This window comes from Vibrio sp. JC009 (genome assembly GCF_029016485.1).
Lineage (GTDB): Bacteria > Pseudomonadota > Gammaproteobacteria > Enterobacterales > Vibrionaceae > Vibrio.
Genome location: NZ_CP092106.1, coordinates 3,108,483 through 3,223,825, shown reverse-complemented (window position 1 = coordinate 3,223,825; position 115,343 = coordinate 3,108,483). Strand labels below are relative to the sequence as shown.

The window sequence follows — 115,343 nt, the reverse complement described above, 5'->3', positions numbered from 1 at the left end:
AATCGCACTACAGATAAGAAAAGCAATAGGATAGAGCAGGATGAATGCAACTGAATACCATGAATTAGCTGATGAAGAGTTCAACAGAATTGAAGAAGCGATTGATGAGTCCGGAGCCGATATTGATTATGAAACGGTCGGTAATGTACTGACGCTGGAATTTGATGATAGAAGTCAGATAGTTATCAATAAGCAGGAGCCAATGCAGGAGATCTGGCTTGCTTCTAAATCGGGCGGATTCCATTTTTCTTTCAATGGTGAGCAGTGGATTTGCTCGAAAACCGGAATTGAGTTTTTTGCAATGGTAAAAGAGGAATGTGAAAAATATTCCGCTGAAGAGATTGAGTGGAGCTAAGAAGTTTCCCTGCTTAAGGAGCCAGACTCCTTAAGCATTAACCACCTGTGATGACTTTACCGGGTGGGCGCCGTCATTTCTGTACGGGACAACCTGTTCACTGCCGTCATCATTGTTCACTATCTGATAGAACTGCGGCAGGTTAAAGTTAATCAGGTTACTTCCTTCTTCTTCATCATCATCTGTGTTCGACGTGTAGAAGTTGTTTACGCTGCTGATCATTTCGTCTTTATCACCGTTGAACTGGTGATAAACCTCTACTTCGTTTACTTCATCCAATACATAAATATTAAAGCCGATCTCTGTATCTTCGAAGAAGAACTGAACCAGACCTTCGCTGGCGAAGTTATCCACCACTTCAGGCATGTGGTAATCCTGCTCCTTGTCCAGCATGGAAAGCGGAGAGCCCTGAAGTTTGTTGGTGGAAATGCTCTTATAGAAGTCGACGGAGTTTTCCAGTTTCTGAACCGATACACCGCGACGTTCGAAGAAGAGGCCAAACATCTCTTTGCCGACTTTGATGGCTTTAAATCTTCTGCGCTTCTGTGGCTCGACAGGTTTCAGTCTCAGGTCGATACATTCAGCCAGCAGCTGATAAACACTGTTGCGCATAATGCCGCGCAGGTTCTTGCTGTAACAGAATACGTCCACCGACTCAGGTGGCAGTGCATCCTGATGCATCTTACCAAGCACGGTTTTCAGCGCATCAAGCATGGCGGTTTCACCTGTGAAATGCAGGGTACGCACTTCATGCCAGGAATTTCTGTAAACAAGGTCTACACTGCCGACTAAGCTTTTGCTGTTTTCACCAAAGCTGAAAATATCTACGTTCTGCAAATCTGCTTTAAGAGCCTTAGGGGTAAGCGTCACCGTTGGATCTTTTTCAAAGTTGATAAACATGGCCAGCTGGCTGATCTCACACGGGCTGCCCAGAGCCTGCATAGTCGGGCGGCGTTTACGCAGTGAGAAGGTATTACGCAGGTCGCTTACCATCTGGTAGAACTTGTCGATATCCAGATCGGCATTGCGAACCACGGAATGCAGTCTTGTGGATTCGGTAATCAGGCCGTTAAAGAAGGACCAGGCAACAAGCTTACTCAGGTAAACGTTGTGTTCCAGATACGGCTGACCAATGATTTCACTGGCAATAAGCGGCTGCTTATACAGATACCAGCCTGCCGGATTGGTTCTGCCTTCACGCACCTGAATAAAGCTCAGGTCAGACTCGTGTAAGTCCGGTGAAATTTGTGGGTTCAGCAGAGTTACCTTGCCCGGTAATACTTCGAATGCGGCGTACAGTTTACGCGCCAGGATGCTGATATCCTGCGGGCTGATGGAAGAAGTAATGTCGTTGCGTCGTGCAAACTGGATAAGATTGCGGTAGCTCTGCATCAAAGCATCCAGCAGGCCGTGGTGAACTACTTTTACCTGTTTTACTTTCCAGTTACGGCGGTCATCAAGCTCTCTGATAACGGTTTCATCCCAGCCCCACGCCTGGGTCATTTCAGTCAGAGCTTCTCTGCGCCACTCAACAGAGCCAATGCCCGGTTCTCGGGAAAGTTTTTCGTGTGTCTTCAGGTAGAAGCAGCGACGGACAAGGTCCAGTCGTTTGGTATCTCTGATTCGCTCTAAGTAGCGGGTCACCTTTTCCAGCATAAGATAGTAGGCATCCATGCTGTACAGGTCAGGGTCGTGCGCAAAAAAACGACGTTTGTAGTCGATACTCAGAAGCTGGGTGTGCGGGTATTCCCAGGAGTAGGCTTCCAGCAGGATAGCCTTAAGTACAGATTTATACGGTGAATCTATGCTTTTATAAAGTTGCCATAGGTTTGAGCCGAAGTACTCTTCAGCCGGAATCCGGTTTAATTCACCGAAGTCGATCCATTCGCTGCAATCAATGCTGCCAGACTGGCAAAGCTGAGCAAGGTATTCCTGATAGCAGTCTTCCATTTCCGGCGGTACGATTTGCCAAAGCAGTCTTTGACCGGCCAGGCGGACAGCGGAACGGTAGAATTCATCAAGCAGCAGCAGATGCTGAGAGGAGCCACAGTTCTCACCGCTCAGCTCTTCAGACTGGTTGCTGCGGAAGCGCTCTTCGTCCATTAAGAAGAAATTAGCTTCAACACCAAAGCTTTTTGCCCACTCTGTAATCATCAGGCATTTATTGCTCAGGTGCGAACGGGCTTCACTGCTCATTGATGGAGAGACACAAACCCAGATATCGAGATCGCTTGATGTACTCTGACCAATAGAAGAGGTACTGCCCATGGTGTACAGGGCAAGTATTCCGGGCTTGTCGGCGCTTTGTAGTTCATCCTGCCTGGTAATGCAGATTTGATCGATAAACTGCTGCTGTACGACATCTGGTTCAAAGCCATAGATACCATAAGGCACTTCTTTATCGTAATAAGCCGGGAATTGCGGATCGTTGTAATGGAACAGAACAGGAATGAAATTGAATACCTGCTGGCTTTGCACATTCATAAGTGCTAGCGCGCGCTCAACACGTTGCTGGTTGAGTTTGTCTAACCTGCTAATGATGGTCTTGGTATAAGCCTGCAAGAGGTATTCCTTGATTGATAAGTTCTCGTTCAGGTTTTGTTTTATTTTTAGACTTTATGGCCAACAAAACGTGATCAAACTAACACTTTTCGCCCAATTTGTAAAGAAAATGCGAACCAGGGCGAAAATTTCAACAAAATGAAACATTAACCTTACTGGCGTGAAAACAGTCTCTACTTTTTTAGGGATCACTAATAATAGTGTAAACCACAATTGGGATTTCCATCACATTATTTTTACTTATAGCAGCAAATAGTAGTGCTTTATATCAGTCCTAAGATCTATAGGTGAATCCGAAGGGAATAGAGTGTTAGGATTGCACAATTGTCTTTACATAAATCAGATTCTGGAAAAGAAAAAAGCATGTCCGAAACAATTACAAATCAACCAATCAGAATAGCGACAAGAAAAAGTCCTCTTGCCTTATGGCAGGCTTATTATGTGAGAGATGCTTTGCAGGCAGCTCATCCTGGTCTGGAAGTAGAACTGGTTACTATGGTGACTAAGGGAGATGTGATTCTTGATACTCCTTTAGCCAAGGTGGGCGGTAAAGGCCTGTTTGTAAAAGAGCTTGAAGTTGCCATGCTGGAAGGCAGGGCGGACCTTGCCGTGCATTCAATGAAGGATGTCCCTGTCGATTTCCCTGAAGGCCTGGGCCTTGTCACTATTTGTGAAAGGGAAGACCCGAGAGATGCTTTTGTCTCTAATACTTATAACAATCTGGATGAACTGCCTCAAGGGGCGGTGGTGGGCACATGCAGCCTGCGCCGTCAGTGTCAGTTAAAAGAAGCGCGTCCTGATCTGGTTATCAAAGAGCTGCGTGGCAACGTGGGTACTCGCCTTGGCAAGCTGGATGCGGGTGACTATGACGCAATTATTCTGGCAGCGGCAGGTCTGAAACGCCTGGAGCTTGAAGAACGAATCAGAAGCTTTATTGAGCCTGAGCAGTCTCTTCCGGCAGTAGGTCAGGGTGCAGTAGGCATTGAGTGCCGCCTGAATGATGAAAGGCTGAAGAAGCTGCTTGAACCGCTTAACGATGCTGATACTGCAGACAGAGTCCGCTGTGAACGTGCAATGAACCTGACCCTTGAGGGCGGGTGTCAGGTGCCGATTGGCAGTTACGCTTTACTGGATGGCGACCAAATCTGGCTACGCGCGCTGGTGGGTGAACCGGATGGCTCTGAGATTATCCGTGGTGAAATCCGTGGTAACAGAACCGATGCAGAAGCTCTGGGCGTAGAACTGGCAAAGCAGTTGCTGGACCAGGGTGCTAAAGAGATCCTTGAAAAGCTCTACTGTGAACACGACTAAGTTGATTCTGACAACGATGAAATAAAGGCGGGGCGAATGAGTACGGTACTGGTGACACGCCCTGACCCTGATGGTGAAGCGCTATGCTGCCAGCTAAAGGAAGCTGGCATCAGTGCGATTTCCCACCCTCTGATTGTATTTCGTGCCGGAATATCTATTGATGAACTATTTGACCGGATAAATGCTGCTGATATTGTAATAGCAGTGAGCAAGCCTTCGGTTGAGTGGGCTGACACTGCTTTGAAAAGCCAGTCTCATAGTTGGCCGGATAAGCCGATATATCTTGCCGTTGGTCAAAAAACGGCCGACAAACTCAGCAAGTGTGTGCAACAAACAGTACACTACCCAATAGTCAGTGATAGTGAAAACTTGCTGGAATTACCGCAACTGCAGAATGTAGCCGGTAAGAGTGTGCTGATATTAAGAGGGAACGGTGGCAGAGAGCTAATCCGTTCTCAGCTGTCTGCAAAGGGTGCGACTGTTCATTATTGTGAAGTATACCAACGTCAGGCGGTGACTTTTGATGGACACTCTAAAGCAGAGGAATGGAAGCGAAGAGGGGTAGACCATATTGTTGTTACCAGTGCGGAACAACTCTCGATTCTGACAAACTCAATACCGGCAACCAGACATCACTGGCTTTTTGCTCAACTTTTAATGGTGCCAAGCGCACGAATCGCAGCTATGGCATCCGATCTAGGCTTTTGTAATGTGAAAGCGACGGGGAGTGCCTCCAACCCCGATCTATTAGCAACGATACAATCGTTATTGAAGATAGGACATACAGATGACAAGTAAAAATAACGAGAATATTGAATCAGAAAACAAAAATGACGTTCAGCCTGAAGAGACTTCGCAACAGGAAGAGCAAGTAACTTCATCGACTTCTGCTGATTCTGCAACTGACTCTGCTGATTCTGTCAGCCAGCCAGAGCCGGCATCCACTCCTGAAATCAAATTTGAAGAGAAGCAAGGTAAGCGTGGCGTTAAGCTGGCGACGCTGGCAATAGTGCTGTCTCTTTTTGTTGGTGGTGGTGCGGCTTATCTCTCAAACCAGCAGGCGCTTCAGTATCAGGCTCAGGTTGAAGCACTTAGCGCTCAGGTCAATCAGCTCAATTCTCAGCTGAATCAGAAAATGGCTGAAACCAAAAACACGGTAAGCAAGCAACTGCAGAATCTGGATAACAAAACAGAAACGCAGTTTGGTCAGCAGCATGAAAGCATTAAGAGCATTCAGCTTGCTATCGCCGATATCAAAGGCCGTCGCCCAAATGACTGGCTACTGGCGGAAGCTGACTACCTGGTTAAACTGGCTGGCCGCAAGCTCTTCCTGGAAAAGGATGTGGAAAGTGCCACTCTGTTGATGGAAAGCGCTGATCAGCGAATTTCTGCACTCAATGATCCTAGCCTGGTTCCTCTGCGCAAAGAGATGACCAAGGATATTGTTGCACTGAAAGCTGTGCCATTGATTGATAAAGATGGTCTGGCAATTCGTCTGACAGAGCTTCAGGAGCTGGTGGACCGACTGCCACTGGCAAATGCGATTCTTCCTGATGCTCCGGTGGCTGAAGAAGCAGTTATCTCTGAAGATATCAATGACTGGCAGGAAAACCTGATGACCTCTCTGAAGGATTTCTCCGAGGAGTTTATTACCTTCCGCACCCGTGACGGTAACGTAATTCCGCTTCTGTCGCCTAAGCAGCACTATTACCTGAAAGAGAATATCAAAGGTAAGATCGAAAATGCGGTAAGGGCGGTTTATAACGAAAATGGCGAGGTATATAAAACGTCACTTAAAGTCGCTAATGAGTGGGCTAAGCAGTTCTTTAAGCTGGATGACCCTTCAGTCGCGCAGTTCAGCAGAGCACTGCAGGATCTTGGTGGCAAGGACATTCAGGTTAACTACCCGGTTAAACTGGTTTCACAAAAAGCGTTGTCAGATGTGATTAACGAAAGGCTGCGCCGTGAAGTGACAAGTATGACCATGGAGGAGAAAGAATGATTCGAGCTATTTTCCTCTTTGCCGTTCTCGGCTTAGGTCTGTTCCTGGGGACTCAGTACTCCGGTCAGCAGGGGTATGTGCTTATTTCCATAGCGGATAAGACCATAGAGATGAGCGTAACCACTATGGTGGTGTTTATCGTTGCTTTGCTGGCGGTGCTTTTTGGCCTGGAATACCTGATTAAGAAAACACTTTACGCCACAAGCTTTACCCTGAACTGGTTTAGTGCCAGAAAGATGCGCAAGGCGCGGCTTCATACCAACGAAGGTATTGTGAAGCTGATGGAAGGTGACTGGAAGGGTGCTGAGAAGAATGTTACCCGCTGGGCCAATCACCATGATATGCCGCTGCTGTGTTACCTGATTGCTTCTGAGGCTGCTCAGGAGATGGGTAATGAAGAGAAGCGTGAAAGATATCTGGAGCTTGCTGATAAGCAGGGAAGCTCTGGTCTGGCTGTACAGCTAACTAAAGCGCGACAGTTTGCCCGGAGTGAACGTTATGATCTGGCTTTGGATGTTCTTACTGAGCTGAAGGCCACTCACCCGACCAATCCGGTGATCCTTAACCTGCTGAAAAGCTGCTATGTGAAGCTGGGTCAGTGGAAGCCTCTGCTGGATATGCTGCATAAGCTGGAGAAGGCAAACCTTGTCGGTCATAAAGAGAGAGAAGAGCTGTTCCTTAAGGGGCAATGCGGCCTGATGGAGGACCTTGCTCAGCAGGAAGGCAGCGAAGGTCTGCTATCGCACTGGAATTCTGCCCTTTCCCGTAAAGAGAAGCAGAAAACCCAGTTGGTGGTTTGTCTTGCTAAGCAGCTGATGACAAGAAAAGCCGATTCTGAGGCCTTTATTATTCTTCGCGATACCATGAAGAAAAATAAAGACAACGAGCTGGTGGAAGTGCTTCCTGAGCTTAATCTGCCGGATATGCACCCTGTGGTGGTACTGCTTGAGAAAATCGTTAAGAGCGACGGACAGAACGCCACCGCATACAGTGCCATTGCTCAGATTAAGCTAAGGGAAGAGAAGTGGGCGGAAGCTCAGCAGTATCTGGAAAAGGCACTCTCTGTCAGAGCGGATGTTTCCGATTACGCTTATCTTGCCAAAGCACTTGAAAAGCAGGATCTGACTCAGGCCGCCAATGATGTTTCCCGTCAGGCGTTGACTCTGGTGAACTCCTGATAGCAAGTGAATTAAAATGACTATTCTGAAGCTAGCATTACGCTGGCTTTATTTTTGCGTACCATATTCTTATTAAATAAATTCTTACATTAATGCCTAATATTAGTGCCATAAGTTAGAGATCTATCATGCATTAATATTTTGTAAAAGTTTACTCCTTTTCAATGTCCGTTAAATAAATAGTATCCAAAGTCAGTGGATATTTATGTCGCATTCTATATTTGAGTGATATTTAAATTAAATAGTCTGCTGTTCTAAATAAAAAATATAAGTTATTTGGATTTAATAAAACTAAGCATTTTACAAAGGGTATTAATATGAAATTGAAACCTATCGCGCTGGCAATCCCAATGGTGCTGGCTGCAGGTTCTGTATCGGCAGCAGAAATTTATAACCAAGATTCTAACAGCGTTGAGCTGAGTGGCTGGGTGAAAGCATTTGGTCATGTTACAGATAAAGACGTAGTTGAAAAAGATGACGACGGTTATGTTAAGCATGAAAAGGCAGCAAACGAAAAAGATGGCTTCCATGTAAAAACAGATGCGGAAGTTGAGCTAAAAGCAACTCATCAGGTTGATGAGGCGTCTAAAGTTATCGGTTCTTTCGTTATTAAAATGGGCGACTCCACTTCGGATGATAAGAAAAACGCGCAGTTTGATGATGTGAAATTTGAATATGACCATGCTGCAATTGGTAATATCTCTCTTGGTGACACTGGTAACTCTTTTGGTGTTCTGGAAAAAGCGGAAGCTGGTGAAGGTGACAATGTTTACCTAATCAAGCAGGGCGGAGTTGAAGGCCAGGGTATTCGTTATAAGAAGTCTGTAGGTAACTTTAACTTCTCTGCAAACTACGAAACAGATTCAGCAGAAGATTATGATTCAAACTACGCTCTGTCTGCTGAATATGCAGTAGAAGACTCCTTCTCTGCGGCAGTTGCTTACAGCGCAGATGGTGACAACGCTTCCTCTATCGGTCTGGCTGGTGATATCCACTTTGGTGAGTTACGTCTGGGTGCAGCCTTTATTTCTTTCGAAGATGGTAAGTCTATTGAGATTAATGATGGTGTAGAGCATAAGATTGAAAACCTATCAAACGACGGTCAGTCATACTCACTGGTTGCCGAGTACGATATTGATAAAGTAACAGTATATGGTTCTTACCAGATGGTAACGGGTGAAGCGGACAACGCTGATGTTGATGCTCAGCTGGTTTACATCGGTGCTGACTATAACTTCACTGACAGTGTAAAAGCTTACCTGGTAGCGCAAACTGGTACGCTTGAAGTTGGCACTGTTGAGCAAGAGTCAACAGGCTTTAAATTCGGTGCTAAATACTCATTCTAATATCTGATGATATTTGATAGTTATTAATAAAAATGCCCATTTTAAAAATGGGCATTTTTTATTGCTGTTTTAGCGTATATTCATGTCCGCTTTTATCGGCACTAAATACGGATAAATAATGATTAAAAAATTCAGTTAACTTTTCAGTCTCTTTCTTACCGTTAAGTATCTTTATTAATTCCACCCCAACCTCAAAAGTACACAAATTTCCTTTTTTTTGATTTCTTCTTAGCTGATATCCGGATTCAAGTTCTCCTGAAAAATGCACAGCAGGCAGCGCCTGAATCCAGGGGCTTTTTCTCAGCATTTTCTGTGCTTCCTGCCAGGTGCTGTCCAGGATGATAAACAGATAAGGTTTGGTGGGAGCGGATTTCCCGGTGTACTCGTCTAAAGGAATACTCTCTTCCGTCGGAAACAGCAGGATCGGCTGATATTCACCGCTGCTAATTTGCTGCAATAGCTCTTTTGGTGGATTTACTCTGTCCCAGATATGGATTTGGCAATTAGTCAGGATTTTCTCCAGCAGCTTGCCGGTATTGGTGTCTCTGGTTAACTCATTGGGATGGGTAAGCAGAGCCAGGTGCCAGTCTGGATCTAAGCCGGGGATAAGAGGGCAGATACATTGATAACGAAAGCCGCAGCCCGTGCATGGCTCCGGCTTTTTTGGGGAAGTCATAACTCAGTTCGCTTTAGAACAGGTTGTCTCTCAGATAGTGGGCCACGGCGTCGTGCTCATTGGTGCCGATAACCTCATTATCCGGCAGGGCATTAAATACCTTCTGATGGGCGCTTCCCATTACCAGCCCCTTACCCGCCATAGACAGCATTTCCACATCGTTCATGCCGTCACCAAAGGCGATACAGTCATCCAGGGCTAAGTCCATTGATTCAGCAACGGCTTTCAGCGCTCCGCCCTTAGATACTTCGGCCGCCATCACTTCCAGGCAGAAAGGGGTAGAGAAAGCAGCATTGACCAGATCACCGAAGGATTGATTAATCTCTTCTTCAAACTTTACCAGGTGCTCGTGATCCGGGTAGACAAAGAAGATCTTAGCAATGCCATCGGTTGGTGAACTGTCTGTGTCGAAGACGGAATAGGCAAAGCCGGAGTCCTTATGGAATTTCTTAATAAACTCATCTTCACGGCTGATAAACCATTTATCATCCTGATAAACATTGATTCTGATTTCCGGATCTTTTTTAACAATATCAATAATTGGCTGAACAATATGGCTTTCAACGTTTTTGCTGTATAGCAGGTTGTTCTCCTGATCATGAACACGGGCACCGTTTGAGGTGATCATAAATGCCGGGATACCTGCCTGCTCACGGATGCCTGAAACATCAACATGATGACGGCCGGTTGCAAAGATAAAGGTTAATCCTTTTTCATGCAGGTCTGATAGTGTCTGTTTAGCAAAATCATTGAGCTGATGGTTTGGGGCCAGCAGAGTACCGTCGAGATCGGAAGCGACGATTTTAAATTTTGAGTCGGATACAGCAGTCATTTGAACCCCTTTGATATGAGACTGGAGAGATGGCACATAGTGTATGAGAAATAGGAGCAAAAAAAGAGGGTAAAGTGTCTTTTCCTCTTTTTCCCTGTTTATTTCGTTTTAGAACTTATCGAAGAATCCGAGAATTTTGCTAAGGGCCGGTTGCCGGTATTCATCTTTCTCGAAAAAGATTTCGTGCTTTGCGCCCGGAATGATTTCCATGCGGCTCTTACTGCTAACGGCCTTATGTTTGGCAAAGAAGCGGTTTTGCGCGTCATTGCTGACAATGGAATCGTCAGAAGCCTGAAGTAACAGATAGGGAACCTCAAGCCGGCGGGCATCTTTAATGCACTGCTTTGCTGCAGTCAGGCTCTGCCATGCCCAGTGGGCACTTGGTCCGCCTAATTTTAGCTGCGGCATGGTTTCATAAAGCTGCCGGAACCAACGATAGCGAACTTCACACTGTGACAGCGGGTTGTTCTCAAAGGGCTTGGGAAAGTAGTGTTTGTTCTTGGTGGCGTAATCCGGCTCTTTATGTGTCATCGCCAGAACCCGGGTGAAGAACAGACCAAAGGGCTTGAGATGCCAGGCCATATTTACGCCGTACATGGGAGCACTGGCAGCAAAGGCCTGAAAAGCGCGCACGGGTTTAGTCTGCAAATACCGGGTAATGACAGCGCCGCCCATAGAGTGAGCAAGCAGAAATCTTTTTTGATACTTTCCTAAATCAAATGCGTCGACCATGATCGCCATATCGTCAACATAGTCCGAGAAGCTATGCACATGGCCGATATGCTCATCATCAATGGTACGCTCAGATAACCCCTGACCTCTGTGGTCAAAGGCGTAGACATCATAGCCGTTCTGAAACAGGTCATAGAACAGCTCCTGATATTTCCAGACTGATTCCACACGCCCGTTTACCACAACAATGGCCTTGGTATGCTTTTCAGAAGTGAGCGAAACCCAATAAAGGCTCTTTCCGGCAGAACCGGTTACATTTCCTTCGTTGCGCGTTTCCCAGAGATCTGCGATATCGCCGGATATCTTCTGGCTGAAATTTTCTTCGCGGGTCAGGTTATAGCGAAAGCAGGTCGTCATTTAATTTGCCATCTGTGGGTTGAGATACAATACTTAACAAAGTGCTAATTCTGATGCTATTGAGCCAAACATACAAGTAGATCTGCAATGTGAAGTTACTCACGTAACTGCTTGCTTTATGTGACATTAGTTCAGCAAATTCTGCTAGATTGGGTGTTTAAGCCTTATTCTATAACCGTATCAATTAACCGAAAATAAAAGTGCCTATATGTATACATATGTAGCCCGTCAGCCGATTTTTAATAAAAGTAAACAGACCATTGGGTATGAACTGCTCTTCCGTGATGGTGAACACAACGCTTTTCCTACCAGTGTCGGGGAGAATCGCGCGACCTACAGACTGGTTTCTGAGAGTTTTCTTTCCGTAGGTAGAAACCCCGCTTTTCAGACCTCCCGGTGTTTTATCAACTTTCCTTATGATTCCATTATTCAGGGGCTGCCTAAAACTCTGCCTAAAGAGCAGGTGGTTATTGAGATTCTTGAAACATGTGAACCAACCAAAGAGCTGCTTGAGGCTGTCCGAGACCTGAACCGGGCGGGTTATGTTGTGGCACTTGATGACTTTAACCATGACTACAAGTGGGACGAATTTCTGCCTTATGTTCATATCCTTAAGTTGGATATTATGCGTATGGGGATTGATGATGCCTGTGACTATGTGATCGAACAGAGAGAGCGCGGAGTGAATGTGTCATTTCTGGCTGAGCGGGTGGAAACCCAGGATGAGTTTGATGCGGCAAAAGAGGCCGGATTCCGCTTTTTCCAGGGGTTCTTTTTCAGCAAGCCGGAAATGCTCAAGCAGAAGTATGTCAGCCCGGATCAGGTTTTGGCACTGGAGCTGATAAAAGAGGTGATTAAGCCGGAAGTGAACTACACCAAGGTTGAAAGTATCCTTGAGAAAGATGTGTCGCTTTCGTACAAGCTGCTGAGGTTTGTAAATAGTGCCTCACCGCGTATTGACGAGCCGATTACCTCCTTTAAGCAGGCGTTGGTTTACCTTGGTCAGGACAAGCTGAAGATCTTCGTTTCCCTTGCGGTGGCCTCTTTTATTTCTGCCGAAAAGCCGCTTGAACTTTACAGCCTCTCTATGCAGCGGGCTCAGTTCTGTCAGTTAATGAGCCGCCACGATAAATTCAGGGAGCACAGACAAAATGCCTTTATTATCGGGCTTTTCTCTATGCTGGATGCGCTTCTGGACAGCACTCTGGATGAGCTGGTTGCTGATCTGCCACTGCCGGAAAGCGCGAAAGAAGCACTGATCTGGCGGGCTGGAGCATACGGAAGTCTGCTGAAAATGCAGGAGTGTTATGAAAGAGCTGACTGGCTGGGACTGGAATCGGAATGTAAAGCGCTTGGCCTGGAGCTAACAGATGTGAGCACTGAGCTGAGTCAGGCACAGAAGTGGAGCCAGGATATGGCGATGCTGACTTCTTCCTAATACCAATACCAGTAATTAGCTGTTCAGTGATTGCGCAGGCAAAATCGCTAATAGCAAGGATTGGTATAATATGAAGAATTGATGACAAAGAACGTGTGTCGCTTGACGCGCGTTTTTTTTTAACTAAGATATGCGTATGTCCATATATACGAGTTTGCAAATATGTCGCCAAGCCAATTCTTCAAGATGCTGTCAGATGAAACGCGTCTGCGTTGTCTGCTATTAATTGCTAGAGAAGAAGGCTTGTGTGTTCGCGAACTGACAGAAGCAATGAATGAAAGTCAGCCGAAAATATCCCGTCACCTAGCTTTGCTGAGGCAGTCCGGGGTACTGGTTGATGAAAGAAAAGGGCAGTGGGTGATGTACAAGGTATCGGACTCACTACCCGGCTGGCTGCTTAAGGTAGTCAGCGGTCTGAAAGAATCTAATTGTCTTAAACAGCAATACCTTCAAGATATTGAAAGATTGCACGCATATAGTGATCGCCCGGCCATTTAAGTGGCGGTTAAAGAATTTTATTGATTAGAGGTTAACGAAAATGCCTATTAAAGTTGGAATCAACGGTTTTGGTCGAATTGGCCGACTTGCACTACGCGCTTCTTTTGACTGGGAAGAGCTGGAGTTTGTTCAGATTAACGATGTTGCGGGAGACACCAAAACTCTGGCACACCTTCTGGAGTTCGATTCAGTACAGGGCCGCTGGCACCACGAAGTGTCTGCTGACGGTTCAGAGATGGTTATCAATGGTAAGCGCATTAAAGTGACCTCTGAGCGTGAAATCGATGCAGTAGACTGGTCTGAATGTGATGTTGTTATTGAATCAACTGGCGTACACCGTAAGACTTCTTTCCTGAACAAGTACCTTGATCAGGGCGTTAAGCGTGTAGTGGTATCTGCTCCTGTTAAAGAAGAAGGCATTGCAAACATCGTTGTTGGTGTTAACGACGAAATCTTCAACCCTGAGCTGCACAAGATCGTAACTGCAGCTTCATGTACAACGAACTGTATCGCTCCTGTTGTTAAGGTTATCCACGAGAAGCTGGGTATTGAGCAGTCTTCTTTCACCACAATCCACGATCTGACCAACACTCAGACTATTCTGGATGCGCCTCATAAGGACCTGCGCCGCGCGCGTGCCTGTGGTATGAGCCTTATCCCGACAACAACGGGTAGTGCAACGGCTATCGTTGAAATCTTCCCAGAGCTGAAAGGTAAGATCAACGGCCACGCGGTTCGTGTTCCTCTGGCTAACGCTTCTCTGACTGACATCATCTTTGATGTTAAGCGCGACACAACTGCCGAAGAAGTTAACGCACTTCTGAAAGAAGCTTCAGAAGGCGAGCTGAAGGGCATTCTTGGTTTTGAAGAGCGCCCGCTTGTTTCTATCGACTACAAAGGCGACCAGCGTTCAACCATCGTTGATGCTATGTCAACTATGGTTGTTGGTACCCGTATGGTGAAAGTCTACGCCTGGTACGATAACGAAATGGGTTACGCAACACGTACGGCTGAGCTTGTTCGTAAAGTTGGTCTGGCATAAGGAAGAGAAAGATGACACATCCAACCTGGGAACTAAAACTTGAAGGTGACGCGGCTCTTATCCTGACGCCTTGTCCGGGCACTAAAGAGGCAGACCTTGCCACTTCTGTTCAGCAGCTAAAAGAGCAGGGTGCACTGGCTATGGTCACTGCTCTTGATACTGAAGAGATGGAAAAAGCGGGCGTTGCCGCTCTTGCTGAAGAGTCAGAGAAAGCAGGTATTGCCTGGTTCCATCAGCCAATCGAAGACGATCAGGCTCCGGGTGCAGAGTTCGATGCTCGCTGGGAAGTGATAAGCCCGAAAGTACATGAAGTACTGAAGCAGGGCGGCAAGGTTGTACTTCACTGCATGGGTGGCTCTGGCCGTACCGGTATGCTGGCTGCTCACATCCTGCTGGAAATGGGCTGGGATCTGGAAACCATTAAGCGTGAAGTAAAAGCACTTCGTCCGGGCGCATTTACTAAGCAGCCACAGATCGATTATATCGCTGAGGTTGCGGCTAAGTTCTAGCCGAAAGGGGCTTTTGGGTTATGGTGATCCAAAAGCCTTATTTGCTGTTCATCCTAATTTTAATGCGGTTAAGGCTATGTTTTCTAACCTGAGTAAAAGTGTTCGCCAGTATATGCTGGTTACGTTCAACTACTGGAATTTCACTATCACAGATGGCGCACTTCGCATGCTGGTGGTGCTCTATTTCCATGATCTTGGCTACAGTACGCTGGCTATTGCATCACTTTTCCTTTTCTATGAATTTTTTGGTGTTGTGACTAACTTGATTGGCGGCTGGCTTGGCGCCCGTCTGGGTCTTAACCGGACCATGAATATCGGTCTGGCAATGCAGGTGTTTGCTCTGGTGATGCTTGCGGTACCAAATGCATGGCTGACGATTCCATGGGTCATGGCGGCGCAGGCGGTATCCGGTATTGCGAAAGACCTGAACAAGATGAGTGCCAAAAGTGCTATTAAGACGCTTGTGCCGGATGAGCAGCAGGGCGCTCTGTATAAGTGGGTTGCTATCCTGACCGGCTCTAAGAACGCACTGAAAGGTGCCGGCTTCTTTATTGGTGGTCTGTTGTTGTCACTGGCAGGTTTCAGGGTTTCCGTATTGATTATGGCCGCTGTTCTGGCCGTGGTTCTTGTTGGCAGCCTTATCATGCTTGAAAGCGATATGGGTAAGGCGAAGAGTAAGCCTAAGTTTAAGCATATCTTCTCCAAGTCTCAGAGCATCAATATTTTGTCACTGGCGCGCATGTTCCTGTTTGGTGCCCGTGATGTCTGGTTTGTGGTTGCGCTGCCGGTTTATCTGGGTTCCGTTTTCGGCTGGGATCATCTTTGGGTTGGCGGCTTCCTTGCCCTCTGGGTTATCGCCTACGGATTTGTTCAGGGTGTCGCTCCTAAGATTACAGGTAAAGCTGAAGGTAAAGTACCTGATGGCTCTGCTGCAACATACTGGGCGGTACTGCTTGCCGGAGTAACCGGTCTTATCGCTTACGGTGTGCAGGTTGAATGGCAGCCTGAGCTGGTGATTGTGGTCGGCCTTCTTATTTTTGGTGCGGTATTTGCGGTTAACTCATCACTGCACTCTTACCTGATTGTGAGCTATGCAAAAGGGGATGGCGTATCGCTTGATGTGGGTTTCTACTATATGGCCAATGCCATGGGCCGCCTTATCGGAACCATTTTGTCCGGCTGGGTATTCCAGATGGCAGGATTAGCAGCTTGTTTGTGGGTTTCTTTTGCATTTTTGGCACTAACCGCAATTATTTCCGTTTACCTGCCTAAAGCTAACCAGACAGAGCTTGCCTGATAACTCAATAATTTCAGATAATTAACCGGCGAAAGCCGGTTTTTTTGATCTGAACAGATAATTGCTGGGATTGGTATTAATCTATGAGTAAACGCGTTTTCTTCTTTGATACTTTACGGTGTGTAGCTGCTGTCACAGTGATTGCGATTCATGCCCTTGGTCCTTACCGGCATTTGTTCGGAGATATTCCGTTTTCAGAATGGGCAAGCGCAGTAACCGTTAACAGCATCAGCCGCTGGGCGGTACCGGTTTTTATTATGATCACCGGCGCTCTGATGCTGAGCGATAAGCGTCCTTTTGACCTCAGATACTATATGAAAAGGCGTCTGGCTAAGGTTCTTATTCCCTTTGTCGTCTGGTCGCTGTTTTATGCTTACTTGTCAGGATGGAGTGCTCAGGGTTATAACGGCGAGCAGTCGGTTCAGGTGCTTGCTGAAGGCTATCAGCATGCAACTTACTACCATCTTGGCTTTTTTTACTACTTTATTCCTCTCTATTTTCTTATTCCGTTTTTTCAGTACATGGTCAGAAATGAACGAGAGAAAGAGATAAACCTCTATCTCGGCATCTGGTTGATTAGCTCGGCTTTATTTCTGTATGGTGTAGATGGGCCATGGAGCAATCAGTATTGGCTTTATAGCGGGTACTTACTTTTGGGTTATCTTCTGTATCAAAGGCTGGCACTGAGCAAAGCGGTTACGCTTCTGTTTTTCTTAGCTGGCTGTTTGGGTCTGGCTTCAACAGTCTGGATGGTGATAACTCAGAGCCTTGAGTCTGGCGAGTATACCGTGGGCAGGTGGCTCTCCTATAAGACGCTGAATACCATCGCTGTCGCTTCTATGATCTTTGTTCTCGGACGCGCCTGTGGTGAACAGGTTTCCTTGGGGTCAGGTAAGGTTATCCGCTTTATCAGCCGGCACAGTCTGGGCATTTATATTCTGCATCCGGTTTTCCTCTGGCCCATGATTGAACTGAAATGGTATGAAGGAAACCATCCGCTGCTAATGATTCCGCTTTGGGTGGTACTAAGTGGCAGTGGTGCTCTTACGATAAGCTGGCTGTTATCCCGCTCCAGATACACCAACTGGCTTGTGCCATAAGCTATTATCTTAAAGCGAGAAAAGTATCAGAGAACTTTTGCTACTTTTTTCCTATACTTAGGATGTGAAATCGGGATGCCTCTGACAAAGAAGGAAGAATAATATGTCAGACATAGAAAGTGTTGTAACGCGAACGCGCCGTCTGGAAAAGCTGCTCAGGGTGCGTTATCACGCTGATGGAAAGGGATTGCATCAGTTGATCACCAGCTGTGAAGACCGCTTGCCGCATGATGTTATCAGCAGGCTCAGATATATAGCGACCATCAGAAATAAGATTGTCCATCAGGAAGATTTTCAGTTGGACGACAAGAAGCAGTTTCTCGCTGTGTGTGATGACTGCGAGCAGGAACTGACTCCAAGAGCAACCCGCTTTATATGGCGTGTCGCCGTTTACCTGATGGCTCTGTTTACCCTGGCTACCCTGGTTTTTTATTATATCTACTGGGATGAGATCACCTTCCACTTTTAGTTTATCTGACCTCTGTTAATTGCATCTATTGTTGGATGATTGCAGGTTATTTCACTGTGAGTTTGATTTATAATGTCAATCCCAGCAAGGATGAACAGATAATTGCTGGGATTGGTATAATTGCCTCCAATTTTCTTTTCTATCATTTAATACGAGATTCTTGCCTTAATGGATATGCTATCAGCAGCAACTATGCTGTTTTTAATTATGGATCCTCTGGGAAACCTGCCGGTATTTCTGAGTATCCTGAAGCAATTTGATGCAAAGAGACGCCGCATCATTCTGATAAGGGAGCTGTTATTTGCCCTGGTTATTCTGCTGGCTTTCCTGTTTGGCGGTCAGACTATCCTGAGTTTTCTTCATGTTGAGCCGGAAACATTGAATATTTCTGGTGGTATTATTCTTTTCATCATAGCGATTCGCATGATTTTCCCTCAACCCGGGGGCATTACCGGTCTTGCGGCGGGTGAAGAGCCTTATATTGTCCCGATGGCTGTACCTATGATTGCCGGGCCTTCTGTGATGGCGACGCTACTGCTTCTGTCCAGTCAGTACCCGGATCAAATGACCGACTGGGTTGCTGCACTGCTTATTGCCTGGGGCGCGAGTGTTGTTATTTTTATGTTTAACAGTCTGTTCTTTAAACTGCTTGGCGAGAAAGGACTTAAGGCGGTTGAACGTCTGATGGGGCTGTTGCTTATTATGATCTCTACTCAGATGTTCCTGAACGGAGTGAGCGAGTATTTAGGAAGATAGGCCGCTGAAAGAAAAGAGCGCGGTGCGCTCTTTATCTGTTTACTGCATATGTTTTCTTCTGATATCCAGCAGAGAGAAAATACCGAACACCAGAATTGACCATTTTTCCCATCCGGATATTTTTATTTTATCGCCAAAAGCTCCGATAAAAATCATCATCTGCACCGCATGCATCATAAACAGGAAGGCGGTCATGATATAAAGTGCGATAGCGGCTTTACCCGGGAAGGGTGAAAACAGATTTAAAATCAGAATAAACCAGACAAAAGCGATAGAAGCTTTAGCTAAAAGAATCAGATACTTCATTGCGTTTCCCTTTCAAATAGTCGATAGCACACCTGACCGGCAGCTTTTTCTTTATTCAGATGCCAGTTTTCCGGAATGCCTTCCAGTACCAGCTCTTTTTCGGTTTCTATGTAAATCATAGCATTGTCTGCTAACCAGCCATTGGTTTCCAGCAGTTGCATGGTTTCTTCAAGCAGCCCTTTGCGGAAAGGGGGATCGATAAATACTACATCGTACTGGCTTCCCTGTTGCTTAAGGTAGGCCAGGGCATCGGTATTAACTGCTTCAATACGGTCGGTTTTTAGCAGCTGAATATTTGCCAGTAGCTGCTTGTGAGCCTCAGGGTTTAACTCAAGCATAGTGACCTGCTCTGCCTGTCTTGAGGCAGACTCAAAACCTAAGCCACCGGAACCGGCAAACAGATCCAGACATTTTGCCGCAGGCACATCCATCGCAAGCCAGTTAAATACGGTTTCTTTCACTCTGTCGGTGGTTGGACGAAGCCCCTCAGCATCTTTTACCGGGAGTTTTCGGCCTCTCCACAGCCCGGCAATGATACGCACAAAGCCAGTAGTCGTTTTGTTTTGTGATGAGTTTCGTTGATGACGTCTTACCATAGATTTTGTGACCGTAAATAAAGTGATACTATATCCTATTCTTCCGCCTGAGCAGGGTCTGCCTGGGCGGGAATATTCGGGAATGCCCAAGAGTAGTGATAATTGACAAAGTTTACCAATCAAAAAGAAAATTTCTCACTACTTTATTGTTAAGTAAGATTCAGGAATCCTCCAGATGACGGAAAAGAAAAAACGCGGACTACTTTCATGGCTTGGATTTGGTGACGAAGAACAAGCCCCAAAAACCGAGCCCGTAGCAGAAGAACTTCAGGAAGAAGAAGTTGTTGAAAGCCAGGATGAAGAACAGCCGCAGCCAGAAGCCGACGTAGAAACAGAAGAGTCGCCGGAAGAAGCTGAGCCTGTTGACGCTGAGTTATCAGAGGATACTCTGCAAGAAGCAGAAGCAGAAGCAGAAGCAGAAGCAGAAGCAGAAGCAGAAGCAGAAGCAGAAGCAGAAGCAGAAGCGCCACGGGTGGTTGAGCAGGAAAAGCCGACAGAAAGCTTCTTTGCTCGTCTGAAAGGCAGTCTTGCCAGAACCAAACAGAATATCGGTGCCGGTTTCTTTGGCCTGTTTAAAGGCAAGAAAATCGATGAAGATCTGTTTGAGGAGCTTGAAGAGCAACTGCTGATTGCCGATGTGGGCATGGATACCACGCTGAAGATCATCGAAAACCTGACAGAAAAAGCCACGCGCCATGAACTGAAAGACGGTGAAGCTCTGTACGGATTGCTGAAAGATGAGATGGCTGAAATTCTTTCGCATGTGGAGCAGCCTCTGGAAGTGGATACAGCCAAGACGCCATACGTCATCTTAATGGTTGGTGTAAACGGTGTTGGTAAAACGACTACCATAGGCAAGCTGGCAAAACAGTTCCAGAGTGAAGGCAAGAAAGTCATGCTTGCGGCAGGTGATACCTTCCGTGCAGCTGCGGTTGAGCAGCTTCAGGTCTGGGGCGAACGTAATGATGTTCCTGTCATTGCTCAGCATACAGGTGCGGACAGTGCATCGGTTATCTATGATGCCATTGAGGCTGCAAAAGCGCGTGGTGTGGATGTGGTGATTGCCGATACCGCAGGTCGCCTGCAGAACAAGAGCAACCTGATGGAAGAGCTGCGTAAGATTGTACGCGTGATGAAGAAAATCGACGACTCAGCGCCGCATGAAATTATGCTGACTCTGGATGCGGGTACAGGCCAGAATGCTATCAGCCAGGCGAAGCTGTTCAGCGACGTTGCGCCTGTCACAGGCATCACCCTGACTAAGCTGGATGGTACGGCAAAAGGCGGTGTTATCTTTGCTATTGCTGACCAGTTCAATATTCCAATCCGCTATATTGGTGTTGGTGAAGGCATTAACGATCTGCGTAAGTTTAATACCAGCGACTTTATCGAAGCGCTGTTTAGCCGGGAAGATTAAGTAAGGTAGTTGTCGTACCTGATGAAATCGATTCAGAGGATGAAGTTGTGATTAAATTTCAGCAAGTCAGTAAGTCGTATCGCGGAGGCCGCCAGGCTCTTCAGAAGGTAGACTTTCATTTGCGAAAGGGAGAGATGGCTTTTCTGAGCGGGCATTCCGGTGCCGGGAAAAGCACATTGCTGAAACTCATTTGTGCGATGGAGCGCCCGTCTGACGGAAAAATCAGCTTTAACGGTCATGACATCACCAATATCACTACCAAGGATATTCCCTTTTTGCGCAGACACTTAGGGATTGTGTTCCAGGATCATCGCCTGCTGATGGACCGCTCCGTGTATGACAATGTAGCTTTGCCCATGAGAATTGAGTCAGCCACCGAAAATGATATTAAGCGCAGGGTGTCAGCTGCGCTGGATAAAACCGGTTTGCTTGATAAAGCCAAAAGCCTGCCAAGTCAGCTTTCCGGTGGTGAACAGCAAAGGGTTGGCATTGCCCGGGCTGTGGTTAACCGCCCGACGCTGCTTCTGGCAGATGAGCCTACCGGTAACCTGGATGCGGAACTGTCGGGCAGGGCAATCAAGCTGTTCGAGGAGTTTAACCGTGTTGGTGTCTCTGTACTGTTTGCTACCCACGATGTGGGCCTGATCAGCAGTCGTCCTCAGTATCGCCGTTTTGAGCTTACCCAGGGCTTTTTAAGTGAGGTGGAAGGCTATGGCCAATAATACCCGTAAACAAAAAGCGCTTGTAAAAAGGGATGGCTTTTTTAAGGTTCATTTTATCCAGGCTAAGAAGTCTTTTCTTTCTCTGTGGGAACGCCCTTTAGGCAATATCCTGACTCTGGCGGTTATCGCTATGGCGCTGTCTATTCCAGCCAGTGTTTATCTGGTCGGAAAAAATATCGCTCAGGTGGCGCAGGGTGTGAGCAGCCATTCTCAAATCAGCGTGTTTTTAGCGGAAAATACCGCAGAAGCCCGGGTCATGGTGCTGAAAGATGAGTTCGAGAGCTGGCCGGATGTTCACAGCGTGAAATATATCTCCTCACAGCAGGGGCTGGAAGATTTGAGTGAACATGCCGGTTTTGAGCAGGCGCTTTCACTGCTGGATGACTATTCGCTTCCGGCAGTGCTGGTGGTTGAGCCGGCTGTTGAACTGAAGCAGGAAATAAAAGCCATAGCGCAGCGCATTCAGGAAAATGAAACGGTAAGCGATGTCAGGCTGGATGAAGACTGGCTAAAACGGCTGGATGCCATTTATAACCTGGCCAGAGCTGTGGTGGCGACGCTGGCTGTATTAATGTTTGCTTCGGTATTCCTGATTGTGGGTAATACGCTGCGTTTCACCATGCTGGCGCATAAGGAAGAGATCCAGGTGATGAAGCTGATTGGCGCGACTGACAGCTTTATACTTCGCCCTTATCTCTATTCCGGAATGTGGTTCGGACTGATGGGCGCTGTGATTGCCTGGATACTGACGGCCGTGATCACTATTCTGCTTAACGGCGCAGTTGAAAGCCTTGCACTTCTGTATGACAGCCGTTTCCGTCTGATCGGTTTGAATATAGACGAGTCTGTTCTGCTTCTTATGCTGGGTGTGTTTTTAGGACTGTTCGCTGCAAGGATGTCTGCGAAAAGTCATTTAAAAGAAATTGAACCAGTTTAAACAGAACGGGTCTACAATATCAGTTTCAGGTGTTAGTTTGTCATGGAAATTGATTTAAAACGTCATACTTCTCGAGTACAAATGCATATCGGGCTTGTATCGGCTCGTGATCTATGGATAATGAATACCCCCTTTCTCACGCATAACTTATCTAGAACATTTTGGTGAAGGGTATAAAGACATAAGATTTTATTGTCTTTAAGACGAATGAGGAATCGAATGACAAACCAAGCGTATCCAATGGCTTTAGTTTCACAGGATAGCCTTGACAGCTATATCAGCTCTGCAAACAGCTACCCAATGCTGACAGCAGAAGAAGAGCGTGAACTGGCTGAACGATTACATTACAAAGGTGAAATTGATGCTGCGAAAGGACTGATACTTTCTCATCTTCGCTTTGTTGTTCATGTTGCACGTGGCTACTCTGGTTACGGGCTGCCTATGGCTGACCTTGTACAGGAAGGCAACATTGGTCTTATGAAGGCAGTAAAACGCTTCAACCCGGAAGTGGGTGTTCGTCTGGTTTCTTTTGCTGTCCACTGGATTAAAGCAGAAATCCACGAATACGTACTGCGTAACTGGCGTATTGTTAAAATTGCCACCACCAAGGCTCAGCGTAAGCTATTCTTCAACCTGCGTAAGTCTAAGAAGCGTCTTGGCTGGTTTAACAATGGTGAAGTTGAAACCGTTGCACGCGAACTGGGTGTTGAACCTTCAGAAGTGAGAGAGATGGAATCCCGTCTGGCGGCACAGGATGCTACTTTTGAACTGCCGACAGAAGATGATGATTCCAGCGCAAGCTACTCTGCTCCGGTTCTGTATCTTGAAGACAAAAACTCAGATGTGGCTGAAAGCATTGAAGCGGACAACTGGGAACAGCATACTAATACGCGTCTGGCGCATGCGATGGCAACTCTGGATGACAGAAGCCAGCATATTGTCCGTTCTCGCTGGCTGGATGACAAAAAAGCCACTCTGCAGGAATTAGCGGAAACTTACAGCGTGTCAGCTGAACGAATTCGTCAGTTGGAAAAGAACGCAATGAAGAAACTGAAGGCCGCTGTCGGAGATATCTGATCGGGCAATAATCTTTTCTGAAAAAACCGGGATCTCAGATCCCGGTTTTTTTATGCCTGTCGATCTTGTTGTTGACAGATGCCTGTGTATAAGTCTGTGATAAAAATGACGGCTAGTTGTAAGAAAGTAGCGTGTAATCTGGCTTATTCAGGTTTTTGTCCGTGGGGATATTTTTAGATCTACACACATTTTTTATAATGATCATTACTACATCTTGTGGATCTTTTTCTGGCGAACCACTTTATCAACGTAATCCACAGATTTATTCACAGCCGATGAAAATTTGATCGACTGGTGGATAAGCTGGTTATTCATATGTCCTTATCTGGTTGGGATAAGTTACAATGCAAAGTAAGTTCTCACTGGGCATTCCCCGGATATATTTATAGAAGGAAGTGAACTAATGACAGACTTTAAACGTATTGATGTTAATAGTGCGTATGCTTTGATGACACAAGAGAAGGCTGTTTTGGTTGATATCCGGGATCCCGGCTCATACTTTATATCCCATCCGGAAGGGGCATCCCATCTTGGTAATAGTAATATTGCATCCTTTATCGATGAGGTTGAACCTGAGCAGGCTGTGCTGGTTATTTGCTACCATGGAGTCAGCAGCCTGGGTGCAGCTCAGTATCTGGTTAATCAGGGACTTGAGGATGTATACAGCGTAGATGGTGGCTTTGAAGCCTGGAAGCAGGCGGACTTACCGACAGAAATGGGTGAATAGATGATACGGCTAATTGTTCTGGATAATCCCAGACTGGCACAGGCCTTTATTGATTACATGGCCTCGCGGAAAATTGATGTGGATATGATGCCTGAAGGCGGAGGCAGTTTTGCGCTCTGGCTAAAAAATGCTGAAGATCAAATTGAGGCGGAGGCTGAGTTAAAGCAGTTCTTAGCTAACCCAAACGCCAGCAAGTATCACGCGGCATCATGGGATATGGCAGACACGCGAACCCGCCGCTTTAGTTATCACACCCCAAATATGATGGAGATGATAAAAGCCAAAGCTGGCCCTCTGACTTTGTCAGTGATGGGGCTGGGCCTGGTTATTTTCTTTCTTCAGCAGGCTGGCTTCGGTGATCTGATATTCGCTTTTTTACATTTTCCGGCCTATGAAGGGCAGCAATGGCAATTGTGGCGCTGGGTATCTCACGCCCTGTTGCACTTTTCAGTTTTGCACATAGTGTTCAATCTGCTCTGGTGGTGGCAACTGGGAGGAGATATAGAACAGAGAATCGGCAGCCTGAAGTTGCTGCAGATTTTTATTCTGTCAGCGGCACTGTCGGGAGCCGGGCAGTACTGGGTTGAAGATGCTAATTTTGGCGGACTTTCCGGGGTGGTTTATGCGCTTATGGGATATATCTGGATTCTGGGAGAAAGAGCGCCGGAAAAGGGGTTGGTATTACCTAAGTCGATAGTTGTGTTTATGCTTGTCTGGCTGGTGCTGGGCTTTGTTCAGCCGTATATGGCGATTGCCAATACGGCGCATTTGATCGGACTGTTATCAGGTCTGGCCTTCGGCTTTAAAGACAGTATGAGTGCAGCCTCTTTCAGGAGCTGATAAAAAAGCGACCGGTTGGTCGCTTTGTCTGTTACTGATACAGGTACTTGGTAAAGAGCAGTTCGGCGATGATGGTTCGTCCGGTTTCGGCGAGCAGAATGCTGTTCAGGCGGTCCATCAAATCTTTGCGCAGTTGCTCTCTTCCGGCCAGGGATTTAATTTTGTCCTCTGGTTGCTCACCTATCACTGATATGACGGTGTCCCTTATCAGTGGGTCGTGCAGTTCCAGGTCCGGAATAAAGGCGTTATCTGAAACCATCAGATCGATGCGTACCTGAAGATAACCTATCTTCTTGCCCTGAGTGTGAATGTTGGTTGTCAGATCCGGAGCCAGCGTATAATAGGCAAAGTTCGGACCGGCAGCTTCTTCCTCTTCTGCCAGCGTTGCGGTAGAAAAGGTGCTGCAGAGAGCTAATATCAGTAATACAAAATAGGGTCTTAGCATACTTTTTAGTTCAATAATTATCTAAAAATTCCTGAAATATCGTTGTTTGTTACAATGACACCGGGCGCACTATTGTATTGTGCGGTTTATTTCATCTAAACTTCAAGCATTAGTTTATAACAATAATGCTACTTATAAAAAACAAATATGACTGAGCTGATAGCGCTGTACATAAATGCTCTGAAAAATATCCATTGGCAAGATATAGATCTCATTGAGATTACCGATACTTCTTCCATGCAATGGCTGACGGAAAAAGGATCTTTATCTCGCCGTTTAGCTGAAAACTGTCATGAACTATCTGTAAGCTTAGTCAATAATCAGATGATTTTGGAGAACGCTATGACGATGGAAGAGCGTTCTCTGTTAACGAAAGAAAAATGCCTTCTGCGCGAAGTCATCCTTAAAGGAGATGACTCTGAATGGGTCGTGGGAAGGACTTTAATTCCTGAATCTTCCATTCAGAATAAGGCATTTGACTTAAGCCGGCAGGGAGAAAGCCCTCTTGGCCTGACGCTTTTTAGCCTTGATGATATATCCCGGGATCAGATCCAGGCCGGATGGGCAGAGACGCCTGACGGAAAGTTGCTGGCCAGACGCTCCCGGTTATGGGTTAATGGAAAACCTCTGCTGGTTGCTGAACTTTTTCTGCCAGACTCGCCAGTTTACTCGAAGGAGAACGGATAAATGAGCCTTGTCAAAGCCAGAGCATACTGGCAGTTGATGCGAATGGACAAGCCGATAGGGTCATTGTTGCTGCTCTGGCCTACCCTGTGGTCACTGTTTCTGGCCGCCGGAGGAACTCCAAAGCCGGAAGTGCTGCTGGTATTTGTGGCTGGCGTTGTTTTAATGCGCTCCGCCGGATGTGTGATCAACGATTTTGCTGACAGGAACATAGACGGGCAGGTTAAGCGTACCCGCAACAGACCGATTCCGTCAGGTCTGGTTACTGCTCCCGAAGCTGTGGTGTTATTTGTCGCACTGGCTCTTGCTTCTTTTCTGCTGGTTCTGACCATGAATCCGCTAACGGTACAACTTTCATTTGTCGGAATCGTACTGGCATTTATCTATCCCTTTATGAAGCGCTACACCCATCTGCCTCAACTGTTTCTGGGGCTGGCCTTTAGCTGGGCAATTCCCATGGCCTGGGCGGCACAGGCAAATGAGATCTCTCCTTACGTCTGGCTTCTGTTTGTGATTAATGCGCTCTGGACCATAGCCTATGACACGGAATACGCCATGGTAGACCGGGATGATGACCTGAAAATTGGCGTTAAATCCACGGCAATACTGTTTGGCCGCTTTGATAAGATGATTATCGGTGCACTTCAGCTGGTCACTCTGGTCTTGCTTATTGTGCTGGGTTATCAGATGGCGCTCTCTTCTATGTACTACTGGGGAGTACTTGCGGCTTCGGCCTTGTTTGTTTATCAGCAATATCTGATCAGGCAGCGGGAAAGGGAGCAGTGCTTTCAGGCGTTTTTAAACAACAACCATGTCGGCCTGGTTATTACGCTGGGTATTGTACTTAGTCAGATATAATACCAATCCCAGCAATTATCTGTTCATCCTTGCTTGTTAAAATCGCTAATAGCTGCGTTAAAATTTTTGTAATTAGATCCACTAGTTACTGCAAATTTTGCCTCGCTCTTAGCGATTTTTCCTGCGCAATCACTGAACAGCTAATTACTGGTATTGGTATAAAAAAGGACCCTGCTATTGCAGAGCCCCTTTTTCCACTTCTTTATTCTTCGCTTTCCGCTTCTTCTTCCGGAATCAGGTTTTCCTGAATCGTCAGTTTGACTTCTGTTGGTAACAGAGTCGCAAGCATATCGGCCAGTGCCTGAGTTTTCTCTTCATCGCACTTACCTTCTGAGTCAATGTAGCTCTGCTCCTTCAGTGTGCTGAAGAGGGAGGCAAAGACTCCTTTATCAAAGAATTCCGGTGCGTTGATGCCATGCAGACGGCCAAGTCGCTGTGCAACGTCCTGGCTTCTTTGCTCAAGCTCAGATTTATCCACGTCAGGATCAAATGCCAGCTGATTAATCGCGATCGCATAGCGTTGCAGAGTTTCAGCAATTGAGCGGGCAAGCAGCATCAGAGACTGAATATTGCTCTGGTTAATAGAGACCACACCATCTTTCAGGTTGATCTGTTCCTGATTGACCAGCTCCTGAATAAGAGCATCGACGACGGCTTCCAGCTCTTGCTCTTCGTAGCGCAGGAATAGCTCCTTTTTCAGGAACGGATACAGCGCTTTTACCGTTGTCTGAATCTGTTCGACAGAAAGACTGCTGTGCTGAACAACAAGCTGTGCGATGAGAGAAGGAATCGCAAACAGGTGAATAATATTGTTTCTGTAGTAGGTCATCAGGATAGACTGATGGCGATCCAGAGAAATGATTTCACCCATGCTGTCGCGCTCGGTAACAAATTTATTCAGTGAGATAGCGTGATCCACAAGCTGGTGAGCTGACTTATCCGGAACTGTGCTAGTGGCAGAGTAAGGAACGTTGCGCAGTAGTGCGGTGTAAAGCTCTATCTGAGAGACAAGCGTCTCTTTAGCCAGAGCCCTCTGACGGGAAGCCAGAAGCGCCATTGCACAAAGCGTTAACGCATTGGTGGCTGCTGCATCGTTGATATGCGTCATCATCTTAACTGCGATCTGGTTGACTACCGGTGTCATCCACTGAGGTCTTGGCGCTTCAAGCGGATCGATATCCTGCGTCCACTCTGGTACATGAGTGTTCAGGTAGTTATTCAGAGGAATCGGCTCACCAAAGTTCACATAGCCCTGACCAAAGTTGCGAAGCTTACGCAGAGTTCGCAGAACCTGTCCTGCGTTTTCTTTCTCTTTGCGTTTACCACGCAGCTCTTTGGCGTAGGTAGAAACTTCCATTACGTGTTCGTAGCCGATATAAACAGGCACCAGAGTAACCGGGCGGTTCATGCCTCGCAGCATCGCCTGAATGGTCATTGCCAGCATACCTGTCTTGGCCTGTAGCAGACGACCGGTACGGGAACGGCCACCTTCGCTGAAGTACTCCACTGAGTAGCCCTTAGCAAACAGTTCGGCCAGATACTCTCGGAAAATGGTCGAGTACAGCTTGTTACCTTTAAAGCTGCGGCGGATAAAGAAAGCGCCGCCACGGCGGAAGATAGGACCTGCCGGGAAAAAGTTCAGGTTAATACCGGCTGCGATATGCGGAGGAACCATGCCTTCGTGGTACAGAACATAAGAAAGCAGAAGATAGTCCATATGGCTACGGTGACACGGAACGTACACAATCTCGTGACCATCCTGAGCCAGACGTCTTACTGTCTCGGCGTTGTTGATGTTCAGTCCCTGGTAAAGTTTGTTCCACAACCAACCCAGGAAGCGGTCGCCTCGTTTGACCAGTGAATAGGAAAAGTTTGCCGCCACTTCATCCAGAATTGAGTAGGCTTCTTTGCGTGCTTTCGCGATATCGATATTCTTCGCTCTGGCTTCGTCTTCTACCGCTTTCTTAATTGCCTGTGACTCAAGAAGACGGTTGAACAGCTGATCCCTTTCCGGAAGGTTAGGGCCGGATGCTGCCAGCTTTTGTCTTGAAAAGTGAATACGTGCAACCCGCGCCAGCTTCAGGGCAATAGACTCATCTGTGCCATGCACATCTGCCATATAACGAAGTGAAACCACAGGGCTGAAGCGCACCATACAGTCGCGGCCTGAGAAAAGCATCGCCATCGCTTTCTTCGGACCATTCATCGCCTGAAGGTAAGGCGTTTCCAGCTCTTCTTTACCCGGCTTTCTCCCCCATAAAACAGAAGCCGGGATCACCTGAACATCTAACGCTCTGTCGTGCTCATGCAGATTTAACAGCTCGGAGAAAAGTTCCACAGAAGCACTTGGGATATGTTTGTCATCCTGTAGCAGGGTCGGCCGGGAACTGATGTAGACATATCGGCCAAATTTTTTGCCGTTTATCTCAAGAGGCGATAGCGGATCTGGCAGTCCGAATGAAATAGCCTGCTTACGCATGGTGAAGAGATCAACATTGGAACGAAATGGCAACGCATAAATCAGTGGCTTATTTAAATCGATTCCCAGATCACCAATCGGATTGGAAGGGATGGCTTTGGCTCTTACCAATAAGGAGATTGGGAGCTTAACTGTTGAACGTGGAAATAGTCGTTCAGAAGACATCTTTAGCTAGCCTCAAGAAAAATCAAAAAAAGTGCTAAGCGTTTATTTTTCTGTCAATTTGGTCATGCACAATCGCAAGAAGGTATCTGATCTTCTAAGCTATTGATTAGACCCTGGGGGACTGACATTTCTACACTTAACTCATCTGCATAAATGACGCGGTGCAAGGATAACAGAAACTGGTCCAACCTTTTAACCCTAAATAGCGCCCAAGTACTGACTGTGTGCAAAAAATTTTATGTATTCATAGGAAACATAGATGAAGAATCCGGAAAATAAAGGAATAAAGAGGCTCATTAATGCAACAATTTACTCAAGCCAGGGGATAAAGGCCGCCTTTACCAACGAAGAAGCATTCAGGCAGGAAGTCTTTGCTGCCCTGATTATGCTGCCACTGGCCTTTTATCTGGATGTAGACAGCACCCACAGAATTATGATGGTGGCTTCTGTTCTGCTGGTTATGATTGTTGAGCTACTTAACACTGCGGTTGAAGCAGTTGTTGACAGGGTTGGATTCGAATTCCATGAACTGGCCGGAAGAGCAAAAGATACCGGCTCAGCTGCCGTGCTTATTTCTATGGTTTTATCCGCCTACGTCTGGTGTGAGGCGATATATATGGCGTATTTCGCTGCTTAGGTTTTTGACGGAAGTGGTTGTTCCACATGAAACATTTGGCTTATTTGCAAATGATCCTTTGCAAGAGTTAACTTACTGTATATACTCACAGTTAACTGTATAAAAAGACAGGTGACTTATGAAGCCGTTAACTCCTCGCCAACAACAGGTATTTGACCTGATTAAAGAGAAAATTGAAGACACAGGTATGCCGCCTACACGAGCTGAAATTGCTCGCGAACTCGGCTTTCGTTCCGCCAATGCTGCGGAAGAACATTTAAAAGCACTGGCTAAAAAGCAGGCGATTGAAATTATTCCGGGAGCTTCCCGTGGTATTCGTATTCTGCTGCAGGATGATGCCGCCAATGATGAAGGCCTTCCGCTTATTGGTCAGGTTGCTGCCGGTGAGCCTATTCTTGCTCAGGAACATGTGGAAGCCCACTATAAGGTTGATCCAAATATGTTCAGGCCTCAGGCGGACTTCCTTTTGCGTGTGCATGGCGAAAGTATGAAAGATATCGGAATTATGGATGGCGACCTTCTTGCGGTTCATAAAACTCAGGATGTCAGAAACGGTCAGGTTGTTGTCGCACGTGTGGAAGATGATGTTACCGTAAAAAGACTGGAGCGTCAGGGTTCAACGGTTCTGCTGCATGCTGAAAACGAAGAGTTCTCCCCAATTAAGGTTGACCTTACCTCCCAGTATATGGAAATTGAAGGTATCGCTGTGGGGATCATCAGAAATACTGATTGGATGTAATACCAATCCCAGTAATTATCTGCGCAATCACTGAACAGCTAATTACTGGTATTGGTATAAGTCAGATATTTTGATTAATTCTTGCAAATCTAAATGGTAGTCATTATCATTTGCCTTATCGGAGGTGGATGGTAATGAACTGCTTTAATAAAAACTCTTATTCAGACAGAGACAGGGTATCTGGTGGCTATGAGATCCCGGTAAACCTGCTTAAGCCAATGTGGTTCAGAAGCAGGGAAAGTCTTATGGAAGATGGCCTGGTTTATGACCCTATTGCAGCAAAGGCGTGTAAGCAGTGCCAGCTGTCATCCGAATGCCTCTCAGGCGACGTTAATCAAAAGCAACTTATGTATACCACGCTGACTAAGCTGTGCGATCTCCGTGTTCAGGCTTTTCTTGATCAGCATCCTAATGGTTGGGTGATTAATGTGGGAGCTGGACTGGATACCCGGTTTTACCGCCTGGACAACGGGCTTTGCCGCTGGCTGGAGCTGGATATCAATGAAAACCTGCTATGGCGTCAGAAGTTATTTCATGACAATGAGCGCTATCAACTCAGATGTGGTTCAGTAAACAGTCTTGAATGGCTTTATGCTCTTCCTGTTCCGGAAAATGCTCCGGTTCTGATTGTATGCGAGCAGGCTTTGCTGGATTGCTCAGAAAAACAGACATCTCAGTTTATTCAGGCATTGGGTCGTTTTTTTGTAAAAGCTCAGGCCTGTGTTGTTCTGGCCGGAGACAAGACCAGTTCTGAGGTGGGTCAAAAACTGGGATGTGAAACTTACGCCCATGGCTTTGCCTCACCGGAACACAAAGTATTCCAGTGGGTACCCTGGGTGAAATGGGTAAAATGCTACTCACCACTGGATCATGACTGTAACCGCTGGAAATTCTGGCAGCGTATGCTGCGAAAATTCTCAGGATTAAAAGCCAGAGTCACACCAACCGTGGTGGAGTTTAGCTGGTAACTTTAGAACAGCCTGTTCAGACCATTTAATGCTGCAACCCGGTAAGCTTCTGCCATAGTCGGATAGTTAAAGGTGGTATTAACGAAATACTCTATGGTATTTGCTTCGCCTTTCTGTTCCATAATGGCCTGCCCGATATGGATTATTTCCGCTGCTCTTTCCCCAAAGCAGTGTATGCCGAGTATCTCTTTGCTTTCCCGGTGGAAGAGTATTTTCAGGCTGCCGATATCTTTTCCGGCAATCTGAGCTCTGGCCAGGTGTTTAAATGAGGCGCGGCCCACTTCGTAAGGAATTTTTGCAGAAGTCAGCTCCTGCTCTGTTTTTCCGACGGAGCTTATTTCCGGAATGGTGTAGATGCCGGCAGGTATGTCTTCGATAAGGTGAGTATCGGTTTTACCCAGCGCGATGTGCTCGGCGGCAAATCGGCCCTGATCGTAGGCGGCACTTGCCAGGCTAGGGTAGCCGATAACATCCCCTACCGCATAGATATGTTCTGAATCGGTGCGGTAATGTTCGTCTACTTTCAACTGACCACGGGAGTCGGGTGACAGACCGACCGCTTCAAGGTTGAGCTTGTCTGTATTCCCGGTTCTGCCATTTGCATACAGCAAACAATCAGCTCGCATTTTCTTCCCTGACTCAAGGTGGATGATGACACCGTCATCTGTGCCTTCAATTTTTTTATACGTCTCATCATTTCTGATGATGACACCGCTGTTCCAGAAGTGGTACGAAAGCGCATCAGAGATCTCATTGTCGAGAAATGAAAGCAGTCTGTCGCGGGTATTAATCAGATCAGTTTTTACATCCAGCCCGCGGAATATGGAGGCATATTCGCAGCCAATAACACCGGCACCGTAAATGATGATATGCCTTGGATCGTGCTCAAGAGACAAAATGGAATCACTGTCATAAATGCGTTTATGGGAAAAATCGACATTATCGGGGCGGTAAGGCCGTGAACCGGTGGCGATAATAAATTTGTCTGCCGTATATTGCTCGGTACTACCGTCCGCTTTATTTACATCAATGGTGTTGTTGTCTGAGAATACGGCTTCTCCATATATCAGATCACACAGGTTTCTGTCATAGAACCCCTGTCTTAACCTTGTCTGCTTATCAATGACGGTTTTGGCGTGAGTCAGAATATTGGAAAATGTTGAGTGCAGGCTAGTGTTGTTATGGCAGAAAAGGGGATTTCTGTTGTACTCAATGATCCGGCTTACCGCGTGCCGGAGTGCTTTTGATGGAATAGTGCCCCAGTGCGTACAACCGCCACCTACGCTGGACTCTTTTTCTATGATGGCAACATGCTGACCTGCCTTGGTTAGCCCCATAGCTGCTCCCTCACCACCAGGGCCGCTACCGATCACAATTGCGTCATAATGATTGCTCTGTGCCATCAGGATCCATCCTTGTTAATTTTTAACATTTATGTAGCGTGATATTAACCTTTTAAAATTTCGGGTAAATAAGATTCATAGCAGAGAGTGGATGGGATCACGGAGTTGTGGATTTATAGATGAAACAGAAAGCGTGTACTGGCATCCTGTTTTCTACTTTCCGGAATTCGCGCTATAGTAATGGGCTGAATATGGCTTATAACAATGAACAGTAAAGAAATAAAAATGGGAATTCGGGCACAGCAGAAAGAGAAAACTCGTCGCTCTTTAATAGATGCTGCCTTTAGTCAGTTAAGTGCAGATCGCAGTTTTTCTAATCTGAGTCTCAGAGAGGTTGCGAGAGAAGCGGGTATAGCACCTACCTCTTTTTATCGTCACTTCAAAGATATGGATGAGCTTGGATTGACTATGGTTGATGAAGGGGGGTTACTTCTTCGTCAGTTGATGCGTCAGGCTCGTCAGCGTATTGTGAAGGAAGGCAGCGTGATTAGGACTTCGGTAGAGACCTTTATGGAGTTTATCGAAAGCAGCCCAAACGTTTTTCGTTTGCTATTACGTGAGCGCTCCGGCACTTCTGCAGAATTTAGAGCTGCAGTTGCGAGGGAGATCCAACATTTTTCTGCTGAATTGACCGAATATTTGATCAGTACCGGAATGACTCGCGAAGAGGCGGTTGTTCAGGCTGAAGCTTCAGTAATTTTGGTATTCAGTTCGGGAGCAGAAGCGCTTGATCTGGATAAGCATGAAAGAGATGAACTTACAGAGCGCCTTGTTATGCAGTTGAGGATGACTGCAAAAGGTGCATACTGGTATAGAAAAGAACGTGAAAGACAAAAAACAGGATATAACTATGTCAAATGACTCAACTCCCTACAATGTAAAGTCAGAAAGAAAGACTCTTATTTTAGCGGTCATTGCTGGTATGTGCGGTAATGCACTTCTGTCGGCTCTGACGATGACTGAAATCGCCTTCTCAATCTTTCCTGTCATCGCACTGGTTCTGGCCGTGCAGATGTTGTATCAGGACTATCTGAAAAGCCCGGTAGCTGAAGAGATCCCGCTAATCGGTTTAGCCTGCTTTTTTGTAGGGGCGTTTGGTCATTCCGCTTTCGTTAAGGCGCAGTACCCGGAAGCGGGTTCTAACTTCTTTGCCATTATCGTGACAATGCTTCTTATGCTTTGGGTTGGTAAAAAGCTCGGATACGTAAGAAAGAGAGAGCAGGAACAGCAAGAACAGCAATAATAAAAAAACGAGCCTTGCGGCTCGTTTTCTTTTATTTGCGTCTCTCAAGTAAAACGCCCGCTTCCATATGGTGGGTGTACGGGAACTGGTCAAAGAGCGCAAACCGGGTTACATCATGGGTTTCACCCAGAATATCCAGATTTTCTTTCAGTGTTTCCGGGTTGCAGGAAATATAAAGAATGCGCTCATAACCCTGAACCATCTTACAGGTATCCACATCCATACCGGCTCTTGGCGGATCAACAAAAATGGTGTTGCAGTTGTAGCTCTTCAGGTCGACTCCCTGATCTTTAAGGCGTCGGAACTCCCGCTTACCTTCCATTGCCTCGGTGAACTCTTCTGCTGACATACGGATTATCTGAACATTATCGATTTTATTGGCAGCGATATTGTACTGAGCGGACTGAACTGAAGGCTTGGCCAGTTCCGTTGCAAGAACGCGTTCGAAGTTTTGTGCCAGAGCCAGAGAGAAGTTACCGTTGCCACAGTACAGTTCAAGAAGATCGCCGCTGCTCTCCTGGGTACAGTCAATCGCCCACTCCAGCATCTTCTGAGCCACTTCCCCGTTAGGCTGGGTGAAGCTGTTTTCAACTTGCTGGTAGATGTAGGTATCACCATTTACGTTCAGGCGTTCAACAACATAATCTCTGTCCAGAACGATCTTCATTTTACGGGCACGGCCAATGATGTTCAGATTAAAGCCTTCATCATTCAGTTTGCTTTTAAGTGTCTTGGCTTCTTCTGTCCACGCATCATCCAACTGGCGGTGGTACAGAAGTGACACCAGGATCTCGCCACTTAACGTTGAAAGAAAGTCTACCTGGAACAGTTTGCGGCGAAGCGTATCGTTCGCTTTCATTGATTCCATCAGCACAGGCATCAGGTCATTAATCAGCTTGCTGGCAGCAGGGAACTGGTCAACGCGGTATTTCTCGCGGGTTTCCTGGTTGAACATGACGTAATAAAGATCATCACCCTCATGCCATACACGAAACTCTGCTCTCATGCGGTAGTGTTTCTCCGGTGACTCGAAAACTTCCAGCTCAGGAACATTGTATTGGGAGAACATGCCGGAAAGGCGTTGCTTCTTCTCTTCAAGTTGTTCGGTATATGTCTGAGGGTTTATTTCAGGAGTCGCCATTATCTTGCCTTTTGCATTCACACAGGGAGCGCAGATTTTAGTCAATACTCTGCACATGTCCAGTATTCATTGACAAGTTATCAGGCTTAGTTATGCCATAGGGGAAAAATATATTACCAATTAGTCAGTAATAGCACTGGACAGTTTTGCCTTTGATTTTTAGTATTTGTCCGGAAGTTGGTGCGGATGCAAATTATTTGCAGTCCGAATAATAGGGAATCCGGTGTAACTCCGGAACTGACGCGCAGCGGTAATAGAGAACGAACATCTTAGGTTAGAAGCCAGGCACTGCTCAGAAGTTGGGTGGGAAGTCAGATGTAAGGTGATATTGATTGATATCGTGCTCTTGAGTCCGAAGACCTGCCAGCAGGATAGTGGCACCTCATGCCACTTGACTAACTACGCGATTTTAGGGAATAAAATGCAAAAATCTATTTTAGCGATTGCTGTGTCGGCATCGCTCTTTTCTTATGCTTCTTTTTCACAGGCTCAGGAAGCGGCTTCGGATGTTGAAACTATTGTGGTTACTGCGAACCGGTTTGAGCAGTCCTTAGAAAGTACAACGGTTTCTGTAGAAGTTGTTACTAAAGATGAAATTGTTGCCATTCAGGCTAAAAGTATCACAGAAGTTTTACGACGATTGCCCGGGATCCAGCTCTCATCTAACGGGGGCTATGGTCAGCAGCAGAGTGTGTTTGTTCGGGGAAGTGAGTCTGACCATGTTCTTTATCTGATTGATGGGATACGTATTGGTAGTGCTACTACGGGAGCGGCATCACTTGCTTCGATTCCTGTTTTTGCCATCGAGTGTATTGAATATATACGCGGCTCCCGTGCAGCAATGTACGGTTCTGACGCTATTGCTGGTGTAATCAATGTTATTACGAAACATCACCGCTCGGAAGTTATTGCTGGTGGCACTATGGGTAGTGACAACTATAAGCAAGGACAAGTATCTCTATCAAAGTTAGTAAATGAAGACTTCCACGTTTCTTTTGCTGCTAATAGCCTTAGTACAGATGGCTTTTCTGCTACAAACCTTCCTGGCCAGGAGGATAATGATGGCTATAAGTCCAAAGATTTTGTTACGACTCTGGGATATAGCTTTAACGACAATTTAAGTGCTGATATTCAGGCGCTGTATCATGAAGGTGAGCTGGAATATGATGCTTCAGGTTATTCGTATTTTGGTGGTGTAGATGATATTTATCAGGATGAACGTTCCTATAACATCGCTGCGAATATTCAGTTTGAGAACGACGCCTTAACTTCAAAGCTGGAGTTTGGCCAGAACCAAGATCATCTGGATGACAACTTATATAGCAGTGTTTATCAAACAGACCGGACAAGCTTTGCATTCACTAATCAGTACAGAGTGAGCGAAAGCTGGTCTTTTGGAGCAGGTGTTGATTGGTACAAAGATGATGTGTCGGAGTCTACTACGGCTTATGAAGAAACTTCCAGAAAGAATACCGCATTTTATATCAATACGGCTGCCAATATAGACTCAGTTCAGCTGGAAGGTGCATTAAGACACGATGACAATGAACGTTATGGGCAGAATACAACATGGCAGTTAGGGTCTGGCTGGCAGTTTCTAACTCGTTATCGCCTGACGGCAAATGCTGGCACTGGTTTTAAAGCTCCGACCTTCAACGCCCTTTATTGGCCGAATTATGGTAATAGCGATCTGGAGCCGGAAGAGTCCAAGAGTTATGAATTAGCGCTAGAAGCGGAACAGGATTTATTTGATTGGCGCATAGCCGGGTACATAACTCAAATTGATAACATGATTTCCAATGGCGAGAATGTTCAGGAAGTAGATATTCGGGGTATTGAGTTGTCTGCTATGTTTGATACTGGACCAGTAAGCCATGTCATCAGTTTTGAATATATGGACCCTGAAGATAAAGAGAATGACCGTCAGTTGGCCAGAAGGGCGAAAGAAAATGTAAAATGGAATGCGACCTATTATGCAGATAACTGGCAGGCAGATCTGAGCTACTTATATCAGGGTAAGAGGTATGACTATAGCAACGGTACTACAGAGCTGTCAGCATATTCACTGGTAGACTTTGCTGTTAGTTACTACATATTTGATTCTCTCACACTAAGAGGGCGGGTTGCTAATCTGTTGGAAGAGGATTATACCCTGGCTACTGGTACGAACACTGACACCAATCCAAGTGAAACCTATTACTACAACACTCAGGAAAGAAGTTACTACGCAACTATAGAATATAGCTTTTAATTACCCCTTATCCTGAAAGTAGAGAAAGCCGCCTTTGTGCGGTTTTCTTTTTGCTTGCTAACTTGCTCTCTCAGAGTATGATCGCCGCAAACAGTATTCAGGTGGTCAGTTGTGGTGAAGTTTCAAGGTCGTCCGGCAAAAGTTTTGGTCTTTGATTCAGGAGTCGGTGGATTATCCGTCTTTAAGGAAATTCAAAAGCTATTACCCGGCCTTGAATATAGCTACCTGTTTGACAATGCCGCTTATCCCTATGGCGAGCTTTCTCGTGAAACTCTTCTTTTTCGTGTAGAAAAGCTGATTTGCCGCTTTGTCCGTGATGAACAAATCGATCTGGTTGTCATAGCCTGTAATACAGCAAGCACAATCGTGCTTCCCAAATTAAGGGAGCTGTTAACCATACCTGTTGTAGGTGTAGTGCCTGCCATTAAGCCGGCTTCTCTTTTGTCGAACCGGGCTGTCGGGCTTGTTGCCACTCCGGCGACAGTTAAGAGAGAGTACACTCATAACTTAATAAACGACTTTTCTCCCGATAAGCCAGTCAAACTTCTTGGGTCGACAAGGTTAGTGGATATAGCAGAAGAGAAGCTATGCGGTAAAGCTGTCGATATCAATGAACTGCGAGATATTCTGGCTCCGATAAAAGATACTATTGATGTTGCAGTATTGGGGTGTACACATTTCCCTCTAATTAAAGATGAAATTCATCTCGCATTTGAGCAAAAGGTAATGTTGATTGACTCAGGTGAAGCAATAGCAAGGAGAGTGAAGTCTCTTTTGACTAATGTGCTGGATGGAAATTCTTATAGCGGGGAATATAAAATATTCAGCAGTGCGGCTTTGGGAGACAAAACCGCACTGAACAAAGCCGTAAAGCTTCTTAACTTTAAATCTATTGAGACGTTTCCGAATCCGGATGTTTAGGATCATTTGCAATACGTACTTTTAAAGTGCGCTGCATATAATCATTGTCGTTAAGTGCAGAAATAGCTTTATCAGCATCCTGGCTGGCCATTACGACAAAACCAAAGCCCCTTCTTTTACCTGTGCGCTTATCTTTCATTAAACGTACAGCGAAAACTTCACCATGCTCAGAAAACAGTTCCCGAACATTAGCTTCGTTCGCTTTATAAGGCAGGTTACCAACATAAAGTGTTTTGGTTGACGGGCTTTCGTTATTTACGGAGTTACTTGATGTATTAAGGTTGAGGATAAAGGCGGCAGAAATAACACCAATCACAAAAGATAGAGCAGGGGAAATTGGAACCTGGTGAAAAATCGCTGCGCCGAGAACAGCTAAGGCAGTAAGCAAAAAGAAAGTTTTTTTTGAGTTCATATCTGAATACAACTTTTAGTAATAAAGACAATAGTGCTATTAACAGAATAGACATATGAATCTTACGTATATCTACTTTTGATTTCCAACCTATTGGTGTGACGTCCTTCAAATGTTGAAATTTTATTCAATAAACAGGCTATTGATTGCTTTTTCAGCATTCAGAAAAAAAATCAAAAAAAGATCTTGCGTTAATAAAGTTCCTCCCTATAATGCCGCATCACCGACACGGAGTGAGGCGCAGGTCACACAACGGAATCGGGGAAGAGAAAAGAATTTGAAAAAAGTTCTTGACTCGGAAGTCGGGAAGTGTAGAATACGCAGCCCTGACCAAGCCGGAATGGCGAAGTCAAATAGCTCTTTAACAATATAAACCTATCAATCTGTGTGGGCACTCGTTGATGACAATCAAAATAGTTTCTTCGGAAACAATTTGGTTTCAATGAACTGAGTGACCAATACGAATGAGTAATCATTCGGCACAGTCAATTCACATTACGTAATTAGTAATGTTTTCAGTATTCATTGAGCCTCAAAATCTTAAATTGAAGAGTTTGATCATGGCTCAGATTGAACGCTGGCGGCAGGCCTAACACATGCAAGTCGAGCGGAAACGACATAAACAATCCTTCGGGTGCGCTTATGGGCGTCGAGCGGCGGACGGGTGAGTAATGCTTAGGAAGTTGCCCTGTAGAGGGGGATAACCATTGGAAACGATGGCTAATACCGCATAACCTCTTCGGAGTAAAGTGGGGGACCTTCGGGCCTCACGCTATAGGATACGCCTAAGTGAGATTAGCTAGTTGGTGAGGTAAAGGCTCACCAAGGCGACGATCTCTAGCTGGTCTGAGAGGATGATCAGCCACACTGGAACTGAGACACGGTCCAGACTCCTACGGGAGGCAGCAGTGGGGAATATTGCACAATGGGCGCAAGCCTGATGCAGCCATGCCGCGTGTGTGAAGAAGGCCTTCGGGTTGTAAAGCACTTTCAGCAGTGAGGAAGGTAGTAAGTTTAATACGCTTATTATTTGACGTTAGCTGCAGAAGAAGCACCGGCTAACTCCGTGCCAGCAGCCGCGGTAATACGGAGGGTGCGAGCGTTAATCGGAATTACTGGGCGTAAAGCGCATGCAGGTGGTTTGTTAAGTCAGATGTGAAAGCCCGGGGCTCAACCTCGGAAGGTCATTTGAAACTGGCAAGCTAGAGTACTGTAGAGGGGGGTAGAATTTCAGGTGTAGCGGTGAAATGCGTAGAGATCTGAAGGAATACCGGTGGCGAAGGCGGCCCCCTGGACAGATACTGACACTCAGATGCGAAAGCGTGGGGAGCAAACAGGATTAGATACCCTGGTAGTCCACGCCGTAAACGATGTCTACTTGGAGGTTGTTCCCTTGAGGAGTGGCTTTCGGAGCTAACGCGTTAAGTAGACCGCCTGGGGAGTACGGTCGCAAGATTAAAACTCAAATGAATTGACGGGGGCCCGCACAAGCGGTGGAGCATGTGGTTTAATTCGATGCAACGCGAAGAACCTTACCTACTCTTGACATCCAGAGAAGCTAGAAGAGATTTTAGTGTGCCTTCGGGAACTCTGAGACAGGTGCTGCATGGCTGTCGTCAGCTCGTGTTGTGAAATGTTGGGTTAAGTCCCGCAACGAGCGCAACCCTTATCCTTGTTTGCCAGCGAGTAATGTCGGGAACTCCAGGGAGACTGCCGGTGATAAACCGGAGGAAGGTGGGGACGACGTCAAGTCATCATGGCCCTTACGAGTAGGGCTACACACGTGCTACAATGGCGCATACAGAGGGCGGCAAGCTTGCGAAAGTTAGCGAATCCCAAAAAGTGCGTCGTAGTCCGGATTGGAGTCTGCAACTCGACTCCATGAAGTCGGAATCGCTAGTAATCGTGGATCAGAATGCCACGGTGAATACGTTCCCGGGCCTTGTACACACCGCCCGTCACACCATGGGAGTGGGCTGCAAAAGAAGTAGGTAGTTTAACCTTCGGGGGGACGCTTACCACTTTGTGGTTCATGACTGGGGTGAAGTCGTAACAAGGTAGCCCTAGGGGAACCTGGGGCTGGATCACCTCCTTAAACGATAGATTGTTGTTGATTAGTGTCCACACAGATTGATGGTTTATAAAGTAAAGAGAAAAGAAAGTGCCCAACACTTTCAACAGCTTTGGTTCTGCTTTTTTAAAAGTGGAAACAAGTATAGTGTCCCGTTCGTCTAGAGGCCTAGGACACCGCCCTTTCACGGCGGTAACAGGGGTTCGACTCCCCTACGGGATACCATTTTCTCCTTATGCTGCGTTAAGCGGTGTGAGTGAAAAAAAAGGGTCGTTAGCTCAGTTGGTAGAGCAGTTGGCTTTTAACCAATTTGTCACAGGTTCGAATCCTGTACGACCCACCATTCTTTCTCCACGAAGGAATTGAAACTTAAAGTGGGCGATTAGCTCAGTTGGGAGAGCACCTGCCTTACAAGCAGGGGGTCACTGGTTCGAGCCCGGTATCGCCCACCACTCTCTAAGTATTTTTGGACGTTGTAATCCAAACCAATAAGAAGTATCGAGTTGGTTGGATTTTTGAGCTCTGAGAATCTTTAGAAAGTGTCATTCTTTAAGTAGAAAGTAACACTTTGCTCTTTAACAATTTGGAAAGCTGACAATTATCTATTTTGATTGAATAGATAATGTAAAAGTTCTCAAATCCTATTTCTTAGGAAATAGGTACCAAAACAACACATTCAAGTGTTCTTGGGAACAACATTTATGTTGTTCATATTTGAGTCCGGCAAAATCGTGTCTGCATCATGTCCTGTTTGTCTTCACTTTTCAAAGTGAAAGCAAAGAGTTAATTGCAGACAACTTTGGTTGTTTAACAAAGACCCTTTGGGGTTGTATGGTTAAGTGACTAAGCGTACACGGTGGATGCCTTGGCAGTCAGAGGCGATGAAGGACGTATTAACTTGCGATAAGCCCAGATTAGGCAGTAAAAGCCACTTGAGTCTGGGATTTCCGAATGGGGAAACCCACTTACATAAGTAAGTATCCTTAACTGAATACATAGGTTAAGGAGGCGAACCGGGGGAACTGAAACATCTAAGTACCCCGAGGAAAAGAAATCAACCGAGATTCCGAAAGTAGCGGCGAGCGAAATTGGACTAGCCCTTAAGCTTTTAATGATACAGGTGAAGGCTCTGGAAAGTGCCGCGATACAGGGTGATAGCCCCGTAACCGACATGTCATTTTAAGTGAAATCGAGTAAGGCGGGACACGTGATATCCTGTCTGAATATGGGGGGACCATCCTCCAAGGCTAAATACTACTGACTGACCGATAGTGAACCAGTACCGTGAGGGAAAGGCGAAAAGAACCCCTGTGAGGGGAGTGAAATAGAACCTGAAACCGTGTACGTACAAGCAGTAGGAGCCTCCTTTGTGGGGTGACTGCGTACCTTTTGTATAATGGGTCAGCGACTTATATTCAGTGGCAAGGTTAACCATTTAGGGGAGCCGTAGGGAAACCGAGTCTTAACTGGGCGTTTAGTCTCTGGATATAGACCCGAAACCAGGTGATCTAGCCATGGGCAGGTTGAAGGTTGAGTAACATCAACTGGAGGACCGAACCGACTAATGTTGAAAAATTAGCGGATGACTTGTGGCTAGGGGTGAAAGGCCAATCAAACCTGGAGATAGCTGGTTCTCCCCGAAAGCTATTTAGGTAGCGCCTCGGACGAATACTACTGGGGGTAGAGCACTGTTAAGGCTAGGGGGTCATCCCGACTTACCAACCCTTTGCAAACTCCGAATACCAGTAAGTACTATCCGGGAGACACACGGCGGGTGCTAACGTCCGTCGTGGAGAGGGAAACAACCCAGACCGCCAGCTAAGGTCCCAAATTATAGCTAAGTGGGAAACGATGTGGGAAGGCTAAAACAGCTAGGATGTTGGCTTAGAAGCAGCCATCATTTAAAGAAAGCGTAATAGCTCACTAGTCGAGTCGGCCTGCGCGGAAGATGTAACGGGGCTAAGCTATAAACCGAAGCTGCGGCTGCATACTTTGTATGCGGGGTAGGGGAGCGTTCTGTAAGCCGTTGAAGGTGTATCGTAAGGTATGCTGGAGGTATCAGAAGTGCGAATGCTGACATGAGTAACGATAATGGGGGTGAAAAACCTCCACGCCGGAAGACCAAGGGTTCCTGTCCAACGTTAATCGGGGCAGGGTAAGTCGACCCCTAAGGCGAGGCTGAAAAGCGTAGTCGATGGGAAACGGGTTAATATTCCCGTACTTCTTACAATTGCGATGGGGGGACGGAGAAGGCTAGGTGGGCCTGGCGACGGTTGTCCAGGTTCAAGTGCGTAGGCTTGAGAGTTAGGTAAATCCGGCTCTCTTTAAGGCTGAGACACGACGTCGAGCTGCTACGGCAGTGAAGTCATTGATGCCATGCTTCCAGGAAAAGCCTCTAAGCTTCAGATTGTAAGGAATCGTACCCCAAACCGACACAGGTGGTCGGGTAGAGAATACCAAGGCGCTTGAGAGAACTCGGGTGAAGGAACTAGGCAAAATGGTACCGTAACTTCGGGAGAAGGTACGCTCTTAACGGTGAAGTCCCTTGCGGATGGAGCTATTGAGAGTCGCAGATACCAGGTGGCTGCAACTGTTTATTAAAAACACAGCACTGTGCAAAATCGTAAGATGACGTATACGGTGTGACGCCTGCCCGGTGCCGGAAGGTTAATTGATGGGGTTAGACTTAGGTCGAAGCTCTTGATCGAAGCCCCGGTAAACGGCGGCCGTAACTATAACGGTCCTAAGGTAGCGAAATTCCTTGTCGGGTAAGTTCCGACCTGCACGAATGGCGTAATGATGGCCACGCTGTCTCCACCCGAGACTCAGTGAAATTGAAATCGCTGTGAAGATGCAGTGTACCCGCGGCTAGACGGAAAGACCCCGTGAACCTTTACTACAGCTTGGCACTGAACATTGAGCCTACATGTGTAGGATAGGTGGGAGGCTTTGAACCCGTGTCGCCAGATACGGTGGAGCCATCCTTGAAATACCACCCTTGTATGTTTGATGTTCTAACTTAGCCCCATTATCTGGGGTGAGGACAGTGCCTGGTGGGTAGTTTGACTGGGGCGGTCTCCTCCCAAAGAGTAACGGAGGAGCACGAAGGTGGGCTAATCACGGTTGGACATCGTGAGGTTAGTGCAATGGCATAAGCCCGCTTGACTGCGAGAATGACAATTCGAGCAGGTGCGAAAGCAGGTCATAGTGATCCGGTGGTTCTGAATGGAAGGGCCATCGCTCAACGGATAAAAGGTACTCCGGGGATAACAGGCTGATACCGCCCAAGAGTTCATATCGACGGCGGTGTTTGGCACCTCGATGTCGGCTCATCACATCCTGGGGCTGAAGTCGGTCCCAAGGGTATGGCTGTTCGCCATTTAAAGTGGTACGCGAGCTGGGTTTAGAACGTCGTGAGACAGTTCGGTCCCTATCTGCCGTGGGCGTTGGAGAATTGAAAGGGGCTGCTCCTAGTACGAGAGGACCGGAGTGGACGAACCTCTGGTGTTCGGGTTGTCATGCCAATGGCATTGCCCGGTAGCTAAGTTCGGAATCGATAACCGCTGAAAGCATCTAAGCGGGAAGCGAGCCTTGAGATGAGTTCTCCCTGGCAGTTTAACTGTCCTAAAGGGTTGTCGTAGACTACGACGTTGATAGGCAGGGTGTGTAAGCGTTGTGAGGCGTTGAGCTAACCTGTACTAATTGCCCGTGAGGCTTAACCATACAACACCCAAGGGGTTTTGATGGACTCAAAGCAAGAACGAATAAACTTGAATGTGAATTGAGAATCTGGCCCTGGGCCCTGGGAACGGACTTCGTCCTACAGGCACTGGGAAAAGAAAAGACAGCTTTCCGAATTGATAAGGTACTTTGTCCCAGGGCCTATAAACCCAGGGCCCAGGGCCTTATAAAAAGAATTTGCTTGGCGACCATAGCATTGTGGACCCACCTGATTCCATGCCGAACTCAGAAGTGAAACGCAATAGCGCCGATGGTAGTGTGGGGCTTCCCCATGTGAGAGTAGGACATCGCCAGGCTCTAAATCTCTACTTGCTTACTTGTTAAGCAAGTGACCATAAAGTTTTAAAAATAGTTAGAACTTTATGTTGACTTTCAAAGTAGAGAACGTATTATACGCGTCCTGCTTAAGTGCTAAGGCACTGAAAGCAAAGCTCTTTAACAATTTAAACCTATCAATCTGTGTGGGCACTCGTTGATGACAATCAAAATAGTTTCTTCGGAAACAATTTGGTTTCAATGAACTGAGTGACCAATCGATAGAAATATCGGCACAGTCAATTCAACATTACATGTAATGTTATCAGTATTCATTGAGCCTCAAAATCTTAAATTGAAGAGTTTGATCATGGCTCAGATTGAACGCTGGCGGCAGGCCTAACACATGCAAGTCGAGCGGAAACGACATAAACAATCCTTCGGGTGCGCTTATGGGCGTCGAGCGGCGGACGGGTGAGTAATGCTTAGGAAGTTGCCCTGGTGAGGGGGATAACCATTGGAAACGATGGCTAATACCGCATAACACCTTTGGGTCAAAGTGGGGGATCTTCGGACCTCACGCATCAGGATACGCCTAAGTGAGATTAGCTAGTTGGTGAGGTAAAGGCTCACCAAGGCGACGATCTCTAGCTGGTCTGAGAGGATGATCAGCCACACTGGAACTGAGACACGGTCCAGACTCCTACGGGAGGCAGCAGTGGGGAATATTGCACAATGGGCGCAAGCCTGATGCAGCCATGCCGCGTGTGTGAAGAAGGCCTTCGGGTTGTAAAGCACTTTCAGCAGTGAGGAAGGTAGTAAGTTTAATACGCTTATTATTTGACGTTAGCTGCAGAAGAAGCACCGGCTAACTCCGTGCCAGCAGCCGCGGTAATACGGAGGGTGCGAGCGTTAATCGGAATTACTGGGCGTAAAGCGCATGCAGGTGGTTTGTTAAGTCAGATGTGAAAGCCCGGGGCTCAACCTCGGAAGGTCATTTGAAACTGGCAAGCTAGAGTACTGTAGAGGGGGGTAGAATTTCAGGTGTAGCGGTGAAATGCGTAGAGATCTGAAGGAATACCGGTGGCGAAGGCGGCCCCCTGGACAGATACTGACACTCAGATGCGAAAGCGTGGGGAGCAAACAGGATTAGATACCCTGGTAGTCCACGCCGTAAACGATGTCTACTTGGAGGTTGTTCCCTTGAGGAGTGGCTTTCGGAGCTAACGCGTTAAGTAGACCGCCTGGGGAGTACGGTCGCAAGATTAAAACTCAAATGAATTGACGGGGGCCCGCACAAGCGGTGGAGCATGTGGTTTAATTCGATGCAACGCGAAGAACCTTACCTACTCTTGACATCCAGAGAAGCTAGAAGAGATTTTAGTGTGCCTTCGGGAACTCTGAGACAGGTGCTGCATGGCTGTCGTCAGCTCGTGTTGTGAAATGTTGGGTTAAGTCCCGCAACGAGCGCAACCCTTATCCTTGTTTGCCAGCGAGTAATGTCGGGAACTCCAGGGAGACTGCCGGTGATAAACCGGAGGAAGGTGGGGACGACGTCAAGTCATCATGGCCCTTACGAGTAGGGCTACACACGTGCTACAATGGCGCATACAGAGGGCGGCAAGCTTGCGAAAGTTAGCGAATCCCAAAAAGTGCGTCGTAGTCCGGATTGGAGTCTGCAACTCGACTCCATGAAGTCGGAATCGCTAGTAATCGTGGATCAGAATGCCACGGTGAATACGTTCCCGGGCCTTGTACACACCGCCCGTCACACCATGGGAGTGGGCTGCAAAAGAAGTAGGTAGTTTAACCTTCGGGGGGACGCTTACCACTTTGTGGTTCATGACTGGGGTGAAGTCGTAACAAGGTAGCCCTAGGGGAACCTGGGGCTGGATCACCTCCTTAACGATAGATTGTTGTTGATTAGTGTCCACACAGATTGATTAGGTTTAGAAAGTAAAGAGACGATGCTGGGTCTGTAGCTCAGGTGGTTAGAGCGTTCGCCTGATAAGCGAGAGGTCGGTGGTTCAAGTCCACTCAGACCCACCAATTTTTCTTCCCGGTTGAATTGGATGGCATCGACACTTTTGATGGGGCTATAGCTCAGCTGGGAGAGCGCCTGCCTTGCACGCAGGAGGTCAGCAGTTCGATCCTGCTTAGCTCCACCATCTTTAAGGGTTTTTCCTTAAGAATCTTTAAAAATGGTTTTCGAAAGAAAATCTTTGCTCTTTAACAATTTGGAAAGCTGACAAAATAACAATTGATTATTGTTATTTGTAAAAGTTCTCAAATCTTAATCGAAAGATTAAGTACCAAAACAACACATTCAAGTGTTCTTGGGAACAACATTTATGTTGTTCATATTTGAGTCCGGCAAAATCGTGTCTGCATCATGTTTAAATAATTGCAGACAACTTTGGTTGTTTAATTAACAACTCCTCGAAACTTCTTGGGGTTGTATGGTTAAGTGACTAAGCGTACACGGTGGATGCCTTGGCAGTCAGAGGCGATGAAGGACGTATTAACTTGCGATAAGCCCAGATTAGGCAGTAAAAGCCACTTGAGTCTGGGATTTCCGAATGGGGAAACCCACTTACATAAGTAAGTATCCTTAACTGAATACATAGGTTAAGGAGGCGAACCGGGGGAACTGAAACATCTAAGTACCCCGAGGAAAAGAAATCAACCGAGATTCCGAAAGTAGCGGCGAGCGAAATTGGACTAGCCCTTAAGCTTTTAATGATACAGGTGAAGGCTCTGGAAAGTGCCGCGATACAGGGTGATAGCCCCGTAACCGACATGTCATTTTAAGTGAAATCGAGTAAGGCGGGACACGTGATATCCTGTCTGAATATGGGGGGACCATCCTCCAAGGCTAAATACTACTGACTGACCGATAGTGAACCAGTACCGTGAGGGAAAGGCGAAAAGAACCCCTGTGAGGGGAGTGAAATAGAACCTGAAACCGTGTACGTACAAGCAGTAGGAGCCCCATCACTAAGCTTGGTGATGATGTGCTCATTGCGAGTACTTTTGCTGATGGCGGTTAACAATGCGTCTTTTTGCATTGTTCAACCTACCAAATCAAGCAGAGGTGGCTTAGTGATGGGGTGACTGCGTACCTTTTGTATAATGGGTCAGCGACTTATATTCAGTGGCAAGGTTAACCATTTAGGGGAGCCGTAGGGAAACCGAGTCTTAACTGGGCGTTTAGTCTCTGGATATAGACCCGAAACCAGGTGATCTAGCCATGGGCAGGTTGAAGGTTGAGTAACATCAACTGGAGGACCGAACCGACTAATGTTGAAAAATTAGCGGATGACTTGTGGCTAGGGGTGAAAGGCCAATCAAACCTGGAGATAGCTGGTTCTCCCCGAAAGCTATTTAGGTAGCGCCTCGGACGAATACTACTGGGGGTAGAGCACTGTTAAGGCTAGGGGGTCATCCCGACTTACCAACCCTTTGCAAACTCCGAATACCAGTAAGTACTATCCGGGAGACACACGGCGGGTGCTAACGTCCGTCGTGGAGAGGGAAACAACCCAGACCGCCAGCTAAGGTCCCAAATTATAGCTAAGTGGGAAACGATGTGGGAAGGCTAAAACAGCTAGGATGTTGGCTTAGAAGCAGCCATCATTTAAAGAAAGCGTAATAGCTCACTAGTCGAGTCGGCCTGCGCGGAAGATGTAACGGGGCTAAGCTATAAACCGAAGCTGCGGCTGCATACTTTGTATGCGGGGTAGGGGAGCGTTCTGTAAGCCGTTGAAGGTGTATCGTAAGGTATGCTGGAGGTATCAGAAGTGCGAATGCTGACATGAGTAACGATAATGGGGGTGAAAAACCTCCACGCCGGAAGACCAAGGGTTCCTGTCCAACGTTAATCGGGGCAGGGTAAGTCGACCCCTAAGGCGAGGCTGAAAAGCGTAGTCGATGGGAAACGGGTTAATATTCCCGTACTTCTTACAATTGCGATGGGGGGACGGAGAAGGCTAGGTGGGCCTGGCGACGGTTGTCCAGGTTCAAGTGCGTAGGCTTGAGAGTTAGGTAAATCCGGCTCTCTTTAAGGCTGAGACACGACGTCGAGCTGCTACGGCAGTGAAGTCATTGATGCCATGCTTCCAGGAAAAGCCTCTAAGCTTCAGATTGTAAGGAATCGTACCCCAAACCGACACAGGTGGTCGGGTAGAGAATACCAAGGCGCTTGAGAGAACTCGGGTGAAGGAACTAGGCAAAATGGTACCGTAACTTCGGGAGAAGGTACGCTCTTAACGGTGAAGTCCCTTGCGGATGGAGCTATTGAGAGTCGCAGATACCAGGTGGCTGCAACTGTTTATTAAAAACACAGCACTGTGCAAAATCGTAAGATGACGTATACGGTGTGACGCCTGCCCGGTGCCGGAAGGTTAATTGATGGGGTTAGTCTTTGGACGAAGCTCTTGATCGAAGCCCCGGTAAACGGCGGCCGTAACTATAACGGTCCTAAGGTAGCGAAATTCCTTGTCGGGTAAGTTCCGACCTGCACGAATGGCGTAATGATGGCCACGCTGTCTCCACCCGAGACTCAGTGAAATTGAAATCGCTGTGAAGATGCAGTGTACCCGCGGCTAGACGGAAAGACCCCGTGAACCTTTACTACAGCTTGGCACTGAACATTGAGCCTACATGTGTAGGATAGGTGGGAGGCTTTGAACCCGTGTCGCCAGATACGGTGGAGCCATCCTTGAAATACCACCCTTGTATGTTTGATGTTCTAACTTAGCCCCATTATCTGGGGTGAGGACAGTGCCTGGTGGGTAGTTTGACTGGGGCGGTCTCCTCCCAAAGAGTAACGGAGGAGCACGAAGGTGGGCTAATCACGGTTGGACATCGTGAGGTTAGTGCAATGGCATAAGCCCGCTTGACTGCGAGAATGACAATTCGAGCAGGTGCGAAAGCAGGTCATAGTGATCCGGTGGTTCTGAATGGAAGGGCCATCGCTCAACGGATAAAAGGTACTCCGGGGATAACAGGCTGATACCGCCCAAGAGTTCATATCGACGGCGGTGTTTGGCACCTCGATGTCGGCTCATCACATCCTGGGGCTGAAGTCGGTCCCAAGGGTATGGCTGTTCGCCATTTAAAGTGGTACGCGAGCTGGGTTTAGAACGTCGTGAGACAGTTCGGTCCCTATCTGCCGTGGGCGTTGGAGAATTGAAAGGGGCTGCTCCTAGTACGAGAGGACCGGAGTGGACGAACCTCTGGTGTTCGGGTTGTCATGCCAATGGCATTGCCCGGTAGCTAAGTTCGGAATCGATAACCGCTGAAAGCATCTAAGCGGGAAGCGAGCCTTGAGATGAGTTCTCCCTGGCAGTTTAACTGTCCTAAAGGGTTGTCGTAGACTACGACGTTGATAGGCAGGGTGTGTAAGCGTTGTGAGGCGTTGAGCTAACCTGTACTAATTGCCCGTGAGGCTTAACCATACAACACCCAAGGGGTTTTGATGGACTCAAAGCAAGAACGAATAAACTTGAATGTGAATTGAGAATCTGGCCCTGGGCCCTGGGAACGGACTTCGTCCTACAGGCACTGGGAAAAGAAAAGACAGCTTTCCGAATTGATAAGGTACTTTGTCCCAGGGCCTATAAACCCAGGGCCCAGGGCCTTATAAAAAGAATTTGCTTGGCGACCATAGCATTGTGGACCCACCTGATTCCATGCCGAACTCAGAAGTGAAACGCAATAGCGCCGATGGTAGTGTGGGGTTTCCCCATGTGAGAGTAGGACATCGCCAGGCTTTGAACATAAATTGTTCCCGTAACTTGCATCTTTTGCCGTTGCGATGCTCATGTACTAACGTACACTGCGCTTCTCACGCCAAAATCTGCGGCGTTACAGAAACAATTTAACGTCCAAAGCGGTCAGGGTAAGACTTTGGATATGAAAAATTTGTAGTGGAGCGGTAGTTCAGTTGGTTAGAATACCGGCCTGTCACGCCGGGGGTCGCGGGTTCGAGTCCCGTCCGCTCCGCCACTTTATATTAAACCTCAGTCGAAAGGCTGAGGTTTTTTTGTGTTTGGGATTTATGTGTCCATTTCGGTTTTTGTTGTATGGGCTATGGGGCGGACTTCGTCCTTGAGGGGGATAGGGCTATAGGAAAAAGCTCTAGAAAGCCTTGACTCTATATGCTGTATATTCAAACTTTGCATAGCCCATAGCCCATAGCCCATAGCCCATAGCCCATAGCCCATAGCCCATAGCCCATAGCCCATAGCCCATAGCCCATAGCCCATAGCCCATAGCCCATAGCCCATAGCCCATAGCCCATAGCCCATATCTAGGACTTGGTATCTACTTCCTCTTCCACAAATAAATCGCCATACCTGCAGCAATCAGCAGCATAAGCCCCCCAGTCATTTCTTCTGGATGGGTGTGAGCTCCTCCTGGGTGTGCTAGTGCGATGCCTGGAAGAAGTAGTAGCGTTGATAGTAGTTTTTTCATTATTAGTTCCCTTTTGTTTAAGAGTCTCCCTTAACGGGATTATGTTTTTTGGTGCAGAGCGACAGCAAGTTGGCCTAAGGCTAGCGAGCCATCGCCGCATGAAAAATTTTTGTGTTGAAGGATCTCTATTTGACCCTTCAGAGAAACCTGAATTAGTTTTGTCAGAAGTGCGTTGTGGAAAACGCCACCGGTCAGAACCAATGCAGATACGTTATACTGTTTTTGTGCCTTGATAACGATCTCTGCTAAAGCCTCTGCAAGAGCTTTGTGGAAGATAAAGGCTTTATCTTCCTGGTTTGCATCCAGCGTTAACCATTGCTTCCAGAAAGTGGAAAGCTCGAGGTTCATACCTTCTGTTTCTATTCTGATACTCGTAGATATCTGCTCTGATTCAGCTCTGGATGCAATGGCTTCAAGCTGACAGGCTGCCTGTCCCTCATATTCAATCTGGTCAAATGAGATATCCAGAGATGCCGCAACAGCATCAAACAGGCGCCCGGCAGAACGGATCTTGTGCGTATTAATTCCGCTTTGAGCGGCGTTGTTAATCAGACTTAACGGTTTACCCGGAAATAAGCTTTCCAGAAACTCATCAGAAAGCTCAGGTTGGAACTGTTTCAGATGTGCATAGAAAGAGCGCCATGGTTGTTTAGCTGCTGTATCTCCACCAACTAAGGTGATTGCAGGGATGCCACCAATTCGTTCATATCCTGAATAATCGGCCAGCATAAGCTCAGAGCCCCACAGCTCTCCATCATCACCCAAGCCAAGACCGTCCAATGTCAGAGCCAGTACTTTACCATGCTCCTGCTTCCAGCCGTTTTCGATAAGACAGGCTGCGAAGTGTGCATGATGATGCTGCACTAAAACCGGCCTTTCAGTTCTTGATTTCGCGAACTGATGTGAGAAATATCCGGAATGAAGATCTGCTACATGATAAGAACTCTCTACCTGATAAATATCTTCGAAGTGTTCTATTGCCTGTTTGTACTGACTCTGAGTCTCTATATTAGACAAATCACCAAGATACTGGCTTATAATGATCTGATTACCTTTACCAATCGCAAATGAGTTCTTCAGATCACCACCGTAGGCAATAAATCCATCCGCGCAAGGAAAGCCATCCGGAAGATTAACTGCATCCGGCACAAAGCCTCTGGAACGCCTCAGAGTCTGCTGCTCCCCATCGCTGTTTAAACGGATAAGTGAATCATCGCAGCGGGTGACAATTTCTCTGTTATGCATAATAAACAGATCTGCAATATCGCCGAGGAAACGCAGTGATTCCTCATTGGATAGCGCAGGTGGCAGACCGCTGCCATTGCCTGAGGTCATAACAACCGGCTTAGCAAAATGCGTTGCCAGCAGGTGCTGAACAGGATTTGAAGGAAGCATTATACCAACTTCATTTAGTTCGGGTGCTATATTGCTGGCCAGTTCAGAGTCAGTTTTTTTCTGAAGTAAAACAATAGGCGCAGCACTGGATTCAAGAGCCGCCGATTCATTTTCGCTATAAACAGCAAGCTTAGCTATCTGGTTTAAATCAGCAGCCATTACAGCAAAAGGCTTAAACTGCCGATGTTTTTTATCACGCAGAGACTGTACTGCCTCCCGGTTGGTTGCATCGCATGCTAAGTGAAAACCACCCACAGATTTGATAGCGATGACCTTTCCCTGCGTCAGAGCATTGACACAAACGCTTAGCCAGTCACCGGAGATCGGTTCCCCATTTGAATTGCTAAGCCAGACTTGCGGGCCGCACTCCGGGCAGGCAACAGGCTGTGCGTGATATCTTCTGTCTGCCGGGTCACTGTATTCTGACTGACAAGTTTCGCAGAGAGGAAAGTGTGCCATTACCGTCTTTGGTCTGTCATAGGGAAGGGCATTGATGATGGTAAATCTTGGACCGCAATGAGTACAGTTTATAAAAGGGTACTGATAGCGGGGATCTTCTCTGTTGTAGAGTTCATTTAAACACTCAGGGCAGGTTGCTGCGTCCGGTACGACCTGAGTATCCATTGCGGTAGATTCCGACTGAACGATCTGAAAATCCGCCGGTAACTCGCTCCAGTAAAAAGGCTCTGAGGTCTGAGTATCGATTTGTGCCAGTGGTGGTAAATCGCTTTCGAGCCGACTCTGAAAAAGAGTTGTGTTGTGATCGGCAAGCAGTCGGACAAGTACACCCTGGCCGTCGTTTAAAACCTCACCTTTTAAACCAAGGTCATGAGCAAGCTGCCAGACGAAAGGCCGGAACCCGACCCCCTGAACTTTACCTTTTACTCTGATCTCAACACCATTCATCAAAACCGGCTCCTAACAGATCCTTGGCATAGGCTCGATAGTTGGCAGATCCAGCCAGCGGTTGCCACCAAACAGATTGCGGATGGTGATCTGGCCTTTCTCGTTTGCCTCACCAATAATGGCAGCATCTTTACCCGCGGCGGTTTGTCTTATCTGCTCCAGAGCCTGTTCCGCATCTTCAGCTGAAACAACTGCAATCAGCTTACCTTCATTGGCGAAGTTGATTGCTTCAAGGCCAAGCAGCTCACAGATACCCCTAACCGCAGGATTAAGAGGCAATGATTCTTCATCAATAGCAAAGCCGCATGAAGAGCTTGCCATAAATTCATGCAGAACGGCATTGACACCACCCCGTGTTGCATCACGTAGTGCCCGGACACCGGGAATCGATAGCAGGGCTTCTACAACCGGATAAAGGTGCTGGCAGTCACTGGAGAGTTGCCCATCCAGTCCAAGATTTTCTCTCAGATTCAGGATTGTGGCCCCGTGATCGCCAATGGTGCCAGAGACAATCACTTTATCACCGGGACGGATCTGATTCGCACCCCATGAAACTGAAGCCGGGATAGCACCAAGGCCGCTGGTGTTGATAAATACTTTATCGGCAGCGCCCCTAGGAACTACTTTTGTATCACCGGTAACTATTTTGATTCCTGCCTCTTTGGCCGCTTTGGCCATAGAGGCAACGATTCGTTCAAGCTCCGCCATTTCCAGACCTTCCTCAAGAATAAAGGCACTGGAGAGAAACAGCGGTTTTGCTCCGCTCATTGCGACGTCATTTGCTGTTCCGTACACTGCAAGCTTACCGATATCTCCGCCCGGAAAGAACAGAGGGTCGATAACAAAGGAGTCAGTGGAGTAAGCCAGATTATCTCCCTGAAGAGTAAACTGCTCCAAAGGCAGTCTTGCCTGATCTTCCTGCTGCTCAAGTACACCATTTGAAAAGTGTCTGATAAACATCTGCTCGATAAGTTGCTGCATCGCTTTACCGCCGCTGCCGTGAGCAAGGGTTATTTTCTCAGTCATTAATTCGCTCCCTGAAGGCGGTAGTTGTAGTACGCGGCACAAGCTCCCTCTGAGGAAACCATGAGTGCACCGATGGCATTTTCCGGTGTACAGCTTTTGGCAAACAGAGGGCAGTCAGTAGGCTTACAGCGACCCGACAAAACATCACCACAACGGCTACCTTCCGGATCGGTGCTGGTGCTCTCTTCAGTGCCAAAATAGACTTCTGCATCAAAGTCCTGATACGAAGCTGACAGCTGAATACCTGAATTATCAATGCTTCCCAGTCCGCGCCACTCGCTTTCTTTCTTAACCTCAAACACTTTTTGCATAGCTTTCTGAGCATTTGGGTTACCATGATCCGAAACCACCCGGAGGTACTGATTTTCGATCTCGCATCTGTTTTCCTGTAGCTGGGTAACCACCATCAGAAGTGCCTGCAGCATATCAAGCGGCTCAAAACCGGTGACAACAGAAGGCTTGTGGTAGGTATCTGCAAGCGGAAGATAAGGTTCTGTACCGATAACCATGCTCAGGTGACCCGGAAGCAGGAAGCCGTCTATTCGAACATCATCCTGGCTAAGCAGGGCGTGCAGGGTTGGCATAATGGTGATGTGCTGACAGAAGAGTTTAAAGTTGCTGATGCCTTTCGCCTTTGCCTGCAGAATAGTCATCGCTGTTGCAGGCATTGTGGTTTCAAAACCGAGGCCGAAGAAGACAACCTGCTTATCCGGATTCTGTTCTGCAATCAGAAGAGCATCCATTGGAGAGTAAACGATACGAACATCACAGCCTCTGCCCCTTACATCCAGTAGGGAGCCATTTGAGCCCGGCACCCGCATCGCGTCACCAAAGGTACAAAGAATGACATCAGGTTTTTCTGCAATGGCAATGCACTGATCCAGACGGGATTTAGGAAGCACACAAACCGGACAGCCCGGGCCGTGAACAAATTCAATATCATCCGGAAGAAGCTCAACCAGCCCGAACTTAAACAGGGTATGGGTATGCCCGCCGCAGACTTCCATAATCTGCAGAGGTTTCTGCTCTGGCGGAATTTTTTCTAAAACAGTGCGGATATTTTCGATCAGCGCTTTGGCCAGCTTCGGGTCACGAAACTCATCTACATACTTCACTTGGTTTCTCCCACAGCCTGTCTCTGACTAAAGTCATCGATCTCATGTTCAAGGGCATTCATTGACTCCAGGGCTGCAATTGTTTCCTGAGCCTGCTGTTCGTCAATGATGCACATGGCAAAGCCCACATGAACCAGAGCCCACTTACCGACAAGTGCCTCCGGTTCGGACTCAACCACACAGGAGAGATTAACCTCTCTCTGTATACCGCTGACTTCGATGTTTCCCAGCATGGCTTCTGAGTCGGTAATTGCGATAATCTTACCGGGTACGCCTAAACACATAACTTACTTCTCTCCAAGCCAGTCCAGCCATGCCTGCATGCCTTCACCTGTGGTTGCTGACAGGCGAAGCGGCTGAATGTTTGGATTAACCCTTTGTGCGTTTTCAATACAGGCTTCAACGTCAAAGTTCAGGTACGGAAGCAGATCAATTTTGTTAATAATCATCAGGTCGGCATCGGCAAAAATATCCGGGTATTTAAGAGGCTTATCTTCCCCTTCGGTTACTGACAGGATGGCTACCTTATGGCTTTCTCCCAGATCGAAAGCCGCCGGGCAGACAAGATTTCCGACGTTCTCGATAAATAGCGTGGAGTCTTTTTCAGGTGCCAGGTTACCAATGGCCTGAGAGACCATCTGCGCATCCAGATGACAGCCTTTACCGGTATTAATCTGAATGGCTTTAGCGCCGGTTTCCCGGATTCTGTCGGCATCATTGGTCGTCTGCTGATCGCCTTCGATAACCGAGCAGCTATCGCTGCCCAGTAGCTTTAAGGTTTCTGTCAGCAGCGTGGTTTTACCTGAGCCAGGGCTGGAAACCATATTCAGAGCCTTGATATTTCTCTGCTGCAGAAACTCACGGTTTTTCTCCGCTATCGCATCGTTTTTCGCCAGAATGTCCTGCTCAATCTGAACCATGCGGCTTTGTGTCATTCCCGGAGCATGTGAGCGTGCCGGTCCCTGACCAAAGTGCAGGTCATCGCCTTCCTTTTCAGGTTTGAAGTTGCCCGGCTCTTCGTGCTGATGGGTGTGCTCGTGGTGATGCTCTTCATGACTGTGTGAATGATGATGGTCATGGTCATGGTCATGATCGTGAGAGTGCCCATGAGAGTGCTCATGGCTGTGAGAATGGCCCTGGTGATGATGGCCTGCCGTCTCGTTCACATGATAGTGAATATGCACAGGGCCGTGATAATGGTGATGATGGACGATCTGAGCCGGAGCATCATGGCTATGAGAATGGCCGTGTTCATGGTGGTGGTGATCATCATGATGATGGTGGTGTTCACCTTCAATTCTTACGTTACCGGACGCGCAACCACAAGTAGTACACATCAGATTACCTCCAATTCTTTAATCTTCATTTCATCCCCGCCTTTGGTCTGAAGGCTGAATCCGTTGCAGATCGGACAGGGATCTAATCGGTTATTCACCGAAACTTCTTTTCCGCAGTCAAAGCACCAGGCCTGACCGGGAAGTTCTTTAATTTCCAGCTTTGCTCCGTCAGCGATTGTTCCGCGACAAACCACATCAAAGCAGAAGCTCATAGCATCAGTCTCGATTCCGGAAAAAGCGCCGATTTCCAGAAAAACGGCTTTCACCTTGTTATATCCGTGAGCGCTTGCCTGTTCTTCTATAACCTGGACAAGGCTTTCGCACAGTGACATCTCATGCACGGCTGTTTATCTCCCTTATTTCCACCTGAAACTCAACGCAAGGGTCTATGGCCCAGATAAGTTGTCGTATCCAGCTCGGATCGCTGTTTTCCAGTTTCTGATTGATTAATGCAGATTCAACGATGCCCCCCTGACTAAAGTACCGGTCAGTTGGCGCATCTATTTCATATGAGCTGATATTGCCGTCAGCATCCAGCTTCACCCTGTGTTCAAGGATGCCTCTGGAAGCATAAGCTAATCCCGCCTCAGGTATCATTGCAGTTTCTGGGTTACCGGTGACCTGGCAGATCTCAACCAGTCGTGACAGCATTCTTGTTGCCAGACCGGAGCCCCAGCAATCCAGTGCCTGACTGACCAGCGGGTGAGCTTTCTGTCGGACAAGGCTGCCTGATTCCTGTTCTGCTGACCAGCTATCATCCGAGCCCAGAGAAGCTGCATTATGCATATTCACTGAGAAGTGGCGGGCGTAGGGGGAATCAGTTTGTGTCCAGTCGATAAACTCAGACCATTTCATCGAATTGAAATCGGCTGGCTGCACTCCCAGTAGGGGCTCCAGCAATGTCCCGATTTCCGCCCACTTATCAGTGAAGTCATATGACAGGTCTGGGTTATCCAGCTCAAGTGGCGGCAATTTCTGTACGCTTTGCAGCAGAGTCCGGGTTAAAGCCAGGCTTTCCTTAATAGCGAAATCAGCACCAAACAGTTCTCTTTGCATCTGCCATGTTTGCCAGCAATGCTCTTTCAGCCATTCTAAGGCGCAGCGATGGCTAAGCTCCTTTCTTATCTCTGCGGTCAGCTCACGCTCGAGTGCCTTATAAATGGCACCGAGTGCAGCTGCCTGTTGTGCCTGGGAGCAGAGGAGGAAGAGTTTAGGTATCAGAGCAAGAGCCTGAGTGGCCGGCTTGTCATTAAGCATCTGACCAATATTTGCCGGACGTGAGTTATCGATTGAAACTGTTTTAATTTCAAAGGACTTGGTTAGTTCTATAGTAAGTACTAACTTTCCGACAAAGTTACCGGCAGAAAAGGGCTTCATTATTCGCTCTCAAGGGCAGGCTGGCCGCTGGCCAGTTTGCTGAACAGATTACGTTTGGACTTATCCGCTATCTCAGAGGTTGGAATAGCAGTGATCAGTCTTCTGACATCTTCTGCGACTCTCACTGCATCCTCCTGACTGCCAAAGTCCTGTACCGGTGACTGAACCGAGCAGGACAGATAGTGCCCGAGTTGTTCATGTTCACCGTAGATAAAAGTATAGTCTCCGGCAGGCAGCTGTATGCCCACTTTCTCACCCATATCAAAGGAGCGCCATTCCCGGCCTTCACCCGGAAGCAGCATAATACTCAGAGTCCATGGAGTGAGAAGTACACCCAGCCAGTCGCCTTCATAGAGGGCAAAGCCGACAGTCTTTACTTCAAGCTTATCGTTGATAAAAGGCAGATCATTCATCTGGTGATGATGAATATCGGTAAAGACTTTCTCGATCTGAGAAGCCGGGTTTTCAATAAAGTTTTGCGGCACGTTCAAAATCTCCTTCCGCTAACGCCTGCTGAAGTGCAATGGCTTTTTCTGCTTCTTCCCGCTCTACGACTTCTACCGCGAAGCCGCCTACCTGAATCAGCAGGTAGTCACCGGGAGTCACTTCCTGCTCAAGCATAAGCAGGCTGACGGGGTAGTTCTTATTTTCAGCATCAACTGTGGCGGACATACCGTCTTCAGAAACAGTGATAACTTTTGCAGGAACGCCTATGCACATGATTCAGCTTCTTTCTTTTCTGGTTGAATACCAATGCCTTTCAGGTAAGTGAGCACTTGTTCCTGCATGATTTCCTGTTTTGAGGATACGGTCTTTGACATTTCAAGCCCCGGGTCTACCGTCTCAGGGACTATTCCGACCAGAAAAATATTTTTCGGGGATTCTCCGGTAAGTATCAGGGCGCCCAGCAGATCGGACAGTCCCAGCTGGTGGGGAGAAACTTTGTTATTGAACAGCGCCGGCACTTCGTCATCTCTCAGATTGACGATGGTTCCCGGTTCATCTCCGGTAAGGACAGCGTCGATTATGACGACATGCTCGCGATTGGCAATAAAGTCCAGCAGCTCCATACCTGCAGTGCCGCCATCCACAAGGTCAACACCTTCAGGGAAACTGAACTCTTTAGTTAACTGATTGACGACATGAACACCAATCGATTCATCTCTCAAAAGGAGGTTACCGACACCTAATACTAAAACATTCACATCTTCATCCTCTTTCAGTATATCTTTTCTTCTAAAACAGAAGAGAAAAGAGGCATCGGGGAGTTGATGCCTCTTGCGTGCCTGTTAAAGCACTTTAACCTGAGTAATACCTTCTCCTCGTGTATCCACAATATGAACCGCACAGGACATACATGGGTCGAATGAGTGAACAGTACGGATAACTTCCAGAGGACGCTCAGGATCGGCAATCGGAGTACCGATTAACGACTGCTCATAAGGTCCTAACTCATCACTGCTGTTTCTCGGGCCAGAGTTCCAGGTGGACGGAACCACGGCCTGGTAGTTTTCAATCTTACCGTCGTTGATAACAATCCAGTGAGACAGAAGACCACGCGGTGCTTCATGGAAACCTACGCCTTTTACAACGCCATACGGGTAAACCGGCTTAACATAGGTCGTTGTGTCACCCTTACCGATATTCTCAACCAGAGCATTCCACTGGTCGTGAAGAATCTCTTTCAGAACACCACAGCGAACCGCACGGGTAGCATGACGGCCAAGTGTTGAGTGAAGGTGTTTGACTTCAGGCTTAATACCGGTCAGCGCTTCAAAAGCACCAAGTACGTCATTCAGATGTTTGATGGTGCGCTCGTCACCTGCAGCAACTGCGCAGAGCACCTGTGCCAGCGGACCTACCTGAGTGGCTTTGCCGTTAAAGGTCGGAGCCTTAACCCAGGAGTACTTACCTTCATCTTCAAATCCGGTGTAATTCGGATCTGTCTTCCCTTCCCACGGATGGAACGGGCCTTCTTCCTGATACCAGGAGTGCTTGCTACTTTCTGCGATACCTTCAATCAGGAACGGATCATCATGGCTGGTGATAGGTCTGTAGGTAGACAGATCGCCGTTTTCGATGTAACCACCCGGCATCAGGAAACTGCCGTTTTTACTGTCAGTCGGGAAGTCAGGGATTGCCATGTAATTGGTCACCCCTTCACCTATGCTCAGCCACTCAGGGTAGTGAGCGGCGACGATAGCCACATCCAGCTTGTACACCTGATCGATAAATTCATCCAGTTCATCGATAAAGGTCTTCACGTACATCAGGCGTTCTTTGTTCAGAACGGCAGGCGCATCCAGGTTAATCGGGTTGGCAACACCGCCAACCGCCAGGTTCTGGATATGAGGTGACTTACCGCCAAGAATTGCCACAATACGGTTTGCATTGCGCTGATATTCCAGAGCCTGAAGGTAGTGAGCTACCGCGATCAGGTTGATCTCTGGCGGCAGTTTCATCTCCTTGTGCTCCCAGTAACCATTGGCAAAGATACCCAGCTGGCCGCTGTCTACCATGCCTTTCAGCTTGTCTTTCACCTTCTGGAATTCAGCCGCTGAGTTCAGAGACCAGGTAGAAAGCGGGCGACAGATGTCTTCACACTTGATCGGATCGGCCTGAAGCGCAGAAGTTACATCTACCCAGTCCAGAGCAGATAGCTGATAGAAGTGAACCACATGGTCATGAATGCTGTGTGCAGCCATGATCAGGTTACGAATATACTGCGCATTTACCGGTATATCCATATCCAGAGCACTCTCTACAGAGCGCACAGAAGCGATTGCGTGAACCGTTGTACATACACCACAGATACGCTGAGTAAATACCCATGCGTCTGTCGGATCCTGGCCCTTAAGAATCTCTTCCATACCACGCCACATTGTGCCGGAAGACCAGGCATTGGTGACGACACCATTTTCAATTTCGCAGTCGATACGCAAGTGGCCCTCGATGCGGGTAACAGGATCTATTGTAATGCGTTGACTCATATTATTATCCATCCCTTACTTTTGTTCAGCGCCACTCAGGCTTTGTTCATCGTGAATACGTTTAGAGGTTGCCGCTCCCGGCAGTACAGGAAGCAGTTTAATTAGCAGGATATAGCCCACTACTTCTATTGCTACCAGACCAAAGGACAGCAGTATTTCTTCAATTGAAGGGAAGTAGGTATAACCATCTCCCGGATAGTAGGCGACAATGGCCAGGTCGATACGGTACATAGCCGCGCCAATCAGAAGGCTGGTTGCTGCAGCAAACATCCACGGGGCACTTTTCTGAATACGCTTCATAAAGATAACCGGCAGGGCCAGCAGTACTAATTCAGCCACAAACAGCCAGCTGTACAGATCTCCGGCAAAGACATAGTCCCACTTATGGTCCAGATTGATTGCGTGCAGTCTCATGACGATAAACATGCCCACCAGAACCTGAATAAAGGTAAACAGGCGGTTGAACAGTGGTTTCTCGTCAGGCATGCGCCCTTTCATTCCCGCAGCTACGATAGCGCCTTCAAACACAACAATGGAGAAACCCATAATCAGTGCACCCAGCAGGGAGAAGACCGGTAGGAACTCATAGGTTTGCCACAGCGGGTGAATCTTATGACCCGCTGTAATAAACAGTGAACCCATTGAGGACTGGTGCATCGCAGGTAGCAGAGCACCCAATGCGATAACTGCAAACAGAATTCTGTTCAGAACCTTTAGCGGGATCTTCATACCCAGCTTTTCCAGCAGCGCCGGAGCAAATTCAAGAACCAGAACGCCAAGGTAGATGGTCATACAGACCGCTGTCTCAAACAGAACCGAGTTCGGGTTGAAATGCCCGGGAATAAAGAAGTAGGGCATATTCCACCAGCGACCGATGTCCATAGTGATGGACAGGCCGCCAAGGGCATAACCAAACAGACTGGCTAACAGTGCAGGGCGTACAAGTGGGTGATATTCACCTTTGTTAAAGATGTATACGGCCCACGCCAGTGCCCAGCCACCACAGGCGAATCCGGTACCGACCAGAAGGTCAAAGGCAATCCAGATTCCCCACGGATAGCCGCCGTTCAGGTTAGTTACCGGGCCAAGCCCCAGTATCAGTCGCTTAACAATTACGATGACACAGATAAAAGCAAAGAAACCGAAGAATATTGTCGGCCAGCTGATTAATCGGCCGCCGACCGGTTTGAGGTCATGATGATCATTCATGGTCATTCTCCTCTTTCTTCTTTGCTTCTAATTTCGCTTCTTCGCCATTAGGCTCGTACATGCTCTTACGCGTGGCGTACATCAGACCCATAAATGCTGCAAACGGAAGCATCATGCCCTGATAAAGCGTGTGCTGAACAGTTTCTGAGCGTGCACCGTATGACTTACGCGGCATATCAGGCAGATCCAGTTTTTCGAAAGGAATACCAGAAAGAACCAGAACCTGGGTACCGCCACCCTCGTGCTCACCGTATACATGCGGGTGATATTTAGGAATCGGTTTACTGTGGGTAAGACCTGCATCCATTTTTTCTCTTGGGAAGTCGTAGTCATCACCTTCCTTCAGAGCAAGGCGGCGTTTCGCCTCCTCAAGCAGTTCTTCTCTTTTACCGAAAATGATTGCGCCGGTAGGACAAACTTCCACACAGCCCGGAAGCAGACCGTTATCAATGCGTTCAACCCCTTTCTGGTTACACAGCTGACATTTTTGCAGCTGACCAAACGGGTCGTGATATTCGTACTTCGGAATATTGTAAGGGCAAGCAATCATGCAGTAGCGGCAACCTGTGCAGACATCCGGATCATTAGTAACGATACCGGTAACCGGATCCTTTCTCATCGCACTTACAGGACAGGCGGAGACACAGTTAGGATCCACACAGTGCATACACTGGCGTTTAATGTATGAGAAGCCGTTGAACTCCACATCTTTCTCTGTTCCGTCGCCATTAGTGTACTTACGTATCACGTTAAGTGCGTAAGGAGAAAGGTGGCTGTTTTGTTCCCACTGAGCTTCGCCATTTGGGTTTGGCTCCATATGGTTTACTTCTTTACATTTCACCACACAGGCCTGGCAGCCGATACAAAGTGTTGCGTCATAAAGCATGCCAACAGCATCAGGCAAAGGAGGATGGGATTCCCTTGCTGAGGTCGGAAAGCTGGTGGCAATCACTGCACCACTGGCCGATAGTTTCAAAAAGTCGCGGCGGTCCATTATGCCTCCTCGTTACTTTCTGATTTTTCTTTCTTGTGCTGACGGGTTAATTCACGGACTGTCATCAAACTCACGCCCGCAGCCAGACCGCCAATACCACCCAACAACGCAGATGCGCCCGGTGATGCTGATTCACCAACCGGTGTGCCCACTTCTGGTAACTGAGCAGGAGGTGTCGGGTTACGCACATTGGCTAACTGGTGAATGCCTTTGGTAAAGCCGATGTCTTTTTCGTTACAGCCGATACAAGGGTGACCGATACCAACAGGCCAGATACCACCACCGACATCACAGAATTCAAGTGTTGAGCAGTTTCCGTAGGTTTCAGGGCCCTTACAGCCAAGTTTGTACAGACACCAGCCTTCGCGGTGGCCTTCGTCTCCAAACTCAATGGCAAAGCGGCCGGCATCAAAGTGTGGTCTGCGCTCGCAGTGTTCATGAATACGTCTGCCGTAGGCAAATACAGGACGGCCCTTATCATCCAGAGCAGGCAGGCTGTTGTAGGTAAGCAGATGAGCAACCGTTGCAAGGAAGTTATGCGGGTTTGGCGGACAGCCCGGGATATTAACGATAGTTTTGCCCGGCAGTACTTCATGCAGCGCTTTTGCATCGGTCGGGTTAACGCCAACAGAGGCAACACCGCCCCAGGCAGAACAAGAGCCTATGGCGATAATTGCCGCAGCACCTTCCGCAGCTTCCTGAATGTGTTCAACAATCGGCTTGCCGGCAACCATGCAGTAGACACCGCCATCTTTAACCGGAATGGAGCCATCGACTACCAGTACATACTTGCCATGATATTTTTCCATCGCGTGATGTTTGTTTTCTTCAACAAGGTGACCCGCTGCAGCAGAAAGTACCTCATGGTACTCAAGTGAGATCATATCCAGAATCAGGTTTTCTACTGTCGGGTGCGTGGACCTGAGAAGAGATTCGGTACAGCCGGTGCATTCTTGTGCGCCAATCCATATCACAGGGGGTCTTTGTTTCTTCGCCAGGGCGTCAGCAACTTGCTGACCAGCATTTGCACTGCTTATGCCCATAGTTGCGGCTAATCCGGAGCAGAGCTTCATAAAGGAGCGACGTGATACGCCTTTTTGTTCTATAAGATCATAGCCATCCATCTTTATGCTTCCTTCGCGTGTAATTATTTGATTGATTATTAATACCAATCCCAGCAATCACTAGAACAGCTAATTACTGGTATTGTTATAAGAGTAGAAATATTGCTCAACAACGTCATTTATTAGCATTTATTGATATACGTTGGTGTATAAAAATGTAAATTTTTTGATAGGTTCAATAATTGATTTAAATCAATACCTACAGATATACAGTTGGCTGTTTGTTAAAAGTATGCGTTGAGTGCGGATTTTACCCAACCCCAGTAATCACAAGGGGTTATATGTATTTATGAATGGAAATTATCGATTGTTTATAGCAAGTTTGAATATGAATGGAAGGATAGTATTTATTTTAATTCGTTAAATAAATGTTGTTTCTATCAAGGAAATTACATAAATATGACGGTTTATTTATTAGCCAACAATCAGTTAGGACCGGAAACAAAAAAGGAGCCATTTTAGTGGCTCCTTATCAAACATTGGCTAATGCTAATTACAGAATTCGCTTTAGTACACGATCGGCTTTAACCCGGGTAATTCTCTTAATCAGTTTTTGGACTTCCCTGGGGTAAGTGTCCAGTTTATCCAATAATCTGTAGCTTCCCACCAGTTTACTGTGAGTAAGGATGTTTTCGGCCTCTTGCTCAAACTTCTCAGTCAGCAGGTGCTGGTGATCCTGAATAAGCAGTCCATTTTCCAGATCCAGACTCCATGCTCTCGGGTTCAGGTTATTACCTGTCAAAAGCATATATTTCTTATCGATCCAGATTCCCTTTAAATGGAAGCTGTTATTATCGTGCTTCCACAGATGTATCGAGAGCTTTCTGTTGGCAATGTTAGATTCGTTTACTTTCGCAAAGCGGCGCAGATTCAGCTCATAAAGATAAGGTAAACCGGCAATGGTCCTGAACTCTTCTTCTGGCGGAATATAGAAATCATTCGCGGTTTTATCACCGACAACCAGTGTGACTTTTACACCGCGCTTAAGGGCCTTTTTGATTTCCTTTGCAACGCTTTTCGGGAAGTTGAAATAAGGTGTGCAGATAAAAATCTCGTCTTTTGCATTAGCAAGCAACTGATTGATTTTCTGATTCAGAGTGTTTCTGCGTTTACCTAAGCCAACAAGAGGCGTAATCGCAACCTGTTCATCACTGGCCTGCTCCGGATAAAATATGTATCGCGATTGTGCCAGAGTAGAGCGGAACTGGCGGATAGCCGGTTTAATCTCTTTGGTTGCTGGCCTTTCTTGATCGCAAAGTCTGTTTACTGCAGGGTGAGCCAGCATCACGGATTCAATAAAGTGCACCATGCTGTTGGCAAGGGTCTCGTTGTTGATGATGTGATATCTGTCGAAGCGGTACCGGCCGTTATAACCCAGATAGACATTGTTCAGACTGGCGCCACTGTAAATGACAGTGTTATCAATGATAAACCCTTTCAGGTGCAGGACACCAAGTACTTCCCGCCCTCTTACCGGAATGCCGTATACAGGGACGCAATGTTCGTACTTTTCAGCATATTCACGGTACAGAGAAGCGTTGCCTTCAGACTTTTCAGCACCAATCAGGCCTCTTTGAGCGCGGTGCCAGTCAACACAGACTTTGACCTCAAGTGAAGGGTTATTCTGCTTTGCTTCATACAGCTCATCTAAGATAAGACGTCCCGCTTCATCATTTTCCAGATAAAGTGCCGCTATGTAGATTCGCTCTTTGGCGTTTCTGATCTCGTCGATAAGCCGGGTACGGAACTCTTCTGCTGAATGCAGTACTTCAAAACTACCTGGATCGAGCGCGATGGTTGGCATTTGATTGAGCGATTTGTTTAACGCCATCATAGGGTGTTGTAGACCTCAGTTGCTGCAAAATTGCGAACATGGAATTTTATCAAATATCCGCAAGCTATTGCTATCTAATCCTGTCTCTTTCGTTAGATATTATTACTAAAAGCTCGATTTCATCGGAATTAATGACTTACCGCTGTTTGAATAACGTTCAAAAAGTGTTCTGAGCTGAGCCGGTAACTCTTCGGCAGAGATGGTCTGGAAGCTGTGTTGCGCATAAAACTTTTCCAGGTGCTGATAGGCGAAGCAGTAGTCATTGGCGGCAATAACCTGCTCTTGGTAATAACGCATTAACTGATGAGCAATGCCTTGTCTCCGGTATTGGGGGATCACCAGCATACCGGTAAACAGACGCCACTTGTCTATATTCCGGAGGCGAAACAGTCCAGACATCTGATTCTCAGTGTAACTGACATAAATCAGCTCATTGCTTTTGGCTTTGCCTGACGGGTAGTGGCTTTTGTATAGCTTCTGAACCAGAGGGAGTTTGATTGAGTCGAGTTTTTCTATCCGAGTTTTCGTCATATGCTGATATTTTCCGCTTGATCGGTATTCCTGTATACTACGCCAATTCCAATTTTACCCTTAAGCAAGATGCAGATATATAACAACGCAAGCCTAAAGCCTTATCACACCTTTGCCATCGAAAGCACCTGTGAGCACTTAGTTATTGTGGAATCAGCCGAAGAGCTGGTGGCAGTGTACCAGAAGCCAGAGTGGCAACTATTACCAAAATTAGTGCTGGGAAAAGGCAGCAATATGCTGTTTACCGAACATTTTATGGGCGTTGTCATCATAAACCGTATTTTGGGTAAAGCCGTTTCACAGAGCGATGAGTCTTACCTGCTGCATATCCAGGGCGGCGAAGACTGGCCTGAACTGGTTAAATGGGCTACAGAGCAGGGGTATCCGGGGCTGGAAAATCTGGCCTTAATTCCCGGCTGTGCAGGATCAGCGCCGATTCAGAATATCGGAGCTTACGGGATAGAGTTTAAAGATGTCTGCGAATATGTGGATATTCTGGATCTGGATACTTTTTCGGTTCGCCGGTTAACTGACACAGAGTGCCTGTTTGGCTACCGCGAGTCAGTGTTTAAGCACGAGCTAAAGGGCAAAATCGTTATTACAGCGGTTGGTCTGAAGTTGGCGAAAGCGTGGGTGCCGAATGTTTCCTATGGCTCCCTGCAGTCTATTGCTGAAAATGAGCGTTCTCCGAAGCGGATTTTTGATGAGGTGTGCCAGGTGCGTATGGCAAAACTGCCGGATCCTGAGGTGTCTGGTAACGCTGGAAGCTTCTTTAAGAACCCGGTGATCACTACTGAGCATTTCAGCAAGGTAAAGGCGCAATATCCTGAAATAGTGGCCTATCCGGCCGGAGATAAAATGAAAGTTGCTGCCGGCTGGCTGATTGACCAGTGCGGGTTTAAAGGTGTTACAGAGGGTGGCGCGCAGGTACACCCGAATCAGGCTTTGGTGCTGGTTAATAAAGATAATGCCACTGCGGAAGATGTTGTTAAGCTGGCCAGCCGCATTACTACCGAAGTTAAGCATCGCTATGGGATTGCTCTGGAGCATGAAGTGCGTTTTATGGGCGCAACTCAGGAAACCTTCCTTGCCGAGTTAATACAGGAATAATGGCATGAAAGATCACAGCGTTAAGTTAGAGATTGTAAAAATGCTGAGCTGCGGCGAATTTGTTTCCGGTGAACAGATTGGCGAAGCGCTGGGTATTTCCCGGGCTGCGGTCAGCAAACATGTGAAAGGCCTTAGCAACTGGGGACTGGATATTTTTAGTGTTCAGGGCAAAGGCTATAAGCTGCCTTCACCTCTGTCGCTGCTGGATCAGAGTGTGCTTTCTGACAAGCTGAATATGCCGGTTACTGTTATACCTGTGATTAATTCCACCAATCAGTATCTTTTAGATCAAGTTAACGACCTGTCATCCGGCTCTGTTTGCCTGGCTGAATATCAGGCCAAGGGCAGGGGAAGAAGGGGCAGGGACTGGATCTCTCCTTTTGGCTCTAATCTGTATATGTCTATGTACTGGAGGCTTGAGGCAGGAATGGCCGCGGCCATGGGCCTTAGTCTGGTGGTTGGCGTCGCTATCGTAGAAGCTCTGGAAGGTCTGGGAGTCGAGGGCATTAAGCTCAAATGGCCAAACGATCTCTATTATCAGGATAAAAAGCTGGCAGGGATCCTGGTCGAAATGTCCGGTCAGGCGGGTGGCGCGGCTCATCTGGTCGTCGGGATGGGACTGAATATCTCAATGCCGGATCATATTGATGGCATCACTCAGCCATGGATTTCACTTAGTCAGATAACAGAGACGCTTCCCGAGAGGAACGACTTAGCTGCAGCACTTATCAAAGCCTGGGAAACCTCTCTTCAGGAGTACGAGCTTTACGGCATGAGAGGTTTTGTAGAGCGCTGGAACCGTTTTGATAACTTTAAAGACCGTCCGGCAAGGCTGATTATGGGCAGCCGCGTTATTGAAGGGACAATTCGCGGTATTGATGAGCAGGGAGCGGTTCTGATAGAAACCGCAAACGGCATTGAAGCCTTTATCGGTGGGGAAATCTCTCTGAGAGGAAATGAATAATCATCTCCTCAGAAGGACTTCCTCAACGGTGTGATTCTCACCTTTACGCAGGATAAGCTGAGCTCTCTCACGGGTAGGAAGAATATTTTCCTCCAGGTTTTTGCCGTTGATGGTGTGCCAGATATTCCTTGCCTTTTCAATGGCTTCCTGCTCGGTTAGCTGGGTGTAGTGCGAAAAGTAAGAGCCCGGCTTTTTAAAGGCGCTTTCTCTGAATTTCAGAAAACGGTCTAAATACCAGTTTTCAATCAGCCGGGTGTCGGCATCAACAAAAATCGAGAAATCCACAAAATCAGAAATAAAGACTCTGTGCGGATCGTGCGGGTAGTCCATTCCGCTCTGCAGAACATTCAAACCTTCAATAATCAGAACATCCGGAAGGTCAACCACCTTCTCTTCCTGAGTAATATCGTAAGTGATATGTGAATAAACAGGGGCGGTCACGTTTCTTTTGCACGCTTTTACATCGGAAACGAACTGAACCAGTCTTTTCATATCGTAGGATTCAGGGAATCCTTTTTTGGTCATCAGATCTCTTTCGTTAAGAATCTTATTCGGATGCAGAAAGCCGTCTGTGGTGATTAGCTCCACCTTCGGGTGCCTGTCCCAGCGGGAAAGTAAGGCCTTTAAAAGGCGGGCAGTGGTGCTTTTGCCAACCGCAACGCTTCCGGCAATTCCGATAACGAATGGCGGAGCATGCTCACTTTTGTTCAGGAACTTGTGCAAAACACTATTCCGGCTCTGTCTGGCAGAAACGTATAAATTTAATAAACGGGTCAGTGGCAGATAGATCTCTACAGCTTCTTTCATTGTGAGATTCTCATTGATGCCCTGAAGCTCAGCGAGATCCTGTTCAGACAGCGTCATAGGCACTGAATTACGCAATTCTGCCCACTGGTGCCTGTCAAAAGGCATGTAAGAATTCATAAATCACTACACCGTTATTAAACAAAGAGCTGCGAAAATACATCATGTCGATAAGAAAGCAAACGACAGTCGCTACAAAACGGTGTAAAAAACATAAGATTTGAACAATTTATAAGCAAAAACCCACAATATTCAGGAAAAAGCAATTTTTTTTAAATTATCTATTGCAAGGTGAAAGATCATCCCATAGAATGCGCCCCACTTACGTGCCGACTTAGCTCAGTAGGTAGAGCAACTGACTTGTAATCAGTAGGTCACCAGTTCGATTCCGGTAGTCGGCACCATTTTCTCCTTTATGAGAGAAAGTGTGAAAAAATTTGGAGGGGTTCCCGAGTGGCCAAAGGGAGCAGACTGTAAATCTGCCGGCTCCGCCTTCGATGGTTCGAATCCGTCCCCCTCCACCATATTCTTAAGGAAATAGCTCACAGAGTTACTACGTGTTGCGGGCATCGTATAATGGCTATTACCTCAGCCTTCCAAGCTGATGATGCGGGTTCGATTCCCGCTGCCCGCTCCAACTCTTTATGAGTGCTGATATAGCTCAGGTGGTAGAGCGCATCCTTGGTAAGGATGAGGTCGGCAGTTCGAGTCTGCCTATCAGCACCAGCTCTTAAGCAAAAATTTCCTTTTGATACTTTCTTCTAACTAAACTACGTTTAGTGATTGAGAGTAAGTTAATCACCAATATATTTGGTTGCGTGGTCATCAAAGCCACCTTAATCCGTACCTAGAGGGACAACTCATGTCTAAAGAAAAATTTGAACGTACGAAACCGCACGTAAACGTTGGTACTATCGGCCACGTTGACCACGGTAAAACAACTCTAACTGCAGCTATCTGTACTACTCTTTCAAAAGTATACGGTGGTGAAGCAAAAGACTTCGCATCTATCGATAACGCTCCAGAAGAGCGTGAGCGCGGTATCACAATCGCAACTTCTCACGTTGAGTACGATACTCCAACTCGTCACTACGCACACGTAGACTGCCCTGGACACGCTGACTATGTTAAAAACATGATCACTGGTGCTGCGCAGATGGACGGTGGTATCCTTGTAGTTGCTGCAACTGACGGCCCAATGCCTCAGACTCGTGAGCACATCCTACTAGGCCGTCAGGTTGGTATCCCATACATCATCGTATTCATGAACAAATGTGACATGGTTGACGATGAAGAGCTTCTAGAGCTAGTAGAAATGGAAGTTCGTGAACTTCTGTCTGAATACGACTTCCCAGGTGATGACCTACCAGTTATCCAGGGTTCTGCTCTTGGTGCACTTAACGGTGAAGAGCAGTGGGAAGCTAAGATTGTTGAGCTTGCAGAAGCACTAGATTCTTACATCCCAGAGCCAGAGCGTGCTGTAGACCAGCCGTTCCTAATGCCAATCGAAGACGTATTCTCAATCCAGGGTCGTGGTACAGTAGTAACTGGCCGTATCGAGCGTGGTATCCTGACTGTAGGTGATGAAGTAGCAATCGTTGGTATCAAAGAAACTACTACTACTACATGTACTGGTGTTGAAATGTTCCGTAAGCTGCTTGACGAAGGTCGTGCAGGTGAGAACGTTGGTGCACTTCTACGTGGTACTAAGCGTGATGAAGTTGAGCGTGGTCAGGTTCTAGCTGCACCTGGTTCAATCACTCCACACACTAAGTTTGAGTCTGAAGTATACGTACTGTCTAAAGATGAAGGTGGTCGTCACACTCCATTCTTCAAAGGCTACCGTCCACAGTTCTACTTCCGTACAACTGACGTAACTGGTAACATCGAGCTACCAGAAGGCGTAGAAATGGTAATGCCTGGTGATAACATCCAGATGACTGTAGAGCTAATCGCGCCAATCGCGATGGACGAAGGTCTGCGCTTCGCAATCCGTGAAGGTGGCCGTACAGTAGGTGCTGGTGTTGTTGCTAAAATCTTTGAATAAGATTTGACTAACAGCTAGTAAAAAGGGCATCATTTGATGCCCTTTTTCTTCGCAATATAAATGTCATGTAAGATTTTTCTTTCATGTCACTGAAAAGCAAAGAATTTTTTGATCGAGAGTAATCTGGGTCAGCAATTTGTACCGAAATGTTTCGGTGCATTTAGAATGAGCCCTGCAACAGCGGGGTTGTTGTCGTCTATATTTAAGACTTGGACAGGTTGGTTTTATGAAAGCAAACGCTGAAACTCCAAACAGCTCAAACGCAGCAGATATCTTTAAGTGGATTGTCGCTTTCGCTCTGGCTGCCGCCGCTGTTGTGGGTAATTACCTGTATGGTGAAATGTCTGTTGTTATTCGTGCAGCAGCAGTTGTTGTTCTTATCGCTGCGGCACTAGGTGTTGCTGCAACAACAGCAAAAGGTAAGCAAGCGATTAGTTTTGCACGCGAAGCTCGTATCGAAGTTCGCAAAGTGGTTTGGCCTACTCGCCAGGAAACCATGCAAACAACTCTAATCGTATTGGCTGTAAGTATTGTTATGGCTCTGGCACTTTGGGGTATCGACGGCATTATGGTTCGTCTGGTTGCCCTTGTGACTGGAGCGTGAGGGTCTTAATTCATGAGTGAAGCTCCAAAAAAACGTTGGTATGTGGTTCAGGCCTTTTCTGGCTTTGAAGGCCGTGTCGCTCAGTCTCTTCGCGAGCATATCAAAATGCACGCAATGGAAGAGCTATTTGGTGAAGTTCTTGTTCCTACTGAAGAAGTAGTTGAAATGCGCGCTGGTCAGCGTCGCAAGAGTGAGCGTAAGTTCTTCCCGGGCTATGTACTTGTTCAGATGATTATGAACGATGAATCATGGCACTTGGTGCGTAGCGTTCCGCGTGTTATGGGCTTCATTGGTGGTACTTCTGACCGTCCGGCACCTATCACAGACAAGGAAGCTGACGCTATCCTTAACCGTCTGGAGAAAGCAAGTGAAGCACCTCGCCCACGTACTATGTACGAAGCGGGTGAAGTGGTACGTGTTAACGACGGACCATTTGCTGACTTTAACGGTACTGTTGAAGAAGTGGATTACGAGAAGAGCCGTCTGAAAGTGTCTGTATCGATCTTTGGTCGTGCAACACCAGTTGAGCTTGAATTTGGTCAGGTTGAAAAACTTGATTAAAAAAACACCTTTTTAGGGTTGTTAAGGGCGCGAATTATGATTATAATTTCGCGCCTTTTTACAGCAAGGCTGTAAAAAGAATCTATCAAAACCGGGGAGCTGATCAGTAGATTAGCGTTATTACCCAAACTTAGGAAATATCATGGCTAAGAAAGTTGAAGCTTATATCAAGCTGCAAGTTGCAGCGGGTATGGCTAACCCAAGTCCACCAGTTGGTCCTGCTCTAGGTCAGCACGGTGTGAACATCATGGAATTCTGTAAAGCGTTCAACGCAAAAACAGAATCTGTTGAGAAAGGTCTACCAATCCCAGTTGTTATCGCAGTATACAACGACCGTTCTTTCACTTTTGAAACTAAGACTCCACCAGCAGCAGTTCTTCTTAAGAAAGCAGCAGGTATCAAGTCTGGTTCAGGTCGTCCAAACACTGAAAAAGTGGGTACTGTAACTGACGCTCAGCTGCAAGAAATTGCAGAGACTAAAGCGGCAGACATGACTGGTGCTGACGTAGAAGCTATGAAGCGTTCTATCGCAGGTACTGCTCGTTCAATGGGCCTAGTGGTAGAGGGTTAAGATCATGGCAAAACTTACTAAGCGCATGCGCGTAATCCGCGAAAAAGTTGACGTAACTAAAGAGTACGAAATCAACGAAGCTGTTGCTCTTCTAAAAGAACTTGCTACTGCTAAGTTCGTAGAAAGCGTAGACGTAGCTGTTAATCTTGGCATTGACGCTCGTAAATCTGACCAGAACGTACGTGGTGCTACCGTTCTTCCTCACGGTACTGGCCGTGAAATCCGCGTTGCAGTGTTCACTCAAGGTGCTAACGCTGAAGCTGCGAAAGAAGCTGGTGCTGACATCGTAGGTATGGAAGATCTTGCAGATGCTGTTAAGAAAGGCGAAATGAACTTCGACGTAGTTGTTGCTTCTCCGGATGCAATGCGTGTTGTTGGTCAGCTAGGTACTATCCTTGGTCCTCGTGGTCTTATGCCAAACCCTAAAGTTGGTACTGTAACTCCTAACGTTGCTGAAGCGGTTAAGAACGCTAAAGCTGGTCAGGTTCGTTACCGTAACGACAAGAACGGCATCGTACACACTACTATCGGTAAAGCTAACTTCGAAGCAAGCCAGATCCAGGAAAACCTGGAAGCTCTTCTGATTGCTCTTAAGAAAGCTAAGCCTTCTTCAGCGAAAGGTACTTTCCTGAAGAAAGTAAGCATCTCTACTACTATGGGTGCTGGTGTTGCTGTTGATCAGGCTAGCCTGAACACTCAAGCAAGCTAAAATATTTGCATAGGCGTGAAATTAGTGTATAATTTTGCGCCTATTTGATATGTGGTTGGGACTGTGGTCACACTTTATAAGTATGAGTACAGTCTCCGTCCAAGACCGTAGGCGTTCCGACTCTTTCGAGATAAAGAACTTAATAAAACCTACGTAGACGGTGCCCGAACTGACAGAAAGCCGAACTATTTTAGATTGTCTTTCTTCTGGGAATGCACCGTATTAACTCCCGCTGTTGTTAAAGCGCAATGGTGGGTGGTGTAACGACAACCAGGAGTAAATCCAAGATGGCTTTAAACCTTCAAGACAAAAAAGCAATTGTTGCTGAAGTCAACGAAGCTGCCAGTGGTGCACTTTCTGCAGTTGTTGCCGACTCTCGTGGCGTTGAAGTAGGCGCGATGACTTCTCTACGTAAACAAGCTCGTGAAGCTGGTGTTTACGTGAAAGTTGTTCGTAATACTCTAGCACGCCGCGCTGTAGAAGGCACAGACTACGAATGTCTAAAAGACCAATTCGTAGGTCCAACTCTGATCGCTTTCTCTAACGAGCACCCAGGTGCTGCTGCGCGTCTTTTCAAAGACTTCGCTAAAGAGAACAAAGAATTTGAGATCAGAGCTGCTGCATTTGAAGGCGCTATTACTGATGCTGAAGTACTAGCAACACTACCAACTTACGACGAAGCAATCGCACGCCTAATGATGTGCATGAAAGAAGCTTCTGCAGGCAAGCTGGTACGTACTATCGCTGCACTACGCGATCAGAAAGAAGAAGCTGCGGCATAAGCCTTGCTTTTTACTGGTTGCTTTATAAACTAATTGTTGACTTAAAAGAGAATTGTTATGTCTATTACTAACGAACAAATCCTAGACGCAGTTGCAGAAATGTCTGTAATGCAAGTTGTTGAGCTTATCGAAGCTATGGAAGAAAAATTCGGCGTATCTGCTGCAGCTGCTGTTGTAGCTGGCGGTGCTGCTGGTGGCGAAGCTGCTGCTGAGCAAACTGAATTTGACGTAATCCTGACTGCTGTTGGCGGTAACAAAGTTGCTGTAATCAAAGCAGTACGTGGTGCTACTGGCCTAGGTCTTAAAGAAGCTAAAGGTCTAGTTGACAGTGCTCCAGCTCCTCTGAAAGAAGCTATTGCTAAAGACGAAGCTGAAGCTCTTAAAGCACAACTAGAAGAAGCTGGTGCTTCTGTTGAAGTTAAGTAATTATTACTTAATTTCTTAGCCGACAGGCTAATGGCTGGTGGTTTATTGACCACCGGCCTTTTTGCGCTGTAGGGTGTCGACGAATTTTCCCGCTGTTTAGTCGTCAATATCCGTGCAAAACACCGCTGGGTCCGTTCTTTTGGGTTCAGGGTCTACAGTAAACAGTTGTTAGTCACTACCCTATGATTTGGGTGGTTTGGGTCACTTATCAGCGAGCTGAGGAACCCCATGGTTTACTCTTATACCGAGAAAAAGCGCATCCGTAAGGACTTTGGTACTCGTCCACAGGTTTTGGACATTCCATACCTGCTGTCAATCCAGCTTGATTCGTTCGACAAGTTCATCGATCAGGATCCTGAGGGGCAATACGGTCTTGAGGCTGCTTTCCGTTCTGTATTTCCAATTCAGAGCTACAACGGCAATTCCGAGCTGCAATACGTTAGCTATCGTCTTGGTGAGCCAGTTTTTGATGTTAAAGAATGTCAAATCCGTGGTGTAACTTATTCTAAGCCACTACGCGTAAAACTACGCCTGGTTGTTTTTGATAAAGATGCACCAGCAGGTACTGTAAAAGACATTAAAGAACAAGAAGTCTACATGGGTGAAATTCCGCTCATGACAGACAATGGTACCTTTGTAATTAATGGTACTGAGAGGGTTATCGTATCCCAGCTGCACCGAAGCCCAGGCGTGTTCTTCGACAGCGATAAAGGTAAGACTCACTCTTCAGGTAAAGTATTATATAACGCACGTGTTATCCCTTACCGTGGCTCATGGCTGGACTTTGAGTTCGATCCTAAGGATAACCTGTACGTACGTATCGACCGTCGTCGTAAGCTACCTGCGTCAATCATCCTTCGTGCACTAAGCAAAACGACGGAAGAGATCCTTGATATCTTCTTCGAAAAAGTGAACTTCGAAGTGAAAGATCAGACTCTGATGATGGAGCTGATCCCAGAACGTCTACGTGGTGAAACTGCGACATTTGACATTGTTGCAAATGGCACAACATACGTAGAAGCAGGCCGACGCATCACTGCCCGTCATATCCGTACTATGGATAAAGAGGGTGTGGACTTCATTGAAGTACCGGTTGAATACATTGTTGGTAAAGTTGCATCAAAAGACTATATCAACGAAGAGACTGGCGAAATCATCGTTGGCGCTAACCAGGAAATCAGCCTGGAAGCACTGGCGAACCTGTCTCAGGCTGGCCACAAGAACCTACAGGTTCTGTTCACTAACGATCTGGACCATGGTCCGTTCATGTCTGATACCCTGCGTATCGACAGCACAACTGACCGTATCTCTGCGCTAGTAGAAATCTACCGCATGATGCGTCCTGGTGAGCCACCAACAAAAGAAGCTGCAGAAGCACTGTTCGAAAGCCTGTTCTTCTCTGAAGAGCGCTACGACCTGTCAACGGTTGGTCGTATGAAGTTCAACAGCTCTATCATGCGCGAAGATGCACTGGATCAAGGCACTCTTGATGAAACAGACATCATCGAAGTAATGAAGAAGCTTATCGCTATTCGTAACGGTAAAGGTGAAGTGGATGATATCGACCACCTTGGTAACCGTCGTATCCGTAGCGTAGGTGAAATGGCTGAGAACCAGTTCCGTGTAGGTCTGGTACGTGTTGAGCGTGCAGTTAAAGAGCGTCTGAGCCTTGGTGATCTTGACAACATCATGCCTCAGGATCTGATCAACGCTAAGCCAATTTCTGCGGCAGTTAAAGAATTCTTTGGTTCTTCACAGCTTTCACAGTTTATGGACCAGAACAACCCACTATCAGAAGTAACGCACAAGCGTCGTATTTCTGCACTGGGTCCTGGTGGTCTTACCCGTGAGCGTGCTGGTTTCGAAGTTCGAGACGTACACGTAACTCACTACGGCCGTCTGTGTCCGATCGAAACGCCTGAAGGTCCAAACATCGGTCTGATCAACTCACTGTCAGCATTTGCCCGTTGTAACGACTATGGTTTCCTTGAGACTCCATACCGTCGCGTAGTAGATGGCGTGGTTACAGACGAAGTTGATTACCTGTCTGCTATCGAAGAAGGCCAGTACGTTATCGCTCAGGCGAACGCTGTTCTTAACGAAGACAACTCTTTTGCTGAAGAGCTAATCACTGCTCGTCAGAAAGGTGAAACTGGTCTGCACCCACGCGATCAAGTTGGCTATATGGACGTTGCAACCAACCAGGTTGTATCTGTCGCTGCATCTCTAATCCCATTCCTTGAGCACGATGATGCGAACCGTGCATTGATGGGTGCGAACATGCAACGTCAGGCAGTTCCTACTCTACGCGCAGATAAACCACTTGTTGGTACTGGTATCGAGCGTAACGTAGCAGTTGACTCTGGTGTTACAGCAGTAGCGAAACGTGGCGGTATGATTCAGTCTGTTGACGCGTCTCGTATCGTAGTTAAGGTTAACGAAGATGAGCTGGTACCGGGCGAAGCGGGTATCGACATCTACAACCTGACTAAGTACACACGTTCTAACCAGAACACTTGTATTAACCAGCGCCCAACCGTGCTACCTGGCGAGCCAGTAGCAAAAGGTGACGTACTTGCTGACGGTCCTTCAACAGACCTTGGTGAGCTAGCGCTTGGTCAGAACATCCGCCTGGCATTCATGCCATGGAACGGTTACAACTTCGAGGACTCCATCCTTGTATCTGAGCGTGTAGTTCAGGAAGACCGTTTCACCACTATCCACATCCAGGAACTTTCTTGTGTGGCGCGTGATACTAAGCTTGGTAGCGAAGAGATCACAGCGGATATTCCAAACGTAGGTGAATCTGCTCTGTCTAAACTGGACGAGTCAGGTATCGTTTACATCGGTGCTGAAGTTAAGGGTGGCGACATCCTGGTTGGTAAAGTGACGCCTAAGGGTGAAACTCAGCTGACTCCTGAAGAGAAGCTACTACGTGCTATCTTCGGTGAAAAAGCATCTGACGTTAAAGATACTTCACTGCGTGTACCAAACTCTGTTTCAGGTACTATCATCGACGTTCAGGTCTTCACTCGCGATGGCGTAGAGAAAGACAAGCGTGCGCTTGAAATCGAGCAGATGCAGCTTAAAGAAGCTAAGAAAGACCTTACAGAAGAGTTTGAAATTCTGGAAGGCGGTCTGCTTAACCGTGTTAAGGCAGTTCTTCTGTCTGGCGGTTACTCTGAAGCACAGCTTGACTCTATCGGCCGTAAGAAGTGGCTTGAGCAGTCTCTTGCTGACGACGAGCTACAAACACAGCTTGAGCAACTTGCTGAGCAGTGGGACGAGCTGAAAGCTGACTTCGATAAGAAGTTCGAGAACAAGCGTCGTAAGATCACTCAGGGCGATGACCTTGCACCTGGCGTACTGAAGATTGTTAAGGTTTACCTGGCAGTTAAACGTCGTATCCAGCCTGGTGATAAGATGGCGGGTCGTCACGGTAACAAGGGTGTTATCTCTAAGATCAACCCTGTTGAAGACATGCCTTACGATGAAAAAGGTCAGCCTGTAGACATCGTACTTAACCCACTGGGTGTACCGTCTCGTATGAACATCGGTCAGATTCTTGAAGTTCACATGGGTCTGGCTGCGAAAGGTATCGGTGACAAGATTAACCAGATGGTTAAGGAACAGCAGGAGCTGCACAAGTTCCGCGAATTCCTGCAGAAGGTTTACGATCTTGGTGATACCCGTCAGGAAGTTGATGTTGCAGCTCTGTCTGATGACGAAGTTCGCACACTGATTAAGAACCTGCGCGGTGGTCTGCCAATCGCAACACCAGTATTTGATGGTGCTTCTGAAGCGTCAATCAAAGAACTGCTGAAGCTTGGTGACCTGCCTGAGTCTGGTCAGCTGACACTGTTTGACGGCCGTACCGGTGATGCATTTGAGCGTCCTGTAACTGTTGGTTACATGTACATGCTTAAGCTGAACCACCTTGTTGATGACAAGATGCACGCACGTTCAACCGGTTCTTACAGCCTGGTAACTCAGCAGCCACTTGGTGGTAAAGCTCAGTTCGGTGGTCAGCGTTTCGGTGAGATGGAAGTATGGGCACTGGAAGCATACGGTGCTGCATATACTCTACAGGAAATGCTAACTGTTAAGTCCGATGACGTGAACGGCCGTACTAAGATGTATAAGAACATCGTAGACGGTAACCATGCTATGGAACCTGGTATGCCAGAATCCTTCAACGTACTGTTGAAAGAGATTCGCTCGCTGGGTATCAACATCGAGCTAGAAGACGAAGAGTAATTCCAGTTACTGGAATTATCGGTAGAAAGGTGAGCTTGCCAATGTGCCTCATGGCAAGCCCCTTTTAACTCCTTACAGGAGCTGATTGTGAAAGACTTATTAAACTTTCTGAAAGCACAGCACAAGACCGAAGAATTTGATGCAATCAAAATCGGTCTGTCTTCACCGGACATGATTCGTTCATGGTCTTTTGGTGAAGTTAAAAAACCTGAAACGATCAACTATCGTACGTTCAAACCAGAGCGCGATGGTCTTTTCTGTGCGCGTATCTTTGGCCCGGTAAAAGACTACGAATGTCTTTGTGGCAAATATAAGCGTCTGAAACACCGTGGTGTTATCTGTGAGAAGTGTGGCGTTGAAGTTACACAAACTAAAGTTCGTCGTGACCGTATGGGCCACATCGAGCTTGCATCACCAGTGGCTCACATCTGGTTCCTAAAATCACTGCCGTCTCGTATCGGTCTGTTAATGGATATCCCACTGCGTGATATCGAACGCGTACTTTACTTTGAAATGTACGTAGTAACAGAGCCGGGCATGACAGATCTTGAAAAAGGTCAGATGCTGACTGAAGAAGAGTATCTGGATCGCCTGGAAGAGTGGGGTGATGAATTCACTGCTAAGATGGGTGCAGAAGCGATCAAAGATCTGCTGTCTACTATGGACATGCACGCTGAAGCAGAGATGATGCGCGAAGAGCTTGAGTCTACAAACTCAGAAACTAAGCGTAAGAAAATCACTAAGCGTCTGAAGCTTGTTGAAGCGTTTATTCAGTCTGGTAACAACCCAGAGTGGATGATCCTGACAGTGCTTCCGGTACTTCCGCCAGATCTACGTCCACTAGTACCACTAGATGGCGGTCGCTTTGCGACTTCAGATCTGAACGACCTATACCGTCGTGTGATCAACCGTAACAACCGTTTGAAGCGTCTTCTAGAGCTAGCTGCTCCGGACATCATCGTACGTAACGAAAAGCGTATGCTGCAAGAGTCTGTTGACGCACTACTTGATAACGGTCGTCGTGGTCGTGCGATCACGGGTTCTAACAAGCGTCCTCTGAAATCTCTTGCTGATATGATCAAGGGTAAACAAGGTCGTTTCCGTCAGAACCTACTAGGTAAGCGTGTAGACTACTCTGGCCGTTCTGTAATCACAGTAGGTCCATACCTTCGTCTGCACCAGTGTGGTCTTCCTAAGAAGATGGCACTAGAGCTATTTAAGCCATTTATCTACAGCAAGCTGGAAACTCGTGGCATGGCTACGACTATCAAAGCGGCTAAGAAAATGGTAGAGCGCGAAGAAGCTATCGTTTGGGATATCCTGGACGAAGTAATCCGTGAACACCCGGTACTACTGAACCGTGCACCTACACTTCACCGTCTAGGTATCCAGGCGTTCGAACCAGTACTGATCGAAGGTAAAGCGATTCAGCTACACCCACTTGTGTGTGCGGCATATAACGCGGACTTCGATGGTGACCAGATGGCGGTACACGTACCACTGACTCTGGAAGCTCAGCTTGAAGCACGTACACTGATGATGTCGACAAACAACATTCTGTCGCCAGCGTCAGGTGATCCTATCATCGTACCTTCTCAGGACGTTGTATTGGGTCTTTACTACATGACTCGTGACAAGATCAACGTGAAAGGTGAAGGTATGTACCTTGCCGGCCCTGAAGAGGCTGAGAAGGCATACCGTACTAAGATGGCTGAGCTGCACGCTCGCGTTAAAGTACGTATCACTGAAACAGTTCGTGACGAAGACGGCGAAGAGACAACGGAAACTAAGCTTGTAGATACGACTATCGGTCGTGCAATGCTTTGGCAGATCGTTCCATCTGGCCTGCCATACAGCCTGGTTAACCAGAAGCTTGGTAAGAAGCAGATCTCTAACCTTCTGAACGAGGCTTACCGTAAGCTTGGTCTGAAAGACACGGTAATCTTTGCTGACCAGATCATGTACGCTGGTTTCGCATACGCGGCACTTTCTGGTGTATCTGTTGGTATCGACGATATGGTTGTGCCAGACGCTAAGTACACTGAAATCGCAGAAGCGGAAGAAGAAGTACGTGAAATCCAGGATCAGTTCCAGTCAGGTCTGGTAACTGCTGGTGAGCGTTACAACAAAGTTATCGATATCTGGGCGTCTACCAACGACCGTGTTGCTAAAGCGATGATGGATAACCTGTCTTCTGAAACTGTTATCAACCGTGACGGTGAAGAAGAGCAGCAAGAATCATTCAACAGCATCTACATGATGGCCGACTCCGGTGCTCGTGGTTCTGCGGCACAGATTCGTCAGCTGGCTGGTATGCGTGGTCTGATGGCTCGTCCGGATGGCTCAATCATCGAAACGCCTATCACAGCGAACTTTAAAGAAGGTCTGAACGTACTTCAGTACTTTATCTCAACCCACGGTGCTCGTAAGGGTCTTGCGGATACCGCACTTAAGACAGCGAACTCCGGTTACCTGACTCGTCGTCTAGTAGACGTTGCACAGGACGTGGTTGTTACAGAACATGACTGTGGCACTCACGAAGGCGTTGAAATGATGCCTCATATCGAGGGTGGTGACGTTAAAGTAGCACTGACAGAGCTTGCGCTTGGTCGTGTTGTTGCTGAAGATGTTCTTAAGCCGGGTACTGAAGATGTACTGATCCCACGTAATACTCTGATTGATGAGAAGTGGTGTCAGATCATGGAAGAGAACTCAGTAGACAGCATGAAAGTGCGCTCTGTAGTTACCTGTGATTCAGACTTCGGTTGTTGTGCACAGTGTTACGGTCGTGACCTTGCTCGCGGTCACCTTGTTAACATGGGTGAAGCCGTGGGTGTTATCGCGGCACAGTCAATCGGTGAACCTGGTACACAGCTGACCATGCGTACGTTCCACATCGGTGGTGCGGCATCGACAGCGGCTGCTGAAAACAGCATTCAGGCTAAGAACACCGGTTCTGTTAAGCTACACAATGCTAAGTTCGTAACCAACAAAGACGGTAAGCTGGTAATCACTTCCCGTGCATCTGAACTGACTATCATTGATGAGTTCGGCCGTACGAAAGAGAAGCACAAACTGCCTTACGGTTCTATGCTGACTAAAGGTCATGATGACGCAGTTGAAGCTGGTGAAACAGTGGCTAACTGGGAAGCGCACACCATGCCAATCATCACTGAAGTGGCAGGTCGCATCCAGTTCGTAGACATGATCGACGGTGTTACCGTTTCTCGTCAGACTGATGACCTGACTGGTCTGTCTTCAAGTGAAGTAACAGAAGCAGCAGCGCGTCCGGCAGCGGGTAAAGATATGCGTCCGGCTATCAAACTTGTTGACGAGCAGGGCAACGATGTAACGATTCCTGGTACTGATATGCCAGCTCATTACTTCCTGCCTGGTAAAGCGATTGTTAACATCGAAGATGGTGCTGAAGTTGGTATCGGTGATACGCTGGCTCGTATTCCTCAGAAGTCTGGCGGTAACAAAGATATCACCGGTGGTCTTCCTCGAGTTGCTGACCTGTTCGAAGCACGTAAGCCTAAAGAGCCTGCGATTCTTGCTGAGCACACAGGTACAGTATCCTTCGGTAAAGAGACCAAAGGTAAGCGTCGTCTGGTAATCACTCGCGAAGGTGGTGACACTTACGAAGAGATGATTCCTAAGCACCGTCAGCTGAACGTGTTCGAAGGTGAGAAGATCGAACGTGGTGACGTTATCGCAGATGGTCCGGAAACTCCGCATGACATCCTGCGCCTTCGTGGTATCCATGCTGTAACTTCTTACATTGCTAACGAAGTTCAGGAAGTTTACCGTCTACAGGGCGTTAAGATTAACGATAAGCACATCGAAACTATCGTTCGTCAGATGCTACGTAAGTGTACTATTACGTTCGCTGGTGACTCTGAGTTCCTTCCTGGTGAGCAGGTTGAATACTCTCAGGTTAAGATTGCTAACCGTGCTCTTGAAGCTGAAGGTAAAGAGCCTGCACGTTTCGAACGTGAGCTTCTGGGTATCACTAAAGCATCTCTTGCAACTGAGTCGTTCATCTCGGCAGCATCGTTCCAGGAGACAACTCGCGTACTAACAGAAGCTGCGGTTTCTGGTAAGCGTGATGAGCTACGTGGCCTGAAAGAGAACGTAATCGTTGGTCGTCTGATCCCGGCTGGTACTGGTTTTGCGTACCATCAGGATCGTCAGGCTAAGCGTGAAGAGCAGGAAGGCCCGTCAGCAGAACAAGCTACTGACAACCTGGCAGCACTTCTGAACGCTGGTTTCTCTTCTGAAGAGTAATCGAAAGCGATACTGAAAAAAGGCACCGAAAGGTGCCTTTTTTGTATCTGCTTAATTTTACCAGTCACTCCCTTCACCTATTATTGCCACTCTGAATTAATAGAATTATGAAGTGCGCCGCGTTTACTCTCTGCATTTGTTCTCAGCTTTTTACTTTATTCTTCAGCTCATGATAATCCCTACGGTTTTGACGTAATTCTAGGTAGTATCAATGAAGAAGCTTGTTCAGGTTTTTATTCCTGCTCTTATTTTGTTTAGCGGGTTGGCACACGCGCAAATTCAATTTTCATGGACAGTAAATGCAGGTCCGCTTAACCCTCACCAAATGTCACCAAACCAGATGTATGCCCAAGCCATGGTGTATGAACCTCTGGTCAGATATGCAAAAGACGGAGAGGTGATTCCCTGGCTGGCAGAGTCGTGGCAGATCTCAGATAACGGGAAAAGCTACCGTTTCTTTCTTCGCCAGGATGTGAAGTTTTCCAACGGAGAAGCATTTGACGCATCAGCAGTGAAGGCCAATTTTGAACAGCTTTTAAAGAGTATTGAAAAGCATCGCTGGCTTGAGCTGATTAACCAGATAGAAGCGGTGGAAGTGGTGGATGAGTTTACCCTGGATCTGCATCTGCGTAACCCGTATTACCCGACGCTGCAGGAGCTTAGCTTTGTTCGGCCTGTGCGTTTTATGGCGCCATCGGCTATGCCGGAAAAGGGTAATACCGGTGAGGGAATTAAAGCTCCGGTTGGTACCGGCCCCTGGATGCTTAAAGAGTCTGTGCTGGGTGTGAAGGATGTGTTTGTCCGTAATCCGGATTACTGGGGTGAGCTTCCAAAGGCAAAGCAGGTAGAGGTGTCGGTTATTGCTGATCCTAACGCGCGTGCAATGGCATTTGAAAGTGGCATGATTAACCTGATTTACGGTCTGGAAGGACAAATCTCTCCCGATACATTCGAGCGTTTCAGACACCGAGGTGATGTGCATACGGCTCTTTCTGAACCGGTATCCACCAGGCTGATTGCGATGAATACCGCGCGCTCAGCCACTAAAGAGTTGCCGGTTCGCGTTGCAATCAATCATGCACTGAATAAGAAAGCGATATCAGAAAAAATATTCTACGGAACAGAGACTCCGGCAGCGACGCTGTTTGCTGAAAACCCTCCTTATACGGATGTGGGACTAACCGCTTACCGGTACGATCCGGCATTAGCCTCTTCACTATTAGAACAGGCAGGCTGGCATTTATCCTCTGACGGTGTGTACCGGGAAAAGAGTGGCCGCCTTCTGTCTCTGGATCTTGTTTACCATGGTCAGGATGCAAACCAAAAAGCCATTGCAGAAGTGCTGCAGGCTAACCTGAAAAAAGCAGGCATCAGGCTTAGCTTGGTGGCAGAAGAGCGCAGCCGTTTTTATAAACGGCAAAAAGCGGGTGAGTTTGATCTTATCTTCAACAATACCTGGGGCTCTCCATACGACCCGCATGCGTTTATGAGCAGTATGCGCCGTCCGGCACATGCAGATTATATGGCGCAGACAGGGCTGGAAAATAAAGCTGAAATCGACAGCAATATTATGGCGTTGCTGACCAGTACAGACGAAAGCAAACGCCGGGACCTGTATAAACAGGTTCTGACCACACTTCATCAGCAGGCGGTTTACCTTCCTGTTACCTATATGCGGGTTACCGGCGTGTCATCTCAGGATCTGGGAGAACTGGAGATGGGCAACACAGTGTTTGATATCCCGTTTGAGAAGCTGGGTACCAGGTAACATCGTCAGGTTAACCTTGGAATCACTATGTTACGTTTTGTACTTCGCCGCCTGCTGCTGGTTCCCCTTTTATTGTGGGCGGTTTCCCTGGTTATCTTTCTGTTTCTGCGCCTGAGTGGCGCAGAACCGGCGCTGGCTTATCTCAGAGCCAGCAATATTCCTCTGTCAGACACCGCTGTTGCTGAGGCTGAGCGGTATCTTGGCCTTGATAAGCCCATATGGCAGCAATACAGCGACTGGATGTCCGGGGTGCTCAGGATGGACTTCGGCAATTCATACATTACCGGGCGTCCGGTTCTGCAGGACCTGACCTACTTTCTTCCGGCAACCCTGCAACTGGCTTCGTTTGCGCTGATGATCACTCTGCTGCTCTCTGTGCCTCTGGCTATCTGGGCGGCACGTTACCGGGATCGGTGGCCGGATTTTACTATCCGTGGTCTGGCTTTTATCGGTGTGTCGGTTCCGAATTTCTGGCTGGGCTTTCTTCTGGTTATGCTGTTTTCTATCCAGCTTAACTGGCTGCCTCCCATGGGATTTGGTGGTCTTAAGCATATGATACTGCCGGCGGTAGCTATCTCTTTTATGTCGTTATGTATCAATGCCCGCCTGCTCCGGACCAGTATGCTGGAGGTGGCCGGACAGCGCCATGTCCGCTATGCCCGTATGCGGGGGATTTCTGCCCGCAGAGTTGAGCAAAATCATGTGTTGCGAAACAGTCTGTTGCCGGTGGTGACAGCGGCAGGTATGCACATAGGCGAGCTTATTGGCGGCTCTCTGGTTGTGGAAAGCATCTTTGGCTGGCCGGGTGTGGGGCGCTATGCCATTACCGCTATCAGCAACAATGACTATCCGGTTATTCAGTGCTTTACCCTGATGATGACCACGATATTTATCCTGTGCAATCTGGTGACCGATATTCTGTATGCCTGGCTTGATCCTCGTATTCGACTGGAGACGGCATTATGTCCATAACTTCTCGTTTTTCTGTTACCGGGGTCATCGGAGGTGGCTGCCTGGCGCTGCTTTTATCCGTTGCGCTGTTCGGGCCCTGGCTGTCTCCTTACGATCCAAATGCCATCGATCTTTCTCAGCGCTTGCTGGGGATGAATAGTGAGCACTGGCTTGGCACAGATCACCTTGGACGTGATCTGCTCTCCCGCCTGATCACGGCAACTTCAGTTTCGCTGGGGGCGGTATTTGCCACACTGCTTCTGATGCTGACTATTGGTGTCGGTTTAGGCGGGCTGGCCGGATTCGCCGGTGGCAGAGTGGATCAGATCATTATGCGAACCTGTGATGTCTTTATGACTTTTCCCACGGTTGTGCTGGCGCTGTTTATGGTGGCTCTGCTGGGTACCGGGCTGGTCAATGTGGTGATTGCCATCGCAATAACCCACTGGGCCTGGTACGCGAGAATTGCACGCAGTCTTGTGCTTTCGGTCCGTCATAGTGACTATTTAAGGGCGGCAAAACTTTCAGGCATGCCTGCCCTGGCGCGGTTTAGGGTTCATATTCTGCCCAATATTCTGGTCCAGCTGATGGTTCTGGCAACTCTGGATATAGGCCATGTGATGATGCATGTCTCCGGGCTCAGCTTTCTCGGTCTGGGAGTACAGTCGCCAACACCGGAATGGGGAGTGATGATCAACGATGCACGCCAGTTTATCTGGACTCACCCTGCGTTGGTTATCTGGCCCGGTCTGGCTATCTTAATCAGCGTGATGGCATTTAACCTGCTTGGTGATGCCATGCGGGATAAGCTGGACCCTAACCTGGAGCATAACTAATGCAGTTGGAAATCAGACAGCTATCGGTTTCATCCCGCACCGGTAATCTGGTGCATGGAGTAGATCTGACCCTGAAGTCCGGGCAGACACTGGCACTGGTTGGTGTGAGCGGCTCGGGTAAATCCCTCACATGTTCATCGGTTTTTGATCTGCTTCCGGCTGGACTGAGTCAAAGTGGGGAGATGCTTTTAAACGGCGAAGCAGTGGCGGCGGCTTCTCTTCGGGGAAGAAGGGTAAGCTGCATTATGCAGAACCCGGCCAGCGCCTTTAACCCGCTGCAGACCATGCGTAAACACGGTATAGAAACTATGCAGGCATCTGGCGCCGGTTATGATGAATATTTACTGACTGAAGCTATGCTGGATGCCGGGCTGGAGTCCTGTCATTCGGTGCTGGATCTCTATCCGTTCCAGATGAGCGGAGGAATGTTGCAGCGAATGATGATAGCGCTGGCACTGGTCAGCAAAGCTCCTTTTTTGATTGCCGATGAACCGACTACAGATCTGGACCTGGTGGTTCAGTCCCATATTCTTGACCGGATTGAAGCCATCAACCGGGAACGTAATCTGGGCGTACTGCTGGTTACCCATGATTTTGGTGTGGTCGCCAGACTGGCTGACCAAGTGGCTGTGATGTCAGAAGGCCGGATTGTTGAATGCGGCAGCGTGGGTGAGATTTTTCATCAGCCACAGCATGCAGCAACCCGGTCATTGCTAAATGCGCACCTGTCTCTGTACCGGGAGTTTGGCTATGGGTGATTTTATACAGATTAAGCAACTGGCGAAGCTGTACCAGAAGAGTGGCATTTTTGGTAAAACGCTTCCGAAGCAGGTACTGACAGATATTAATCTGACCATCCGGTCCGGGGAGTCACTGGCTCTGGTTGGTGCCAGTGGTAGCGGGAAAAGTACCTTATGCCGTTTATTACTTGGTTTAGAAGCGCCTTCAGGTGGTGATATCTGCTGGAACGGAGTGGCTTTTTCTGATTTCACAGAAGAGCAGTGGCGTGCCTTCCGGCAGGATGTTCAGCTTGTGTTTCAGGATGCTGTTTCTGCGGTTAATCCAAGGCAGTATGTCTATCAGGTTTTGTCGGAGCCTCTGATTTATCTGCGCCGGATAGCAAAACAGGATCTTATGGCTGAGTGTGAAAGCTTGATGGCAAAGGTCGATCTGGCTCCGGAAATACTGCATCGCAGGGCCGGACAACTGAGTGGCGGGCAACTGCAGAGAGTCGGGATTGCCAGAGCACTGGCAACTGAGCCAAAGCTGATGGTTCTGGATGAGCCCTTGTCCAGTCTGGATCTGATTTTGCAGCAACAGATTATTGAGTTGCTGAAGTCGATCCAGCAGCGGTCTGGTACGGCCTTTTTGCTGGTTACTCATGATCTGAGGCTGGTGGAGATCTTCTGTCAGCGGGTTATCGTACTGGACAAAGGAAAAATCGTGGAAAGCCGGAATACAGGAAATGATAAGCCCTGGGAGAGTGAAATGGGCAGAATGCTCTGTAATGCTGTACTTCCGGCCATGCCCTGAAGATGATAAAAGCAGATACTCAAAAAGCGCAGCTGAGGATATCACTGCGCTTTATTATTTATGCCGAAAGCTATGCCCCTGGCGGTACTGCTAAACTGTCTGCGATCAACTGAATAAGCTGATCTTCAACTGCAAAGCGGGTCTCCAGAATTTCCCCGATCAGAGAAAAATCACTATCGAAAATTTCCATAGTGTCTTCTTCATGAATACTGGCGTATTTGTCGGTGAAGTTCAGCAGAGGATCTGTGGTTAAAACAATCCGTCCGTAGGTATGATCAATCTCTTCGGTCGGAGAAAAACCGGTGGATTTCCACTTATCCATCACCATTTCATAGATCTTAAAGTGACCTTCTGAAATGTAATCTACTAATGTCTGGCAAAAAGCTTGTAAGTCAGCAGGAGCCGGTAAGCTGGTAGCAGTAGCCAGGCCGCAGTATTCCACAACTAGCTTCTGACGTGTTTCCAGCCAGTGATCGATGACTTCACTGGAGCCACCCCATTGTTCCTGAGTTTTTTTAAATTTATTTAACATGACCATGTCCCTCATGATCAGATTGCTATCAGGTAGCAATCAAAAGCCTGGTTAAAGGCGATCCATTAAAAATAGTTTTAGTTTTTATACCTGTATGAAATATCGTAATTCGCTATTTATCTACTGGCACGAAATCAGATTGCCAGTAAAATAACTGAACTTCAAGTGACGAGGTCAAAGGATGTTAAAAAAAAGTGACGAAACTATCGATAAATGTGCATATTGGGTAGTGGTAAATGGCAGCGATGTCTGGATGAAAGATGGCGAGCTTCCGAAGGGATCGGCAAGAGAGTTAAATCTGCCGGAAGAGAAAGCTATCCGGATAGGGCGCTACAAAAACAGACCGGTTATGTGGTTAAACGAAGTGGATGTAGAGGCGTCGCTTGAGCTCGAATCACTCAGAGATCATCTGCTGATCGATCAGGAGCTGTTCCTTTTGATGAGTAAGGCTGTTCAGTATGGTCATATGAGCCAGACGCAGCGTTTTTGTCCAAAGTGTGGCGGACGCAACTTCCTGAACCACAATGAAACAGCCATGCAGTGTGGTGACTGCCGGACGATTCATTATCCAAGGATTTTCCCCTGTACCATTGTTGCGGTTCGTAAAGGAGAGCAGATATTGCTGGCCCAGCACCCTCAGCATAAAGGGGGCATGTACACTGTGATTGCCGGTTTTACCGAGGTTGGTGAGACTTTAGAGCAGTGTGTTGCCCGTGAGGTAAAAGAAGAAACCGGAATCAATGTAAAAAATATCCGTTACTTTGGCAGTCAGCCATGGGCATTTCCGTCTAACCTTATGGTTGGATTCCTTGCTGAGTATGATTCAGGCGAGATCGCCCCGGATTATACTGAGCTTGCAGACGTGCAATGGTTTAATGTTGAAGATATCCCGTATGTGGCGCCGGAAGGTACGATTGCCAGAGCGTTAATCGAACATACGGTGCAGGAAATCAAAGCGCAGAAAAACGGATAAAAAAAACCCTCCGGTGAAGGAGGGGGTAAGTAAGATGTCGTTATGAGATGTAGGGATTAGTACCCACTATTTTTATAGTTTTCGCTAGCGGATGAATTTGTATCATGCTCAAAAATGAGACGCAATGTAATATGCGATATTAAATTCGATAACATGATCTAGGTTGCAAAGCGAGCAAGTGTAAGACCTGATAATACTTTAGAGGTACGCTGTGCTGTCTTCATCAGTGGTAGAATCTCTGGTTAAGACTCTGAAGTTAAAACTAATAAGCCAATTTGGATAAAACGGAATGACAGAATTAAAAAATGACCGATACCTTCGTGCTTTATTAAAGCAGCCAGTGGACTACACACCGGTATGGATGATGCGACAGGCTGGTCGCTATCTGCCTGAATACAGAGCAACAAGAAGCGAAGCCGGTGACTTTATGTCGCTGTGCCGAAACGCTGAACTGGCTTCTGAAGTAACACTTCAGCCACTGCGCCGTTTTCCTCTGGATGCTGCGATTCTATTTTCCGATATTCTGACCATTCCTGATGCGATGGGACTTGGTCTGCGCTTCGCTGCCGGTGAAGGTCCGGTATTCGACAAGCCAATTACCTGCAAGGCTGATGTGGATAAGATAGGCTTGCCTGATCCTGAGGGTGAGCTTCAGTATGTAATGAATGCCGTTCGTCAGATCCGCAAAGACCTTCAGGGCGAAGTGCCTCTGATCGGTTTCTCCGGAAGCCCGTGGACACTGGCAACCTACATGGTTGAAGGCGGCAGCTCTAAAGCCTTCACTAAGATCAAGAAGATGATGTATGCCGAGCCTGCCACTCTGCACGCGCTTCTGGATAAGCTGGCAGACAGCGTGATTGAATACCTGAATGCTCAGATCAAAGCCGGTGCTCAGTCGGTGATGGTATTTGATACCTGGGGTGGTGTGCTGACTCCTCGCGATTACAACGAGTTCTCTTTGCAGTATATGCACAAGATTGTTGATGGTCTTATCCGTGAAAATGACGGTCGCCGCGTACCTGTTACTCTGTTTACCAAGAACGGTGGCATGTGGCTTGAGAAGATTGCAGCAACCGGGTGTGATGCTGTTGGCCTGGACTGGACCATTAACATTGCCGATGCGGTTGCACGTGTTGGCGATAAAGTGGCACTTCAGGGCAATATGGACCCTTCAATGCTTTACGCTCCACATGACAGAATCCGTCAGGAAGTGGCGACCATTCTGGAAGGCTTTGGTGATGCGGGAACAGGCCATGTATTTAACCTTGGCCACGGTATTCATCTGGATGTGCCGCCTGAGAATGCAGGGGTGTTTGTGGAGGCTGTGCACGAGCTTTCTAAGCCTTATCATAAATAGGGTCATGGGACGGACTTCGTCCTTGAGGGAAATAGGGTTATAGGGAAAAGCTAAAAAAGCTTGACATCATACGCAGTAGATTCAAGCTTTGCCCCATAACCCCATAACCCCATAACCCCATAACCGGCAGGCTCTGACTTCGCTTAGTATCCTTTATCAAAATCAACTCTGTTTTGTAGCTGGAAACCGTCTCTCCAGCGCAGGTAGTTTTCTGTGAAAATCTCAAATACCTGCTCAGGGAAGCTATAGGCCGCGATATGCGGTGTAACGGTTACCTTCGGGTTGTGCCAGTAAGGGCATTGCTGAGAGATAGGTTCGTTGATAAACACATCCAGAAACGCATGGCTGATCTTATTCTGCTCCAGAGCTTCCAGCAGAGCAGGTGTATCAACGGCGCTTCCCCGTCCCACATTAAAGAACAGAGCTTCCCGGCAGTCAGCGAAAAAGGCCTGATTAAAGACCCCTTCAGTTTCAGGTGTGCCCGGAAGTGTGGATACCAGAATATCGGCTTCAGCAAGACGCGCCTGAAGCTGCTCAAAGTGAACCACTTCGTTAAAAGCAGACTCTTTTGGCGGAATTCCTGTCCGGTTAATGCCTACTGTGTGCAGGTTAAACGCGGAAGCGGCCTTAGCCAGGTAGTTACCAATGGCACCGGTTCCCAGAATAAACAGCCTCTTATCCGCCAGTGTGGAGTAGGTGTGTGGCTGCCATACTTTTTGTTCCTGCTGCTGGCGGTAAAGATTAAAGTGGCGGAAGTGCTCAATACAGTAACCAAGTACATATTCAGAAATCTGCTGGCCAAATATGCCTTTTACATTGGTAAGGTCATAGTCCTGTCTTAAACCGGGTGACATCAGGGCATCGACACCGGCAAAAGTAGACTGCGCCCAGCTTAGTTCGGTGAACTCATCAAGGCATTTGCTCAGCATCGGTGGTTCAGCCAGAACGATATCGGCTTCGGCGTTATTATCGGTAATTTCCAGATCCGGCAGGGCCGCTTTTTTAAGTAGCTGAAGATAGGTTGAGTCCGACTGAGTGAGTATTCTGAGTTTATTGCTGAAATTATCCATATGCTTGCTTTTTTCCCTTTAACGAATCAAGTACACTTCCGCTGTTACTAACTACCGCAAATATTGAGTCCCTATGTTACAGAATCCTCTTCAAGTTCGCCTTGAGAAATTTGAGCCCTGGCAGCAAATCACCTTTATGGCCAGCCTGTGTGAGCGCATGTACCCGAACTACGCTATGTTCTGCCAGGCAACTGAGTTCGCTGAGCCGCGCGCATATCGTGAGATTCTGGATAGCGTATGGGAGCTGCTGACGGTGAAAAACGCCAAAATCAATTTTGAGCGTCAGTTAGAAAAACTTGAAGAACTTATCCCTAACTCAGATGAATTCGAATTCTACGGCGTTTACCCGGCGATTGATGCCTGCGTAGGTCTGTCGACTCTGCTGCATGGTCTGCTAGACAGAGACTACCTGTTTGAAAACATGCTGAAAGTGAGCCAGCAGTCGGTTGCTACAGTTGCTCAACTGGAACAGGCAGAAACCGGTATTGAGATCACCAACGAAAACCAGAAAGAAAACGAAGCGGTTTGTGAAGAGTGGGATGTGCAGTGGGCCATTTTCCGTCCACTGCGCGAAGCGACGGAGAGGGATATTGAGTTGATCAAAGATTTGCGTGCGGAGTTGCGTGAGGAAGGGGTTAGTAATATTGGGGTTTCAATTTAGGGTTATAGGGACGGGCTTTGCCCTTGAGGGCTATAGGGTAATGGGGTAGAGTCCCCCATAGCCCCATAGCCCCATAGCCCCATAGCCCCATAGCCCTTACTCTTCCTCATCCCGACGTTCAATCACCCCATGCGCCTTCTTCCAGGTCTCCCACCGCTGAAACGCCAGCTGCTGCATGTCCGTTGCTTTATCTGCCTCATCGATAATCTCCTGCCCCAGCAGGTGCTCAAAGATATCTTCCAGTGTCACTATGCCCTGAATCGTTCCGTATTCATCAACGATCAAAACCAGCTGGAGGCGTTTTTTCATCATGGTGTCAAAGGCTTTTGGCAGCGACACATTGTTCAGTAATACGCTGATTGGGCGCATGACCGCACCAATCTGCTTTTCTCCCTCTCCGGCCTGTTGAAGCCGGAACAGTTCCAGGCGGTGAACAAAGCCAACTATGTTATCTGTATGCTGGCTGTAGACGAGAGGCCTTGAGAAGGGGATATCCTTATGCTCATCAAGGAACTCGTCGATAGTAATTTCGGCTTCTATGCGAAATACCACCGGTCTTGGCGTCATCACGTGAGTAACAGGCAGGTCCTGAAGCGTCAGAAGGTTATTTAGTATGGTTGTTTCACCCTCATCGAACTCATCGCTTTCTCTGGCAAGAATGGCCATTGCAGAAATTTCATCTCTCAGCTTTGGCTCTATAGCGCCGTGAGCCAGCCGCTTTGTTATCCGTTCTGACATCCATACAAACGGAGTCAGCGCCCATACCATCCATTTCAGCATGGTGGCAGCAACAGGCGCCAGTTGACGCCAGTAAGTGGCACCAATGGTTTTCGGTACGATTTCAGACAGCAGAAGAATTCCCAGGGTCAGGATAGCGGAGAACAGCCCCAGCCACTGGCTGCCAAACACTATGCTGGCCTGAGCACCGGCACCTGCGGCACCTATGGTATGGGCGATAGTATTCAGCGTTAATATGGATGCCAGCGGTCGGTCGATATCCGCTTTCAACTGATTCAGCTTTTCAGCCGCGGGGTGCTGATCTTTTTTTAGCTGAGCCAGAAAGCTTGGAGTAATACTCAGCAGAACCGCTTCCAGAATCGAGCAGACAAATGAAACGCCGATAGAAAGAGAGATATAGAAGGTTAAAAGTAACATAAGCCTCAAACAGTATTCTGAAGATAATTTAGCCTGCAGAGCCTGTGAAAACGGGGCTGCAGACCGTATCTTTATCTGGTTTATATAGGGTATTTATAAGCGTTTTTCAGGGGGGAAGTATAGCAAATTGTGAGTTATTACTCAGAATATGGTTAAATATTGGTCGTTAAAGGAAAAGTTCATATTCAAACCTTTGCAAGAAGGGGTGTTTATGCTTTACAGTGACATAGATTTGATAACATATGAGAAGGGAAACCTAATGAACAAGACCCAATTAATCGACTTTATTGCTGAAAAAGCGGACCTTTCAAAAGCTCAGGCGAAAACTGCTCTTGAAGCAACTCTTGATGGTGTAACTGAATCACTAAAAGAGGGTGACCAGGTTCAACTAATTGGTTTTGGTACATTCAAAGTAAATCACCGTGCTGCTCGCACTGGCCGTAACCCTCAAACGGGTCAGGAAATCCAGATCGCTGCAGCGAACGTTCCGGCATTCGTAGCTGGTAAAGCACTGAAAGATGCAGTGAAATAAGATACCTAAGCCGGGCATTAGCCCGGCTAATTTTTTATTTGGTTGCAACCCATGAAATATCCTGTCCCAACGCTACTCTTATCAGCCATTCTTTTAGGTTGTTCTTCCGGCCCGTCCAGCGAGCAGGCCGAACAGTTTAAAACAATGACTGGTGGTCAGTCTGTCGGTGATACAACCAGCTTGTACTGGTATACCGAGAAGCTAAGCCTGCCTTACTCTGCATCCGATTACGTTACCTCCGGGGATTTTGGCTGGTATCAGTCAGAATACCGCTGGAAAGAGAGTAAACTAAAGGAAGTCGTGAGAGAAGGCGAACTGGTAAAAGACGATGAGCTGCTTTCCTATACCACTCACCTCAGGTTCAATGACAAAGGTGAGGCAGTGTATCAGCTGTACCGTCTGGACGGAAAAGTACTTCCGGTGACACCTGTTCAGATGGATCATATCCAGCGTGAAGCATTCGCCTTACAGACCCTGGTAGCTGAGCAAAACCGCAAAGGTCAGAGACTGTTCCAGGGCTACTGGGATGGTGAAGTGTTTGAGAGCTGTTCGGGTGAAAAATATGAGAAGCTGAAGTTTGATGTGACTCTGCCAACCTTTGTGATTAACAGACTGGCAAACCTGGAAAGCTATGCTGCTTTTGCGGGGACTGTGAATAATATCAGTCAGTTGACCATAAATGATATCTATCTGCTGCACGATGCGAAGTTTGACTGTATAGAGCCGGCGAGTTTTATCAAAGAGTGAAGCCGTTTAGCTGCCGTTTAGCTGCATAGGCAGAAAGTGAATATACAGAATAAAAAATCCCGGGAGCTACAGTGTAGCTCCCGGGATTTGTCTGTTAGCGGGCAGTTATTTGTTTTCCTGCTCGCGTGCAATCGCTCTGTAGCCGATGTCGTTGCGGTGGAACATGCCATCCCAGCTAATCTGTTTAGCCAGCTTGTAAGCGCGTTCCTGAGCTTCTGATACGCTGTCTCCAAGTGCCGTTGCACAAAGTACGCGTCCGCCGTTGGTCACAACGTTACCCTCTTTTTCAGAAGTGCCGGCGTGGAATACTTTCTCACCTTCAACTTCTTCAGATGGCAGACCAGAAATCACATCGTCTTTGCCGTAGCTGCCAGGGTAACCGCCAGCTGCAAGCACGATACCGATAGAAGCGCGCGGATCCCAGAATGACTCGCAAATGTCCAGCTTCTCTTCAATAGCGTCCAGACAAAGATCAACCAGGTCTGATTCCATACGCATCATAATTGGCTGAGTTTCCGGGTCACCAAAGCGGCAGTTATATTCGATTACCTTAGGTGTGCCATCAGCATCGATCATCAGGCCTGCATACAGGAAGCCTGTGTACGGGTGACCTTCAGCATCCATACCGCGAACAGTCGGATAGATAACTTCTTCCAGAATGCGCTCATGAATTTCAGGAGTCACAACCGGAGCCGGAGAGTAAGCACCCATGCCACCCGTGTTAAGGCCGGTATCACCATCACCAACACGTTTGTGGTCCTGGCTGGTTGCCATTGGCAGAACGCTCTTACCATCAACCATAACGATAAAGCTGGCTTCTTCACCTTCCAGGAATTCTTCGATAACCACGCGGCTACCCGCTTCACCGAAAGCGTTGCCTGCCAGCATATCTTTGATTGCGTTTTCCGCTTCTTCCAGCGTCATTGCAACGATAACGCCTTTACCCGCCGCAAGACCGTCAGCCTTAACAACAATTGGCGCACCTTTTTCACGTACGTAAGCCAGTGCAGGCTCAATCTCAGTGAAGTTCTCGTATTCAGCCGTAGGGATGTTATGGCGTGCAAGGAAATCTTTAGTAAATGCCTTAGAACCTTCCAGCTGTGCTGCTGCTTTAGTCGGGCCAAAGATAGGAAGGCCAGCTTCGCGGAACGCATCTACAACACCGATAACAAGTGGAGCTTCAGGACCTACGATGGTCAGCTCAATATTTTTCTCTTTAGCAAAAGCAACCAGAGCATCGATATCTTCAACACCGATAGCAACGTTTTCCAGCTTAGGCTCCAGTGCAGTACCTGCGTTACCAGGCGCTACGTAAACCGTTTCTACATCTGGGTTTTGAGCCGCTTTCCAGCCAAGAGCATGTTCACGACCACCGGCACCAATAATTAGTACATTCATTTCTTAAACCCTTAAATTAGTTTCCAAATTTTCAGGGAGTCGCCCCCCAGGGCCCAGGGCCTTATAACCCAGGGCCTAAAAATTAGTGTCTAAAGTGACGCATACCCGTAAAGATCATCGCCATACCATGCTCATCAGCAGCATCGATAACTTCCTGGTCACGCATTGAACCGCCTGGCTGGATAACACACTTGATACCCGCTTCAGCTGCTGCATCGATACCGTCACGGAACGGGAAGAATGCGTCAGATGCCATTACGCTGCCTGCAACCTCAAGGCCTTCATCCGCTGCTTTGATACCAGCGATCTTAGCTGAGTAAACACGGCTCATCTGGCCTGCACCAACACCGATAGTCATATCGCCTTTCGCGTAAACAATCGCATTTGATTTAACGAACTTAGCTACCTTCCAGCAGAACAGTGCGTCTTTCAGCTCTTCTTCTGATGGTTGGCGTTTTGAAACCACTTTAAGATCATCAAGAGTAACCATACCCTGATCGCGGTCCTGAACTAGAAGACCACCGTTTACACGCTTAACATCAAAGCCGGTTGTTTTCGCTGACCACTCACCACACTCAAGAAGGCGAACGTTCTTCTTAGCGGCAACCACTTCAACAGCAGCTTCAGATACTTTAGGTGCAATGATTACTTCAACGAATTGACGTTCAACGATAGCCTGCGCTGTTTCTGCATCTAGCTCCTGGTTGAAAGCGATGATGCCGCCAAATGCTGATGTCGGGTCTGTTTTGTATGCACGGTTGTAAGCTTCAAGGATATCTTTACCCAGAGCCACACCACATGGGTTAGCGTGCTTAACGATAACGCAAGCTGGTTCATCAAATTCTTTCACACACTCAAGAGCGGCGTCAGTATCTGCGATGTTGTTGTAAGAAAGTGCTTTACCCTGAATCTGACGAGCAGTAGAAACCGATGCTTCTTCAGGATTTGCTTCAACGTAGAAAGCCGCTGCCTGATGGCTGTTTTCGCCATAACGCATGTCCTGCTTCTTCTCGAACTGCTGGTTAAAGGTGCGAGGGAATTTAGACTCTTGGTCACCTTCTTTGTTTTCACCGTAAGATGGAACCATAGTGCCGAAGTAGTTTGCGATCATGCCGTCATATGCTGCTGTGTGTTCAAATGCAGCGATAGCCAGGTCAAAACGGGTTTCCAGAGTCAGAGACGTCTCATTCTGGTCCATTTCAGCGATAACACGGTCGTAGTCAGATGCATTTACCACGATAGTGACATCTTTGTGGTTTTTCGCAGCAGAGCGAACCATAGTCGGGCCACCGATATCGATGTTCTCAACCGCGTCTTCCAGAGTACAGCCTTCTTTTGCTACGGTTGCAGCAAACGGGTACAGGTTAACAACAACCATATCGATTGGGTTGATGCCGTGCTTGTCCATCACTTCATCATCCTGACCGCGGCGACCAAGTACACCGCCATGAACCTTAGGGTGAAGAGTCTTAACGCGGCCATCCATCATTTCCGGGAAGCCTGTGTAGTCAGACACTTCTGTTACAGCAATACCTTTCTCAGCCAGAAGGCGAGCAGTACCACCTGTAGACAGAATATCTACACCACGTTCAGCTAGAGCCTGTGCAAATTCAACAATACCTGTTTTGTCTGATACGCTAATCAGAGCACGACGAATTGGGCGAGCGTTATTCATTACTTCCGTTTTCCTTTAAGTTCACAGAGTTAATATCAAGAGTGATTTTGTGTTGGCAGGTTGCCTCAAAATTGATGGCGCATATTCTAACTAATTTGTAATAAAAATGCTCGCGCAATCGTTTGCCATCACAAAAATAATTATTTTTTTGTAAATTTCATACGAACTTGGCTCTGTTTTCGCTACCCGGAATCGAGGATAAGAGCAGAGGTTTCCGGGTAACTCTATCGTCTGAAGAGGTTTTTATAGCTTGCGTTTTTTGCTGATATCGACCGCGCCTATATAATCTTCTTTAAAAGCAGCTGAAGTTAGCATGGCTTCAGGTACCTGCAGGCGGATGCCGGTTCCTGCCTCCACAATGGTTCTTTTCGGTGGCGTAATGATATGCGCAATATTGCCACTAACCAGGCGAATGCCCTTATAGAAAACCGGTGCGTAATCAATCCCCACGCTTTTTACCAGCTCAAAACCGAACAGGGTGAGTGGCTTTTGGGTTACCGTGATATTTTCCCTGAAATCGGCCTGAATAACGATTTGTCTGGAGTGAATAACAGCTTCAAGTTCGCGGACTTTATCTTCCACTGAAGCTGAGAAAACCCATTCATTAAGGATAGGCTCCCATTTGCCCCCAAGGCGCATACAGGCTGCGTAAGTAAACCGGTTTTTCTTGCCGGGCTTCATAGTGCAGATTGCGATGGAGCTTTGTTGAGCGTAGGGAAGAGTAAGCCTGAACACGGCATCCGATGCGTGGTGTTCATATTTGTTGGTTACCTCTTCCACATGCAGCTGTACATCACCAAGCGGTAGGTTTTTGCTGAAGTCATCAATCACGATCCGGCAGTGATAGCCGTTTTTCAGGCACTTAAAATAGCCGGTTTCTTTAGATATAACGGTAAAAGTCTGCATGGTTACTTATCTGAGTTGTCATCTAAGATTTGCTGGGCAAGGCGCTCCTGTTCCAGTCTGATCTGCTCCTCTCTGGAAACTTCTTCCACAGTGACCTCTTCCGCTGTTGGGTGTTGTTTCACTTCTTTTAAAATCCGGTCAAGGTGCTTGCCTACGGTCCCTAAGTTTTTCAGGGTGCTGAGATCGAACTCGTTTCTCTGCTTATCTATGCTGGTTTCAGGAATATGCCGGATATTGGTCTGAACCGTACTCTCGGTTTCATCCAGAATGACATCCAGATTATTAATCATCACCTCGGTAAAGGCTTCACGGTACAGAGAGGCAAACTCGGTTTCCAGATAACGCTCGGACAGATTTCTTATCGCATTGGTGCGGCGTTTATCGATAAACCTTTCGACACGGTTGGTTGGCTTTTTCTCGACCAGCAGGTGCTGCCTGGCCTTGATGATTTCCGCTTTGGTCGGGGTGTCTGTGAACATCTCAAGCAGCTTCATCGCCGGAGGCCATTCATTGCCGGATGAAAGACGTTCATAAATGTTGTCCATCAGGCGTTGGTACTGATCTTTGGTCAGTTCAGCGGCAAACATCATAAATCGCATATCAGGTTCGTCACCGAACTCCTGACGGATTTTTGATTTGCTGAACAGATCGATCATCTCATGCCACAGGCGGTGAATTTTTACCTGCTGCTCCTGAGTAAACTCGAACAGGCGATCAACGGTTTTCTGGGAAAACTCAGCTTTAGGTGCGTTGGTTTCCGGATTAATTTTGACCGGGCGGGATGGCTGAGGCTGTGCCGTCTTTGGGGCGAGCTGTGTGTTGCTTTGCTGCTGCTCTTTCAGCTCCTTGCCCCGGCGTTGCAGGTATTGGCTAAAGTCTTCCTGCTTTACTAGCTCATGCATACCTTTCGGCTTATTGCTCTGGTCGCTGCTCATAATTTAATACCTGTAACTTAAATGCTTGTTATGTACGTTATCGGAAGGTGAGGACTACTCATCCCAGTCGCACTTCATATCCTGATACAAGTTGCTGACTTTCTCAGCATACTCATCCCGGGATGACTGCTTAACCACAGGCCTGCCTGCATGGGGCTTATTCAGCGCATCGTTTTTAAAATGATAAATTTTCTGAGTGAGTCTATCGACCAGCATGGACTGAGGGAACAGCTTTTCACCGGTACCCTGAACATCTTCTACAAATGACAGCCAGATATCTTTTCTGCCCAGTACACCTTTTGAGTACATGGTGGTTTCAGCCCAGTTTGGTATCTCATTTGGCGTGATCTCAATAATATTGATCATCTTTTCATTTTTGGCCGGTGTCAGCGGTCTCTGCTGGGCAAACTGCGAGCGGTTCAGCTTTGCCTTTGATTTTGGCTGGGCATACTGCATATTTTCATGCTGACGCTGAGCCATTGCATGCAGGTTCTGACGGGTTTCCTGATTCAGCCCTTCGTTGGTATTTTGTCGCTGGAGCATCAGCTGACCCGAGATGTTACCTTCGTTGTGCGACACCTGTATTTTGACAGGACCGCCACGCTGGGACAGCTTATGGAAACAGTTGGTGACCATGCTGGTGGAGACGCTCATCATGGCTGACAGCTCGCTGTAAGTCGTCGTAAACATGCCATTCCGGTCTGATATATCGGCCACTGCGATTAAAAAAAGCTTCTCTTCAACAGTAACGGTTTTGAACTCCCAGGCCAGCTCTAAAAATTTCGACGACATAAAGCACTCATGACAGGTTAGATTTACAGAAACACTTACATTATGGATGTTGGGCGGGTTTGGATCAATCAGGCCATGACTCTGTGTGTGATTGGAGTGGATTATTTCTTACCTGTTCAGGCCTAAAGAATAGGTGTGGAGTAAACGGGGCAGCTTCAGTTGCCCCGCAGGTTTAAATAAAATCAGCAGATGTTAGCGCTGAATAATAACGCGCTCCCGGGTTAGCAGGTCTACCCAGTACAAAGCGTTAATCTCCTCATCAGCTACCACAGCGATATTCTGTTTACCGATAAGGTCTATACCGGTCGGCCTGATAAATACGGGGCCTGACTCCGGTTCTTCTCCGCTAACCATTGTTCGTATGCCCGTGTTTAAATCAACGGCATAAATAGATTCATGCTCCTGAGATAGCGAGAGCAACTGATTGTGCTCAGAGTCAATTATATGATCCCGTGAGTTATAAATGTCCGGGCCATCCATAGTTTTTTCCTGGCTCAGAGTGCTTATTTCACCGGTATCAACATTGATAGCCCGAATCTGATACTCAGTGCCTGAGTGGTCATCGTAGAACAGAACCCGGTTACCCTGAGGGTCAAAGGCCATCTCATAACCGACAGATACCGGTCTGCGGCTTACCGGAACAAGTTCGCTAAGCTCACCTGATGAAATCTCATAAGCCAGAAGGCTAAAAGGATATTGCCCCGGGTTCAGGTAACGTCCATGGACCTTACGCGCAAGATAGATAACCTGTTTTTCCGGGTTAATAGCCGAAGCCACAATAGTAAAATCGGGCTTGGCAAGAGTTGCCTTTTCTACGGCACCAATAACGACTTCGTCCCGGCCTGTTTCAAGATCAATTTTTATTAATGCATCATCGCTCGTCAGATCGTCATTCACGATATAGATCGAGTTATCTTCAGGGTTAAGTTCTGCCCCCTTAAAGCTTTTGTAGGCGTAATCTCCAAGGTGCGACCATTCACCGCTGGCGATATCCAGCACCTGAATTTGCCCCAGAGAGCTGTTCTTACTCTGCTTTATTACCCAGTAGAGTTTGTTGGCTTTCTGATCGTAAAGCACTTCTCTGGCAGTGTGGGGAGCAATTTCTGAATTACCGGCTGAGATCAAATCACCTATTTGCGTCCGGTTCGCCTTTCCGTTGGGAAATGTAGTGCTGAGAGCATAATGGTTAATACGGTAACTGTTTTTATCCGTTCCGCCAAAATAGAGGTTGTTACCAGCAATGCTCATATAGTCGCTATTAATTCCAGAATCAGGGTACTCATCAAAGTATCCTGTTACCGGGCGGAAGATGGTTGGTGAAGTATTAATACCACATATAACATCATCGCTGAGCAGGCTGCTTGCCTTGGCAATAACAAAGTGCTCGCTGGTATGATGAAAAGCAAACTTGTCCATATTGTTGAAGGCACGGCATGCCCCCTGAATGACCGGAGTATATGTGTATTGCATTAGCGAGCCCTGTTTGAGGTTTATCTCACCGAATGCATTGGTGCCTATTTGGGTTTCTGTCAGAGCAAGCAGAACATCGTTGCTTTTCTGGACCAGAGACAGATATCTGAAGCTGGGCTTTTTGATGTTGTAATCGACAAGCTGCCCGCTATCCAGATCAAAACCGGTAATCGAGTTCACCGGGACGCCATGGGCAATAATCAGTTGATTTTCGTTTTCCCGGTAAAGAAGAGGAAACGCCTTGTTGACGAGCAGATTCTGGTAACCGTGCGTGCCCGGGCCAAATATCTGATAGGGTATGTTTGTTTCAAGGTCCATCCCCCAGATATAAAACTGGCCGTTAAAGCGGGTTGTGTAATAGAGATGGCTGGCCTCTTTATTCACCCACATCCCATAAGGCGTTGCTTCGTGCGCTTCATCCTTTGACTGGTTAGCATCAGGGTCGTTTTCAACCCGGAACTGATAGACAAAGCTAATCTTGTTATCGTTATCCAGCTTTAACAGGCTATGAGTGCTGTCGTCGAATATAAAGGTCTCCCGGGTCTGGCCTGCTCTGGTCATAACCGCAGGTGACTGAGCAAATTCATTGAGCCTTTGTACCGGGCGCAGGGTGAGTGACTTTTGTTTCTCGTTGGTGCTGTAGCTAAGCGTGAGATGGTTTTCACCATACTCAAGAGGTACTTCCGATATCCAGATGTTTTCAGATGGTCTTTCGAACACCTGGGCCGCAACACCTTTTACTTCAATATTGCTGACGTTTTTGTCGGCGCTGCCTCTTACGGTAAGAATTGAGGCCGTAGTGACAGCGGAAAGCCCCGGAAACTCAACAGTGACAACGCCATCGGCAACAGGCGGCGGGACGATAACCGGCGGTGGCGGTGGTGTAACAGGCTGCCCTCCGTTGTTATTACTGCCACCATCTGAATCTGAGCACCCCCAGGCAAAGAGCAGGACTGATATCAAACTGATACGCATTGAATTTTTCATAACGACTCCCTGTAACTGATTAATCAAGAAAGACGTAATGATTTAAAACGGATTTCAACGGACTCTTAACATTTGGTATATGTCTTTGCGAGTGATCGGGTGTTAAATGGTACTTTTGTCAGTCAAAAGGGGGGGCAGATGCGGTTACGAGAGGTTACATCTTGCGGAATACGGGGCTGACGTTAAGATATTGTGCTAAGAACTATTCATTCAAGGAAAGCGACTCAATGAGCTATCAGCCTCCATACACAATATCTAATGAAATCTTGTCGCTGGTGGCGCAGGTTAGTGAACTCCTTGGCCGCTTATCTGCAATTGAAGAACTTTCACATGACGTACGCTTACGTAAGGTAAACCGGGTCAGGACCATTCAGGGGTCATTAGCTATTGAGGGTAATGAACTTACACAAGAGCAGATCACCGCGCTTCTCAATGGTAAGCGTGTGCTTGCCCCAAGAAAGCAGATTCAGGAAGCACACAACGCAATTGAGGTATATGAACATCTCACAGATTGGTCTCCTGTATCAGAGAATGACTTTTTAAAAGCTCATGAAAAACTAATGCTTGGCTTGCAACCTGTGATTGGGCAATACCGAAATGATGGTGTTGGCGTATTTAAAGATGGACAGGTTCTACATATGGCCCCGCCTGCGGAGCGAGTGCCAATGCTGATGTCCGAACTGTTTGGCTGGCTGGAAGCAGACAATAGTCATCCGCTGATTCAGAGCAGTATCTTTCACTACGAGTTTGAGTTTATTCACCCATTTTCAGACGGCAATGGCCGGATGGGGCGCTTATGGCAGACTCTGATATTGTCGGAGTGGAACCCGCTGTTCGCCAACGTTCCTGTGGAGAGCTTTATCCATGATAATCAGCAGGCTTACTATGAAGCTATAAACCAAAGCACATTAAAGTCAGACTCTGAACCCTTTATCCAATTTATGCTGGAAATGATTCGTGATGCACTGCAAGATCTCGGTGAAGTCGGAGTTACCCCCCAAGTCACCCCTCAAGTCACCCCCCAAGTCGAACAGTTACTTAATGTGATTGAAGGAGAGATGCTACGCGAAGAGATCCAGGCTGAATTAGGTCTGAGGGATCGTAAGTCATTCCGAGAGCTCTATCTGAAGCCAGCACTGGAAGCCGGCCTTATTGAAATGACGATACCGGATAAGCCCACTAGCCGGTTGCAGAGGTATAGGAGAGCTGAGCGTTAAGGGTACCATTGCGGAGCTTTTAGAAAGTAGAGTAATAATCAATTATTACTCTACGTCACTATTGCATTCTGGTTCCTCGCCTTCGAGTGACTCTTTTCTAACGGTGATGGAATAATTTTTTGCATCTGTCATATTATTAGCTGTCCTTTTTGCTATAGGCTTGCCGTTTAGTTCTTGGCGTTTGGGGGAATGCTAATTCCAGTTTTTTCTCTTCCAGCAAGGCTTTTAAATGATGTTGGCGAACATTTTGATTAGTTCTGCCGAGTAATGTTGCTAGTTGAGCTATTTCAATAAAATGACCATCACAGAGCTGAACAATGATTTTTTTCATTTGCTCTTTGGCTAACCAATTATTCTTTCTTGCTGGTTCTGCTACGAGTTTTAGTCGAGTATAAAACTCTTTAGATAGGGCGCTTAGGTCATCAATAACTGGCTTTGGTAAGTGCTTACTTATTAGACGTCCATTCTCGTCTCGGTTTGCGTTATGTTGCTCGTCACTTTGCGTTATGATCGTTGAACTTTGCGTTATGTTTTTTCCACTTTGCGTTATGATCGTTGAGCTTTGCGTTATGTCCGATGATTTGTGCGTTATGTTGTCATCGTTTGATGCGATACGCTTTGGAAGCTCAGAGGCCACAAATACTTTATCGGGAGTGGGAATATCAACGCCGGGAAGAGTGTAGTACTTGTTTTTACCTTCACCTGCTGCTACTAAGAAGCCTTTATTTACCAGTCTTGGAAGAATAAGGGTTACTTCGCGAGTATGCTGCTCAGTTAGCTCACAAGCTCTTTCATGGTTTACCCAGTTTTCTACAGCGGCGGTAACAACAATCTTGGTTTCTAGTTCATCCAGCTTATAGAAAGTATCGCCAAAAATATCATGTAGTCGATCCATCGTTTCTTCTGGTATCAGGCCAGCGGTACTCAGTTCTAATATGGTTTGTGCTGGTTCTGGGCGCTCCCAGAGTTTAGGTTTACGCCATTTAGCGTAACTCCAGCCACTATAGATTTTAGGGATGCCGGAGCCTGCACGCTCGCTCAGACCGATAAGCATAAACATCTTCTGAAGAGTCTGGTTACGACAGTCACTGAGGCCACCAGCGATAACATCTTCTAATGGAATGCGCATAAGGCCCGGATTTCGGAACCCAAACAGGTCAGGGCGCTTTACAATAAGAATAGGGAGGCGATCAGAGAAATCGGCATGAACAAGGCTGTTTATCAGCGCTTCACGAATAGCAATATGTACCGGAGTATCATTTTTTCTTTGTCCGTCTTCCAGTTTGAATGGGACTTTTAGATCTGCGGTCAGTTTTTGGTATACCTTGCGGTAGAAATCAAACAGGTTTCCGGACCAGGTTCCGTCATAGTAGACCCTGTCTATCCATCTAAGTTCTGTTTTGGCTTCCGGTCTTTCCTGATAATCGACAAAATAGTTAGGTCGTGCAGACGTTATCGCATCCCATGTACCAAACATTAAAACACCAGCAAGGGTAATACCTCTTTTGCCAGTCTCTTTATCGGTACGCCAGCCACCTATCTGTTTAAAGAAATCAAATAGGTCAGAAGCTAGAAATGGATGATCTGGGTTGTGAGCCGCCAGCAGGTTACGGTATGCATTAAGAGTGGTTAGGTCGATATCTTCATCAAAGTTGTAGTGCTCAGATAAAACTTCATTATCACGGGAGTCATGCAACTGTTCTGCAAGCATTCGTTTAACGGTTTCATCGCCACAGATTCTGTCACCTTCATGCAGTCGGATATAGGTTTTACCAGCTAGCGGGTTCTTGCCCATATAAACTGGTTTTTGCTTTCGGGTTGCTGGTGGAATATGGATAGCAAGCACCTCTTTGCCATCCATTATGACAGTCTGAACGTCTTTATCAGCCAGAAGGTTAATGCTGACTCTATCTCGGTCACTAAGCTGATTAAACAGGTCTATTTTAACCTTCTCAATATCAGTGACGCCAACAGGAGTAAAGTGACGGTCTTTCTCTTTTACACCAAGAATAACCCAGCCACCACGGCCATTAGCCATCGCAGAGTAAGTAGGCCAGAAATCTTTAGGAAGTTGACCCTTACCACTCTTACCGCCAGCGAGTTTAAACTCTACTTCAGCAGATTCTGCGAGAGTTTGTAGGTCGATAATATCTTGAATGGTAAAGTTCATCTGACTTCCTAAATTCCGTTGTTCAAAGAGATTTTATGCCATTGATTTGATAGTGCAATACTGAGACCACCAGAAAAGTTTTACATGCGACGTCGAAAAGGAAAAACTTAAGAATTTAATTCTTTGGTGTGCAATGTATAAACAAAAAAGCCCAAGCAATCTAATTGCTTGGGCTTTTAAATCATAGGCTTAACTAAAATTAATTAGTTCATGCCGTATTTCTTAAGCTTCTTACGAAGAGTACCGCGGTTGATACCCATCATGTTTGCTGCGCGGGTCTGGTTGCCGCGAGTGTACTGCATGATGGTGTCTAGTAGTGGTTGTTCAACTTCAGCCAATACTAGTTCGTACAGGTCGTTGACGTCCTGACCATTTAATTGCGCAAGATAGTTCTTAAGAGAAGCTTTTACTGAGTCACGTAGAGGCTTCTGAGTGATTTGATCTTGAGATGTAACAGTTGTAACTGTTAGTGGTTCGGAAGTCAGATTTTGTTCGAACATATTCGGTCTAGCTCTTCTCTATTTATGATGCAATTTTGTCAAAGTAACCTTCCAGCACATCCAGCTGCTCGTTAGCTGCTTCGATGGCGTTGAAGGTACGGCGAAACTCATTTGCCTGCTCGTGTTCTTTCAGGTACCAACCCACATGCTTACGGGCAATGCGAGGGCCTAAATACTCACCGTAAAACTGGTGAAGTTCGTGAACGTGACCAAGTAAAATGGCTTTCACTTCCTCAGCGGGAAGTTCCGGCATCGTTTTACCGTTTTCCAAATAATGTTGGATTTCCTTAAAAATCCATGGACGACCCTGGGCCGGACGTCCAATCATTAAAGCGTCTGCACCGGTATAATCCAGCACATGTTTTGCTTTTTCCGGGCTGTCGATGTCGCCGTTGGCGATAACAGGGATGGAAATAGCTTCCTTAACCGCTTTAATGCTGTCGTATTCTGCCTCTCCTTTGTACATACAAGCTTTTGTGCGCCCGTGGAGCGCCAGAGCCTGAATGCCACAATCTTCGGCTAATTTAGCGATTTCAACACAGTTTTTATTGTCTGTGTTCCAGCCAGTACGGGTTTTCAGAGTCACAGGGACATCGACTGCATTCACTACCGCTGTCAGAATCTCTTTAATGATTTCCGGGTACTGAAGCAGTGCCGAGCCGGCCAGTTTTTTATTCACTTTTTTGGCAGGGCAGCCCATGTTGATATCGATGATTTGAGCACCGTTTTCAACACTAAACTGAGCGGCTTCTGCCATTAGCTGGGGATCTGCTCCCGCAATCTGTACAGAGCGAATGCCCGATTCGCCCTCATGTACCATGCGCTGTTGGGACTTTGATGTATTCCACAGGCGAGGGTTTGACGACATCATTTCACTGACGGCCATGCCCGCACCATACCGGAGACATAACTCTCGGAATGGTCTGTCCGTTACTCCGGCCATGGGAGCGACGATAAGATTGTTCTTTAGTTGGTAGTTTCCGATCTTCAAAACATCAATTACAGTTGTACACCAGCAAGGGCGCGCATTTTACGCATTTTTTTGATGCCTGAAAAGTCTAAATTTTAACCATTTACAATTTTATTGGTGAAAACGTTGGTTTTTCAGGCAATTATCGCGAGTAAAACGTGATTTATGCCTTCTTTTGCCCTGCAATGCGACACCATTCTTGCATTTCGACAATCGGCTCAACATTGAGTTCATCCCGGTAGTAGCTGGCTACGTCTTCTGCCTGCGTATCTAACACGCCGGACATTGCCAGCAAGCCCTCTGGCTTAATCAGGCCTTTAATTACGCCTGAGAGCTCGCGCAGAGGCCCTGCAAGGATGTTTGCTACCACTACGTCAGCAATCAGCCCTTCAGGCTGGTCCTGCGGCAGGAACAGCTCTAGCTGGTCGGCAACACCATTACGTTCTGCATTCGCTTTAGAGGCGATAATGGCCTGCGGGTCGATATCGATACCGATAACCTTAGACGCGCCCAGTTTGATTGCTGCGATAGCCAGAATGCCGGAGCCGCAACCAAAATCGATAACGGTTTTGCCGTTCAGATCCAAGCCTTCCAGCCATTCAAGGCACAGGGAGGTAGTAGGGTGGGTGCCGGTACCAAATGCCAGGCCAGGATCAAGCATTACATTTACTGCATCCGGCTCTGGAATTTCACGCCAGCTTGGGCAAACCCACAGTCTTTCACCAAACTTCATAGGGTGGAAGTTTTCCATCCACTCGCGTTCCCAGTCCTTGTCTTCAAGCTGCTCAATTTTGTAGGCAAAACCTTCTTCCAGCATGTTGGATGCTTTAACCTGGTCAAGAATAAACGAGGTATCCGCTTCTGCATCGTATAGAGCCAGAATATCCGTTTCACCCCAAAGACGGGTTTCGCCCGGAAGAGGTTCAAATACAGGCGTGTCTTTTGCGTCCAGAAAAGTAACGGAAAGTGCTCCGGTCTCTTCCATCAGCATATCGCCGATCTGTTCTGCGTTGGTGTCAGTTGCATTAAGTTTGATTTGAATCCAGGGCATGGGAATACTCGGTTTGGTTAGTGGAATTTGCGGTGAAGTTTAGCAGAAATTAAGTTAATAAAAAGGGAAGCCGAAGCTTCCCCTAAATCACATTTGCTCAGTGAGCGATTACTGAAGCCCAAGCTTCTTCTCCAGATAGTGGATATTTGCGCCACCGTGCTGGAAGTTTTCATCGTTCATGATGTCCTGCTGAAGAGGAACGTTGGTCTTGATGCCTTCAATGATCATCTCGCCAAGTGCGTTCTTCATGCGCGCAATCGCAACATCGCGGTTTTCACCGAAGGTGATCAGCTTGCCTACCATTGAGTCGTAGTGAGGCGGTACTGTGTAACCTGTGTAGATATGAGATTCCCAGCGGATACCCATACCACCCGGTGCATGGAAACGCTCGATCTTGCCCGGACAAGGCAGGAAGCGAACCGGATCTTCAGCGTTAATACGACACTCGATAGCGTGACCGCGCAGCTTGATATCATCCTGAGTGAAAGATAGTGGCTGGCCTGCTGCAACGCGAAGCTGCTCTTTGATCAGGTCAACGCCGGTTACCATTTCAGTTACAGGGTGTTCAACCTGAATACGGGTGTTCATCTCGATAAAGTAGAACTCGCCGTTTTCATACAGGAATTCAAAAGTACCGGCGCCACGGTAGCCGATTTCCAGACATGCGCGGGTACAGCGTTCACCGATGTACTTACGCATCTCAGCAGTAATGCCAGGTGCCGGAGCTTCCTCAACGACCTTCTGGTGACGACGCTGCATAGAACAGTCGCGCTCACCAAGGTGGATAGCGCCGCCCTGACCATCAGCAATAACCTGAACTTCAACGTGACGAGGGTTTTCAAGGAATTTTTCCATGTAAACCATATCGTTGTTGAACGCGCCTTTTGCTTCTGCACGGGTCATAGCGATCGCTTCAACCAGGTCTTCTTCTTTGCGTACAACACGCATACCACGGCCGCCACCGCCACCGGAAGCCTTGATGATTACCGGGTAGCCGATACGCTTAGCATGTGCTTTGTTTTTCTCACCATCGTCGTCCAGAGGACCGTCAGAACCAGGTACACACGGAACGCCCGCTTTCTTCATTGCTGTGATAGCTGAAACCTTGTCACCCATCATGCGGATGGTGTCTGCTTTAGGGCCAACAAAGATAAAGCCGCTGCGCTCAACTTGCTCAGCAAAGTCTGCGTTTTCAGACAGGAAGCCGTAGCCAGGGTGGATAGCGATAGCACCGGTTACCTCAGCAGCAGAGATGATGCGAGGAATGTTCAGGTAGCTTTCAAGGCCGCTAGCTGGACCGATACAGATAGACTCATCGGCAAGCAGTACGTGCTTCAGGTCTGCGTCAGCAGTAGAGTGTACGGCCACAGTTTTGATGCCAAGCTCTTTACATGCGCGAAGGATACGAAGTGCAATTTCACCTCGGTTCGCGATGACTAGTTTATCTAACATAGTGTCCGCCTCAATTATTCGATAACAACAAGTGGCTGATCGAATTCTACTGGCTGACCATCTTCTACTAGGATTGCCTTAACCACACCAGACTTATCTGCTTCGATCTGGTTCATCATCTTCATTGCTTCAACGATGCACAGAGTATCGCCAACATTTACAGACTGGCCTACTTCGATAAATGATTTCGCTTCAGGGCTTGGTGAACGGTAGAAAGTACCTACCATTGGAGAAAGAACTTTGTGACCAGCGATTTCAGCTTCCGCAGCGGCTGCTTGTGCAGGAGCTTCAGTTGCAGCAGGTGCTGCCGGAGCAGGAGCGGCTACAGGTGCAGGAGCAGCAGCGTAATGAACTGGTGCAGCAACAGGAGCAGTTCCCGCGCGGCTGATGCGTACAGATTCTTCACCTTCAGAGATCTCTAGTTCCGCGATGCCAGATTCTTCTACTAACTCGATAAGCTTTTTAATTTTACGGATATCCATTTTTCTTTCTCTTTAGTTTGGGACTTGCACTCTAAGACAGAGTGAAGTGAATAAAGTTCGTTAAGATTCTGAACGCAGCTGCTTAATTGCTGCGTTCAGAGCAAATTCGTAACCCTGGGCACCCAGCCCGCAAATCACACCTACGGCTTTATCGGAAAGATAAGAGTGGTGGCGGAAAGGTTCACGTGCGTGAACATTGGACAGGTGCACTTCAATAAACGGGATGGCAACACCCAGCAGCGCATCACGAAGAGCAACGCTGGTGTGGGTAAAGGCGGCCGGATTGATAATGATAAAATCAGTGTTTCCGTGCGCACTGTGAATTGCTTCCAGAAGCTCATATTCGCGGTTGGACTGCAGGTGTGTCAGTTCAACGTCGGCTTGATTCGCTTGTTCAACCAGGTTGTTAACAATTTGATCAAGAGTCTGAGAGCCATAATGACCGGGTTCACGTACACCCAGTAGATTAAGATTTGGACCGTTTAGGAGAAGAATGCGTAATTTTGCAGGCATCTTGAGGTCATCTTCCTATAAGTTGGTTTTAAATGAAATTGCCGATCATTATTTGAATTTTTAGGGCATTTTTCCAGTAAAAAAGTCCCCACAATTCACTTTAAGACACAATTATAGACAATTCACAGCAAATCGCAGCAAATTACTGGTCTAATCTCCTTGATAAGGCGGCGCAAATTGTAACCGGGTTAACATTTTTTACGTCAACATAGAGTTAAATCTATGGGAGAAAGGTGATCTATTTATTAAAGTTCAGGTTTTTCGCGGAGAAGAAAAAGCGCAGCTAAGTAGGGGATAGCCGCGCTTTTTATGCTTTAGACGGTAACTTTACGCCATCTCTGCTTTTTCGGCGATAAGCTTATCAACAACACTTGGGTCTGCCAGAGTGGAAGTATCTCCTAAGTTGCCGGTATCTCCGGTGGCGATCTTACGCAGGATCCGGCGCATGATCTTACCTGAGCGGGTCTTAGGTAAAGAGTCAGTCCAGTGCAGCACATCGGGCGTGGCAATCGGGCCTATCTCTTTTCTCACCCAGTCTTTCACCTCTTTGTGCAGTTCGGCACTCGGGTACTCACCGGCATTCAGGGTGATGTAGGCGTAGATAGCCTGACCTTTGATATCGTGCGGAATACCCACAATTGCCGCTTCTGCTATTTTATCAAAGGCTACCAGAGCCGATTCGATCTCTGCGGTACCCATACGGTGACCGGAAACGTTAAGCACATCATCCACACGGCCGGTTATCCAGTAGTAGCCGTCTTCATCACGGCGGGCACCGTCACCGGTGAAATAGGTACCGATAAATGTGGAGAAATAGGTTTGCTCAAAGCGGTCGTGGTCTCCGTAAACCGTTCGCATCTGGCCCGGCCAAGAATCCAGAATGACCAGATTACCTTCGGCCGCTGTCTCTTCGATAATGTTGCCCATATTGTCCACCAGTGCTGGCTGCACACCGAAAAACGGACGGGTTGCAGAACCCGGCTTCAGCGTTGTGGCGCCCGGTAGCGGGGTGATCAGAATGCCGCCGGTTTCTGTCTGCCACCAGGTATCCACAATCGGGGATTTCTCGTTGCCTATGGTTTTGTAGTACCACTCCCAGGCTTCAGGGTTAATAGGCTCACCTACCGAGCCCATAATACGCAGGCTGTCACGGCTTGTTCCCTCAACCGCTTCATCCCCTTTCGCCATCAGGGCGCGAATAGCCGTTGGCGCTGTGTAGAGAATATTAACCTGGTGCTTATCGACCACTTCACTCATCCGGCTGGTGGAAGGATAATTAGGCACACCTTCGAAAAGTATGGTCTTTGCTCCGTTTGAAAGTGGTCCGTAAATCAGATAGGAGTGGCCGGTAATCCAGCCAACATCGGCGGTACACCAGAATGTCTCACCGGGCTGATAGTCAAATACATACTTAAAGGTCATGGTGGCATAAACCAGATAGCCACCGGTTGTATGCAGTACGCCTTTAGGCTTGCCGGTAGAACCCGATGTATAAAGGATAAACAGCGGGTCTTCCGCGTTCATCTCTTCCGGCGGGCAGTGATCAGACATATTTTCTGTAGCTTCATGCCACCAGACATCACGGTGATCGTGCCAGTCAATATCACCGCCGGTGCGCTTAAGAACCATCACTTTTTCGATGGTCTTAACGTTGGGGTTAGTCAGGGCCTCATCAACATTTTTCTTCAACGGAACTGCGCGGCCACCGCGAACGCCTTCGTCTGCGGTAATCACCACTTTAGCGTCGGAATCAATAATCCGGCCGGAAAGTGCTTCCG

General features: G+C 47.4%; 97 protein-coding genes, 10 tRNA genes, 6 rRNA genes, 1 pseudogene and 1 riboswitch (2 of these 115 cut by a window edge). Of the genes and pseudogenes, 67 read left to right on the top strand and 47 right to left on the bottom strand.

Annotated elements, in window-relative coordinates; translation table 11 throughout:
• Window positions 1-61 (bottom strand): annotated as a pseudogene (locus tag L3Q72_RS23425) (lipoprotein) (it extends 159 nt beyond the left edge of the window).
• Here L3Q72_RS23425 and cyaY point away from each other — a divergent pair.
• Window positions 41-355: an iron donor protein CyaY gene (gene cyaY / locus L3Q72_RS14425; RefSeq protein ID WP_275130599.1), complete on the top strand. Its 315-nt coding sequence runs from the start codon at window positions 41-43 to the stop codon at window positions 353-355. The pseudogene L3Q72_RS23425 and the gene cyaY overlap by 21 nt on opposite strands.
• A 30-nt stretch (window positions 356-385) precedes the next feature.
• On the opposite strand, the gene L3Q72_RS14420 is transcribed toward cyaY, so the two are convergent.
• Complete coding sequence (locus L3Q72_RS14420) at window positions 386-2,917, bottom strand: class I adenylate cyclase (RefSeq protein ID WP_275130598.1); 2,532 nt, start codon at window positions 2,915-2,917, stop codon at window positions 386-388.
• A gap of 363 nt (window positions 2,918-3,280) precedes the next feature.
• Here L3Q72_RS14420 and hemC point away from each other — a divergent pair, with 363 nt between their 5' ends.
• The 5 genes from hemC (at window position 3,281) to L3Q72_RS14395 (ending at window position 8,754) form a co-directional block, all read left to right on the top strand.
• The gene (gene hemC / locus L3Q72_RS14415; RefSeq protein WP_275130597.1) at window positions 3,281-4,228 is read left to right on the top strand and encodes a hydroxymethylbilane synthase; all 948 of its coding nucleotides are present in this window, start codon (window positions 3,281-3,283) and stop codon (window positions 4,226-4,228) included.
• A 36-nt stretch (window positions 4,229-4,264) separates the two neighbouring features.
• Window positions 4,265-5,026, top strand: coding sequence for a uroporphyrinogen-III synthase (locus L3Q72_RS14410; protein WP_275130596.1), 762 nt, complete (start codon window positions 4,265-4,267; stop codon window positions 5,024-5,026).
• On the top strand, window positions 5,016-6,230 hold the full coding sequence (locus L3Q72_RS14405) for a uroporphyrinogen-III C-methyltransferase (protein WP_275130595.1): 1,215 nt from the start codon (window positions 5,016-5,018) through the stop codon (window positions 6,228-6,230). Before L3Q72_RS14410 ends, L3Q72_RS14405 begins: the two co-directional genes overlap by 11 nt.
• Window positions 6,227-7,408 (top strand): heme biosynthesis HemY N-terminal domain-containing protein, encoded by a 1,182-nt coding sequence (locus tag L3Q72_RS14400; RefSeq protein ID WP_275130594.1) that lies wholly within the window; start codon window positions 6,227-6,229, stop codon window positions 7,406-7,408. Before L3Q72_RS14405 ends, L3Q72_RS14400 begins: the two co-directional genes overlap by 4 nt.
• Before the next feature lie 317 nt (window positions 7,409-7,725).
• A complete protein-coding gene (locus L3Q72_RS14395; protein WP_275130593.1) occupies window positions 7,726-8,754 on the top strand; it encodes a porin in 1,029 nt (342 codons plus the stop codon).
• 58 nt (window positions 8,755-8,812) lie between these two features.
• Here L3Q72_RS14395 and L3Q72_RS14390 read toward each other — a convergent pair whose 3' ends face one another.
• The 3 genes from L3Q72_RS14390 to L3Q72_RS14380 all read right to left on the bottom strand — a co-directional run bounded on the left by L3Q72_RS14390 (window position 8,813) and on the right by L3Q72_RS14380 (window position 11,351).
• The gene (locus L3Q72_RS14390) at window positions 8,813-9,430 is read right to left on the bottom strand and encodes a DTW domain-containing protein (protein ID WP_275130592.1); all 618 of its coding nucleotides are present in this window, start codon (window positions 9,428-9,430) and stop codon (window positions 8,813-8,815) included.
• A 13-nt stretch (window positions 9,431-9,443) separates the two neighbouring features.
• On the bottom strand, window positions 9,444-10,262 hold the full coding sequence (locus tag L3Q72_RS14385; protein ID WP_275130591.1) for a Cof-type HAD-IIB family hydrolase: 819 nt from the start codon (window positions 10,260-10,262) through the stop codon (window positions 9,444-9,446).
• A 108-nt stretch (window positions 10,263-10,370) separates the two neighbouring features.
• Window positions 10,371-11,351, bottom strand: coding sequence for an alpha/beta fold hydrolase (locus L3Q72_RS14380; RefSeq protein ID WP_275130590.1), 981 nt, complete (start codon window positions 11,349-11,351; stop codon window positions 10,371-10,373).
• Window positions 11,352-11,559: 208 nt separating this feature from the next.
• On the opposite strand from L3Q72_RS14380, the gene L3Q72_RS14375 reads away from it, so the two are divergent.
• From L3Q72_RS14375 to L3Q72_RS14340, 8 genes are all read left to right on the top strand, one after another.
• Entirely contained in the window at window positions 11,560-12,789 is a 1,230-nt protein-coding gene (locus L3Q72_RS14375) for an HDOD domain-containing protein (protein ID WP_275130589.1), read from the top strand.
• A 162-nt stretch (window positions 12,790-12,951) separates the two neighbouring features.
• Window positions 12,952-13,287 (top strand): metalloregulator ArsR/SmtB family transcription factor, encoded by a 336-nt coding sequence (locus L3Q72_RS14370; protein ID WP_275130588.1) that lies wholly within the window; start codon window positions 12,952-12,954, stop codon window positions 13,285-13,287.
• A gap of 40 nt (window positions 13,288-13,327) precedes the next feature.
• Window positions 13,328-14,329 carry an ArsJ-associated glyceraldehyde-3-phosphate dehydrogenase gene (locus L3Q72_RS14365; RefSeq protein ID WP_275130587.1) on the top strand — a complete coding sequence of 334 codons (1,002 nt, stop codon included), beginning with the start codon at window positions 13,328-13,330 and terminating at the stop codon, window positions 14,327-14,329.
• A gap of 11 nt (window positions 14,330-14,340) precedes the next feature.
• On the top strand, window positions 14,341-14,838 hold the full coding sequence (locus L3Q72_RS14360; protein ID WP_275130586.1) for a cyclin-dependent kinase inhibitor 3 family protein: 498 nt from the start codon (window positions 14,341-14,343) through the stop codon (window positions 14,836-14,838).
• A 76-nt stretch (window positions 14,839-14,914) separates the two neighbouring features.
• Complete coding sequence (gene arsJ, locus L3Q72_RS14355) at window positions 14,915-16,135, top strand: organoarsenical effux MFS transporter ArsJ (protein WP_275130585.1); 1,221 nt, start codon at window positions 14,915-14,917, stop codon at window positions 16,133-16,135.
• Window positions 16,136-16,218: 83 nt separating this feature from the next.
• Complete coding sequence (locus L3Q72_RS14350; protein ID WP_275130584.1) at window positions 16,219-17,235, top strand: acyltransferase family protein; 1,017 nt, start codon at window positions 16,219-16,221, stop codon at window positions 17,233-17,235.
• A 103-nt stretch (window positions 17,236-17,338) separates the two neighbouring features.
• Window positions 17,339-17,704: a DUF4145 domain-containing protein gene (locus L3Q72_RS14345; RefSeq protein WP_275130583.1), complete on the top strand. Its 366-nt coding sequence runs from the start codon at window positions 17,339-17,341 to the stop codon at window positions 17,702-17,704.
• A gap of 168 nt (window positions 17,705-17,872) precedes the next feature.
• Window positions 17,873-18,460 (top strand): YhgN family NAAT transporter, encoded by a 588-nt coding sequence (locus L3Q72_RS14340; protein WP_275130582.1) that lies wholly within the window; start codon window positions 17,873-17,875, stop codon window positions 18,458-18,460.
• A gap of 39 nt (window positions 18,461-18,499) precedes the next feature.
• Here L3Q72_RS14340 and L3Q72_RS14335 read toward each other — a convergent pair whose 3' ends face one another.
• Both L3Q72_RS14335 and rsmD read right to left on the bottom strand, forming a co-directional pair.
• Window positions 18,500-18,766, bottom strand: coding sequence for a DUF1145 domain-containing protein (locus L3Q72_RS14335; protein ID WP_275130581.1), 267 nt, complete (start codon window positions 18,764-18,766; stop codon window positions 18,500-18,502).
• Complete coding sequence (gene rsmD / locus L3Q72_RS14330) at window positions 18,763-19,362, bottom strand: 16S rRNA (guanine(966)-N(2))-methyltransferase RsmD (protein WP_275130580.1); 600 nt, start codon at window positions 19,360-19,362, stop codon at window positions 18,763-18,765. Before rsmD ends, L3Q72_RS14335 begins: the two co-directional genes overlap by 4 nt.
• A gap of 175 nt (window positions 19,363-19,537) precedes the next feature.
• On the opposite strand from rsmD, the gene ftsY reads away from it, so the two are divergent.
• From ftsY to glpG, 6 genes are all read left to right on the top strand, one after another.
• Window positions 19,538-20,779: a signal recognition particle-docking protein FtsY gene (gene ftsY / locus L3Q72_RS14325; protein ID WP_275130579.1), complete on the top strand. Its 1,242-nt coding sequence runs from the start codon at window positions 19,538-19,540 to the stop codon at window positions 20,777-20,779.
• Between the two features lie 47 nt (window positions 20,780-20,826).
• Complete coding sequence (gene ftsE, locus L3Q72_RS14320) at window positions 20,827-21,501, top strand: cell division ATP-binding protein FtsE (RefSeq protein ID WP_275130578.1); 675 nt, start codon at window positions 20,827-20,829, stop codon at window positions 21,499-21,501.
• Window positions 21,491-22,438, top strand: a complete 948-nt coding sequence (gene ftsX, locus L3Q72_RS14315) for a permease-like cell division protein FtsX (RefSeq protein ID WP_275130577.1) — start codon at window positions 21,491-21,493, stop codon at window positions 22,436-22,438. Before ftsE ends, ftsX begins: the two co-directional genes overlap by 11 nt.
• A 219-nt stretch (window positions 22,439-22,657) precedes the next feature.
• Window positions 22,658-23,515, top strand: coding sequence for an RNA polymerase sigma factor RpoH (rpoH, locus tag L3Q72_RS14310; RefSeq protein ID WP_275130576.1), 858 nt, complete (start codon window positions 22,658-22,660; stop codon window positions 23,513-23,515).
• Window positions 23,516-23,918: 403 nt separating this feature from the next.
• Entirely contained in the window at window positions 23,919-24,242 is a 324-nt protein-coding gene (gene glpE / locus L3Q72_RS14305) for a thiosulfate sulfurtransferase GlpE (RefSeq protein WP_275130575.1), read from the top strand.
• Window positions 24,243-25,082 carry a rhomboid family intramembrane serine protease GlpG gene (gene glpG / locus L3Q72_RS14300; RefSeq protein WP_275130574.1) on the top strand — a complete coding sequence of 280 codons (840 nt, stop codon included), beginning with the start codon at window positions 24,243-24,245 and terminating at the stop codon, window positions 25,080-25,082.
• Between the two features lie 31 nt (window positions 25,083-25,113).
• Here glpG and L3Q72_RS14295 read toward each other — a convergent pair whose 3' ends face one another.
• Complete coding sequence (locus tag L3Q72_RS14295) at window positions 25,114-25,527, bottom strand: flagellar basal body-associated protein FliL (RefSeq protein WP_275130573.1); 414 nt, start codon at window positions 25,525-25,527, stop codon at window positions 25,114-25,116.
• Between the two features lie 147 nt (window positions 25,528-25,674).
• Between L3Q72_RS14295 and L3Q72_RS14290 the strand changes: the two genes are divergently transcribed.
• Together L3Q72_RS14290 and ubiA are read left to right on the top strand one after the other, a co-directional pair.
• Window positions 25,675-26,214, top strand: a complete 540-nt coding sequence (locus L3Q72_RS14290) for a chorismate lyase (protein ID WP_275130572.1) — start codon at window positions 25,675-25,677, stop codon at window positions 26,212-26,214.
• Entirely contained in the window at window positions 26,215-27,069 is an 855-nt protein-coding gene (gene ubiA / locus L3Q72_RS14285) for a 4-hydroxybenzoate octaprenyltransferase (RefSeq protein ID WP_275130571.1), read from the top strand.
• A 202-nt stretch (window positions 27,070-27,271) separates the two neighbouring features.
• On the opposite strand, the gene plsB is transcribed toward ubiA, so the two are convergent.
• The gene (gene plsB, locus L3Q72_RS14280; RefSeq protein ID WP_275130570.1) at window positions 27,272-29,713 is read right to left on the bottom strand and encodes a glycerol-3-phosphate 1-O-acyltransferase PlsB; all 2,442 of its coding nucleotides are present in this window, start codon (window positions 29,711-29,713) and stop codon (window positions 27,272-27,274) included.
• Window positions 29,714-29,972: 259 nt separating this feature from the next.
• Between plsB and L3Q72_RS14275 the strand changes: the two genes are divergently transcribed.
• The 3 genes from L3Q72_RS14275 (at window position 29,973) to L3Q72_RS14265 (ending at window position 32,057) form a co-directional block, all read left to right on the top strand.
• Window positions 29,973-30,350, top strand: a complete 378-nt coding sequence (locus tag L3Q72_RS14275; RefSeq protein ID WP_275130569.1) for a diacylglycerol kinase — start codon at window positions 29,973-29,975, stop codon at window positions 30,348-30,350.
• A 118-nt stretch (window positions 30,351-30,468) separates the two neighbouring features.
• Window positions 30,469-31,089: a transcriptional repressor LexA gene (gene lexA / locus L3Q72_RS14270; protein ID WP_275130568.1), complete on the top strand. Its 621-nt coding sequence runs from the start codon at window positions 30,469-30,471 to the stop codon at window positions 31,087-31,089.
• 134 nt (window positions 31,090-31,223) lie between these two features.
• Window positions 31,224-32,057 carry a class I SAM-dependent methyltransferase gene (locus L3Q72_RS14265; protein WP_275130567.1) on the top strand — a complete coding sequence of 278 codons (834 nt, stop codon included), beginning with the start codon at window positions 31,224-31,226 and terminating at the stop codon, window positions 32,055-32,057.
• Between the two features lie 2 nt (window positions 32,058-32,059).
• Here the strand turns inward: L3Q72_RS14265 and sthA are convergent, their stop codons facing one another.
• Window positions 32,060-33,460 (bottom strand): Si-specific NAD(P)(+) transhydrogenase, encoded by a 1,401-nt coding sequence (gene sthA, locus L3Q72_RS14260; RefSeq protein ID WP_275130566.1) that lies wholly within the window; start codon window positions 33,458-33,460, stop codon window positions 32,060-32,062.
• A gap of 225 nt (window positions 33,461-33,685) precedes the next feature.
• On the opposite strand from sthA, the gene fabR reads away from it, so the two are divergent.
• Both fabR and L3Q72_RS14250 read left to right on the top strand, forming a co-directional pair.
• The gene (gene fabR / locus L3Q72_RS14255) at window positions 33,686-34,321 is read left to right on the top strand and encodes an HTH-type transcriptional repressor FabR (RefSeq protein ID WP_275132121.1); all 636 of its coding nucleotides are present in this window, start codon (window positions 33,686-33,688) and stop codon (window positions 34,319-34,321) included.
• Entirely contained in the window at window positions 34,311-34,703 is a 393-nt protein-coding gene (locus tag L3Q72_RS14250) for a YijD family membrane protein (protein ID WP_275130565.1), read from the top strand. The genes fabR and L3Q72_RS14250 overlap by 11 nt, the downstream gene beginning before the upstream one ends.
• A 31-nt stretch (window positions 34,704-34,734) precedes the next feature.
• Here L3Q72_RS14250 and trmA read toward each other — a convergent pair whose 3' ends face one another.
• The gene (gene trmA / locus L3Q72_RS14245; protein ID WP_275130564.1) at window positions 34,735-35,844 is read right to left on the bottom strand and encodes a tRNA (uridine(54)-C5)-methyltransferase TrmA; all 1,110 of its coding nucleotides are present in this window, start codon (window positions 35,842-35,844) and stop codon (window positions 34,735-34,737) included.
• A 161-nt stretch (window positions 35,845-36,005) separates the two neighbouring features.
• A riboswitch (cobalamin riboswitch) is annotated at window positions 36,006-36,227 on the top strand.
• A gap of 38 nt (window positions 36,228-36,265) precedes the next feature.
• Here trmA and L3Q72_RS14240 point away from each other — a divergent pair.
• Both L3Q72_RS14240 and murI read left to right on the top strand, forming a co-directional pair.
• A complete protein-coding gene (locus L3Q72_RS14240) occupies window positions 36,266-38,095 on the top strand; it encodes a TonB-dependent receptor (protein ID WP_275130563.1) in 1,830 nt (609 codons plus the stop codon).
• A gap of 111 nt (window positions 38,096-38,206) precedes the next feature.
• Complete coding sequence (gene murI / locus L3Q72_RS14235) at window positions 38,207-39,016, top strand: glutamate racemase (RefSeq protein WP_275130562.1); 810 nt, start codon at window positions 38,207-38,209, stop codon at window positions 39,014-39,016.
• On the opposite strand, the gene L3Q72_RS14230 is transcribed toward murI, so the two are convergent.
• Window positions 38,985-39,428 carry an RNA-binding protein gene (locus tag L3Q72_RS14230; RefSeq protein WP_275130561.1) on the bottom strand — a complete coding sequence of 148 codons (444 nt, stop codon included), beginning with the start codon at window positions 39,426-39,428 and terminating at the stop codon, window positions 38,985-38,987. The genes murI and L3Q72_RS14230 overlap by 32 nt on opposite strands.
• A 542-nt stretch (window positions 39,429-39,970) precedes the next feature.
• On the opposite strand from L3Q72_RS14230, the gene L3Q72_RS14225 reads away from it, so the two are divergent.
• From L3Q72_RS14225 to L3Q72_RS14170, 12 genes are all read left to right on the top strand, one after another.
• A 16S ribosomal RNA gene (locus L3Q72_RS14225) occupies window positions 39,971-41,523 on the top strand.
• A 125-nt stretch (window positions 41,524-41,648) separates the two neighbouring features.
• Window positions 41,649-41,724: transfer RNA gene (locus L3Q72_RS14220), tRNA-Glu, on the top strand.
• A 42-nt stretch (window positions 41,725-41,766) separates the two neighbouring features.
• Window positions 41,767-41,842 (top strand) — tRNA-Lys (locus tag L3Q72_RS14215).
• 33 nt (window positions 41,843-41,875) lie between these two features.
• Window positions 41,876-41,951: transfer RNA gene (locus L3Q72_RS14210), tRNA-Val, on the top strand.
• A 381-nt stretch (window positions 41,952-42,332) separates the two neighbouring features.
• Window positions 42,333-45,222, top strand: a 23S ribosomal RNA gene (locus L3Q72_RS14205).
• 198 nt (window positions 45,223-45,420) lie between these two features.
• Window positions 45,421-45,536, top strand: a 5S ribosomal RNA gene (gene rrf / locus L3Q72_RS14200).
• A gap of 311 nt (window positions 45,537-45,847) precedes the next feature.
• Window positions 45,848-47,400, top strand: a 16S ribosomal RNA gene (locus tag L3Q72_RS14195).
• A 67-nt stretch (window positions 47,401-47,467) separates the two neighbouring features.
• Window positions 47,468-47,544, top strand: a tRNA-Ile gene (locus L3Q72_RS14190).
• 43 nt (window positions 47,545-47,587) lie between these two features.
• Window positions 47,588-47,663, top strand: a tRNA-Ala gene (locus L3Q72_RS14185).
• A 293-nt stretch (window positions 47,664-47,956) separates the two neighbouring features.
• Window positions 47,957-50,954: ribosomal RNA gene (locus L3Q72_RS14180) — 23S ribosomal RNA — on the top strand.
• Between the two features lie 198 nt (window positions 50,955-51,152).
• Window positions 51,153-51,268 (top strand): 5S ribosomal RNA (gene rrf, locus L3Q72_RS14175).
• Together the 16S, 23S and 5S rRNA genes with 6 tRNA genes alongside form the textbook arrangement of a ribosomal RNA operon.
• A gap of 159 nt (window positions 51,269-51,427) precedes the next feature.
• A tRNA-Asp gene (locus L3Q72_RS14170) sits at window positions 51,428-51,504 on the top strand.
• A gap of 318 nt (window positions 51,505-51,822) precedes the next feature.
• On the opposite strand, the gene L3Q72_RS14165 is transcribed toward L3Q72_RS14170, so the two are convergent.
• The 17 genes from L3Q72_RS14165 to L3Q72_RS14085 all read right to left on the bottom strand — a co-directional run bounded on the left by L3Q72_RS14165 (window position 51,823) and on the right by L3Q72_RS14085 (window position 67,810).
• Window positions 51,823-51,972: a hypothetical protein gene (locus L3Q72_RS14165; RefSeq protein ID WP_275130560.1), complete on the bottom strand. Its 150-nt coding sequence runs from the start codon at window positions 51,970-51,972 to the stop codon at window positions 51,823-51,825.
• Window positions 51,973-52,011: 39 nt separating this feature from the next.
• A complete protein-coding gene (hypF, locus tag L3Q72_RS14160) occupies window positions 52,012-54,273 on the bottom strand; it encodes a carbamoyltransferase HypF (protein ID WP_275130559.1) in 2,262 nt (753 codons plus the stop codon).
• Between the two features lie 12 nt (window positions 54,274-54,285).
• Window positions 54,286-55,299, bottom strand: a complete 1,014-nt coding sequence (gene hypE, locus L3Q72_RS14155; RefSeq protein WP_275130558.1) for a hydrogenase expression/formation protein HypE — start codon at window positions 55,297-55,299, stop codon at window positions 54,286-54,288.
• Window positions 55,299-56,414, bottom strand: a complete 1,116-nt coding sequence (gene hypD, locus L3Q72_RS14150) for a hydrogenase formation protein HypD (RefSeq protein WP_275130557.1) — start codon at window positions 56,412-56,414, stop codon at window positions 55,299-55,301. Before hypD ends, hypE begins: the two co-directional genes overlap by 1 nt.
• On the bottom strand, window positions 56,411-56,698 hold the full coding sequence (gene hypC, locus L3Q72_RS14145) for a HypC/HybG/HupF family hydrogenase formation chaperone (RefSeq protein WP_275130556.1): 288 nt from the start codon (window positions 56,696-56,698) through the stop codon (window positions 56,411-56,413). Before hypC (L3Q72_RS14145) ends, hypD begins: the two co-directional genes overlap by 4 nt.
• A 3-nt stretch (window positions 56,699-56,701) precedes the next feature.
• Window positions 56,702-57,751, bottom strand: a complete 1,050-nt coding sequence (gene hypB, locus L3Q72_RS14140; RefSeq protein WP_275130555.1) for a hydrogenase nickel incorporation protein HypB — start codon at window positions 57,749-57,751, stop codon at window positions 56,702-56,704.
• Entirely contained in the window at window positions 57,751-58,083 is a 333-nt protein-coding gene (hypA, locus tag L3Q72_RS14135) for a hydrogenase maturation nickel metallochaperone HypA (protein ID WP_275132120.1), read from the bottom strand. Before hypA ends, hypB begins: the two co-directional genes overlap by 1 nt.
• 1 nt (window position 58,084) lies before the next feature.
• Window positions 58,085-59,128, bottom strand: a complete 1,044-nt coding sequence (locus L3Q72_RS14130; RefSeq protein WP_275130554.1) for a hypothetical protein — start codon at window positions 59,126-59,128, stop codon at window positions 58,085-58,087.
• Window positions 59,128-59,613: a [NiFe]-hydrogenase assembly chaperone HybE gene (hybE, locus tag L3Q72_RS14125; RefSeq protein ID WP_275130553.1), complete on the bottom strand. Its 486-nt coding sequence runs from the start codon at window positions 59,611-59,613 to the stop codon at window positions 59,128-59,130. The genes L3Q72_RS14130 and hybE overlap by 1 nt, the downstream gene beginning before the upstream one ends.
• The gene (gene hypC, locus L3Q72_RS14120; protein WP_275130552.1) at window positions 59,594-59,848 is read right to left on the bottom strand and encodes a HypC/HybG/HupF family hydrogenase formation chaperone; all 255 of its coding nucleotides are present in this window, start codon (window positions 59,846-59,848) and stop codon (window positions 59,594-59,596) included. The genes hybE and hypC (L3Q72_RS14120) overlap by 20 nt, the downstream gene beginning before the upstream one ends.
• A complete protein-coding gene (locus L3Q72_RS14115) occupies window positions 59,839-60,333 on the bottom strand; it encodes a HyaD/HybD family hydrogenase maturation endopeptidase (protein WP_275130551.1) in 495 nt (164 codons plus the stop codon). The genes hypC (L3Q72_RS14120) and L3Q72_RS14115 overlap by 10 nt, the downstream gene beginning before the upstream one ends.
• Window positions 60,334-60,417: 84 nt before the next feature.
• A complete protein-coding gene (gene hybC, locus L3Q72_RS14110; RefSeq protein WP_275130550.1) occupies window positions 60,418-62,118 on the bottom strand; it encodes a hydrogenase 2 large subunit in 1,701 nt (566 codons plus the stop codon).
• Window positions 62,119-62,133: 15 nt separating this feature from the next.
• A complete protein-coding gene (gene hybB, locus L3Q72_RS14105; protein WP_275130549.1) occupies window positions 62,134-63,327 on the bottom strand; it encodes a Ni/Fe-hydrogenase cytochrome b subunit in 1,194 nt (397 codons plus the stop codon).
• Window positions 63,320-64,321, bottom strand: a complete 1,002-nt coding sequence (gene hybA / locus L3Q72_RS14100; protein WP_275130548.1) for a hydrogenase 2 operon protein HybA — start codon at window positions 64,319-64,321, stop codon at window positions 63,320-63,322. The genes hybB and hybA overlap by 8 nt, the downstream gene beginning before the upstream one ends.
• A complete protein-coding gene (gene hybO, locus L3Q72_RS14095) occupies window positions 64,321-65,445 on the bottom strand; it encodes a hydrogenase 2 small subunit (RefSeq protein ID WP_275130547.1) in 1,125 nt (374 codons plus the stop codon). Before hybO ends, hybA begins: the two co-directional genes overlap by 1 nt.
• A 493-nt stretch (window positions 65,446-65,938) precedes the next feature.
• Window positions 65,939-67,279, bottom strand: a complete 1,341-nt coding sequence (pssA, locus tag L3Q72_RS14090) for a CDP-diacylglycerol--serine O-phosphatidyltransferase (protein ID WP_275130546.1) — start codon at window positions 67,277-67,279, stop codon at window positions 65,939-65,941.
• A gap of 105 nt (window positions 67,280-67,384) precedes the next feature.
• Window positions 67,385-67,810: a GNAT family N-acetyltransferase gene (locus L3Q72_RS14085; protein WP_275130545.1), complete on the bottom strand. Its 426-nt coding sequence runs from the start codon at window positions 67,808-67,810 to the stop codon at window positions 67,385-67,387.
• 69 nt (window positions 67,811-67,879) lie between these two features.
• On the opposite strand from L3Q72_RS14085, the gene murB reads away from it, so the two are divergent.
• The gene (gene murB / locus L3Q72_RS14080) at window positions 67,880-68,920 is read left to right on the top strand and encodes a UDP-N-acetylmuramate dehydrogenase (protein WP_275130544.1); all 1,041 of its coding nucleotides are present in this window, start codon (window positions 67,880-67,882) and stop codon (window positions 68,918-68,920) included.
• 4 nt (window positions 68,921-68,924) lie between these two features.
• Window positions 68,925-69,884, top strand: coding sequence for a bifunctional biotin--[acetyl-CoA-carboxylase] ligase/biotin operon repressor BirA (gene birA, locus L3Q72_RS14075; protein ID WP_275130543.1), 960 nt, complete (start codon window positions 68,925-68,927; stop codon window positions 69,882-69,884).
• Here the strand turns inward: birA and coaA are convergent, their stop codons facing one another.
• Window positions 69,885-70,808, bottom strand: a complete 924-nt coding sequence (gene coaA, locus L3Q72_RS14070) for a type I pantothenate kinase (protein WP_275130542.1) — start codon at window positions 70,806-70,808, stop codon at window positions 69,885-69,887. It lies immediately after the preceding gene.
• Between the two features lie 208 nt (window positions 70,809-71,016).
• Here coaA and L3Q72_RS14065 point away from each other — a divergent pair.
• The 18 genes from L3Q72_RS14065 to L3Q72_RS13980 all read left to right on the top strand — a co-directional run bounded on the left by L3Q72_RS14065 (window position 71,017) and on the right by L3Q72_RS13980 (window position 90,020).
• Window positions 71,017-71,092 (top strand) — tRNA-Thr (locus L3Q72_RS14065).
• A 35-nt stretch (window positions 71,093-71,127) separates the two neighbouring features.
• A tRNA-Tyr gene (locus L3Q72_RS14060) sits at window positions 71,128-71,212 on the top strand.
• A 38-nt stretch (window positions 71,213-71,250) separates the two neighbouring features.
• Window positions 71,251-71,325: transfer RNA gene (locus L3Q72_RS14055), tRNA-Gly, on the top strand.
• Window positions 71,326-71,338: 13 nt separating this feature from the next.
• Window positions 71,339-71,414, top strand: a tRNA-Thr gene (locus L3Q72_RS14050).
• A gap of 136 nt (window positions 71,415-71,550) precedes the next feature.
• A complete protein-coding gene (gene tuf, locus L3Q72_RS14045) occupies window positions 71,551-72,735 on the top strand; it encodes an elongation factor Tu (RefSeq protein WP_275130541.1) in 1,185 nt (394 codons plus the stop codon).
• A 226-nt stretch (window positions 72,736-72,961) separates the two neighbouring features.
• Window positions 72,962-73,339 (top strand): preprotein translocase subunit SecE, encoded by a 378-nt coding sequence (gene secE / locus L3Q72_RS14040; protein WP_275130540.1) that lies wholly within the window; start codon window positions 72,962-72,964, stop codon window positions 73,337-73,339.
• A 12-nt stretch (window positions 73,340-73,351) separates the two neighbouring features.
• Window positions 73,352-73,900, top strand: coding sequence for a transcription termination/antitermination protein NusG (gene nusG, locus L3Q72_RS14035; protein ID WP_275130539.1), 549 nt, complete (start codon window positions 73,352-73,354; stop codon window positions 73,898-73,900).
• Window positions 73,901-74,042: 142 nt separating this feature from the next.
• Entirely contained in the window at window positions 74,043-74,471 is a 429-nt protein-coding gene (gene rplK, locus L3Q72_RS14030) for a 50S ribosomal protein L11 (RefSeq protein WP_275130538.1), read from the top strand.
• A gap of 4 nt (window positions 74,472-74,475) precedes the next feature.
• Window positions 74,476-75,180, top strand: coding sequence for a 50S ribosomal protein L1 (gene rplA, locus L3Q72_RS14025; protein WP_275130537.1), 705 nt, complete (start codon window positions 74,476-74,478; stop codon window positions 75,178-75,180).
• Between the two features lie 287 nt (window positions 75,181-75,467).
• A complete protein-coding gene (gene rplJ, locus L3Q72_RS14020; protein WP_275130536.1) occupies window positions 75,468-75,962 on the top strand; it encodes a 50S ribosomal protein L10 in 495 nt (164 codons plus the stop codon).
• A 57-nt stretch (window positions 75,963-76,019) separates the two neighbouring features.
• The gene (gene rplL / locus L3Q72_RS14015; protein WP_275130535.1) at window positions 76,020-76,388 is read left to right on the top strand and encodes a 50S ribosomal protein L7/L12; all 369 of its coding nucleotides are present in this window, start codon (window positions 76,020-76,022) and stop codon (window positions 76,386-76,388) included.
• Window positions 76,389-76,616: 228 nt separating this feature from the next.
• Entirely contained in the window at window positions 76,617-80,645 is a 4,029-nt protein-coding gene (gene rpoB / locus L3Q72_RS14010; protein WP_275130534.1) for a DNA-directed RNA polymerase subunit beta, read from the top strand.
• An 87-nt stretch (window positions 80,646-80,732) separates the two neighbouring features.
• On the top strand, window positions 80,733-84,932 hold the full coding sequence (rpoC, locus tag L3Q72_RS14005) for a DNA-directed RNA polymerase subunit beta' (protein WP_275130533.1): 4,200 nt from the start codon (window positions 80,733-80,735) through the stop codon (window positions 84,930-84,932).
• A gap of 211 nt (window positions 84,933-85,143) precedes the next feature.
• Complete coding sequence (gene nikA, locus L3Q72_RS14000) at window positions 85,144-86,700, top strand: nickel ABC transporter substrate-binding protein (protein ID WP_275130532.1); 1,557 nt, start codon at window positions 85,144-85,146, stop codon at window positions 86,698-86,700.
• Between the two features lie 27 nt (window positions 86,701-86,727).
• Window positions 86,728-87,672, top strand: coding sequence for a nickel ABC transporter permease subunit NikB (gene nikB, locus L3Q72_RS13995; RefSeq protein WP_275130531.1), 945 nt, complete (start codon window positions 86,728-86,730; stop codon window positions 87,670-87,672).
• Window positions 87,663-88,487, top strand: a complete 825-nt coding sequence (gene nikC, locus L3Q72_RS13990) for a nickel ABC transporter permease subunit NikC (protein ID WP_275130530.1) — start codon at window positions 87,663-87,665, stop codon at window positions 88,485-88,487. The genes nikB and nikC overlap by 10 nt, the downstream gene beginning before the upstream one ends.
• A complete protein-coding gene (locus tag L3Q72_RS13985) occupies window positions 88,487-89,245 on the top strand; it encodes an ATP-binding cassette domain-containing protein (RefSeq protein WP_275130529.1) in 759 nt (252 codons plus the stop codon). Before nikC ends, L3Q72_RS13985 begins: the two co-directional genes overlap by 1 nt.
• Window positions 89,238-90,020, top strand: a complete 783-nt coding sequence (locus L3Q72_RS13980) for an ATP-binding cassette domain-containing protein (RefSeq protein WP_275130528.1) — start codon at window positions 89,238-89,240, stop codon at window positions 90,018-90,020. Before L3Q72_RS13985 ends, L3Q72_RS13980 begins: the two co-directional genes overlap by 8 nt.
• A gap of 70 nt (window positions 90,021-90,090) precedes the next feature.
• Here L3Q72_RS13980 and rsd read toward each other — a convergent pair whose 3' ends face one another.
• Window positions 90,091-90,558 (bottom strand): sigma D regulator, encoded by a 468-nt coding sequence (rsd, locus tag L3Q72_RS13975; RefSeq protein ID WP_275130527.1) that lies wholly within the window; start codon window positions 90,556-90,558, stop codon window positions 90,091-90,093.
• A gap of 175 nt (window positions 90,559-90,733) precedes the next feature.
• Between rsd and nudC the strand changes: the two genes are divergently transcribed.
• Window positions 90,734-91,525 carry an NAD(+) diphosphatase gene (gene nudC / locus L3Q72_RS13970; protein WP_275130526.1) on the top strand — a complete coding sequence of 264 codons (792 nt, stop codon included), beginning with the start codon at window positions 90,734-90,736 and terminating at the stop codon, window positions 91,523-91,525.
• A gap of 289 nt (window positions 91,526-91,814) precedes the next feature.
• Window positions 91,815-92,882, top strand: coding sequence for a uroporphyrinogen decarboxylase (gene hemE / locus L3Q72_RS13965; protein WP_275130525.1), 1,068 nt, complete (start codon window positions 91,815-91,817; stop codon window positions 92,880-92,882).
• 143 nt (window positions 92,883-93,025) lie between these two features.
• Here hemE and L3Q72_RS13960 read toward each other — a convergent pair whose 3' ends face one another.
• The gene (locus tag L3Q72_RS13960; protein ID WP_275130524.1) at window positions 93,026-93,952 is read right to left on the bottom strand and encodes a D-2-hydroxyacid dehydrogenase; all 927 of its coding nucleotides are present in this window, start codon (window positions 93,950-93,952) and stop codon (window positions 93,026-93,028) included.
• A gap of 73 nt (window positions 93,953-94,025) precedes the next feature.
• Here L3Q72_RS13960 and L3Q72_RS13955 point away from each other — a divergent pair, with 73 nt between their 5' ends.
• Window positions 94,026-94,613 carry a DUF416 family protein gene (locus tag L3Q72_RS13955; RefSeq protein ID WP_275130523.1) on the top strand — a complete coding sequence of 196 codons (588 nt, stop codon included), beginning with the start codon at window positions 94,026-94,028 and terminating at the stop codon, window positions 94,611-94,613.
• 96 nt (window positions 94,614-94,709) lie between these two features.
• On the opposite strand, the gene L3Q72_RS13950 is transcribed toward L3Q72_RS13955, so the two are convergent.
• Window positions 94,710-95,768 carry a hemolysin family protein gene (locus tag L3Q72_RS13950; RefSeq protein ID WP_275130522.1) on the bottom strand — a complete coding sequence of 353 codons (1,059 nt, stop codon included), beginning with the start codon at window positions 95,766-95,768 and terminating at the stop codon, window positions 94,710-94,712.
• Between the two features lie 259 nt (window positions 95,769-96,027).
• Here L3Q72_RS13950 and hupA point away from each other — a divergent pair, with 259 nt between their 5' ends.
• Together hupA and L3Q72_RS13940 are read left to right on the top strand one after the other, a co-directional pair.
• Complete coding sequence (gene hupA / locus L3Q72_RS13945; RefSeq protein ID WP_275130521.1) at window positions 96,028-96,300, top strand: nucleoid-associated protein HU-alpha; 273 nt, start codon at window positions 96,028-96,030, stop codon at window positions 96,298-96,300.
• A 51-nt stretch (window positions 96,301-96,351) separates the two neighbouring features.
• Window positions 96,352-97,047: a DUF1481 domain-containing protein gene (locus L3Q72_RS13940; RefSeq protein ID WP_275130520.1), complete on the top strand. Its 696-nt coding sequence runs from the start codon at window positions 96,352-96,354 to the stop codon at window positions 97,045-97,047.
• A 105-nt stretch (window positions 97,048-97,152) separates the two neighbouring features.
• On the opposite strand, the gene purD is transcribed toward L3Q72_RS13940, so the two are convergent.
• From purD to L3Q72_RS13910, 6 genes are all read right to left on the bottom strand, one after another.
• On the bottom strand, window positions 97,153-98,445 hold the full coding sequence (purD, locus tag L3Q72_RS13935) for a phosphoribosylamine--glycine ligase (RefSeq protein WP_275130519.1): 1,293 nt from the start codon (window positions 98,443-98,445) through the stop codon (window positions 97,153-97,155).
• Window positions 98,446-98,527: 82 nt separating this feature from the next.
• Window positions 98,528-100,120 (bottom strand): bifunctional phosphoribosylaminoimidazolecarboxamide formyltransferase/IMP cyclohydrolase, encoded by a 1,593-nt coding sequence (purH, locus tag L3Q72_RS13930; protein WP_275130518.1) that lies wholly within the window; start codon window positions 100,118-100,120, stop codon window positions 98,528-98,530.
• Window positions 100,121-100,363: 243 nt separating this feature from the next.
• Complete coding sequence (locus L3Q72_RS13925; protein WP_275130517.1) at window positions 100,364-101,026, bottom strand: hypothetical protein; 663 nt, start codon at window positions 101,024-101,026, stop codon at window positions 100,364-100,366.
• A 2-nt stretch (window positions 101,027-101,028) separates the two neighbouring features.
• Window positions 101,029-101,961 carry a hypothetical protein gene (locus tag L3Q72_RS13920; RefSeq protein WP_275130516.1) on the bottom strand — a complete coding sequence of 311 codons (933 nt, stop codon included), beginning with the start codon at window positions 101,959-101,961 and terminating at the stop codon, window positions 101,029-101,031.
• 54 nt (window positions 101,962-102,015) lie between these two features.
• Window positions 102,016-102,753: a hypothetical protein gene (locus L3Q72_RS13915; RefSeq protein WP_275130515.1), complete on the bottom strand. Its 738-nt coding sequence runs from the start codon at window positions 102,751-102,753 to the stop codon at window positions 102,016-102,018.
• Between the two features lie 192 nt (window positions 102,754-102,945).
• Entirely contained in the window at window positions 102,946-105,210 is a 2,265-nt protein-coding gene (locus L3Q72_RS13910) for a hypothetical protein (RefSeq protein ID WP_275130514.1), read from the bottom strand.
• Between the two features lie 227 nt (window positions 105,211-105,437).
• Between L3Q72_RS13910 and L3Q72_RS13905 the strand changes: the two genes are divergently transcribed.
• Complete coding sequence (locus L3Q72_RS13905; protein WP_275130513.1) at window positions 105,438-106,427, top strand: Fic family protein; 990 nt, start codon at window positions 105,438-105,440, stop codon at window positions 106,425-106,427.
• Between the two features lie 136 nt (window positions 106,428-106,563).
• On the opposite strand, the gene L3Q72_RS13900 is transcribed toward L3Q72_RS13905, so the two are convergent.
• From L3Q72_RS13900 to acs, 8 genes are all read right to left on the bottom strand, one after another.
• Window positions 106,564-108,597, bottom strand: a complete 2,034-nt coding sequence (locus L3Q72_RS13900) for an RNA-binding domain-containing protein (RefSeq protein ID WP_275130512.1) — start codon at window positions 108,595-108,597, stop codon at window positions 106,564-106,566.
• Window positions 108,598-108,800: 203 nt separating this feature from the next.
• Complete coding sequence (fis, locus tag L3Q72_RS13895; RefSeq protein ID WP_271696698.1) at window positions 108,801-109,097, bottom strand: DNA-binding transcriptional regulator Fis; 297 nt, start codon at window positions 109,095-109,097, stop codon at window positions 108,801-108,803.
• A 22-nt stretch (window positions 109,098-109,119) separates the two neighbouring features.
• Complete coding sequence (gene dusB / locus L3Q72_RS13890) at window positions 109,120-110,088, bottom strand: tRNA dihydrouridine synthase DusB (RefSeq protein WP_275130511.1); 969 nt, start codon at window positions 110,086-110,088, stop codon at window positions 109,120-109,122.
• Between the two features lie 142 nt (window positions 110,089-110,230).
• Window positions 110,231-111,118 carry a 50S ribosomal protein L11 methyltransferase gene (prmA, locus tag L3Q72_RS13885; RefSeq protein WP_275130510.1) on the bottom strand — a complete coding sequence of 296 codons (888 nt, stop codon included), beginning with the start codon at window positions 111,116-111,118 and terminating at the stop codon, window positions 110,231-110,233.
• Between the two features lie 108 nt (window positions 111,119-111,226).
• Window positions 111,227-112,570, bottom strand: a complete 1,344-nt coding sequence (gene accC, locus L3Q72_RS13880) for an acetyl-CoA carboxylase biotin carboxylase subunit (protein ID WP_275130509.1) — start codon at window positions 112,568-112,570, stop codon at window positions 111,227-111,229.
• A gap of 14 nt (window positions 112,571-112,584) precedes the next feature.
• On the bottom strand, window positions 112,585-113,052 hold the full coding sequence (gene accB / locus L3Q72_RS13875; protein WP_275130508.1) for an acetyl-CoA carboxylase biotin carboxyl carrier protein: 468 nt from the start codon (window positions 113,050-113,052) through the stop codon (window positions 112,585-112,587).
• A 60-nt stretch (window positions 113,053-113,112) separates the two neighbouring features.
• Window positions 113,113-113,565 (bottom strand): type II 3-dehydroquinate dehydratase, encoded by a 453-nt coding sequence (gene aroQ / locus L3Q72_RS13870; protein WP_275130507.1) that lies wholly within the window; start codon window positions 113,563-113,565, stop codon window positions 113,113-113,115.
• A gap of 327 nt (window positions 113,566-113,892) precedes the next feature.
• A protein-coding gene (gene acs / locus L3Q72_RS13865; RefSeq protein WP_275130506.1) for an acetate--CoA ligase crosses the window boundary here: on the bottom strand, window positions 113,893-115,343 show its 3' portion. Its footprint extends 493 nt past the window's final position; the window shows 1,451 of its 1,944 coding nt (coding positions 494-1,944); its start codon lies beyond the right edge, outside the window; it ends in the stop codon at window positions 113,893-113,895.

What these genes read in the sequence shown, in the direction of transcription:
- cyaY (WP_275130599.1), top strand. Translation starts at nt 41, where the DNA reads ATGAATGCAACTGAATACCATGAATTAGCTGATGAAGAGTTCAACAGA.
- hemC (WP_275130597.1), top strand. Translation starts at nt 3,281, where the DNA reads ATGTCCGAAACAATTACAAATCAACCAATCAGAATAGCGACAAGAAAA.
- L3Q72_RS14410 (WP_275130596.1), top strand. Translation starts at nt 4,265, where the DNA reads ATGAGTACGGTACTGGTGACACGCCCTGACCCTGATGGTGAAGCGCTA.
- L3Q72_RS14405 (WP_275130595.1), top strand. Translation starts at nt 5,016, where the DNA reads ATGACAAGTAAAAATAACGAGAATATTGAATCAGAAAACAAAAATGAC.
- L3Q72_RS14400 (WP_275130594.1), top strand. Translation starts at nt 6,227, where the DNA reads ATGATTCGAGCTATTTTCCTCTTTGCCGTTCTCGGCTTAGGTCTGTTC.
- L3Q72_RS14395 (WP_275130593.1), top strand. Translation starts at nt 7,726, where the DNA reads ATGAAATTGAAACCTATCGCGCTGGCAATCCCAATGGTGCTGGCTGCA.
- L3Q72_RS14390 (WP_275130592.1), bottom strand. Translation starts at nt 9,430, where the DNA reads ATGACTTCCCCAAAAAAGCCGGAGCCATGCACGGGCTGCGGCTTTCGT.
- L3Q72_RS14385 (WP_275130591.1), bottom strand. Translation starts at nt 10,262, where the DNA reads ATGACTGCTGTATCCGACTCAAAATTTAAAATCGTCGCTTCCGATCTC.
- L3Q72_RS14380 (WP_275130590.1), bottom strand. Translation starts at nt 11,351, where the DNA reads ATGACGACCTGCTTTCGCTATAACCTGACCCGCGAAGAAAATTTCAGC.
- L3Q72_RS14375 (WP_275130589.1), top strand. Translation starts at nt 11,560, where the DNA reads ATGTATACATATGTAGCCCGTCAGCCGATTTTTAATAAAAGTAAACAG.
- L3Q72_RS14370 (WP_275130588.1), top strand. Translation starts at nt 12,952, where the DNA reads ATGTCGCCAAGCCAATTCTTCAAGATGCTGTCAGATGAAACGCGTCTG.
- L3Q72_RS14365 (WP_275130587.1), top strand. Translation starts at nt 13,328, where the DNA reads ATGCCTATTAAAGTTGGAATCAACGGTTTTGGTCGAATTGGCCGACTT.
- L3Q72_RS14360 (WP_275130586.1), top strand. Translation starts at nt 14,341, where the DNA reads ATGACACATCCAACCTGGGAACTAAAACTTGAAGGTGACGCGGCTCTT.
- arsJ (WP_275130585.1), top strand. Translation starts at nt 14,915, where the DNA reads ATGTTTTCTAACCTGAGTAAAAGTGTTCGCCAGTATATGCTGGTTACG.
- L3Q72_RS14350 (WP_275130584.1), top strand. Translation starts at nt 16,219, where the DNA reads ATGAGTAAACGCGTTTTCTTCTTTGATACTTTACGGTGTGTAGCTGCT.
- L3Q72_RS14345 (WP_275130583.1), top strand. Translation starts at nt 17,339, where the DNA reads ATGTCAGACATAGAAAGTGTTGTAACGCGAACGCGCCGTCTGGAAAAG.
- L3Q72_RS14340 (WP_275130582.1), top strand. Translation starts at nt 17,873, where the DNA reads ATGGATATGCTATCAGCAGCAACTATGCTGTTTTTAATTATGGATCCT.
- L3Q72_RS14335 (WP_275130581.1), bottom strand. Translation starts at nt 18,766, where the DNA reads ATGAAGTATCTGATTCTTTTAGCTAAAGCTTCTATCGCTTTTGTCTGG.
- rsmD (WP_275130580.1), bottom strand. Translation starts at nt 19,362, where the DNA reads ATGGTAAGACGTCATCAACGAAACTCATCACAAAACAAAACGACTACT.
- ftsY (WP_275130579.1), top strand. Translation starts at nt 19,538, where the DNA reads ATGACGGAAAAGAAAAAACGCGGACTACTTTCATGGCTTGGATTTGGT.
- ftsX (WP_275130577.1), top strand. Translation starts at nt 21,491, where the DNA reads ATGGCCAATAATACCCGTAAACAAAAAGCGCTTGTAAAAAGGGATGGC.
- rpoH (WP_275130576.1), top strand. Translation starts at nt 22,658, where the DNA reads ATGACAAACCAAGCGTATCCAATGGCTTTAGTTTCACAGGATAGCCTT.
- glpE (WP_275130575.1), top strand. Translation starts at nt 23,919, where the DNA reads ATGACAGACTTTAAACGTATTGATGTTAATAGTGCGTATGCTTTGATG.
- glpG (WP_275130574.1), top strand. Translation starts at nt 24,243, where the DNA reads ATGATACGGCTAATTGTTCTGGATAATCCCAGACTGGCACAGGCCTTT.
- L3Q72_RS14295 (WP_275130573.1), bottom strand. Translation starts at nt 25,527, where the DNA reads ATGCTAAGACCCTATTTTGTATTACTGATATTAGCTCTCTGCAGCACC.
- L3Q72_RS14290 (WP_275130572.1), top strand. Translation starts at nt 25,675, where the DNA reads ATGACTGAGCTGATAGCGCTGTACATAAATGCTCTGAAAAATATCCAT.
- ubiA (WP_275130571.1), top strand. Translation starts at nt 26,215, where the DNA reads ATGAGCCTTGTCAAAGCCAGAGCATACTGGCAGTTGATGCGAATGGAC.
- plsB (WP_275130570.1), bottom strand. Translation starts at nt 29,713, where the DNA reads ATGTCTTCTGAACGACTATTTCCACGTTCAACAGTTAAGCTCCCAATC.
- L3Q72_RS14275 (WP_275130569.1), top strand. Translation starts at nt 29,973, where the DNA reads ATGAAGAATCCGGAAAATAAAGGAATAAAGAGGCTCATTAATGCAACA.
- lexA (WP_275130568.1), top strand. Translation starts at nt 30,469, where the DNA reads ATGAAGCCGTTAACTCCTCGCCAACAACAGGTATTTGACCTGATTAAA.
- L3Q72_RS14265 (WP_275130567.1), top strand. Translation starts at nt 31,224, where the DNA reads ATGAACTGCTTTAATAAAAACTCTTATTCAGACAGAGACAGGGTATCT.
- sthA (WP_275130566.1), bottom strand. Translation starts at nt 33,460, where the DNA reads ATGGCACAGAGCAATCATTATGACGCAATTGTGATCGGTAGCGGCCCT.
- fabR (WP_275132121.1), top strand. Translation starts at nt 33,686, where the DNA reads ATGGGAATTCGGGCACAGCAGAAAGAGAAAACTCGTCGCTCTTTAATA.
- L3Q72_RS14250 (WP_275130565.1), top strand. Translation starts at nt 34,311, where the DNA reads ATGTCAAATGACTCAACTCCCTACAATGTAAAGTCAGAAAGAAAGACT.
- trmA (WP_275130564.1), bottom strand. Translation starts at nt 35,844, where the DNA reads ATGGCGACTCCTGAAATAAACCCTCAGACATATACCGAACAACTTGAA.
- L3Q72_RS14240 (WP_275130563.1), top strand. Translation starts at nt 36,266, where the DNA reads ATGCAAAAATCTATTTTAGCGATTGCTGTGTCGGCATCGCTCTTTTCT.
- L3Q72_RS14230 (WP_275130561.1), bottom strand. Translation starts at nt 39,428, where the DNA reads ATGAACTCAAAAAAAACTTTCTTTTTGCTTACTGCCTTAGCTGTTCTC.
- L3Q72_RS14165 (WP_275130560.1), bottom strand. Translation starts at nt 51,972, where the DNA reads ATGAAAAAACTACTATCAACGCTACTACTTCTTCCAGGCATCGCACTA.
- hypF (WP_275130559.1), bottom strand. Translation starts at nt 54,273, where the DNA reads ATGAATGGTGTTGAGATCAGAGTAAAAGGTAAAGTTCAGGGGGTCGGG.
- hypE (WP_275130558.1), bottom strand. Translation starts at nt 55,299, where the DNA reads ATGACTGAGAAAATAACCCTTGCTCACGGCAGCGGCGGTAAAGCGATG.
- hypC (WP_275130556.1), bottom strand. Translation starts at nt 56,698, where the DNA reads ATGTGTTTAGGCGTACCCGGTAAGATTATCGCAATTACCGACTCAGAA.
- hypB (WP_275130555.1), bottom strand. Translation starts at nt 57,751, where the DNA reads ATGTGTACTACTTGTGGTTGCGCGTCCGGTAACGTAAGAATTGAAGGT.
- hypA (WP_275132120.1), bottom strand. Translation starts at nt 58,083, where the DNA reads ATGTCACTGTGCGAAAGCCTTGTCCAGGTTATAGAAGAACAGGCAAGC.
- L3Q72_RS14130 (WP_275130554.1), bottom strand. Translation starts at nt 59,128, where the DNA reads ATGAAGCCCTTTTCTGCCGGTAACTTTGTCGGAAAGTTAGTACTTACT.
- hypC (WP_275130552.1), bottom strand. Translation starts at nt 59,848, where the DNA reads ATGTGCATAGGCGTTCCTGCAAAAGTTATCACTGTTTCTGAAGACGGT.
- hybC (WP_275130550.1), bottom strand. Translation starts at nt 62,118, where the DNA reads ATGAGTCAACGCATTACAATAGATCCTGTTACCCGCATCGAGGGCCAC.
- hybB (WP_275130549.1), bottom strand. Translation starts at nt 63,327, where the DNA reads ATGAATGATCATCATGACCTCAAACCGGTCGGCGGCCGATTAATCAGC.
- hybA (WP_275130548.1), bottom strand. Translation starts at nt 64,321, where the DNA reads ATGGACCGCCGCGACTTTTTGAAACTATCGGCCAGTGGTGCAGTGATT.
- hybO (WP_275130547.1), bottom strand. Translation starts at nt 65,445, where the DNA reads ATGGATGGCTATGATCTTATAGAACAAAAAGGCGTATCACGTCGCTCC.
- pssA (WP_275130546.1), bottom strand. Translation starts at nt 67,279, where the DNA reads ATGATGGCGTTAAACAAATCGCTCAATCAAATGCCAACCATCGCGCTC.
- L3Q72_RS14085 (WP_275130545.1), bottom strand. Translation starts at nt 67,810, where the DNA reads ATGACGAAAACTCGGATAGAAAAACTCGACTCAATCAAACTCCCTCTG.
- murB (WP_275130544.1), top strand. Translation starts at nt 67,880, where the DNA reads ATGCAGATATATAACAACGCAAGCCTAAAGCCTTATCACACCTTTGCC.
- birA (WP_275130543.1), top strand. Translation starts at nt 68,925, where the DNA reads ATGAAAGATCACAGCGTTAAGTTAGAGATTGTAAAAATGCTGAGCTGC.
- coaA (WP_275130542.1), bottom strand. Translation starts at nt 70,808, where the DNA reads ATGAATTCTTACATGCCTTTTGACAGGCACCAGTGGGCAGAATTGCGT.
- tuf (WP_275130541.1), top strand. Translation starts at nt 71,551, where the DNA reads ATGTCTAAAGAAAAATTTGAACGTACGAAACCGCACGTAAACGTTGGT.
- secE (WP_275130540.1), top strand. Translation starts at nt 72,962, where the DNA reads ATGAAAGCAAACGCTGAAACTCCAAACAGCTCAAACGCAGCAGATATC.
- nusG (WP_275130539.1), top strand. Translation starts at nt 73,352, where the DNA reads ATGAGTGAAGCTCCAAAAAAACGTTGGTATGTGGTTCAGGCCTTTTCT.
- rplK (WP_275130538.1), top strand. Translation starts at nt 74,043, where the DNA reads ATGGCTAAGAAAGTTGAAGCTTATATCAAGCTGCAAGTTGCAGCGGGT.
- rplA (WP_275130537.1), top strand. Translation starts at nt 74,476, where the DNA reads ATGGCAAAACTTACTAAGCGCATGCGCGTAATCCGCGAAAAAGTTGAC.
- rplJ (WP_275130536.1), top strand. Translation starts at nt 75,468, where the DNA reads ATGGCTTTAAACCTTCAAGACAAAAAAGCAATTGTTGCTGAAGTCAAC.
- rplL (WP_275130535.1), top strand. Translation starts at nt 76,020, where the DNA reads ATGTCTATTACTAACGAACAAATCCTAGACGCAGTTGCAGAAATGTCT.
- rpoB (WP_275130534.1), top strand. Translation starts at nt 76,617, where the DNA reads ATGGTTTACTCTTATACCGAGAAAAAGCGCATCCGTAAGGACTTTGGT.
- nikA (WP_275130532.1), top strand. Translation starts at nt 85,144, where the DNA reads ATGAAGAAGCTTGTTCAGGTTTTTATTCCTGCTCTTATTTTGTTTAGC.
- nikB (WP_275130531.1), top strand. Translation starts at nt 86,728, where the DNA reads ATGTTACGTTTTGTACTTCGCCGCCTGCTGCTGGTTCCCCTTTTATTG.
- nikC (WP_275130530.1), top strand. Translation starts at nt 87,663, where the DNA reads ATGTCCATAACTTCTCGTTTTTCTGTTACCGGGGTCATCGGAGGTGGC.
- L3Q72_RS13985 (WP_275130529.1), top strand. Translation starts at nt 88,487, where the DNA reads ATGCAGTTGGAAATCAGACAGCTATCGGTTTCATCCCGCACCGGTAAT.
- L3Q72_RS13980 (WP_275130528.1), top strand. Translation starts at nt 89,238, where the DNA reads ATGGGTGATTTTATACAGATTAAGCAACTGGCGAAGCTGTACCAGAAG.
- rsd (WP_275130527.1), bottom strand. Translation starts at nt 90,558, where the DNA reads ATGGTCATGTTAAATAAATTTAAAAAAACTCAGGAACAATGGGGTGGC.
- nudC (WP_275130526.1), top strand. Translation starts at nt 90,734, where the DNA reads ATGTTAAAAAAAAGTGACGAAACTATCGATAAATGTGCATATTGGGTA.
- hemE (WP_275130525.1), top strand. Translation starts at nt 91,815, where the DNA reads ATGACAGAATTAAAAAATGACCGATACCTTCGTGCTTTATTAAAGCAG.
- L3Q72_RS13960 (WP_275130524.1), bottom strand. Translation starts at nt 93,952, where the DNA reads ATGGATAATTTCAGCAATAAACTCAGAATACTCACTCAGTCGGACTCA.
- L3Q72_RS13955 (WP_275130523.1), top strand. Translation starts at nt 94,026, where the DNA reads ATGTTACAGAATCCTCTTCAAGTTCGCCTTGAGAAATTTGAGCCCTGG.
- L3Q72_RS13950 (WP_275130522.1), bottom strand. Translation starts at nt 95,768, where the DNA reads ATGTTACTTTTAACCTTCTATATCTCTCTTTCTATCGGCGTTTCATTT.
- hupA (WP_275130521.1), top strand. Translation starts at nt 96,028, where the DNA reads ATGAACAAGACCCAATTAATCGACTTTATTGCTGAAAAAGCGGACCTT.
- L3Q72_RS13940 (WP_275130520.1), top strand. Translation starts at nt 96,352, where the DNA reads ATGAAATATCCTGTCCCAACGCTACTCTTATCAGCCATTCTTTTAGGT.
- purD (WP_275130519.1), bottom strand. Translation starts at nt 98,445, where the DNA reads ATGAATGTACTAATTATTGGTGCCGGTGGTCGTGAACATGCTCTTGGC.
- purH (WP_275130518.1), bottom strand. Translation starts at nt 100,120, where the DNA reads ATGAATAACGCTCGCCCAATTCGTCGTGCTCTGATTAGCGTATCAGAC.
- L3Q72_RS13925 (WP_275130517.1), bottom strand. Translation starts at nt 101,026, where the DNA reads ATGCAGACTTTTACCGTTATATCTAAAGAAACCGGCTATTTTAAGTGC.
- L3Q72_RS13920 (WP_275130516.1), bottom strand. Translation starts at nt 101,961, where the DNA reads ATGAGCAGCGACCAGAGCAATAAGCCGAAAGGTATGCATGAGCTAGTA.
- L3Q72_RS13915 (WP_275130515.1), bottom strand. Translation starts at nt 102,753, where the DNA reads ATGTCGTCGAAATTTTTAGAGCTGGCCTGGGAGTTCAAAACCGTTACT.
- L3Q72_RS13910 (WP_275130514.1), bottom strand. Translation starts at nt 105,210, where the DNA reads ATGAAAAATTCAATGCGTATCAGTTTGATATCAGTCCTGCTCTTTGCC.
- L3Q72_RS13905 (WP_275130513.1), top strand. Translation starts at nt 105,438, where the DNA reads ATGAGCTATCAGCCTCCATACACAATATCTAATGAAATCTTGTCGCTG.
- L3Q72_RS13900 (WP_275130512.1), bottom strand. Translation starts at nt 108,597, where the DNA reads ATGAACTTTACCATTCAAGATATTATCGACCTACAAACTCTCGCAGAA.
- fis (WP_271696698.1), bottom strand. Translation starts at nt 109,097, where the DNA reads ATGTTCGAACAAAATCTGACTTCCGAACCACTAACAGTTACAACTGTT.
- prmA (WP_275130510.1), bottom strand. Translation starts at nt 111,118, where the DNA reads ATGCCCTGGATTCAAATCAAACTTAATGCAACTGACACCAACGCAGAA.
- accC (WP_275130509.1), bottom strand. Translation starts at nt 112,570, where the DNA reads ATGTTAGATAAACTAGTCATCGCGAACCGAGGTGAAATTGCACTTCGT.
- accB (WP_275130508.1), bottom strand. Translation starts at nt 113,052, where the DNA reads ATGGATATCCGTAAAATTAAAAAGCTTATCGAGTTAGTAGAAGAATCT.
- aroQ (WP_275130507.1), bottom strand. Translation starts at nt 113,565, where the DNA reads ATGCCTGCAAAATTACGCATTCTTCTCCTAAACGGTCCAAATCTTAAT.